The following is a 91333-nucleotide window of genomic DNA, read 5'->3' as shown; positions in this document are numbered from 1 at the left end:
GGCGAACGCTTCGGTTCAAGACCATGAGCAGGTCGTCGCGCATTCTCGGGTTTGGTCATCATGCGCCTGGTCGCAAAGTGGCGAATGCCGAGATCGAGAACAATCTTGGGCTCGAACCTGGTTGGATCGAACGGCGTACCGGAATTCGTTCGCGCTTCTGGGCAACGGACGAAGACACGCTGTCGGGCCTCGCCACGCAAGCCGGCGACATGGCGTTGACGGGCGCCTGCATCGACCGAAGCGACATCGGTCTTTTGTTGCTTGCCACCTCGACGCCCGACCATCTTCTGCCGCCAAGCGCACCGCTGGTCGCACATCGGCTCGGGCTCGGTCGGGCCGGCGCCGTCGATCTGACCGGCGCCTGTGCCGGCTTCATCTATGCGCTGATATTCGCGGACGGATTCACCCGCCTGCATGGCAAATCGACCGTTGTCATTGCCGCCAATATCCTCAGCCGTCGCATCAATCCGGCCGAGCGTGCCAGTGCCGTGCTGTTTGCCGATGCCGCCGGCGCCCTGGTGATCGGTCCGTGCGAGGATCCCTATCAGGGCATTCTCGGCGCTTCGGTGGATTCCGACGGCTCACGCTACGGACTGATCCAGATTCCCGCCGGCGGAAGCAACGTACCGTTCCAAAGTGGCCTGGATCTCGGGCAAACCCGCATGACGATGACAGATGGCCGCGAAGTATTCAGCAAGGCCGTGGAGATGATGACTGTCTGCTCGCAGGAAGCACTAGCCGCAGCCCGAATGCAGCCGCAGGATATCGATCGGTTCGTGCCGCATCAGGCCAATGCGCGCATTTTCGACGCGGTCGGGCGAAGCCTCGGCATTGCCGATCGCGCAATCGTCAAGACGATTGCCGACTATGGCAACTCTTCCGCCGCGACGACCCCACTCTCGCTGTCGCTGACCCATCAGACGGAGCCGTTTCGGCCGGGCGAGAAAATCCTCCTGGCAGCCGCAGGGGCGGGTCTCAGCGGCGGTGCACTCGTCGTCGGAATTTAGCCGAATAACTGGCTGCTCCGAGGGCGGCAGGACCAGTCATTCATGATGAATAGGACAACAGACCAATGCGAAAAATAGTCGCCGGCAAGCTGCACGGCATCTACGTCACCGAAGCGAACCTCAACTACCACGGTTCGATAACGCTCGACCCTGACCACTGCGAAGAAGCAGGGATCCTCCCCATGGAATTCGTGGAGATATGGAACAAGAATTCCGGTGCGCGGATTTCGACCTATGTCATTCTGGGCGAGCGCGGCTCACGATGCTGTATTCTAAACGGAGCGGCTGCCCGCACTTGCCAGCCCGACGACCAGATCATTGTCTGCAGCTCCATCTACCTGGACGAAGCGCATATTACCTCTCTGAAGCCGCGGATCGTCACGTTCGACCAGGATAACCACATACTCGACCGCCTGAGCTACTCGGTTGGACTTGACGCGCACGGGCGCTACAGTTTCTCCATCCTTGACGAGGCGAATGAGGCGTTGGCCATTCCTGCCCTGGTCTCCGGGGCGTGACCCCGCCGCACATCTGAGAGAGTCTCTCCTCCCCGTTGCAACTCACCCAGCGCTGAAGAAAGGACCTAAGCCTCACGAATCTGTGTCACCCCAGCTTTGAGGAGAGGCTCGCCGCGCCTTTCGCAACAGAGGGCTTTGCCACGCGGCTCCAATATAATTTTGCGTGTTTGACTCCTGTCGGAAGTCAGTTGCGGTGGCGGCTTGCAAATTCATGCTGCGTTTCGAGCGCCGCGGGCCGGGTCCTTGACGACCCCGCTTTTATGACCTTTGCGGCCGTGTCGAGCGGGCCACATAGTCGTCTTCCGCAGCAGCAGCGGTGCCAACCATGACCGCAAATATGACATGCCGAACGGCCGCAAATGGCGTTGAAATGGCCCTTCGAAGATGTGTTTCTCGCGCCGGCGAGAAAGGGGCAAGGCACCAGCAGTCCAAGGATTCGCTAAATCCGGTGTAGATATTAGCGCTCGTCAATCGGTGGCTTGCTGGCAAGGCCGAGCCGGGCTCGTTGGCCATCGGCGAAATTCTCGGCGGGAGATTGTGTCTTGAACCGATGAACTGTCAGTTTGCCGTCCTCGACAATATGAACGACCCATCCCCCACCGGCGCGTTTGACGCGCACGTCGTTTGGTTCGCCAGCCACCATTGCTGCCCCTCATTTTCGTCGCCCTGGACCGAGACTGGAAGTCGTTCCCCGCACAGCGAAAAACACAGGACCTTACGTAACGTCAAGCACAGATTTTCTGATAGCTGACGCTTTATGGATTGGACGGGGACAGCGATTTCGGCCCGGAACCTCCGAGCCCGCCGCATCTTGCATTCGGATCGATTTAGATGCCCCAAATTTCGCATGTTAATGCGGCCTTAATTATCCGCAGCTAATGTGAGTGGGAACGCGTATTCAGTTCGAGTAGCTCTGCAAAAAGCCCGCCGCTCTTGCCCTCAAGCGTGGCGGGTTTTTCGGCTGTGAACCGCTGGCGCGGAGAAGCTGCAGAAATGCAGCTGGACGACAGTGGCGGTGCTTCAGTCAATCTAATCGCTGCGCCGCAAACAGGTCGCGACCGGTGGGCAGCACGACATCGTCAGCAAGCCGTGGTTCTTGCAGCAGCGCGTCACGATCGCCCCACTCGTTTTGTCAAGCCGTCATACAGAGCAATGGTTCAAGCCGGACTGAATCCGGCGAGCATCGTTCGATGTCCAGCCATCCTTCTGCAATGTCTCGAGAATGGCGATATCAATCCTGTCGAGCGGCATTTTTCGTGAATCCTGCGAATATCACACTATTTCGCGCAACGATTATCGAAACTGAGCTGTTCGCGCAGGCCCACGCAAACACTTGCGCAATGATTCGTGGTTCACTCCACCAATACAGGGAACGAGCCCAAAAGGGCCGGATCAGGAGAAGACAATGCGCGTCGGCTGCCCCAAGGAAATCAAGAACCACGAATATCGCGTCGGCCTCACACCCGGCTCGGTCCGCGAATATGTCGCCCATGGCCATGAAGTGCCGGTCGAGACTGGCGCCGGGGCCGGCATCGGCGCCGATGACAATGCCTACCGCGCCGCCGGCGCCACGATCGCCAAGACGGCTGCCGACGTGTTCGCCAAGTCGGACATGATCGTCAAGGTCAAGGAGCCGCAGCCCAACGAATGGGCGCAGCTTCGCGACGGCCAGATTCTCTATACCTATCTCCACCTGGCTCCAGATCCGGAGCAGACCAAGGGCCTGCTCGCCTCCGGTGTGACGGCGATCGCCTACGAGACCGTGACCGACGATCGTGGCGGCCTGCCGCTGCTGGCGCCGATGTCGGAAGTCGCCGGACGGCTGTCGATCCAGGCCGGCGCCACGGCGCTGCAGAAGGCCAATGGCGGTCGCGGCGTGCTGCTCGGCGGCGTGCCTGGCGTGCTGCCAGGCAAGGTCACCGTGCTCGGTGGCGGCGTTGTCGGCCTGCATGCCGCCAGGATGGCGGTTGGGCTTGGCGCCGACGTCACCATCATCGACCGCTCGATCCCGCGCCTGCGCCAGCTCGATGACCTCTTTGCCGGCCGCGTCCACACCCGTTACTCGACCGTCGAGGCGCTGGAGGAAGAGTGTTTTTCGGCGGACATCGTCGTCGGCGCGGTGCTGATTCCGGGTGCCGCGGCACCCAAGCTGGTTTCGCGCGAAATGCTGTCAGGCATGAAAGAAGGGTGCGGTGCTTGTCGACGTCGCCATCGACCAGGGTGGCTGCTTCGAAACCTCGCATGCCACCACCCATGCCGATCCGACCTACGAAGTCGACGGTGTCATTCACTACTGTGTCGCCAACATGCCGGGCGCAGTGCCGGTCACCTCGGCGCATGCGCTCAACAACGCGACGTTGCATTACGGCCTGCAGCTCGCCGACAACGGTCTGAAGGCGCTGGTTGACGATCACCATCTGCGCAACGGTCTCAACGTCCACAGGGGCAAGATCACCAATCGCGCGATCGCCGAAGCACTCGGCTACGAGCTGGTCGAGCCCAAGGCGGTCCTGGCCGCCTGACTCGCCCGCGAAAAACGTTTCCTCCCGTCTCGCCCGCCGGTTCGTTCCGGCGGGCTTTTTCTTCCCGAAGATTGGCCAGAGGCATCTTCCCCGCCCTTTCAGTCAATGTCGCGGGCAGCTCGTCGGGGCGAACGCCGTTCGAGGCGACTATGCTACAAGGGCGGCGCACGTCATTGCGGTCGCTGCGGGACATGCGTCGAACGGCGCGAAGCATTCGATCTGGCCGGCATTGCAGACCCGACAGATTATGAGGACGCAGACTTCTGGCTCCACGCTATCCAGACAAGGAGCGCGTGATGTTCCGCATTACCAAAGAGTTCCACTTCTCGGCCTCGCATCAGCTCACTTCCTTGCCAGCCGATCATCAGTGCGCGCGTCTACACGGCCACAACTACGTCGTCGTAGTGGAGCTTTCAGGTGGCGAATTGGACGATCATGGCTTTGTGCGCGACTACAAAGACCTAGCTTCGCTCAAGCACTACATCGATGGGACGTTCGACCATCGGCATCTTAACGACGTCCTGGGGCATGACCGTGTCACAGCGGAATGTCTGGCCAGGCACTTCTACGACTGGTGCAAGGTGCGGCTACCACAAACCTCCGCCGTGCGGGTGAGCGAGACGCCGAAAACCTGGGCTGAATACCGGCCATGACGTGCGCGTTTGCATCCCGGAATCCGCGTCAGCGAGATTTTTGGGCCGACCATTCAGGGCGAAGGCATGCTGATCGGCTTGCCGACGGTGTTCGTAAGAACGGGCGGGTGCGATTATCGCTGTTCCTGGTGCGACAGCCTGCATGCGGTGGACAGTCGCTTCCGCCATGATTGGGAGATGATGTCTCCCGACGCGGTCTGGCAAAAGGTCATTGCGCTTTCCGGCGGTCAGCCCGTGATGGTGTCGCTGTCGGGCGGCAATCCGGCCATCCAGCCCCTTGGACCGCTGATCGACCGCGGGCATGGTGAGGGCTACCGCTTTGCATTGGAAACCCAAGGCTCGGTGCCTAGGCAATGGTTCGCGGATCTCGACGTGCTGATGCTCAGCCCCAAGCCGCCCTCAAGCGAAATGACGACAGATTGGGCCGCGTTCGACGCCTGCGTCGAGGCGGCACAGGATAAGCCGCAGATGGTGCTCAAACTCGTCGTCTTCGACGATGATGACTATGCCTATGCCAAAGACGCCGCAGCGCGCTACCCGCAATTACCCGTCTATCTGCAGCCCGGCAATCACACGCCGCCGCGTCCCGGTAACAAAGACGCATTCATCGACATGGCCGGTGTGATGAAACGCATGGATGGCTGGTCGAAAAGGTGACTCGTGACAGGTGGTTCGAGGCGCGTGTACTGCCGCAGCTTCATGTTCTGCTCTGGGGGAACAAACGTGGCGTCTAGCCTACGCGAAAGGATTGCCGATGACGAGCAAGACAGACATCTAAAGCATTCTCACCCAGTTGGGCGGTAGCTATGTCGGTTCGGCAAGCCCGAAATGCCGTGCTGGAAAGGGTTTCGAATCCGCATGATGGCTCGCCTATCGTGGGCGCTTCGCCGCTCCTCTGGGCGTGACTTGCTCTCGATACGTGCGCGCGCTTCCGCTGGGTTTGATTGGTCGCCGATCACCGCCGCGGGCCGAACCCGCTTGACAAGATAGCGCAGGCCCGTTCAACCTAGTCTAGGGCATTCACCAGGGGAGTCCCGGCAAGGGGCTGAGATACTGCTGGCTTTCGCGGCGCAGTGACCCGTTGAACCTGATCCAGTTCATACTGGCGTAGGGGACGGTGCAAGTGCTTTGCGGGAGTTTACGCCCGAGGTCCTGTTTCGGCAGGGTGACCAAAGCGTCTTTTCATCCTTCCGGCACAGAACTGGGTCTCCAATGCATGAGCAAAGGAGCCTCAAGATGAATGCCCTCACCCCCGCCGTCTCGACGGGACCGCTGCCCGCCTCTCGGAAAATCCACAAGTCCGGCGTCCTCCACCCGCACATCAAGGTGCCAATGCGCGAAATCGCCGTCCATCCGACGGCTGGCGAATCGCCCGTCACCGTCTACGATCCGTCGGGGCCCTATACCGACCCGACTGTCGAAACCAGCATCGATAAGGGCCTTGCCCGGCGTCGCCACGAATGGATCATGGCGCGCGGCGATGTCGAGGCCCATGATGGCCGTCACGTACGGCCGGAGGACAACGGATTTGCGACTGGCGAGCGCCTAACGCCGGAATTCCCCGTTCGCAACCGCCCGCTCAGAGCCAAGGCCGGCAAGGCGGTGACCCAGTTTGCCTATGCGCGCGCCGGCATCATCACGCCCGAAATGGAGTTCGTCGCCATCCGCGAGAACCTTGGACGGGCGATTCTGCGTGGCAAACTTGAGCGCGATGGCGAGCCTTTCGGCGCGACGCTGCCCGATTTCATCACACCCGAATTCGTGCGCGAAGAGGTGGCGCGTGGACGGGCCATAATTCCGGCCAACATCAATCATCCCGAGAGCGAGCCGATGATCATCGGCCGCAATTTCCTGGTGAAGATCAACGCCAATATCGGCAATTCGGCAGTCACCTCTTCGATGGCCGAGGAAGTGGAAAAGATGGTGTGGGCGATCCGCTGGGGCGCCGACACGGTGATGGATCTGTCGACCGGACGCAACATCCACAACATCCGCGAATGGATCGTGCGCAATGCGCCAGTGCCGATCGGCACGGTGCCGCTTTACCAGGCGCTCGAGAAGGTCGGCGGCATCGCCGAGGACCTGACCTGGGAGGTCTACCGCGACACGCTGATCGAACAGGCCGAACAGGGCGTCGACTATTTCACCATCCATGCCGGCGTGCGGCATGGCGCGTGCGTTCGGCAAGGCTGTCGAGGCCGGTCGTGAAGCTTACAGCTCGGGAATGCTCGAACCGCGCGACATCGCCGTGCCATCGACGCCGACAATTGGCAGGGCAGTTTTTTCATGAAGCTCGATGCCTTCTACCTGATCGTCGACAGCGCTGCCTGGATCGAACGGTTGGTGCCGCTTGGCGTCAAGCTGGTTCAGCTTCGCATAAAGACCATGGATGAGGCCGGGTTGCGCGCGGAGATCCGCAAGGCAAAGGCCTTGTGCGCCCAGCACCACTGCCAGCTCATCGTCAACGACCATTGGCGCCTGGCAATCGAGGAAGGCTGTGACTTCGTCCACCTTGGCCAGGAGGATTTGCAGACCGCCGACCGTTCGCGGATTCGGGTAGCCGGCGTGAGGCTCGGACTGAGCACACATGATGATATCGAGCTGGAAACGGCGATGGCTGCCGCGCCCGACTACATCGCGCTCGGCCCCATCTACCCCACCATCCTGAAAAAGATGAAATGGGCGCCGCAAGGGCTGGAGCGGATCAGCGAGTGGAAGCGTCGGCTCGCACCCGTTCCATTGGTCGCCATTGGTGGCCTCAACCCCGACCGGCTCGACGGTGTCTTTGCGGCTGGCGCGGACTGCGCGGCAGTGGTCACCGACATCACGCTGAACGACGACCCCGAAGCACTCACGCGAGAATGGATCGAAAAGACAGACCGATGGCGCTGAGGCGAGAACCGCATGTGCTTGTCATTGGCGGATCGGATTCCAGCGGCGGCGCCGGAATCGAGACGATCTCTTCCATCGGCATACGTACCTGCCTGGCTGTCACCGCGCTAACGGTGCAGACGCACGAGGCCGTCATGGAAATCCATCCTTCGCAGCCCGATCTAGTGGCCGATCAGATGCGCGCTGCGCTGCATGCCAACAAGGTGGCGGCCATCAAGATCGGCATGCTGGCAACGGCTGACATCGTCGTTGCCGTTGCCGGCGTCCTGCGCGAAAATCCGCAGATGCCGGCACTACTCGACCCGGTGCTGGCCTCGACCTCAGGCCGGCCGCTGCTGGAAGCAGGCGCCATCGCCGCCATGAAACGTGATCTGATGCCCCTTTGCCGTCTCGTCACACCCAATCTCATCGAGCTGGCGCTCCTTGTTGGCTCAGAGCCGGCAACGGACGAGAACGGCGCACTGTTGCAAGGCCAGGAATTGCTGAGCGCCGGAGCGCAGGCCCTGCTGGTCAAGGGCGGCCATGCATCGGGACCCCGATTCGAACCAGTCCGCTTCGACACACCGCGTCTGGCTACGTCGATGCGCGGGACGGGATGCATGCTGGCCAGCGCGACTGCGGCGCATTTGGCGAAAGGAAGATCACTTGAAAACAGCGTGCGCAAAGGCAAGCTGTTTGTGTTCGAGAAGCTCCTGAAGGAAGAGCTGAACTACCGACGACGCTTCTCCAACGAAAGCGAGTTCAAGCGCTTTGCAAGAACTGGAAGGGCTGCCGTTTTCTTTTTTCGCGATCCGCTGAAAAGTCTTCAGCCTAAGCATGACTATTCTGGTTCGCCTGTCGTATTTCCGAACGCCATTGCACGGTAGAGTGACCGAACCTCATCGCTTGCGTGGCACGGAAGGCCAGGAGGCCATCGTACAAGCTGAGGCACCACAAGACGGCGCAGACCGTCACGCTCTTCAAAGAAGAATATTCTCCAGGGGGATCGTCATCATTGATCCGGCTGTCGGGAGGCCCGGGCAGCTGAAAGAGGGCGATGGCTATGATTTGGTCAGGGACGGGATGGCATGGTTTGCGTCAGGCACCTGCACGGATCACCTCTCAAAAATGGCAGGCCGGTCCTGGTATGGAGACGCCGTCGCGAGATTTTCGCGGCCGTGGTGGCTTCGGTGTCTGTTGTCTGCAGGGCGAAGTGCGTAGCAGATGAGTGAGCACCTGCCCGTGCTAAAAAGGCATAGCCGCCTCCGCAAAGCGGTGGCGGCTAGAAAAGCGCAATCGAAGCGAATTTCGTGACGACCACCGTCCTGTCCTTCAGCACGATTTTGCGAACTGTCCGCTGTCTTCCGCGTGTCCCGCGCCTCGGACTGCTCGTCGGTAAGTCCAGAGCTGTGCGGGCGGGATATTGCGGACGACGAAATCATAGTGAGACACGACATAGCGGTCGGGCATTTTGATCACCGGCGACAAGGGTCCGTAGGTGATCTGAATCACAGGTCTCCCGGGAGGAATACGGGCAAGCAAATCCTCAAGCAGGCCAACACGCTGTTCCATTGGAAAGCTCAACAGCGGCACCGCACTTATCACACAGCCGAATTGCTCCCCGCTCCGCTCGGCAAGCACTTTCCCCAGCGCGAACGCATCGCCCAATCGAAAATCCACGCCCGGAAAGACTCGCGTCAGGCGATGATAGAAATCCTTGGAATATTCGACCGAAATCAACTGATGCGGCTTGATGCCTTTTTCCCGGATAGCCTTGGTGATGACGCCAGTTCCTGCGCCAAGTTCAAGAACCGGCAGCCCGGATGCCGGATTAATGACGCTTGCCATACGACGCGCGGCATGAACGGACGTTGGCATGAGCGCGCCCACTAGTTTCCTGTCCTTCTGCCAGCCCTTGAAGAATTGCACTTCTTCTTCGAACTTCCTGCCGAGGCGCTCCTTCAATCGAAAGACCATATCCACTGCTACGGCTATTTGTCTGGATCATTTTGACGACGCACCTTTGTACAAGCCTTGCGGCATGTTCAATCATGCGGCATTGGCTGCCGCGAGCAGTTCGCCTTTGCTCTGCTTGGGCAGAACTCCGACGTTATCGATAAGCCGCGTCCCGCCGAGCCAGGCTGCGGCGATCAGGCGTGCAGGTCGGTCTGCGGCGGAAAGCGGCGACAGGTCATGGTCTGCTCGTAGCTCAAGATACTCTACTTCGTCGTAACCGGCAGCGAGGATCGCTTGCCTGGCCTCGGCAAGCACAAGCTCTGCCGGCACTCCCGCCGAGAGCCGCTCGGCCGCGGTGGAGAGGACTTCGGGGAGCTTTGGCGCTGCCAAGCGCTGTTCGGCCGAGAGCCTGACATTGCGCGACGACATCGCTAGGCCGTCGGCTTCACGTATCGTTGGACATGCTACAATCTCGATCGGAATGTCGAGATCGCGGACGAGCCGGCGAACGACGCAGTTGCTGGAAATCCTTCTCGCCGAAGAAGGCGAGATCAGCACGCGTCTGGAGAAAAAGCTTGGCGACGACGGTTGCCACGCCGTCGAAATGGCCGGTCGGGACGGAACGCGCCGCACAGGCCATCGCTCACCCCACTCACCGACACCGTGGTGGCGAAACCTTCCGGATACATGTCCGCCGCATTTGGTGCGTAGGCGGCATCATCATGCTCAGTGCGCGGGTAGGCCGCGAGATCGGCCGCGCTGTTGAACTGTTTCGGGTTGACGAAGAGCGTCACGATAACCCTGTCGGCCTTGGCGAGCGCGGCACGCACCAAGCTCAGATGGTCTTCATGCGACGCACCCATAGTCGGCACGACAGCGACCTTCAGGCCATTCTGCCGCCAAGCGGCGACCGCCGTTCGCAACTCGGCGACGGTTCGAGCGATCGGAATGCTCATGCTCCTTCTCCACGATTGACCGTCCTTGGCGCATCGCCGAATAGATGCTCGGCCGCTGGAAAGCGGCGGTCGCGCACTTCCTGCGCATAGGCAGCGATTGCCGCTTCGGCGATCTCACCGAGTTCGGCATATCGCTGGACGAATTTGGGCCGGAAATCGCCGAAGATGCCCAACATGTCGTCGACGACGAGAATCTGCCCGTCACAGGCCGCCGTGGCACCGATACCGATGGTCGGGATCGCTACCTCTGCTGTGATCCGGCGGGCGAGCGCCTCGGGGACCTTCTCCAGCACCACCGCGAAGGCCCCCGCTTCGCTCACCGCAAGCGCGTCGGCCCCTACGCGCTCCGCATCACCGCCTCTGCCCTGCACGCGATAACCGCCGAAGGTATTGACCGCCTGCGGCGTCAAGCCGACATGGCCCATGACCGGCACGCCGCGTGCGGCCAGGAAGCGGATCGTCTCCGCCATTGATTCGCCACCTTCGAGCTTGACCGCCGAGCAACCGGTTTCCGCCATGACGCGAGCCGCATTGCGGAAGGCCTGCTCAGGGCCTTCTTCGTAGGAGCCGAACGGCATGTCGACGACCATCAGCGCCAGCTCCAGGCCACGGCGCACGGCCTGACCGTGCATGACCATCATCTCAAGCGTCACGCCCAGCGTCGACGGCAAGCCGTGGAGCACCATGCCGACGCTGTCGCCGACGAGAACAATGTCACAATGCCGATCAACGAGCTTTGCGATCGGCGTGGTATAGCCCGTCAGGCAGACGAGCGGCGTTCCACCCTTCCGGGAACGAATATCCGGCGGTGTGATCGCCTTGGTGTTGGCAACCGCACTCAACGAGGGCTCCTTCCCTAACGTTACCAACCATGGGTGTCGCGTTTGGCACATTTTTGTGCAGGTGCGAAGAGTTAAAATCCGCGATGGCGTGGTGTTGACGCGCCCACAGTCATCGTCAGAATCAATCAAATCGGTTCAGCTGCTTCAGCAGCGCACTCCAGTCCAGGGATGATGGTCCTCGGCAAGCCAACCAGGAAGGCAGATCGGGAGCCAAGGCCAACGACGTCAAAGCGGTCCTGATCGCCGTGATGGTCGCTCTGACGAATGGTGAGCCGGGCGTGCTCACCGGCGAATCTTTGCCCTACAAGCGCGCTCGAGCCTGAGGTACTCATCGCTGAGTCGTTACTTTTGGGCATGCCCGTTCACCCTCGAAATCGCCTCTGCGCTGCCTGCTAAAGCGCAGCAGACAAGCGCGTCGACGCAGCCCTTGCCGTGCTTGGTGAGACTGCGGCCAGCGGCAAGGGCAATATACTCCAAGCAGCCGTCGAGGCGGTGCGCGCTCGCGCCCAGTGGGGGAGATCTCCGACAACCTGCGCCGCGCCTTCGGCGATCACGCGGCTGTCCCGGAGGTGATTTCGAAGGTTTACGGCGCCGCCTTCCAGAATGGGCCGGAATACCAAACCCTAAATGAGCCCCGTGAACGGTCTACGAATTAACCCACCGATGAAGAACTCGATAAGCGAGGTAAAGTCGAAGACTGGAATGCCGCCGGTTGCCTGCTGGACCGCCGCGGCGTAAGGCGGCAAGTTGCCGCACTCAAGCAGCAGCATCCCGATGTCCGGCCGGTCGTTGAGTAGAGCCATGGCGGTATCAACTAAGTCTTTCTCGCAGGCGCTAACGTCTAGGTCACCCTTGCCGCTGAGAAAAGTGGCCGCGAACACGGGAGTGTCCTCAAGTCCGGCGACGACCACCCTACGCCCGATGTTGGCTCCCAGCCCGGTCGCTTTCAATAGGCCCTGCTGAGTCATTACAGTCTTGCTTGCGACAATGATACCAAGCGCCTTGTCTCGGGGAAGCATCATCTCGAGGAAAGGAGCGAGGAGAAGGCTCGATAGGAACACGGGTACGTCTACCGCGTCGCGAACCGCTTCCTGGTATCGGATCAAGTACCCGCAGCCACTGGTGATCAGTTGGGCACCCTCGCTTACGAGCTCGGCCGCTGCCTGAACCACAGCCGATGTCAGTGCCTCGCCATCGGGTCCAAAAATCCGGGTGACGTTCAGGGTGGACACCGTTTTGTAGCGCACTGGGACGCTCCACGTGGTGGCATTACCGGTGTCCCCGGGGATGTAAGGGCGGATGCCGGGTCCAGGCATGCGATCAAGCATCAAGATACCAACGGGTGCACCGTGGACCGCCAATCGTTGCTTCACCCAGCCGGGCCAGCGTTTACCTTGGGCAAGAGGAGTATTGATCATGTGTAATCACCTCACAGTAGCCCATACCTCTGATGGGCGGCTATCCGAGACTCAGGCGAACGGGACCACCGCATTCGTGCCAAGCAGAGGCGGTGGTTGACGTCGCAGCACTCAAGACCTTTAACTTGAGCCTACTGCACTTCGCCCGGGCCCGCATTAATAGACGATGTCTGTCCAATCGAGCTTTCATCCGGAAACCCCCACTTCTTCAGCAGCTGGACATAGGTGCCATCGGCTATCAGCTCGTCTAGCGCCTTTTTAAGCGCTTCTCCGAGGACCTTATTTTCGTTCAGGAAAGCCATTCCAAGCATGACCTTGGTCACGGGCTTTCCGATAGTTGTGTATACGTTTCCCTCGGCCTTGTTCGAGTATGACAGTGAACCGCCGCCTTCAAAGCCGGCATCCGCACGCCCCTGTTTCAACATCAATTGTTGTTCTGGTGAGTTGTCGGTACCAACCTGAACTACAGCAGGCTTACCCGCTTTGATACAATTCTCCTCGCTCCATTTGTTAACCGCTGTGATCATAAGTGTGCTACTACGAGAATTAGCGACCCGTTTTCCGCACAAAGCGTCCGGTTTCTTGAATTGATCCGCGTTCGGGCTGAGCGTGAAAAAGAAGTAAGGGTCATAAACATAGTCGATGAAGCTTACACCGTTTGCGCGCCTTTCCGGTATGTCCCCCACCACCCCCGCCCCGTAGAAGTCCACGCGTCCGGTCTTAAGCGGAGCAAAGCTAGCTAGGTCCGCCCAGCTGAATTCAATAAAGTTGGCCTCCGCCCCCACTTTTTTGGCCATAGCTTTGAATAGGTCGTTGTCGAAACCCATCAGCTCGCCAGTATTTGGATCCTTGAATTCGAACGGCGGATAATAAGTAACAGTGCCTGCATTAATAGTTTTCTTTTCATCCTGCGCGTACGCGGTGCCGGTGATCAGGATTGCTGCGAGTGCAAGTCCACTCATCACGATACGAATTGAGATTTTCGACAACATGTTAGTCCCCTTTCTGTTATTTGAATAATATACTAAACGCTCATTCAACTCAGCACTGCTGAGATGAACTCTCGAGTGCGAGCGTGGGTCGGGCTATTGAGAATCTGCTCTGGAGATCCACCTTCGACTATAAGCCCATGGTCCATAAACAACACTCGGCTTGCAACTTCACGCGCGAAGCCAAGTTCGTGTGTGACGACGACCATTGTCATTCCCGAGCGAGCGAGATCGCGCATCACGGCGAGCACCTCGCCAACCAATTCGGGGTCAAGTGCAGATGTGGGCTCATCAAAGAGCATGAGAGTCGGGTTCATCGCGAGCGCGCGAGCGATCGCTACACGCTGTTGTTGCCCGCCAGATAGCTCGATCGGGTATGCGTTGCATTTGTGCGCGAGGCCGACACGGTCGAGCAGTTCACGACCTGTTGCCTCGGCTTGCCTACGTCCAAGTTTGAGTACCTGGGTTGGACCCTCGATAACGTTTTGCAGGGCCGTCTTGTTCGGAAACAGATTGAACCGCTGAAATACCATGCCCGTCGCAAGTCGCTGCCGTGCTATCTCGCGCTCCGAGAGTTCGTATAACTTATGGCCTACGCGACGGTAGCCGACCAACTGCCCGTTGATCCACAAAGCCCCGCCATCGATGATCTCCAGCTGGTTGATGCAGCGCAAGAACGTGCTCTTCCCCGATCCGGACGGCCCTATCAGGCACAGAACCTCGCTGCGGTTAATCTCCAGATCGATGCCCTTAAGTGCCTCGAACGTTCCATATGACTTGCGCACGTCGATGGCTTTCAGGATGGGATTCATATCTTTGCCTCCGTTAGCGCGACTGCGCAGCACGACCTGCCCCACGGGCGAAATACCGCTCCACTCGACTCTGCAAAAGAGAGAGCACCGTGATAACAGCTAGGTACCAAAAGGCCGCGACAAAGAGCAGTTCGATGACCCTGCTGTTTGCGTAGTAAATGGTCTCTGACGCATGCATAACCTCGGAAAATTGGATTACGCTGGCCAGCGACGTCCACTTGACCATGCCAATAAATTCGTTGCCGATCGGTGGCAGGATCACACGCATAGCTTGAGGCAAGATTATTCGGCGCAACCCTTGGAGACGGTGCATCCCGATCGCGCTGGCGGCTTCATATTGCCCATCATCGACGGATATCAGCCCAGCCCGTATCACTTCCGACGTATAGGCACCCTGGTTGATCCCCAACCCCAGCAATGCCGCGACAAACGGCGTCATCACGTCCACGGTGCGCCATTCGAACAATCCTGGGATGCCAATCGTTGGAAACACCAGCGCAAGATTGTACCACAGGAGCAGCTGCAGCAATGAAGGGATGCCGCGAAAGAGGCCCACATAAGCAAGCGCCGCCCATTTGATTATCGGATTGGCCGAAAACCGCATGATCGCAACGGTGACGCCTATCGCAATGCCGAACAACATTGCCAACACTGCCAGCAAGACCGTGTTGCCGACTCCGATTAGGATGGCGCGCGCCGTGAGGTATCGCCCTGTAACAGACCACTCGACCTGCCCATGAGCGAACGCCAGAATGATCCACAAAGCTATCGCCAGAATCGCGGCAGCGCCGATATAGCGTCCTATGTGCCTCCGACGCACATGCTCAAGATGAGACAAATCTTCTGTGTGAGCGGCGTGATCGACTTTCGCTAACTGCCTATCTACTTCGAGCAACATACTATGTCCCTGGTTAGAGGCCTGATTGACCATTCAGTCAACGACAAACAGCTTCACTTCGCCGTTCGCACTCACGTGACGCGGTTATCGGCGGTATCACAGGACAAGGCCTCTTCAGCCCCCGGGATCCAGAGGCGATATCTTTGGCGCGCGGCCCCGATCACTTCAGCCAAACGCCACGCCCACATCATCTCCGCGCGGTTATCACCTCGCTTAATCAGATCCCGAGGGCACTGCAAAAGCAGTTTCGACTTGCGGGCCGTCGGCTTCATCGTCTCGATCGCAATGACGCCAGACTCCTGGCATCACGTATTCTTTCCCTATCGATCTCTTTCTTGGGCTCAATGCGTTATCAGCTGTCGCGGCGCGTGAGTAAGGCGCTCGCATGCGCCCTCTCTCACGAGAACGGTTTCTCCGAGTGACATCGTGAGACCGGCGCTTTGATCGTACATGATCATGTGCATAAACAGCACCATACCGGGTTCAATGGTAAGCGGGTTCCCCGTGTACATGAAAGGCTCTTCGGCCCAAGACGGCGGATAAGTAGCGCCAAGGCTATAACCGCAGACATTAAGAAACTTTCCGCCGAACCCGGCCGCGGTCATCGTGCTGGCCTTAGCGTCGAATATGTCTCCAAGCGTACGCCCCCCGGCTGCGTCACCTCTTCACAGGCCTCCAGCGCGTCTCGACATGCCTCAAACATTGCCTGGTGACGGGGATCAACTTCGCCAATCACCACGCAATGCATGAGGCAAGCGTGATAGCGTCGATAGGCGGCGCCGAACTCGTGCGTGACGAGATCATTCTCAGCAAGACGGCGGCGCCCACTATGATAACGCATGAGATGCGCCCTTTCGCCACTTCCCAGCACCCAAGTGCCAGAACCGGGTGGATCGCCGCCCTGACGCATTACCGCGCCGTACATCGCGGCGTAAATGTCGCCTTCGAAAGCTCCCGGCACCGACAACCGATTAGCTTCGACGGCCGCCGCCTCAGCGAGCGTAGCGGCTTTGCGTACATACGCGATCTCGGCTTCGGATTTTACCCTGCGCAAGTTATCGACAAGAGCGGACGCGTCGAGAAGACTACAGAATCCCTCAAGCGCGGCATCAAGCATCTTGCCACGTTGCGCTGACAATCCGACTGCGTGGTATTCGATACCAATCCGCTTTCCGCGCATTTTCCGCGCGTCAAGAAAACGCTTAATCTCTTGTGCCGGATTGACGCCGTCCCTATCGACCCAAATGTCAATGTCGGAAATAATCGAATTATACCGGCCCAATGCTGCATCCGGCGCCCTGGTCAACAGCGCCAACGTTCCGTCAGTTCCAACGAACAAAGCCTGGAAAGAGAGATAGCCGAGACGGTCGAAGCCGGTGAGGTAATACATGCTCTCTTGTTTAAAGAGAAGGGTCCCATCGAGGCTTTGCTCTTGGAGCATACGGCGACACCGCTCTAATCGGCTGTCGAATTCGTCACGGGTGAAATGAAGCCCCATCGGTCGCCACTTTCATTCACAACAGACAATGATTAAGATACACGGCGTATTATATGAGTCAAGGCGCGGGCGTGTGTTATTTGAGGCCAAGGTCCGAAACGGAGGTTGGCTATGCCAGTCAGGAACTCCGAAGTGAAACGTACCAATGTCCGCGTGGTCAACCGATCGTCCCTGGCGGCAAACACCAACCCGCGCGGCAAGCCCAAGGGGTCGGGGAGCCGGACAATTTTCGAAGCGCTGCGTGGCCAGATTCTAAGCGCTGAGCTCCCGCCCGGTGCCGATATCGAGGAACAAGGGTTGGTTGCGCGCTATGGCATCTCGCGAACGCCAGTACGAGAGGCGCTCATCAAGCTCGCCTCGGAAGGGCTGGTCCAGATCGTGCCGAACCGCGGTGCGCGTGTTGCGCCCCTCGAGGTTTCGGAGGTTCCGTCGTTGCTCGAGGCACGTGAGCTATGCGAGCGGGCGATCAATCGCTGGGCCGCCGTGCGATGCACTGCGAGCGACCTTGTGGCGATCGACGCCGCTTGCCTCCTATTCGAGGAGGCTTCGCATGCCGGCGACTACAACGCGATGGCAAGCGCCAACAGCGATTTCCACGCGGCCATCGCCTGCGCCTGCGGCAATCGGTTTGTCGAGGAGCACTACCGGATCATCGCTACACAGACTATTCGCCTGGCGCGCATGGCCTTAACCACCGACCGCGGCGACCCGCCGGACGGACGCTATCACGAGACCGTGCGGCAACACCATCGCCGCATGGTAGACGCGATCCGCCGACGCGACGCCGAGCAAGCCGACTGCCTGGCCAAGGAACATGCGGTCCTCTTTCGCGATCGCATGCTGAAATTCTTCGAGACCAACCGGGCTGCCGAGCTCGATCTTACGTCGCTGTGACCAGACGAACGAGCGCTCGCCTTCAAGGGGTCAGAACAAGGTGCGCCGGTACAAACCGGCAAGGAGTAGATGGTGAAAGTCCATCACGATGAAGGAGTAGCGATCCACATTGGCCCCGAGTCATGCGCGGTCGGTCGGGAGGCCGCCCGTGAAGCGTTGACAGGGGAGCGCGTAGGCCAGCCATTGAACCACGAAATTGACGCTTCTCGGGTGCCGACGTTCGTCTTGTGTGCGGAAGGCAATATGAGCCGGCGCGACAGCGCGAGTGCCGGCTCAACCCGACGTGGTCTGAGACCTGGCATGCACGGACGCTCCTTGCGCGGGAACCGGGGGGCCTCGGGATTGGCCAGAGTGGGATACCATGGCTGGTCCGCATCGGGAAGGCGAGGAGCCGAAGCCGGTGATGAACGATCTCGAGGAGCCAGATCCTGCCATAGTAGCTACGAACCTTGCGAACAAAGTCGGGAATACCGATGGCGGAGGAAGGGGAGCCAAGGGCAGGAACCAAGGGAAATGCGGATCAGCAAAGCACGCGCCGGACACAGGACCGGGAAAGTGTGTCCCATGCGCTGGACCGCATACGGCAAGCCGCTAGGCAAAGGAAGAAGGAGAAGTGCACCGCGCTCTTCCACCACATCAATCCAGAGATACTGAGGACGGCGTTCTACGCACTCGAGCGTAACGCGGCCCCCGGCGTGGACGGACAAACGTGGCGAACCTACGAGGTAGACCTCGATCAAAGGATCGCGGACCTGCACGATCGGGTTCAACGGGGAGCGTATCGTGCCCTACCGTCACGGCGCACGTATATACCGAAGCCAGACGGTCGGCAGCGGCCGCTCGCGATTGCCGCCCTTGAAGACAAGATCGTCTAGAGGGCGACGGCGGCGGTGCTGAACCAAATCTATCTATGGGTTCCGACCGGAGCGCGGCTAGCACGATGCGCTGGACGCCCTGTTTGTCGGGATCGAAACGCGGAAGGTGAGCTACATTCCAGACGCCGACCGCCTGATCCGCAAATGGCTCAGGGCGGGTGTTCTGGAAGAGGGGATCGTCACAGTTAGTGAAAGGGGAACCGGGCAGGGTTCGGTGATTTCGCCGCTGCTTGCCAATATCTACCTGCACTACGTCTTCGATCTTTGGGCCGATCGTTGGCGACTACGCGAGGCCTCCGGCGACATGATCATCGTGCGTTACGCGGACGATATCGTGGTTGGATTTGACGTCGGTCATGCAGTTGCAGCCATTGGTTCGACTGCTGGCCTTGAAGGGTTCCGCCAGGATCATGCCCCCAATCGATTAGAATAGACGGACTTTAACGTCCGCTACGCTAAACGGGTTCGGCTGATCCCTCGGGTTCGAGTTGCTGCCTTCACTTACCTCTTTCGCCTCATACTTTGAACGGGCTCAGCTGCTGATTTGCTGGGCCGTTCTCAGTTCGTTGATTTCCTCATACTCACCGCCACGCCTCATGATCGACCATGCGATACGAGCCATCTTGTTGGCAAGAGCGACGGCGACAACCTTTGGCGGCCGGCGCCGCAACAAGCCGCCGATCCAGCTCGACCCGCCGTCTCCGTCACGGCGAACATATCGCAGCACCGATGTTGCACCAAGAATGAGCAGTTGCCGGATGTGTCGATTTCCTTGCTTGCTGATACGACCGAGGCGCGTCTTGCCTCCAGAAGAATTTTGTCGCGGCACCAAGCCAAGCCAGGCGGCGAAATGTCTCCCTGATCTGAAAACCTCTGGGTCAGGAACGATAGAAGCGAGCGCTGATGCCGTGACAAAGCCCACTCCAGAAATGGTCTCCAGTCGGTTCGACAGATCGTTTCGGTAATGCCAGGAGACCAGTTTCTTTTCGATCGCCTGAAGTCTCTGCGCGAGATCGCACACCAACCTGGCCAACGCTTCAAGCACGAACCGGGCAAGCTCAGGGAGGTCGGTGCGCTCGCCTTGTGCGAGTTCCCGGATGACACGGGTCATCTGGCTGATCCCGGCCCCAGTGGCAATGCCGAGCTCGGAGAGATGTGCGCGGATCGAATGCAGGAGCATCGTCCGCTGCTTGACGAGCAGAGCTCGTGAGCGATGCAGCATAGCCGCTGATTGCTGTTCGACCGATTTTATCGGCACGAAGCGCATCGTCGGGCGCATCACTGCCTCACAGATCGTCTCTGCGTCCGCGGCATCGTTCTTCTGTCGCTTGACATAGGGTTTTACATAGGCCGGCGGCATAAGCCGCACGTCGTGCCCAAATGCCGAAAGTTCGCGCGCCCAATAGTGGGCAGTCCCGCATGCTTCCATCCCAATCCGGCAAGGTGCCAGTTGCTCAAAGAACTTCAACATCTGCTGGCGTCGCAACTGGCGCCGGATAACGACCTTGCCTGCGCCATCAATCGCGTGAATCTGAAACACCCACTTCGCAAGGTCGATGCCAACGGTAGAAATCTCTTCCATTCGAACGCTCCCGGTTTGTCCATCCTAGCCGATGCCAACCTAGCTCCGGCGGAGCGGGAGCCTTCCATCCCATCGATTTCGCACTGCTCTTGTTCCGACCCCACCCCCAGCCGTCTGCGGGTGGATTTGCAATCTCGTTGGGTCGTTTGGCTGCCCGAGCGCCGCCCGGTAAGCATAAAAACCCGAAAGCCATCCAGTTGCTTGCCTGGGCCGGAGGATTCGTGAATATGGCTTCCGGGGTTGTCATCTGACGACGCCAAAGGTGAGGCATTGAAGCACACCGTCGGTTCGAACCCGATGGTTTCAGACCTGTATTCGACACTGCCAATTATGCGACTTTCGAAGCGCAAAAGACGAACATCGAACCCGAAAACGACTTTGCTTTCCGACGGCGCAGAAGTCAGCTTCGCGCCAACGGACGGCGATCTGCATCGCGGCATTGAAGGTTCGATTTTGGGCCGTTACTGGCCCGTCAGCTTCCGGCTCGATGACCTGATTGGCCAGTCATTCCGCTTCGAAGCCTACCCCCCAGACATGAGCTGTAGCAGCATCGTAAAAGACGACATCAAGTGCCGATTTTTCATTGCGCTGCGCCGCTAGCTCGTTCGCTCGGTTCATGATCCGCTGGTTATCCGCGGATGTTGGCTCACCATAGATGCCAACATAGAGCTTGCGAAACTTGCCACGTGCTATGCGGTTAAGGATGTGGTCGTCATTCGCGGCGAGCGATTGGCCGAAAATGAAGAAGCAAGGGCTGGCGGTCTTCACATTCGCGGTGAACTGCTTGAAGCTTGGCGCCAATAGGCTCGCCAGCAACTCGTTGACCGAGGCCGTCGTGTGCGCACGCTGGGTCGCTGAAAGCGTGGCGGGAACCCCCGCCCTCGATCTGGCGATGCTCGCTTTCCGCCTGATCGATCCTGACGTCGAAATCTCGGTGGAGCGGGCAGACGGCAATAATGTCACGCATGGAGAGGTCATTGCATCCGTGGTTGGCCCGGCCCGGGCCATTCTTACAGCCGAACGGACGGCACTCAATTTTCTTTGTTATCTGAGCGGCATCGCTACGGCAACGCATCGATCGCCGCTGCGGTTCGCGGACATGGCGCCAAGATCGTCTGCACCCGCAAGACGACGCCCGGTTTGCGGGCAGTCGAAAAGTACGCGGTGCGCGCCGGTGGCGGATCCAATCACCGCTTCGGCCTCGACGACGCCATTCTGATCAAGGACAACCACATCGCCATCGCCGGCGGCGTTCGCCTCGCGCTCGAGCGGGCAAGAAGCGGGGCCGGTATCTGGTCAAGATCGAAGTCGAAGTCGATACGCTGGCCCAGTTGGAGGAGGTACTTGGCTTTTCTCCCGATGCGGTCCTACTCGACAACATGTCCCTCGACGATCTCCGCTGCGCCGTCGCAATCGTTGGCGGTCGAGCAATCACCGAGGCTTCGGGCAGGATCACATCCGATACGGCGCGAGCGATTGCCGCGACCGGCGTTGATCTGATTTCCATCGGTCGACTGACCCACAGCGCGCCGATACTGGATATCGGCCTCGACTATCGAGGCTCATGACCGCCTGAGGACGAACGAGAGCGGGTCAAATGTCCTTTCCGTTTGTCGTCAATCAGACAGCAATGACCCCGCAAAGCCAGAACCGGAGGAACAGCATGGACATGCACGCAACGAGGTCGACGCAGACAACGCCACAGGCTTAATCCCCTGACGCCGGGAGGTGGACCCTGGAGAAGGCTCGGGCGATTCCCGCGAGGTTGATTTCCGGGAGGTGGTCAACGCGGTGCGCTACCTGGTCCGCTCCGGTTGCGGTTGGCGGATGCTGCCGATCCATTTCGGACCCTGGCAGACGGTCTACGGCTGGTTCCGCGAATTGGCGCGGCGCTTTCTGTTTCAGGCTATCCACGACGTGGCGCTGATGCTGGATCGCGAGCGAGCTGGGCGCGAGGCCAGTCCCAGGGCTGGCGTGATCGACAGCCAGTCGGTCAAGGCTCCGCAAGCTGAAACAAGGGGTTACGACGCCGGCAAGAAGATCGTCGGCCGCAAGCGACACATTGCCTTCGATACGGATGGACGGCTGTTGATGGTCAATCTCACCACCGCCGATATCTCCGACAGTGCCGGCGCTCAGGCGATCCTGGATGGTATCCGCAAGCGCTGGCCTTGGGTCAAGCATCTGTTCGCCGACGGCGCCTATGACCGGCTGAAGCTCATGGACAAAGCCACCTATCTCGACTTCGTGGTCGACATCATCCGTCGATCCGACGACCAGAAGGGCTTCGAAGTCTTGCCCCGCCGCTGGGTCGTCGAGCGGACCTTTGCCTCGTGCGCGACTACGAGAAGCGCATCGACGTCTCCCAGCCATGATCCTTGTCGCTATGGGCGGCAATCTCATCCGCCGAAACGCTCATCCGTGATCTTCAAAACGGACTGGGATCGCGCACCGGATGCGGATGCGGCAGTATTAAAACCAAAAAGTGGCAACGGATGAGCAGCTGTCGCAGGTGACCGTTTGTGCGTTTGTTGTCTCCCCTAACGCCGGATTGATGCTCATGTGCTGCTTCATCCTCCACGGCGTCGCGGCGCTCTGGGCGACCGAGCTGTTGGCGACGTTGCTGCCGCGGGTCTGATCGATGGCGCAACAACTGCGAGTTGGCCAAAGCAAGCCCAGAACGGCATCATCGATCTTGTCGGTGTCCATCTCCATGCAAGCAGTCTAACACGGAAAACGGCGCCTGCCGCGGCCCACGCCGTATGGTTACGCCATAGGTTCCGACAAGGACGCTGCGGGCGCCCGGGCCTCCTTTGCTATCCTTATGCGTCTTCCGCCGTCTCAGACCGCGAGGCTCACGTTGTAATCGGTCAGGAAATCCTGGAGGATCAGGATATGCTCCACCCCCATGAGGTCGTCGGTCGCATTGAGCAACGCTCGAGAGCCGTCGACGGACAGCAGCGGTGCCACTGCCGCATTGCGGTCATTCAGCAGCGCGGTGAACCGGTTGCGCAGCATTGTGTCGTAGGTCGAATCCTGAATAGCCGGATACCCGCTCTTGACTCGCTGCACCACCGACTGCGGCAGCAGGTCCGCGGTGGCGGCCCGCAGCAGGCTCTTCTCGCGCCTGTCGAAAGTCTTGTGGGCCCATGGGGTGCCGAACACGTACTCAACGAGGCGGTGGTCGCAGTAGGGGACCCGCACCTCGAGACCCAAAGCCATGCTCAGCCGATCCTTGCGGTCGAGCAGAGTCGGCAGGTAACGCGTGAGAACGAGGTAGCAGACCTCACGCATGCGACGCTCGTGCGGATCGGCCGAAGCCGGCCCGGTCAGGGCGGGTACTTCAGCAAGTGCCGTGCGGTACTGCTCGTCGAGATAACCAGGGAGGTCGAGTTTCTCGACGAGGCCGGGGTCTAGGGACTGTAGTGCGATACATTCGCTGACTTCGTACCAGGGAAACGTGTCGCGCTGAACGTGCGCGGGATCGTGGAAAACCGAGTAGTAGCCGCCGAAAAGCTCGTCGGCCGCCTCGCCGGACAGGGCCACCGTCGAGTGTTGCCCGATCGCCCGGAACAGCAGATAGAGCGAGCTATCAAGGTTGCCCAAGGTCAACGGTAGGTCGCGGGCGTGGAGGGTGGCGGCCCGCACGCTCGGGTCCATGAGTTCGTCCGCCGACAACGTAATGTCCGTGTGGTCCGTACCAACGAACTTCGCGACCTCCTGCACGTACGGCCCGTCGGGTGTGGGCCGCCCCGGGCCGGGGGTAAAGTTGTCGGTGTAGTCAACGAAGTCGAGGGCGAAGGACCGGATCCGTTCGTCGCTGAAGCGAGCGGCCAGTGCAGTCATGGCCGATGAATCAAGCCCACCCGACAAGAGCGTGCACAGCGGCACGTCGGCGATGAGCTGCCGCTGGATCGTGTCATCGAGCAACTCGCGGACGCGCCGAACGGTGGTAGGCACATCGTCGGTGTGGCCGCTGTCGGTGAGCTGCCAGTAGCTCATCTGCTGGATGCCGTCGCGGGTCACGCGGACGATGTGGCCGGGCCGTACCTCACGCATGCCGCGGAACACGGTGTTGTACGGGTCGGCGATGGGGCATAGGGCGCGACGAAGCCCCTTGGCGTCCATGGCCCGTTCCGCGAGACTATTGGCGAGGATCGCCTTTGGCTCAGAGCCGAATAACACTCCGTGCTCGGTGGGGTAGTAGTAAAGCGGCTTGATGCCGAGCCGGTCGCGTATGAGAAGCAGTTCGCGCTTGGCGGCGTCCCAGAGTGCGTAGGCGAACATCCCGTTGAGTTCGCTCACGGCGGTGCGGGGGTCGCGGTGGCCCCACTCGCGGTGGGCGTGCAGCACCACCTCGGTGTCACTGCTCGTGTCGAACCGGTGGCCCAGGGCGGCGAGCCGTTGACGCAGCTCGCGGTAGTTGTAAGTCTCGCCCGTGTAGACGAGCGCCAACGCGGGTCGGCCGCCGTCCTGGAGCGTCATCGGCTGGCGACCGCCCTGGATGTCGATGATCGCCAGGCGGCGGTGTCCCAGCGCCGCGGTCCCGTCGATCCAAGTCCCCTCGTCGTCCGGACCGCGGTAGGCCATGGTGGCCGTCATGTCGGCAAGCTCCCTTCGCGCGTCGGGACCTCCTAGGTCGCGATCGAAATCAATCCATCCACAGATGCCGCACATATTTTCGCTCCTTGCCTTGGGTAACTATCGCGCAACTGGCATCCAGGACACCGCACCCCGCGAACACGTGATAATTTTTCATGCCGCCTCATCGGCTCAACTCGAGTAAGCTCGATCGATCGTGACGGTTCATTCCCGCATGCTGACCCCTAGCACACCACCATGCCGCGCGCACCGACCCGTTCTAGTAGTCTTACTGCTGCGTCTATGTGCTCGACGAGATCGTCCAACTGCGCCGCAATGCCAAGGCTGCCAAGCGCCTGCTGACCCGGTTGCTGAAGAAGCAGGGCTGCGCGCCCAAGCGCACGATCACCGATAAATTGCGCTGGCGCGGCAAAGACGCAGGTGATGCCGCAAGTCGAGCATCGCTCACACAAGGGCCTGAACAATGGAGCAGAGAATTCCCGCTGCGAAAACGGCTACGGGAGCTTCGAATCCACAGGCGGTTTGCAACGGTTCGTGTCGATCTTCTCGGCCTTGCGAAATCATTCGGCCTGCGAAATCGTTTTGTCCCGTCCCGCCGCGAACGTTCCACCTTCCAGATCCACTGACCTGCCACGGGTAATTTGCTCCATCTGAGATTAGAGTCCGGCCCTCGAACGAAGGACGGATAGATGAAGCGGAAGCGGTTCACGAAAGAGCAGATCATCGCGGTTCTGCGCGAGCATGAGGTGGGTGCAAAGGCGGGCGATCAGGCCCGCAAGCACGGGGTATCGGAGGAGACGCTGTATAACTGGAAGGCGAAGTATGGCGGGATGGACGACTCCGATGCCAAACGGCTGAAAGCCTTGGAAGACGAAAACGCGAAGCTGAAGAAGCTGCTCGCCGACCAGATGCTCGAGGCGTCGGCACTGCGCGAGCTTCTGTCAAAAAAATGGTAGGGCCCGCCGCCAAGCGCGAAGCCGTCGCGCATCTGCAGGCCGTCATGGGCCTGTCGGAGCGGCGGGCCTGTTCCTTTGTGGGCGCTGATCGCAAGATGATCCGGTATCGTTCTTGTCGACCGCCGGAGACAGAGCTGCGTGGCAGGCTGCACGATCTGGCCAACGAGCGCCGGCGCTTCGGCTACCGACGGCTGTTCATCCTGCTCCGGCGCGAGGGCGAGCCGTCAGGGATCAACCAATGGGAAATGAGGTCGTTGGGATTAGCGCCGCTGACTTCGGCCCCCCACCGCATTTCGTCTTCCGTCGGGGCATCTTCCCGGGCCCGCTGACTGATGACGAGCATAGGCGTGTCGCCGATGTTTCGCTGAGGTGTTTACAAGCCCTCGGCCTTGGCTGGGGGCCAACGAACTTTGAGCTCCGGTGGACGAAGCGTGGTCCAGTCGTCATTGAAGTCAATCCGCGTCTTGTTGGCGGTACTCGACTGCTTCAAGCGGGTTGCGGTATCGATCTCGTCACCGAGCATCGGCGACGAACGTAATTTGCATAGAAGACATTCGCGCATTGCCTGCTTCCTGATCGCGATGGCATCCTCGATTGGATCGGCGGCGACAGTTGTGCGGCTGCTGTACCAGTTGTCGTCAAGGTGAAATTTTTTATCAAACCCAAGACGCCGATCGTCAGGAAAGGCGATTATCGAGACTCCATCGGATATGTCATCGCCGCTTCACCCAGCGTTGCTCAGACAGAGGCGATACTTGAGCGTGCTGTCGACTTGATCGATTGGTCGATCACACCATTTCCGACCCTTGGCGAATAGGAACAATCTCCGGCCCTCACCTCCCCGCACCTGCGCAGTGTTTGGACCGGGAACATCGCGAACAGGTGTGTGCGAGGACATCGCGAACAGTTTTGCATGCTATCGCGCCAGGGCATTGAGGTCGATGGTTTCTATTTTCTGATGTCTGAACCAAGCGTCGAAGACGCCGTCTGTTGCCGCCGGACGGAAGACGACGGACTTTCCTGCGAAGGCTCTGCACAAGCGCATGGAGCGGCCAAGGATGGAGACGAAGCCATGCTGCTGAACGCGGCGGATGAGATCGTCCTTGGCGTCTTCGAACGGCTCGACAGTTTCGCGATACTGGCGCTGCGAGGCGCGGTAACGGTCGAGCGGCACGGCGCCGTCCAGCGCGTCGTGGGGGCGCTGTGCATTGTACAACACGACGACAGAACGCCCACGGGATCGCGGAGCACGAGCTTCTTTACCCGTGGCATCCTTGGCAGGTTGGCGCCGCTCCCCATGTCGATATTGCTGCGCTACGCGCCTTGGCGACGCTGCTGCAGGATGTAACACCCGCTTCGGGCACCCCATCGCAATGCGAGATTCGAGCGCAGCATTGGGCTCTCACGACGCGAATCGGGGAGATGTCCATGCCGCGCCAGCTCACCACGTATCAGTTCGATCTGTTCTCCAATGCGCACGATGTCGAGACGCGGCGGACGCCGCAATGGCAGACGCTGCCCGCCGAGACGCGCCGGACGCTGACGAAGCTGATGGTCCGCCTGATCCTCGACCACGCCGACGGCGACCTCGCTCGGGAACGACAGGAGGCGCGTCATGATGTCTGAGAAGATCAGGCCGCACCATCTGGAGCGCAAGGCGATCCTGTATGTTCGGCAATCCTCGGCCCATCAGGTCCTCCACAATCGTGAGAGCAGCGCCCTGCAATATCCGATGCGCGATCGCCTGACGGCGCTTGGCTGGTCTCGCATCGAGACGGTCGACGAAGACCTCGGTCGCTCGGCGGCCGGCGGCGTCACACGTGCCGGATTCGACCGGATGGTAGCCGAAGTCTGCCTCGGCAAGGTCGGTGCGGTCGCGGCGCGGGAAGTATCGCGCTTCGCCCGCAACAGCCGTGACTGGCAGCAGCTCATCGAGATGTGCCGCGTCGTCGATACCGTGCTGGTCGATCAGGAGACGGTCTATGCGCCGCGTCAGGGTAATGACCAGCTGCTGCTGGGATTGAAGGGCAGTCTCAACGAGTACGAACTCGATCTTCTGCGTCAGCGTTCCCTGTCGGCACGCTACGAGAAGGCCCGGCGCGGCGAGCTCATTGTCACGGCCCCGGTCGGCTTCGTGAAGGTCGGCGACAGGTTTGAGAAGGATCCCGATCGCCGTGTCCAGGACCATCGTCTTCGACAAGGTGGCCGAACTCGGCAGCGCCCGGCAGGCCCTGCTCTGGTTCCTCGAGCATGGGCTGGATTTGCCAGCCAAGCGCAACAACGGTGACGTGGTCTGGCGTCGGCCAAATTATGCGACCATCCACCGGATGATCGAGAACCCGATCTACGGCGGCGCCTACGCCTATGGTAAGAGTCGTGTCGCGACAGGATATGATGCAGCGGGAGTGATCCGACCCAGGAGCCGCCGCAAGGCGCGAGCCGAGTGGCTGGCTCTGATCCCGGATGTCCATGAGGGTTATGTCAGTTGGGAACGGGCGGAGGCGATCCGCAAGATGGTGAGCGACAACGTGCCCACGGGCCGGCATCACGGAGCGCCCAAGCATGGCGACGCTCTGCTCGCCGGCCTTGTCCGCTGCCGGCGCTGTGGACGCAAGCTGACGGTCCGTTACACAGGGACCAAACATAACATTCCGCGCTATTCGTGTTGGCGGGGCTTGCTCGACAATGGCGAGCCGCGCTGCATCGCATTCGGAGGATTGCGCGTCGACGACGCCATCGAGGAAGCTCTTCTGCGGGTTGTCGAGCCGGGAGCGATTACCGCGGCCGTCGAGGCCGAAGCACAAGGGGCCAGTCGCCGCGATCAGGTTCGTGATGCGCTGGTGCGCGATCTCGAGGCGGCAAGCTACAGTGCTGATCGGGCATTCCGGCAGTACGACGCCATCGATCCGCAGAACCGGCTGGTCGCGGCGGAACTGGAGTTGCGATGGAACCGGGCGCTCACGCGTGTCGGCGAGATAGAGAGCAGGATTGCCGCGCATGATGGCTTGACATCGGAGCCATCACTTCTGTCGCCAATACACGTCACCGCGCTCGCCGCCGATCTCAAGGCTGTCTGGTCGGCGCCGACGACGGATGCAAGGCTCAAGAAGCGCATCGTTCGTACCGTCATCCGGGAGGTGGTCGCCGATATCGATGAAGAAGCGTCAGAGATCGTTCTCCTGATCCATTGGATTGGCGGCGTCCCATACCGAACTGCGCCTGCCGAGGAGGCGGCGCGGACAGCGCAACAGCACTTCGGCCGACATCCTGGCCGCCGTCCGGCAACTGGTTCTCATCGCCAATGATGACCTGATTGCCGGCATCCTCAACCGGAACGGCCTGGTGACCGGCCACGGCAATCGCTGGACATGGGAGCGGGTCACTGCGCTCAGGTCGCATCACAAGATTCCGGTATTCCGGCCGGCGCCAGACGGGAATGAGCCATGGCTTAATCTGAACAAGGCGGCGCGTTTGCTCGGCATTGCACCGAAGACGCTCAGGCTCGCCGCACAAGCAGGCGAGATCGAAGGTGTTCATCCCCTGCCGGATGGCCCGTGGATCCTCAGCCGATCAAGGCTCGGCGAACCGGTGGCTCAGAGCATTGTTTGGCGTGCGAGGCAGAACCCAAAATACCCCACAGGATCGCACCCTGATCAGCAAAACCTATTCGCTTCAACAACATAGACAGATGGGTGTTATGAAACAGGATTGTAGACATGGCGCCACTGGTCGAATGCGTCCTGGGCCTTGGCAAGATCGGCGAAGGGCGGTCCCTGCAGCGCCTCGGCTTTGAGCGAACGATGGAAGCGCTCGTCCTTGCCCGGCCTGGAGTGGCTGACGGCAATGCCGGTTTCGATCAGCCAGACGGAGCGTGAAGTCGTTGCGGCAGCCGTCGCCCCAGGGCGGGCCATTGTCGGTGGCAATGCGCCACGGCAGGCCGTAGCGGCGGAAGGCGGCGATCAGCCGGGCCTTTACGGTTTCGGTGGTTTGGTCGGCGCAGGCCGACAGCGCGACCGAGAAGCGCAAATGGTCATCGAGCACGGGATGGCAGTCGGCCGGCATGCAAGGCGACGTGACCCTTGAAGTCCATCTGCCACAGATCATTGGGAGCGGCATGCTCGAAGCGGATGAAAGGCCGAGCCCCACCGCCCGATGCCCCCCTACTCGATGCCTTTGCGGCGCAGGATACCGGTCATCGTCTCAGTGCCCGTCGGTGCCTCCGGCACCGTGGCTGAGGAGATTGCACCGGCGCTTAAGAAGGGCGCTATCCTCACCGATGTAGGCTCCGCCAAGGCCTCCGTGATCGCTCAGATGCAGCGCTTCGTGCCTGAGGGCGTACACTTCATCCCCGGCCATCCGCTGGCCGGCACGGAGAAGTCTGGCCCTGATGCGGGTTTTGCCGAACTGTTCGAGAACCGCTGGTGCATCTTCACGCCGCTGGAAGGCACCGATCCCGTTGCGCTGGAGAATTCTGGCGCCGCTGCGGCTCCAACATCGAAACGATGGACCCGGAGCACCACGACACGACTCTGGCGATCGTCTCGCACCTGCCGCACATTATCGCCTACAGCTTCGTCGGCACAGCGGACGACCTGGAGACGATCACAAGGAGCAAGGTCATCAAATATTCGGCCTCCGGCTTCCGCGATTTTACTCGCCTCGCCGCTTCCGACCCCACAATGTGGCGCGACGTGTGCCTGCACAACCGCGATGCGATCCTCGAAATGCTGGCGCGTTTTTCGGAGGATCTCGCCTCCCCTCCAGCGGGCGATCCGCTGGGGCGACGGCGACAAGCTGTTCGACCTCTTCACCCGGACGCGCGCCATCCCCGCTCGATTATCGAGGCGGGGCAGGATCTCGACGTGCCCGATTTCGGCCGCCAGGCAAGTCGGGCTTCCGCAGGGTCGTGCAACAGCAGTACAAGGCTACAGGCGGCTGCCTCGCGGTCGCCAGCCCCGCATCGGCGCCATATCGGTCTTGATCCAGGGGGGGTGAGTAGGCCGGAGGAATCTCACCTTGCTGGCTGGTGTGGAGGCCAGCATCGGATGACCCGACCTCTTTCCAATGATCTTCGCGAGCGGGTGGTGGGGGCGGTTTTAAGTGGTGAGAGCCGCCGGTCGGCCGCTAAGCGGTTCGGCATTCCGGTCTCGACGCTAGTGAAGTGGTTGCAGCGCTATCGGGCGACGGGCTCGGTTGGGCCGGGCAAGCTGGGTGGACATCGCAAGAGGGTGCTGGAGCCTACCGTGCTCTCATCGAGGCGCGTATGCGGAAGACGCCGCATCTGCCGCTTCATGGCTGAAGGATGAGTTGGCTGGCCGCGGGCTAAAGGTCTCCCACAACGCTTGTGTGGCTGTTCCTATGACGCGAGGGGTTCAAAAAAACGCTGCTCGCCCACGAGCAATCTAGCGCATTGCACGCAGGCGCAAGCGGTGGCGATCCTGGCAGGCCGGACTCGATCCGCAGTGCCTGGTCTTCATCGACGAGACGGATTTAGGACCAGTATGGCTCCGCTGCGAGGCTCCAAAGGGCAAGCGGCTGCGCGGCCTGGCTCCGCACGGCCAACTGGCGCACGCCGACCTTCCTCGGCGCGCTGCGCTGGGGTCGACTCGCTAAACCTTGCGTCTTCGATGGTCCAATCAACGCCCAATGCTTCCGCGCCTTGTGCTTCCCTTTCCGGCGGGAACGAGCGGGCCAAACGTTTTCATGACGCCACGGATCTGGTTCGAAAGCTCGGTGGTGATACGGACCAGCCGGCTACGCACCCGCCGCAAGCGTGCGGGTCAGCATGCTGTCGAACCCCTTCACACGCACCTCACGATAGAACCCCACCTTAGCAAGATGCGCCAAACCGTCAGCATCGTTCGCGTCGGTTTTGTTCGGCGCCATATCGAGCGCCGCTTTGGCATGGCGCGCATCGATGCAGATCGCCGGCGCCCCCTCGGCGCATAGCGCATGATAAAAGTGAACGAGGTGCGGTGATAGCGCCGAGGCCGGAGATCGACATGAGGATGCGGCAGGCCTGGCTCTGGCGCGCATTCGCGGCCAACTGACGCCCAAGGCTCGGCTCCACGGATGCGAATGTTGCGCCAATCTACGGCTATCGAGGATCTGGACAACTTCAGGAAGTCCCGGTCTGTTGGCGTATGGGTCGGCCTGACGACGCGCCGCTACCAATCAGGAGAAGTCGATTATGACGGCCATATATCCCGACGTGGCGACCGCCATTTGCGCCGGCTGCTATATGAAGCTGCGGTGGTCATTCTGACGCGCAGCTCGACCGACAGCAGCCTGCGCACATGGGGCCTCAAGCTCCGGGAGAGGATCGGATTCAAACGATCCGCCGTGGCCGTGGCCCGCAAACTGGCGGTGATCATGCCATGCTTAAGACAGGCGAGTTCTTTGATCCGAATTCGGGAGCTGCCACGTGAAATCTCGCGGATAGCGTTTAGATTCTGAACGCCTGAGGCGTCCCTGTTGGAGTGGACGGCTCCCGAACGGCACCGAATGTGCCAATTTGAGGTCGTCGTGGATTTCAAATGAAGGAGGCCGTCCGTGGACCAGATTATCCGCATAGGTATGGATACATCAAAGCATGTCTTTCAGCTGCATGGTGTGAACGCAGCTGAGCAACCGGTGCTGCGCAAGAAATTGCGCCGCAAAGAGATGTTGGAGTTTTTCAGGAAATTGCCCGCGACAGTAATTGCAATCGAAGCCTGTGGCGGCCCCATCATTGGGCACTTTTACTGAGCACGTTCGGGCACAAAGTGAAGCTGATTGCAGCCCAATTGGTAAAGCCATATGTAAAGCGCGGCAAGAACGACGCAGCCGATGCTGAGGCCCTATGCGAGGCTATGAGCCGTCCGACGATGCGCTTTGTACCGCAAAGAGCGCAGAGCAACGGGCATCGCTAATGCTGATCGGCATGCGCGATCGATTGGTCAGCAATAAGACACAGCTTGCCAATTCAATCCGCGGTTATGCGGCTGAGTTTGGGCTGACTGCCGCCAAAGGCATGTGCAAGATGGAGCTTCTGCTCGATCGCATCGCGGCTGATGAGACTTACCGACCCTCGCTCGCGATCTTTTCGCGGCCCACGCCAGGGAATATCAGCAGTTGCAAGAAGAATTGGATGGCATCGAGGCGAAATTGATGGCTTGGCATCGCGCTGACGAGTGCAGCCGCCGTCTGGCGCGTCACTACTGATGATGAAAACGCCTGGCCCCGAGCTGTTCAAATCCGGACGACACTTCTCGGCCTGGATCGGTCTGACACCCAAGGATCATTCCACGGCCGGAAGGAACCGGCTTGGCATCATCACACGCGCTGGCGATGAAGTGTTACGAAGCACGCTGGTGCTGGGCGCCACCTCACTTCTTAGACGGGTGCGGGAGGGGCGCGGCAGGAATACTTCACCTTGGCTCCTTGAGCTGCTCAAGCGCAAGTCGCCGAAACTGGCCGCAGTGGCACTGGCCAACAAAATCGCCCGCACCGCCTGGAAAATGATGGTGACCGGCGAAGCCTATCGAAAAAATACTGTGTCGGCGGCGTTGGCTTGTGCAGCATAAGGAATCAGTCAGTCACGGTGAGCTGTTCATGAAGCTACCGCGCTGATCTGATACGTGAACTTGCAAGAAAAGAGCAGATGGCGTGATCGATCGATCCAGGACGCGCGATACTCCGTTCCCGGCAGTGGCCTTCGTAGGTCGCGTCCCTGTTTGGAACACGCGTCGCGGAGCCCATCTTGGCCAGCGTTCATATGGGAGCGCGACAACAGGCCGGACATATGCACGCAAGCGATACGATCAAAATAACGCTCGACATCTTGCAAGGAGGGAGCCGTCCACATATGCCGGGACGTGGGCCGAGCCATTCCGTTGATGGGGTTGCACCGCTGATACAGCAAAGTGCGTCATCCACATTGAAGGCTCTTCCCGCGAAGCTCCATCATGCGGCGGCTCCTGTCGACCGCGAAGACAACCATGAACCCGGTAGCGTTGTCTCAGCGCAATAGATGCTTGACGACCCATAAGCGATTCGACAACACCATCAGTCTCGAAAGTCATAAGTCGGCCGCCGTCAGGAAGAGGATCAAGGCTGTCGGCGCAAGGCTCTGGTATCTGCTGCCCTAACCTCCCCACCTCAATTCGATCCAGAATGCAAGAACTACTTCGCAAACGCCGGGTATGCTTCCGTCAAAACGTGAAAGGCTCTAAAGGGCCGATTCAAGTCCGATTGACATTTCAGAAGCCGGTCAGCAATCGCCGGGCCGCCTTGGTGGACGGCGCGCTACAACAAGCATTGCCGGCCTTGTTGTAGACCGCGACCTCATCGAGGTGCCAGCCATCGTCCTTTGATGGCTGCTTCCGGCGAAGGCGGCGGACATAATCGAGGCCACGCTTTCGGCCATACCGACGGATCGTCTGGTAGGAAACGACGATCCCGCGCACAAGCAGCATTCCTCGACGTCGCGCAAGCCCACGCCGAACGACAATAGAGCCAGCGCGGGGCGATCATCTCGATCGGATAGGCGGTCGTTCTTATGACTCAATGCGAGTCGCGGTCACGGTTGCGTTGCTGCGTCGATTACCTTTCCGCAAAATCAATGTGACAGCACCGGCAAATCATCCGGCGGGGAGCCGCATGCCGGTTCTCGCCGCCGCGTGGGCCCGAACCGCATCTCCGAACGCGCGGAAGATACGCTCGGACGCTTCGTCGGACTCCACCCAATATTCGGGATGCCACTGGACGCCGACTGCGAGGGTGCGAGAATTCCGCACCGACACTGCTTCCACGGTTCCATCTTCGGCCACCACTTCGACCTGAAGCCGCGAGCCCAGCCGGTCAATCGCCTGGCGGTGGAGGGAATTCACCTTGATTTCGCCTGCGCCGACCACGCCCGCGAGGCAGCTACCGGGCTTGATCGTCACAGTCTGGCGGATGGCAAACTGCTCGTCCCGGCTATCGCTCTGCGGCGCCCGATGGTCAAGCAAGCCGGGGCGATCCTGGATTTCGGTCACCAGCGTGCCGCCGAGCGCGACGTTCAATTCCTGAATACCGCGGCAGATGGCAAGCAGCGGAACCCCATGATCGATTGCCTTGCGGATCAAAGGTAGCGTGGTTGAATCGCGCGCAGGGTCATAAGGGCCGTTGGCTTCACTCGCGTCGCCGCCATAGAGTGAGGGATGGACGTTCGACCCGGAGCCCGTGATCATCACGCCGTCGACAGCGGCGAGGAGTTGATCGAAGTCAAGCCGATCGCCGAAGGAAGGGACCAGCAGCGGAAATACGCCGGCCGCGGCGACCGCCGCCTCGAGATACTGTTGGGGTGCCGCGTGCCAGAGATAGTTGTAGAGTTGGCGGACGTCCGTCGAGACGGCAATGAGCGGCTGATTGTCTTGAATGTTCCAAGATGCCATTTTCTTTACGGTCCGCCACTATTCAGCTTAGGCACCAAGAGTGTATGGGGCCCCCACGAATCTGCCCATTTCCGCTTGCGCGATCGCTTGGCGGAATGCGAAGGCAAGCCTGAGACAGTGGCGGTCGAGATCAAATACCTGCCGCCGATCGGCAAGTGGAAGCGCTATCCAGCGCTCGGCCTCACGGGGCTGTATGCCCAGGAGCGTGAGGAACCAAAGCACCGGCCAAGGATCGACTGGAAGCTGATTAACATCTGCCCGTGCATTCCCAAGCAGAATTCGGCCTTTGGTGGGGCCTGCGATACTGTACTTCACACCCGTCGCCCGCTGCCGACCAAGGCGTTGCGCACTATGCGCGCTTCGAACTCACCGTGAGAGGTACGTGTCACGACCAGCCCGAAATATTCATCAAGAAGCGCGAGCACGCGCTGCGTGTGGGCCCGGAGCTTCTCTAGCCCGTACATCTTCACGACGTAATTGGCTAGTAATTGGAGAACGCTCTCCTCGTCTCCTCCGTGGAATACGAACGGGTCTGTTATTCGCTGCACAGTTACGTCATCGAACTGCGCAACAGCGAATAGATCGAGCACCTCGCCCGCGGTAAAATGAGGATAGTCGTGCGGCGTCACGGAATGAGTTGACACCACGTCAGCGAACCAGCGGGCAGTGGGTGAGTCCTCTTCGAAGTCATGAAGAACAAAGATGCCACCGGGCCGGAGAATTCGCGCAGCAGCCTGGACAGCGGTGGCGCGTTGAGCGCGCGGGATGTGGTGCGTGCCGTAAGCCATCAGCACACCATCCACCGATCCGTCTCTAATCCAGAACGGATCGGTCGCGCTTTGCCAGATGGCAAACAGGCCGTCCCGGATGCAATGCTCCACCATGAACTGAGAGATGTCAGAGTTGATGAAGGTCGGGCAGCGCGCCGCACCCAAGAGCCGGTGCGCTACCTTATTGACGTAACCGTCACCGGCGAGAAGATCGCAGATGATCAGCGATGAACAAAGTCCGTCGCGACCATTGGGGTGCATCTTGCCCAGAAGATCCATCACTCCCTCCGATCGTGCCAGCAGCGACAGTTGGATGCTATCGAGGTAATTCGCCCCACGCCCTTCTGAGGTGAACTCATTGCGCGAGAGATTGGTCAGATTCGTAAAGCGAGCGGATGATTCTCTAACTATTCGAGGCTCGATGGCCTTGAAGGCCACCGGGTTTATCTTATTCAACTGGGCGAAGTACGAATCTAAACTATTGGGAAACATCGCAGTTCTCCTGGTGATCAGCTGTCGGCGAGCAGAGCGATAGAGTTGCTCTCCCGCCAGACCTCAAGGACGAGAGGGTGAATGATTGAGTTTACGGACACCGGCTTTGGAGGGCCCTGTTGTGGCCGTGGATCATCCTGTGACTATGGGCTATTCAGTGTGGAGTTACTCATTCTGGTCGGATTGTGTATCCGTCGTACACCAAGAGGACTATCGCAGAGATCTCTAAACCCATCGGCTATCTCCCCGGGTGGCCAACTACGGCAATGGCGGTTAAGGTGCCGGGCACGGTTGCATTGAAGGGCCATTCCCGTTTCCTGGATGACGCCTGGTCCAATGCCGCAGCACTGTTCCACCATAACAGCGGCGTATGGGCCTGGCCTAACACCTTCCAGGCGAGGCCGCATCGAACTCGCACACCTTGTCGAAGTGAGATCACATGGAATGCTCCTGAACGCTATCCATTCGACGAGAATATACACTAATCGGCGCGATACATATAAAGGATTTAGCGTAAATCAAAGTATTAATTTATAAAAATATATCACGAAGCGATTTTGATGAATGTAAATAGGACCCGGCATCTGTTCGTGCAGATGCCGTACGGTCCTTGGCCGCTCAAGCGCGATACGCCACATCATCGCAAGGCATGCGAGGGCCGCAGGATTTCGGTTACGTTACCCGGTAGCCAAGTGCTCGATCTCAGCGCGAAAATGACGTGAGATGCCATGGGCGAGCGGCGAGGATGTGGGATCGTTCGGCGCTGTTAGAGCCAACTCTTCAGAACGAGGCGCCCAGTTCGCGATCTTTTGACGCGAGCCTTACCGCCATTGAACAGGACAAGACATCGAAATGAGCCAGGCGAAGTGGCTGGTCGCCGCGCTTGCTCCGGGCCTCAAACGCCAGCCCTAACGAAGATCGACGCCGAAGCGCCATCACTGTTGAAGCTGTTGCAGCGCTGGCGCGACGAAGCCGGCCAGGCCAGGCTTACTATCAAGCGGATCGCCGGCACCTATGAGGCCGCCCGCGACTGAATCACTGCGAAGTGGCAAAAACACTTGGCGGATGCTTTGCATTTCGTCAAAAGTGGGTGAAGACTAACCCAATCGCCTCGCGCACCCGCAGGTCGGGATCCGTTTCGATTTTATCACGGCCCACTTTCACATTGCCGACGGCGACCGCGAAGAACAGCTCGCCCCGTCGTGCCTTCTGCTTCAACGCTTCCGTCGAACGGCCCCGCAGCGACAGTTCGAGTTCGCTCATCGTCGCTTTTATGGCGCAGCAATATCCGATCGTTTGGAGGGCGGGGTTCATAGATTCCATCCTCATCGACGATGACCGTGCCAAACCAGGCCGCAAAATTCGATCAGCGTGTGCCAGGATCGCCGGGTAACCCGCCGAACGCAGCCCACTATGGAGCCAGGAGGGGGTAGGCTCCGCTTCAATCCGCTTGAACGGCCTACCGAAGCTTTCAAGGACGGCGACGATCGCATTCGATTCGGCATCGACCTTGATGCTGGCCGTTTCCAGCGATGCGTCGAGGCCGGCAGAGTATTCCATCCTGCTCAAGTGGTTCAGCAGGTGAGACGCGGCACATAATCGGCGCCGAGCCGGCGCCCGCCTACCCCATCCTTGAGCGCGTCAACGTCGCCCGGGTGGGCAAGATCGGGTGCCGACATGGCCCAAATCAGAGCATATTCGCGGGCGATTTTCTCGCCTTTTCAGCACGCTGATTCATCAGGCGCAGGGTTTCACCCAACCGATTGCGGCCGCCTGACGGTCTCTGTCCGCACCCGTTTCCAGTCCATTCCGTCGACCAAAGCCATCAGTTGAGCGTGGTTGATCTGGACCCGGTGATGACCGATCCGCGGCCAGCAGAACTTCGCCTTTTCAAGTCGCTTCAAATAGAGGCACACGCCGGAGCCATCCCACCAAACGAGCTTGATTCTGTCGGCTCTTTTCGCGCGGAAGACGTCAAGCGCACCGTTGAACGGCTCCGAGCCGGCATCCGGCACCGGCGCAAGGAGGCCATCGATGCCTTGTCCACCGGGTGGCTGGCAAGATAAGCCTTCACCCCTGCCGGGATCATGCTGAACGCACCGCCCGCAAAACACGCCGCAGATGGTCCTCGCACACAGTCGCACCGACCCGGACCGTCATGCCATTGACGTCAATCTCGATGGTTCGGGAATGGTGAGCCTGAAGCCTCCAAGGCTGGCCGCCTCATCCTTGCCGGCGCGTTCCACCTCATCCGTCTTGGGCGCCGCAGCCTGGCCTGCTGCCGGTTCCATGGACACCGAGTTAAGGTGTTGAAGATGGAACCGGAGTTTTCCCAGGGAGAGAAGAAAGTTCAGCCGCGAGTTCAAGCTTCAGGCTGTGAGGCTGGTGAAGGAACGGGGGTTGCGGTCGCGCAGTCGGCTCGGGATCTGGAGCTGCACGAGAATGTGCCGTGCAAATGGATACGTGCTCTGTCGGCCGATCCGCAGCATGCGTTTCCGGCCACGGCCAAATGAAGCCGGAGCAGCTCGAGATCGACAAGCTGCGACGCGAAGTGGCGAAGCTCAAGGCGGAGCGCGACATCCTAAAAAAGGCCGCAGCCTACTTCGCGAGAGAAGTGACATGAGGTTCGCTTTCATCGCGAAACACCGGAGCATCTGGCCGGTGGCAGGGCTGTGCAGTGCACTGGATGTGTCCCGTTCCGGCTTCCATGCCTGGCTCAACCGAAGCCCCAGCGCCCGGTCCCGGTATGACGAGGCTCTTCTTGTCGAGATAGACCGAAGCTTCAAGAGCAGCGACCGCACCTAAGCACACGCCGGGTCCGGCACGACATCCTGGCGGAGGGCTCTCCTGCGGCCTGCCTCGCACGAATGGCTGATGCGGGAGAACGGCCTGCGAGCCCGGCCACGTCGGCGTGGCCTGCCGAAGGATGCTGGAGAGCGACTGGTGGCGTTAGTATCGCACAACATCCTCGACCGTGCCTTCGAGGCATCGGCGCCGAACCAGAAGTGGGTGGCCGACTTCACCTACATCTGGACCGCGGAAGGCTGGCTCTACGTCGCCGCGGTCGTCGACCTGTTCTCGCACCGCGTCGTCGGCTGGTCGATGAAGGCCGAGATGACAGCCCAACTCGTCACCGACGCCCTCATCATGGCGATCTGGAGGAGAGGCAAGCCCGACAGTCTGCTGCACCATTCCGATCAGGGCAGCCAAGGCGGATTCAAACGGTCGTCGCAACACCGATTTTGTTGACCTACCGCAGCCACTCGTCAAGCGCCTCTGCGGGCGTTTTCCAACCCAGCGTCTTTCTTGGTCTCGCATTGAGAGCTGCCGCCACCGCGGCGATCTCCTCGGGGCTGTGCACGCTCAGATCGGTGCGTTTCGGGAAGTACTGGCGTAGCAGTCCATTGGTGTTCTCATTGGTGCCGCGCTGCCATGGGCTTTGGGGATCGCAGAAGTAGACTTGGACGCCCACATCGATCTTCAATCGCGCATGCTGGGCCATCTCGGCTCCCTGATCCCAGGTCAGCGATCGGCACAGATCTGCGGGCAAGGTGATGATTGTGCGCGTGATCGCGTCACGCACAGCCTCGGCACCATGGCCCGCGAGCGCAGGCCCGTTCTTGACGCGCGGCGCGTCACCGTGACCCACAAGGCGCGGAAGATGCAACAGCATCGTGAAGCGCGTCGTGCGCTCGACGAGCGTGCCAATCGCCGAGCTGCCAAGGCCCAGGATGAGGTCTCCTTCCCAGTGCCCTGGCACCGCCCGATCGACTGCTTCGGCAGGACGCTGGCTGATCATGATCTCCGGCGAGACAAAACCCTTGCCGCGCCTGCGCACTCGCGCCCTCGGCACCCACACCCGCCCTGTTCGCAGCAGGCCGTCAGTTCGCGGCGCAGCGCCCCACGGCCCTGGACGAACAGTGCCTGATAGATGGCTTCGTGGCGGATGCGCATTGTCTCGTCGTCCGGAAAGTCGATTAGCAAACGCCGGGCTATCTGTTCCGGGCCCATCGCCGATCCTGTCGCTGGCCATGCCGGCGGCCCTTCCAGGACACGGCGGGACCGGGAACGGGAATGCCGCTCGGAGCGACGACAATGCCGGCCAATCTCTCCTCCACATAAGTGCGCAAGGTCGCATTGAGCGCAAGCTTGGTCGGTTTGGGGCGTCGAGCCGATCGCTCGGCGTGCCACTGGGCGGTCGTCGCGCGATACTGCGGGTGGCTGCATTGCGCCGCAGCTCAACGGAGATCGTCGAGGCGGATCGACCAAGGCGGCGCCCGATCTCCTGCATGAAATGGCCCTGTATCCGCGCTCAACCAACGACAGATACCGCCCTGAGAGCGGCTTTGCCGAGGATCTGAACATCGCTGGTGGCATGCCCCTTGCCTTTCGGAACCATCTGGTTCCTGCAGGCTGTGACACACCGACCTCGAGTGCAGCATCCTCGCTGCTCATTCCTGTGGCGATCGCTAGCCAAAATCGGCGCTGTTCATCGCGCCCCGCTACGGGAGGCCGACCCATGACGCTCGTCCAGACCGATCCGATCGCCGCCTTCGAATGCTCATCGCAACCTCCAACTCCAGGGTGTTGCGACGACCGTTGAATCCGCCCAATATACGAGCGAGCAGTTCCAACGTTGATGGCCCACCATGGCATCACCTGTTCAATGAGCAGGTCCGGCAATGTCTGGGACAATGCGGCGATGGAGAGCTTCTTCTCGTCGCTCAAAACCGAGAGGACGGCCCGCAAGGTCTACAGGACGAGAGATGCCGCTAGGGCGGATGTGTTCGACTACATCGAGCGCTTCTGCAATCCCAAGCGGCGCCACTCGACGCTGGGCTATCTCAGCCCAGTAGAATTCGAGGAAATAGCGATGTTAGCTTAAGTGCCTGTCCACTGAACCGGCAGCAGGCCAAACCGCCAGCCGAACAATTGCGATGGGCTGATCCCAATCTCCCGAGCCAGGGCCGAAACATTGGCGCCAGGTTCAGAGCTCCTTGCCACCATCTCGGTCTTGAACGCATCCGACCATCGCCGCCTCCGCGCCACCGGTGCACCCTCGAAGCGATCCGCAACCGCCTCAATCAATTCTATCCGCTGGCATAGCTGCAGACATAGAAATTGACACTGAAAGCTCCTCGGCTACTTCAGTGTCATCATCGCCGCAGCATACTTGCTGTCCCACTCGAAGTCTGGTTCCAGGACGAGACCCGTCTCGGCCAGAAAGGGGCGCTGCACCGGATCTGAGCTCGCTGTGGCAGCCGCCCGCGCGACAGACGCTACCAATGGGCGTACATCTTCGGCGCCGTCTGCCCGGGCAGTTATCGCTAAAGCTTCAGCTACTTCAGCTTCCTCGGTCAGGACCGAATTAACAACCTATTGAAACCTCACCTCTAGCCTCAATCACCTCTCGTAGTTGGGCACAGGTCAATGCTCCCGGGCCGTTGGTATTATTTGTACGCGACAACCACAAGGCGCGGGCTATCGGACGTAAACGCTCCGCCTTCCTGCCCATAAGATTCAACAGTCTCGAATCCTGCGCTTCGCAACATGCGAACATATTCAGAAAACCCATACTGTCTGAAAGAAAGGTGCGTTCGTCTAACGCATCCATTGCGGACGATGATCCTTTCGCAGTTCCGACGATCAGTTAGCACATCGTTGTTCATTATATCGATTCTTAGATCGTCGTCACGCTGCACCACGTAACAAATAGGCGACTTGTGGCGAAGCACGGCGAAGCGATTGATGTGATCGATTAGTAGACGCCCGCCCTTTCGAAGTGAAGAAGCGGCTTCACGAAGAACTCTCTCATTGTCAGCGTCATCGAAATAGCCAAACGTCGTGTACCACAGAAAAACCGCGTCAAATCGATCTCGCCAGGGAAGTGAGCGCATGTCGCCAAGAATATACTCAACATCTACCCCGCGTTCAGCCGCGTCAGCTTCGGCTTTTTTTAGCAAGATCGGCGAGATATCAAGTCCGGCTACCCGCGCTCCCTTTTCCGCCAACCGGTTAGTAATCCGCCCATAACCGCATCCGAGTTCAAGGACTGAACTGCCTTGTCCAAGAGAAAGAAGCTCCCAAATTGCTCCCGCTTGTCGGTCACTTATCTCCGGTGGATTGACCACGTCGCCAAAGTGAAAGTAATCTTCGCTGAAGTATGATTCAATCTCAGGTAAGGAAATTGGATTACTCATCTTTTTATTCATGTGATTTTCTCTCTCGATTTTTCGACTGCTCCATTTCGATGTTTGCATAGAGCAGAGAATACCGAAAGAAAAAATTTGTTAAGTTTTTCGTACCGCTGTTAAGTACGTTGATAACAGTCATTGACCTGACTCCCGTTCGAGATTGTATCGCGGGCCGGCATAGGGCCTCTCGAGGCGCTGCTGTCGAAGCTCGTCAGGATCAATCTCGCGGATTTCGGTCCGGACTGCGCAACACGGGAAACGGTCGACCTCGGATGCACTCCGCTTTGTCCGGCAGCATTGGAGCGAAGAAGACACCATCCCCTTGGCGGAGGCCATCCAGTGCTGGTGTGGGCGCCTTCCCGGCCGCAACAGGCTGTCATGCTCGCAAGCGAGTTCGGTGTCCTTCGCCAGCTCTACCTTTTCCGCCGGCGTCGCGATCCCGCCAGCTATGTGTCCGAGCACAGCCATCGGAACGTCCTTGGCACCGAGGTTTATACCTGAAGGCAACGCCACAACTGCTGGAGTTGGCAAGCACCCAATTTGAACAGCATGCGGGACGGGCACGGCAGCCCCAATGAGCCAAACCCGATCACCGACGCTTTTCGCCCTCGTCGACTCCTTCTTCACCAACTACTGCCGCGCAGCGCGGTGCGAGCTCGCATACGATCCGCCTATCGCGATACGCACTGCTGCTGTTGTTCGCAGCCCAGCCTCAGAACCGCGAGGTCGCCGCGCTCAGGGTGGACGATCTCGACGCCAACATGATCGCCGCATTTCCTGATCACCTCGAGAACGAAAGAGCCAACTCTCCCGCCATACGCAACTGCCGCCGCGCCGCGCTGCGCAGCTTCTTCAAGCACCTGCTGCGCAACGACCTCGACAATGCGCTCCGCTATACACCGATGCTGGCACTGCCATCGAAGTGGGCGCGGCTGCAACCGGCCCGCTATCTCGAAGCCGCCGAGATCCGGGCCATAATCGATGCCCGACAAACCCGCCAGCGCTGGCGCGACTCTACACGCTGCTGCTTTTTCTCTATAATTGCGGCGCGCGGGTCAGCGAGGTGACCGGCCTGCTGTGGGGTGATCCGCAACTCATATCGCCATGTTTCCAGAAGTTTGCAGCGCATCGCGCTTCATCATCAGATTGTTGGCGATGTAGCGGCTCTTGGTTGCGCTGGCGTGGCCCAGATAGTCGCGGATTACGGCCACGTCGGCGCCCGACGTCAGCAGCGCGACGGCACAGCTGTGACGAAAACATGCGGCGTGATGCGATCGCGCGCCAGGGTCGGCGATCCTGGGCTGCTGCTGCTGAGGCGTGCTTGGCCAGGATGCAGGCCACGCCCTCGCGGGTCAGGGGCTGGCTATGAGGGTAGACGAAAACAGCCGCTGATCCTCAGCCGTCATGCCTGCAGGCGGTGCAATGCATCGGCCGTGGATGCCATTTCGGCACGAACCGTTCCTTGCGGCCCTTGCTCCACAGACGGACTGCCACCATTGACCCCGTCCAGAGGAAGGTGCGGCGCGAGTTTTATGAGCTGCACACTGCCGACTCGTCCGTCCAGCGGAAAGGCCGACGGTGCTTGTCACATAAAACAGAGGGATCGGAGGAAGGAAAGCAGGTCAGGTTCGGGCTTCCACGTTGGCTCCCCATAAGTCACATTATCCAGAGCGCAGTTTTATTTGGAGTTGTGCGGCGGAGGAGTCGGGTACCAAACGGTGGCGCAGATGATCCCGCTGTGGGCTATCGAGGAGGAAGTGCGTGACTAGGGGCCGGCTGCCCGAATGGCGGCACGTCAGGGCCGCCACTGTAGCCGCGCTCTTTGCGCTTTGGGAAAAGGAACTGCCGAAGCTGTCGGATAAGTCGAAACCCGCCGAGGCGATCCGCTATACCTTCGGCCGACGGGCCACGGTCGAGCGCTTCCTCGGCGACGGGCGTATCGGGCCCGACTCCAACAACGTCGAGGGCGTCATCAGGCCGCAAACAATTACGAGAAAGAACAGCCTCTTCGCAGGCAGGGTCGACGGCGGACGGACTTGGGCCACCGTCGCCACCTGCTGGCCACCCGCCAAAATGAACCAGGTCGATCCGCATGCCTGGCTCACCCAGACCCTCGAGCGCATCGCCAATGGCTGGCCAAAAGCGATATCGATGCCTTCATGCCTTGGAATTACCAGAGCTGAACGGCCTCAGCTTCGCACTTACCCAACGTTCGGGGACGATCACCTCTTATTAGCGCACCTGCGGTGGTGCGAGGAGGTCAGGAGCCGCCGATCGTTCCTATTCGCCAAGGGTCGGAAATGGTGTGATCGACCAATCGATCAAGTCGACAGCACGCTGAAGTATCGCCTCGGTCTGAGCAAGGCTGGGCGAAGCGGCGATGACATGTCCGATCTTGTCTCGGTAATCGCCTTCCCTGACGATCGGCGTCTTGGGTTCAATAAAAAATTTGACCTCGGCGACACCGGATACGATAGCCGCCCGACTGTCGCCATAGATCCAATCGAGGATGCCATCGCGGTCAGGAACTAGGATCCGCGCGGCCGCAGTCTGCGAATGCCTTCTGCGCAAATTCCATTTCTCCCCGATAACAAGCTTGATGTGCTCGGTGATGATATCGACGCCGTAAGCCAGCTGGACCAGTTGAGGGATGGGCGTGCCTGCAAGACGCGGATTGACTTCGATGACGACTGGACCAAGCTTCGTCCACCGTAGATCGATGTTCGTTGGCCCCCAGCCAAGGCCGAGGGCTTGCAAACAGCTCCGCGAAACATTGGCGATACGCGTATGCTCGTCATCAGTCAGCAGGGCCGGATAGATGTACTCGCGACAGACGAAATGCGGTGGGCGGCCGAAGTCAGCGGCGGCAATCCCAAAGACCTCATGTCCCATTATGTCAATGCTATAATGCGGGCCTTGTGCGAATTCTTCGACCAGTATCCTTGGTGACGACCGCCATATGTGCTTCTCACCCAACAAATAGGTCGTATGTTCGGCCAACTCATCGAGACTGCGGCACAATCGAACCCCCATGCTGCCGATGCCGGCGGCTGGCTTTACAATGACCGGCAGGCCGATCTCCGCAGCAGAGCTTTCTACCTCCGCCGCATCCGTTGCTAGGCGATAAGCAGGTATTGGGACGCCGGCCTGCGCGAGGAGCTGACGTTGAACGAATTTGTCGCAACATCGCTCAATCGATGCTGCGTTCGGTCCCGGTAGATCGAAATGCCGGCAGAGCTTGCCAACCGCCGCATAGGTCAACTCCATGGCGGACGTAATGCCAGCAATGTCATAGGTCGGACGCAACCGGGAACATTCGCGAATCAGCGCATCGAGATTGCCTGTATCGACACGGATTGCCTCAATCCCTTCCGCCGCAAGATAGTCGTACCGAGCTGGATCAGCCGACAAGGTGATGGGAGTAAGGCCAAGGCGCCGGGCCGCTTGGACGAATAGCAGCATATTACTTGCGCCTTCAATCAGGATGAGCGCTCTTCTTGCCATTGGCTGTTAACTCCGATGTTGCGTGCTGTGCGGTCGTCCGAGCGTTAGCCGGCACCCGCTCTTTTAGCCGTGCCTCATCTGTACCACGGTCGGCGACTTGCGGTCGCAAAGATGCTGTGAATTTATTTGAAAGCTTTGTTGCAACGGCTGACTCCTACTAGGATCCTCGGTGGTGAAGCGGCATTGCAGGCATGGCCGCTTAGGCTGATTGTGGTCGAGTAGCTCAGCCATTCGGCTTTCGCCGTCACAGATCCGAGCGGGCGGATTTCCCGCACCCGGCTCTTCGCGAGGGTAACCCGCGTCATATCCGTGCTTGCGCCCAAGTTCGAGTGATGCGCGGAGTTGGCTGGGGGAAGCGCGCCGCCAGGGTCTCGAACTCCGACCAGCCCATGCGCCGGCTTTTCTGGCAGCGTCGTCTCAGACACAGTAGCCATATTCGGCGCATTTGCCGATGGAATCCATGCCGTAATAGCCGTAGGGTCCACGCCGAACGGCAGCGAACCACCTGTGCTGCGCAGCCATTGGCGCGTGCATGAGCCGCCAGGCATCCTGTCGCAGCACCGTCAGCTTGCGCGTCAGGCGTTTCCCTTCCGTCTCGCCTCGTTTCCTTCGATAGCTTCACGGGTACTATGAACCAGTCCGACTCCCGACCTCAGCTCGGACAGCAGCTCTGGCAGTACCTTGCTGCTCTCCGCCATCGTGCGCCTCGCCGCCGCAATCCTGCTCAAGCAAAACGGCGAATGTCCCATTCGCGGCATGGCCACCAACTCACCTTCCTCGGTGCGCTGGCGCGCGACTGAAAACCTGCAAAGCCACCGAATACATAACAGTCAATTCCATACGCCATTTTCTTGATCGAGCGGCGAGCCGTGACCACTCCGGGCTTGACGTACTCTTGAACGACGTATGGGTTGCGGGGGCCCCGGTCAATGTGTTCCTCCCACACTTCTGAGGATGCAAAACGCCCAACCAAGACAGGCTCGCCACGGGTCGCGTTGGAGGGCTTCAAAACAAGATTGGCCTTACTTGCTGTACTGAGCGATGATCGATTCAGCTCGAACTTCAACGCCGAGCGGATCGAGTTTATTGAGCGCCATATATGTCAATGGGTTGGGTATGCTGCTCCAGACTCTTGCCGCGAGGCCGTTCTGAATAACGCCGCCAGTCCCTTCGGTATTCGTCTCGATTATTTTATCATAGCCATCATAGCCGATAAGGCCATCTAGGCTATGAACCGCCGAACGGTGTGAAGCCGAGGTATCGTGGCAGCGGCGACGCCGGCCACCTGACGTAGTCTGGAGAACGCGCCCAGATGTCGGCATGACATGTCAAGTTAAAATATAAATTTCAGAGTTCAAAAATATTGTTTACGACTATCACCGTCTGCAAAGCTTTCGTAATCTACGCTTACGTAAAATGACTGTATCCCCATGCGGATGTGATAGACCTTTAGCAGGCTGTTGAAAAAGTGGCTCGCAGCGAGGACGTGAGCGTGATGAGGCATGCGCGGCGGAGACGAACGGTCTGGCGAACTGTTCAGTTATGTTGATCTCGAGGCTCGGGTGCGGCGCGATCATCCGTTGCGCCGCATTCGGGCGATTGTGAACGAGGCGCTGGCAGCGTTGGAGCGGGACTTGGCGGCGCTGTATTCGCCGATGGGGCGGCCTTCGATCCCGCCGGAAAAGCTGCTGCGAGCGATGCTGCTACAGGCGTTCTACTCGATCCGCTCGGAGCGGCTTTTGATGGAACGGCTGGAATACGACCTTCTGTTCCGCTGGTTCGTCGGCATCGGCGTCGATGACGCGGCCTGGGACCATTCGGTGTTCTCCAAGAACCGCGACCGGCTGCTGGAGGGCGACATCGCGACGAAGTTCCTTGCTGCGTGCTGGCGCAGCCCAAGGTGAAGAAGCTTCTGTCTACGGACCACTTCTGGGTCGACGGCACACTGATCGAGGCGTGGGCATCGATGAAGAGCGTCAAACCGCAGGACGGTTCGGGCGAGCCGCCGGCTGAAGGGGGCGGGCGAAACGCGGAAGCGGACTTCCATGGCCACAAGCGCTCGAACGACACCCATGCCTTGACCACCGATCCGGATGCCCGGCTCTATCGCAAAGGCAAAGGCAAGGAGGCCAGGCTGTGCTTTATGGGACATGGCTTGATGGAGAACCGCCACGGCCTGCTGGTCGACGCCTGCCTGACACTGGCCGACGGACATGCTGAGCGGGTGGCCGCACTGCACATGATCGAACCTCGCGCGGAGCGGCCACAGGCGATCACGCTCGGCGCCGACAAGGCCTACGACGCGGAAGACTTCGTCAATGAGCTGCGCTCGATGAGGGTGACGCCGCATGTAGCGCAGAACACGAGCGGTCGCAGTTCCGCGATCGATGGGCGCACGACGCGGCATGGCGGCTATGCCGTCAGCCAGCGCATCAGGAAGCGCATCGAAGAGGCATTCGGTTGGATCAAGGTCGTGGCCGGCCAGCGCAAGACCAGGTTCCGTGGCCGCGACCGTGTCGGATGGGCCTTCACCTTCGCAGCCGCTGCCTACAATCTGGTGCGACTGCCAAAGCTCATGGCGGAGACCGGCTGATGGCCAAGGTTCCCAGCTTCGCCAAGCCTTTGCCGGCCGCTGGCGCATCGTCGAGATGGATGTTTGGGATAACGACTTCCTTGATCTCGTCGAGGAAGCGCATCTGACATTCAAAGGCTCGGCGGATGGCGAGATCGCCTTCGGCGCACTCAAGGGCTTCCTCGATGTCCGATATGGCACCCGCGATGGCTCAGCCTGCGCGGAATTCTCGTGGGAGGGGCATGATGAAAACGACCCAGCCTGTGGCCGCGGCTGGGTTGTCTTTGGCACTGCAGGGCGCCTCGTCGGCCACTTCTACATCCACAACGCCGACGATTCAGGCTTCGTTTGCGAAAGAGCCTGACTTCTTCAACAGATGGGGTGATTGGGGTCTCGCCCGAGCCAGATTGAGGGCGGGCTGCTCCTGTCGAGATGTGAGAACGTGGTCGATGTAGATCGCCACAAACATCAGGAGGAGCAGCCATGAAGTATTTTGCCGGACTTGACGTGTCTTTGGAAGAGACCGCGATCTGTGTCGTCGACGAGAGCGGCCGGATCGTGAAGGAAGGGCGGGCGGCGAGTGAGCCGAGGGCGCTTTATGAGGCCCTGCGGAAAATTAATCTGCCGCTGGAGCGCATTGGGCTCGAAGCCTGCTCGCTGACGGCCTGGTTTTATGACGGCATTCGCGCCGAAGGATTGCCGGCGATCTGCATCGAGACCAGGCGGGCCAACGCGGCGATGAAAACGATGCCGAACAAAACCGATCGCAACGACGCCCGCGCCTTGGCGCAGATCATGCGCACCGGCTGGTATCGGCAGGTGCATGTGAAGAGCCGGCAGTGTCGGTTCTGGCGGTCCCTCCTCGTCGCGCGACGCACGGTCCTCAATGAAATGCGGACGATCGAAAATGTCGTGAGGGCGATTTTGCGGGAGGTCGGCATCAAGCTTGGCACTCCAAGCCGCGCGGCCTTCGCTGATCGCGTGCGCGAACTGATTGGCGCAGATACGGTCATTATGGCGCTTGTCGAGCCGCTTCTGGTGATCCTCGCCACCATGCTGCGCGAGTTCGGGCGACTGACAAAGCAGGTCCGCATTATCGCCCGCCAGGAGCAAGTCTGCCGGCGACTCATGAGCGTTCCAGGTGTGGGACCCATCACCGCGCTCGCCTTTCGTGCCACGATCGATCGGCCGGACCGCTAACGTCGCTCGAGGGATGTCGGCGCGCATCTGGGTCTGACCCCGGCACGTTACCAATCTGGCGAGACAGATGAGGTGGATGGCTCCCGCTCCCGGCATCTGAGTGCCACAGTGGGTTTGCTGTCAGGCAACCCGAGCAAAGGAGCCATCCGCCATGCAGATTACCACCGTGGGCCTTGATCTGGCCAAGCGCATTTTTCAGGTTCATGCCGTCGACGCGTCTGGGGCGTTGTCGTGCGCAAGGCCCTGCGGCGGTCGCAGGTCCTGCCGTTCTTCGCCAAGCTACCGCGCTGCCTGATCGGGATCGAGGCCTGCGGGACGTCACATCACTGGGCTCGAGAACTGACGGAGCTCGGCCATGAGATCCGCTTGATGCCGCCGAGCTACGTGAAGCCTTATGTGAAGCGCGGCAAGAATGATGCGGTGGACGCGGAAGCGATCTGCGAAGCGGTGACACGCCCGACCATGCGCTTCGTGGCGATGAAGTCGGCCGAGCAACAGGCGGCCCTGTCGCTTCACCGCACACGCAATCTTCTGGTCAAGCAGCGCACGCAACTCGTGAACATGATCCGCGGCTTGTTGGCTGAGTTCGGCATCGACATTCCCCAAGGTTTGGAGCGGGCGCTCAGGCTGGCGCACCAGATCGCCGCGAAGGAAGCGACGCCGGAAGTGCCGGCAATGGCAACGCAGGTTCTCGGTCTCCTGTGCGGGCAGGTGCTCGACACCCATGTTCGTCTCCAGGCGATCGACCGTTCGATCAGTGCCCTCCAACGAACCGGCGACGTCGCACGACGCTTGTCGACGATCCCCGGTATCGGTCCGGTAGGGGCTACAGCATTGGCTGCATCCGTTGCCGATCCGGGACAGTTCCGCTCGGGTCGAGAGTTCGCCGCCTGGCTTGGGCTGACACCTTCCCAGAACTCGAGCGGCGGCAAGGATCGGCTCGGCCGCATCACCAAGATGGGCGACCGGTATCTGAGAAAGCTCCTGGTGGTCGGCGCTACATCGTTGATCCGTCGGGCGAGATACAAACCGGAGACAGCGGATCCTCGGCTTGTCGCATTGCTCGCCAGGAAACCCGTGCGCTTGGCGAGTGTGGCCGTGGCGAACAAGATGGCCCGTGTGGTCTGGGCGATCATGTTACGCGGCGAGACCTATCAAGCTCGTCATGCCGCGAACCTTGCGGCGTAAGGTTCGAAGAAGATGAAATTTTAAGGACAGAGAACAGTTCGAGCCGATCGATTGGCTCCATGAGGTTGTGAGAGCGACGCGATGTGATGGCGAGACCGGTCAGGCCGGGAACAGGGACAACCCGTCGAATGTCCGAGGCATCATAGCCTGATAAGCAGATTGGGACCCAGTTCGCCGACCCCATCAGGGCCAGCAGTCTCGAATGGCTGCATCAACAGGCCGGACAGAAGACTGCACCCGACCAACGCGCCATAATGTCGAATTACCTCTTGCATCGCGGGAGCCATCCACAGAGGACATTCAGGGCAAGGTGAGCCGATGCGGTGACGAACTCGCCCGCACGGCCCTCTATGAGGCGGCTCATTCGCTGTGCTCAGCAAGAAATGGTCGAGCCTCAGAGCGTGGGGCATGAACGTCGCCAAACGGCGCGGTATGGCTCGAGCCCGAGTTGCTGTTGCCCGCAAGCTCGCTGTCATCCTGCATCGCATGTGGAGTGATGCAACAGAATTCCGCACCCGGCCGCGTATCGGTATGAAATACGGGATAACGGACCAACGAAGGAGGAGTTGATTCCGCCCGAAAGGGCGTGATCCGGATCGTTCCCGTGGGGACGATGGGCAAGGTGATCTCGTTAGCAGGCACGATCCTGGGCCGAACTCTCCCAAGGTCGTTCAACAGATTGAGACGCCTCGCTCTACTGACCCCATCATGCGGCGGCCTAACGTCGACCGCGAAGAGAAGCGAGTGACCCGCGGGGCGACATGGTCCGGAAAAATATCAGCAGGAGCTTGACCTCAACGACCCCAATCAGAGGAGCCTGCTAGCGATGCCGGCCGAGGACGGCGCGCAGAGCTGCAGCCTTACAGCCGCCAGCTTTGTGCACCAATGACAACATCCAATGCAAATGGCTGCGGAGCAGAGACTATGGAACGTCCGCCGATGACTGCGGTCCCCTCAACTTAGAGGGCTGGCAGCCAGGGTTCTCCGACCAATTTCTTTGGTCTCGTCGATACAATGGCTGCTCTCGCGAAATGACGCCGGTAATTAAACGGTGCAACATTCCTGCAAGTACATTTCACAGAATCTTTGCAACCGCAAATCGCTGATAATGGTACGTTCATCCCAAGGTCTGAGGGCAGGCACGAATAAAAGCGACCCCTGTAACGCTCAGACCGCCGCACAGCACGCAACGGAGGGTCAACGCCAATGAAAAGAAGAGCGCTCATCATGGTTGAAGGCCATGCGCGTACTGGTCTGCTATTCATCCAAGCGGCCCAGCGTCTTGGTCTTCACCCAATTACCCTGTCGACTGATCCAGCTCGGTACGACTATCTTGCGGCGGAAAGCATCGAGACAATCCGGGTCGACACAGACAATCTCGATGCGCTGATCCACGAATGTTCCCGCCTGCGTGCGACCTATGACATTGCTGGAATTACGGCCGCCGAGGAGGAGGTCTATGCGACAGTTGGCAAGCTTTGCCGATACTTCAATCTACCGGGACCGAACCCAGCATCGGTTGAACAATGCTGCGACAAATACGTTCAGCGTCAGCTCCTTGCGGGCGCCGGCGTTCCAGTACCTGCTTATCGCTTGGCAGCGAATGCGACGGACGTAGAAAGCTCTGCCGCGGAGATCGGCCTGCCGGTGATTCTTAAGCCGGCCGTAGGCACTGGCAGCAGCGGTGTCCGATTGTGCCGTAATGTCGACGAGGTAGCCGAACATACGACTTTTCTGTTGGGTGGGAAGCATATATGGCGGTCTTCGCCGAGGATACTGGTTGAAGAATTCGCAGACGGCCCATCCTATGGCGCTGACATAATGGGAACTGAGGTCATTGCGATTGCCGCCGCTGACTTCGGCCCCCTACCGCATTTCGTCTTTCGTGAGTGCATCCATCCGGCCCCGCTGACTGAGGACGAGCATAAGCGTATCGCCGATATTTCGCTGAGTTGTTTGCGAGCTCTCGGCCTTGGATGGGGGCCAACGATTATTCAATTCCGGTGGACGAAGCTTGGCCCAGTTGTCATTGAAGTCAATCCGCGTCTTCCGGGTGGGACCGATCCTCAACTGGTTCAGCTGGCTTACGGTGTCGATCTCATAACCGAACACATCAAGGTTGTCATCGGCGGCGAATGGGATTTGCGCAAAAGGCATTCGCACGCCGCGGCCGTGCGGTACCTAATTCCTGATCGCGATGGCACCCTCGATTGGATCGATGGCGACGGTCGAGTGGCTGCCATACCAGGTGTCGCCGAGGTGAAGTTTTATGTTGACCCCAAGACGCCGATCGTGAGGAAGGGCGATCACCGAGACCGCATTGGACATGTCATTGCCGCTTCACCCAACAGTGCCCAGACCGAGGCGATACTTCAGCGAGCCGTCGACTTAATCGGTTGGTCGATCTCACCATTTCCGACCCTCAGTAAACAAGGACAATCAGCATCCCCTCACCTCCCCGCACCAGCGGAGGTGGCGCGAATGACGCCGGCAGGAAAGCCGGCCGATCGCGGAGGCACTTGAGGAATGGATGCAGGCCGAGCGGGCCAAATTGTCCCGAAGCTTTCCGGTTGCTGAGCCAATCGACTACATGCTGAAGCGCTGGGGCGGGTTCACGATCGTCCTTGCGATAGCCGCTGCCGGGTGGGGGCAGCGATCCGTCCGAGCTCGGCACGAGCGGCGCGCGTGCTCGGGCTCGCCACTTGGCAGATCTTCGGCGCGGCGCGCCGTGCCTTTAAAATGGAGGTCAAAGTGACGACAGGATCCTCGAAAATTGCGCTCGTGACCGGCGGAAGCACGGGCATCGGCGCCGCCACCTGCCGGCTTCTCGGCGAACAGGGGTGGGCTCTCGGCGTCAACTATCGATACGATCGGACATCGGCAGACGGTGTCGTAGCGGATATCGAGCGGGCAGGCGGCAAGGCCGTTACTGTTCAGGGCGATGTCGCGAACGAGGCCGAGGTTGCGCGAATGTTCGGTACCCTGGACCGTGAGTTCGGGACGCTGACCGCTCTCGTAAATTGTGCCGGCATCGTCGGCAAGCGGGGGCGTTTCATCGATTTAGACCCTGCCGGTCTTCGTCAAGTGATTGAAGTTAATCTCCTCGGGACGATGTACTGCTCGCTCGAGGCGATCCGACGCATGTCGACGCGGCGCGGCGGCCAGGGCGGTGCGATCGTCAACATCTCGTCCGGGCTGTCGAAGACCGGTGGTGCCCTGTCACCTGACCCGGTCTTCCAGCCTGATCCGGAGGGTAAAGCCTCCGGAGGACGGGTGCCTTATTCGACTTCGAAGGGCGCAATCAACTCCTTTACCGTGGCACTCGCCCAGGAGGTCGCGCGCGAAGGCATAAGAGTAAATACGGTAAGCCCAGGGCCAACACGAACCGAGCTTCCCGATCCCATTCAGATTGCCGAGGCCGAAGTCACGATCCCGATCGGCCGGGCCGCCGACGCGCGGGAGATAGCCGAGGCGATCGTTTGGCTTCTGTCCGATAACGCGAGCTATGTTGCCGGCGCCTATCTGCGCGTTGGAGGTGGACGAATTGGATAGCAGAGCAGGCTGTCGAAGAACGCGCTCGCCCCGTCACCCCGACGCGACAGGGCATCGCTGCGCCGACGGGGGTGGCAGCGCCATCCATATAGAATCCAAGCGCTTCGTTTTCCCGGACGAGACTGGGGGCCACGACCGCCATGACCCGCAGCTATGGTTGGGGTGTTCGTGGCCAGGCCTGGTCGATGTAGTTTCTGCAAAATGGTGTGGTACGCTCGGCGCCCAGACCGCCGAGTCTTCTTCGCTGGGCCAGCGTCAGGTGCTGAGTCCGCCCACAAGGACGTATTTGATCTCGACGAAATTCGTCGATGCCGTGGAGGGACCCCTCGCGGCCGAGGCCGGATTCTTTGACGCCGCCAAAGGGGGCGACCTCGGTGCCGAGAATGGCGGAGTTGATGCCAACCATCCCGCATTCCAGCTCCTCGGCGACACGAAAGGCGCGGCCGAGATCCTTGGTGTAGAAATAGGCGGCCAGCCCGAAGGGCTTGTCGTTGGCGAAGCGACGACCTCCTCCTCGGACCGGAAGGAGTAGACTGGGGCGACTGGGCCAAAGGTCTCCTCGTGCGTAACCAGCATCATCGTGGTGACGCCCGACAGAACAGTCGGCTCGTAGAAGCTGCGGGCGAGGGCATGGCGCTTGCCGCCGATGATTATCCTGGCGCCGTTGGCGACGGCGCCGGCAACGTGACGCTCGACCTTTTCGACCGCACGCTGATTGATGAGCGGCCCCTGCACGACGCCGACCTCGACGCCGTTGCCGACCTTGAGTTCGGCAACCCTGCCGGCGAACCTCTCGACGAAGGCGTCGTGGATTCCTTCCTGCACGAAAAGCCGATTGGTGCAGACACATGTCTGGCCCATATTGCGGAATTTGGCCGTGATCGCGCCGGCTACCGCCGCCTCGAGATCAGCATCGTCGAAGACGATGAAAGGGCATTTCCGCCGAGTTCGAGCCCAACCTTCTTCACCGTCGAGGCCGCCTGTTGCATCAGGAGCTTGCCGATCGGCGTCGAGCCGGTGAAGCTGATGAACCGCACCGCCGGATGCGAAGTCATTACCATGCCAATCGCGACCGCATCGCCTGTCACGACGTTGAGCGCGCCTCTGGGAAAGCCCGCCCGCTCGGCGAGCGCGACCAGCGCCAGTGCGGTCAGCGGCGTGTCAGGCGCGGGCTTGATCACAAAGTGCAGCCCGCCGCCAGGCCCGGCGAGCATTTGCGCGTGATCATCGCAGCCGGGAAATTCCAGGGCGTGATCGCGGCGAGACGCCGACCGGCTGCTTCTGCACGATGATGCGCGAGCCCGGGAAGGGCGACGGAATGGTCTCGCCATAGATGCGCTTGGCCTCCTCGGCATAGAACTCGACGAAGGAGGCGGCATAGGCGACCTCTCCGCGCGCCTCGTCCAGCGGCTTGCCCTGCTCGGCGGTCATGATCTGCGCAGGTCTTCCTGGTTCGCCATGATCAGCTCGAACCATGTGCGCAGGATCTGCGAACTGGCTTGAACGCCCGGCTCGCGGCCTTGACCGCAGCCATCGTCTCGGCCTCGCCGAAGCGCGGCACCTTGGCCATAACTTCCCCCGTCGCCGGGTTGTCGACCGCGTCGATACCGTCCCCGACCCAGGCGCCGTCCACATAGAACTGGGCCTTCAGGAGCGAGCAATCGGACAGATTTATGGTCTTCTCGATGACGCTCATTGTAATTTTCTCCTATCGGTCGAGGCTGGTAGACGGACGAAGTCATGGGGCGGATCATTGTCCTGGCTGCACATCACGCGGTCGCGAGTTCCTTCCCAACCAAATTCCGGGGACTGCTAGGGCCGGACTCGCCCAAACAGGCGTGCCGCGAAGTTCGGCTCAGGAACCTCGTCCTCCGGGAAGATCGGCCTGCGCTTCTGGAACGGCAGCAGGCCGGGCTGGAAATTCGAAATGCCGGGCGTGTCGACGACGATGCAGGGGCCGACCGAGGCGAAAGAAATCTTGAAATGATAGCCGGATTTGGTGACTACAATGTCATAGGCGGCCGGATCGACGCCTTGACTGCGGAAAGCGGCCGGATCTTGCGTGAAGCCCGGCAGGCTCGTCACGAGGACCGTCACATTGTCCCGGTGCAGCACGGCTGTCGCGCCGAGCACGCCGGGCTCGTTCGCGAGAAAAGGGCCGTCGTGAACAAAATCTCCGTCGCCCAGATGCTCGACGCGCCATTCGCCGTCTACGGGAGAGATACCCTTCGACAGCCTGCCACCGATCGGTCCTCGATAGACAGAACCGACACCGAGCCTGCCCGCCGCTGCGACCACTTCTGGATCTGTTAGCGGAATGAGAGCCCGGATAGTGTGCCAGCGCGAGAGCAGTTCACTGATGATGACGGTTCCATCTCCCGCGGTACCTGCGAGCACGCGATCGCCCTGATCGCCCACGATGACCGGGCCCTGCAGACGTCCCGCCGCCACGTCCGCGAGCACGTCCTCGAGAGGCACGAAATCCGGCTTGAAGGCGAACCGTCTCAGCCAAAGCTCGTGTGCCAACCGGGCCGCGATCTCCGCGGCCACATCCGCCGCTCCATCGGTCGTCACCGTGATGCACTGGCCGCCGTCGGCAACGTCGACGAGCGTCGTCGTATTGTAAATCGAGATGTCCAGGACGGCCGGCTCCTGCGCCGAAATCTGGCGACGCAACCGGTGTACCTCACAGAGCGGCCCGCGCGCGGTTTCCATCTGGACGCCTACGATCATAGGTAGGCGCACGGCGGCCGTAACCGGTACAATCCTGCCTTCGAGCATCGCGAGCATGAGTTCCACGGCCTGTTCGCCCGCGAGAGGGTAGTCTGTGTGCGGGTTCTCCTTGCAGGCAACGATGATGTCGGCGTTCGCAAGCATTGCGTCGGTGGCGTGGGCGTGCAGGTCGAGGCTGACGGCGATGACGACCCGCGGCCCGACGGCTTTCCGGATCGCGGCGATGAGATCGCCCTCAGGATCGTCCAGCGTTTCGGTCACCATGGCCCCGTGAAGGTCGAGATAGACACCGTCTGGCTCCGCCTCTCGAACTGCTGCGACAATGCCGTCACGCAGGCGCTCATAGACGGCATCGACGATCGGCCCGCCGGGCGGAGCCACCGCCGAGAGGCCGGGAAGGATGTCCGCTCCAGCTCGCTCGAGACGTCTGCAGGCACCGCCAAGCGAGGCGTTTGAGACCTGTGCCTTGGCCGTGAGCGCAGCTCCGCGAACAACGCAGAAGCTGGAAAGGGTCGTTTGGATCGCGCTGAAGCTATTGCCCTCGTGGAAAAGGCTCGACACGAACACCCGGACCATTTCTTCTCCCCTTGATGCACCAAATTGGCTCCATTATCGAACATTGAGGACTTACGTCAATAGATGTTACATCAAATTGCAAATCTGCCGTGCGTCAACATGAGGGGAGTCATAAGCAACAGGCCACGATCCGAACGCCGATGGTCCATTCGAGCACGCGTAGTCGGTGCGATTCTGCCGTTTGTTCTCCTCGCTCCGGCCATGGCACAGGGCAAAGGCAGCTCGTCCTGGCGGGACCGGTGGCCAGTGCAGCAGATCCTGCCCACACCCGCCGCATCTGCGGCCGACCATTCGTGGAACGGCCTTCAACTACAACATCTGCCTCTGCGAAACGGAACCGGGAGCGCGCAACGTTTCGACGCAGACGGGGGACGGCGAGGCCGACATCGTCTACTACAACGGCTATTCCGGCGAGGTTGTACGTCGTCGCTGGTTACGAGTTCGCCGTAGTCGCCCGGCGACTACAACCTCCTTCTCACCGGCATAGGCGGCCGCCTTTATTTAGGCGTACGGCCGCATCAGCCTGAGCATTCCGTAAGACCGAGGGAAGCATCGGAAGGACGCGCCTGCCCCCGGCGAAATGGCGACGTAGTCATGATGGCTTCCCTCTCTTTCTTGGTAGCCGCCGCCTGTGGTCGCGACGACGACTTCCTGCGCGGCCGCGCTTCCCGCGATGAGCGGGAGAGCTAAGAGCGCGACCCTCGCCCAGAGCTTCCATGAGCCGGTTGGTCTGACGACGTCTTCATGGATGATCCCATCGCTATGATTGTTTTCGTCGACTGCTCTGCGCCGCCCATGGCTCAGGCCTCCGCGGGAAAGAGGCGCACCGCCTCGCGCTCGGCGAGGAGGTCGACGCCTTCCCCCGCCCGGAAGGCGAGGCCTGCACCGGTTGCCGGCAGTTGCACATACAGCAGCTCCTCGGCACCTGGGATGCGGACAACCACGACGTGGAAGGAGCCGACGAAAATGGCGGCCTCCACCGTCGCCGGAATGGCGAAGGGGCCACCCTCCCCGCACGGCGCGAGCCTCAGGCGCTGCGGCCGTACGGCAATCTTGACCGGCTTGCCGGGGTCGAAGAGACCGGCCGAGCCATTGACGCTCTTGGCTGCGATGCGGACCTCGCCAGGGAGGCGCACCATGGCTCCTGCCGAATCCGAGCCGAGATACCCGCCGCGCAAAAAATACATCTTGCCGTTGAAGTCGGCGACGAAGGGCGTCTTCGGATCCTCATACAGGTCAAAAGGGCTTCCGATTTGGGCCAGGCCGCCAACGCTCATCACAGCCACGCGTGAGCGCCTCCTCCTGTCGTGCGTCACGTAGATGACGGTGACCCTGAGGCGCCTGCTACAGGCTCTTGATCTCGATCCGCATCTCGCCGCGCGGCTTCTTGTCGAGCGCGCCGTAGCCTTCGAGGCGAACGAGGGCGAGGCCGAGCGGCTCGTCCATAAGCAGCACCGGCGGCTCGAAAACAAGCGCTCGCTACTGCGACGCGTTGCTGCTGGCCGTCCGACAGTTCGCTCGGCAGGGCGGGCGTCGGCTCCACGCGCCGCTCGATCTCGCTGCGCTCCACCTTTCGCAGCTTGAGCGGAAAGGCGATGTTCTGGGCGACCGTCATGTGTGGGAGAGCGCGTATTTCTGGAAGACCATGCCGATATCGCGCTTGTTGGGCGGCACGTGCGTGACGTCCCTCGCGCCCACCCGGATGAGTCCTGCCCTTGGAAGTTCGAAACCCGCGATCATCATGAGGAGCGTTGTCTTGCCGGAGCCGGAAGGCCCCAGGCGCGATACGAACTCGCCCTCGCGCGGCGAGCGACACCCCGTCCACCGCGAGCAACTGCCCGTGCGCCTTCGACACGCCCTCGATCGATACGGGACTGCCGGTAATGTTGCTTGCCTTTGCGTCCACTCTCGCCCCTCGGTTTGTTGGGCCGGCGGTCTGCCGGGCCACTGATCCGGCGTCGAGCGTTCCACTCGCGATCCACCACTTTTTTGACATTTGATGTAACATTTCGGATTGACCCAGAGCCCTTGTCAATCGGGCTTGCGAGGTTCATGGTCCAAGCCCTCGATTAGCACTTTGGTCTTTCATGCATCAGAACATCGTCCAAGCACCACTCGCGCCCCTCGACCGCCAGAGCAGCCTCGGCGAGCTCGCCTATGAGAGTCTGAAGGACACCATCATCCGCGGGCAGTGCGAACCGGGCACTAAGCTCACGGTGCGCTCAGTCGCGCAAGCGCTCCACGTCTCGACGACGCCGGCGCGCGATGCCATCAACCGGCTGATCGGCGAAGGTGCGCTCGTCAATCTCGGGCCGAAGACGGTCGTGGTGCCCGTGCTAACAATGGCCGTGCTTGACGAGGTCACCAAGATCCGCCTGGCCCTTGAAAGCCTCGCCGCTCAAGAGGCGACGCCACACGTGAGCGAGGACGACATCGCTTTTCTCGAGGACACGCAGGAGAAGCTCAACACGGCTCTCGACGAAAGGCGTTACATGGAGGTGCTGCGGCTCAACAAGGACTTCCACTTCCGCATCTACGACCGCTCGCAGATGCCGCGCCTCGTCGCCATGATCGAATCGCAGTGGCTCAGGATCGGCCCGTCTTTCAACGGTCTCTATCCCGAATTCGCCATCAAGCGACAAGGCGTGGCGAATCATCAGTGGGCCCTGCGCGGCCTCAAGGATCGTGATCCCGCGACGGTTCGCGCGGCCATCGAAAATGACCTACGCGACGGATACCGTCGGCTGAGCAATCTCGTGCACGCTCGCGGCGACTGAGCCGGCAACATTCCTCACTCAACATTTTTGTTGCATCAAATTACATTTTCTTCTATGGTGCCGGCCTCCATAGCTAGAGGAGAGCCTTGTGTTCGAGCAAGCAGCATTGTCCCCCCATCCGCCCGTCGGGCCGCGTTCGGCCGAGGCCTTCGGCCGGGCGCGTGGTGTTTTCCCGGACGGCACGGCGCGGGTCACGATCGAGCGCGATCCCATTCCCCGCTACATGCATCACGGAGAGGGTGCATTTCTCGTCGACGTCGACGGGCGCCGCTTCCTCGACCTTAACGGCAACTTCACGACCCTCATCCACGGCCACGCCTTCCCGCCCGTGATCGAAGCTGTGACGCAACAGCTCAGGAGCGGAAGCTGCTTCGCAAACCCGACCGAGATCGAAATTGCACTCGCCGAGCTTCTCTGCGCCCGCATTCCACACCTTGACCGCATCCGCTTCGTCAATTCCGGTACCGAGGCGGTCATGTTCGCGATCAAGGCGGCGCGGGCGTTCACCGGGCGTCCCGCGATTGCCAAGATCGAGGGGGCCTATCACGGCGCCTATGACTGGGTAGAAGTCAGCCAGGCCGCGACGCCTCAGACGTGGGGCGATCCCGAACATCCCGCGTCCACTCTTTATTACCGCGGCATGCCGCAAGCCGTGCTCGATGACGTCGTGATCTTGCGCTTCAACGACGCTGAGGGTGCGCGCCGGCAGATCGCGGAACATGCAGGGCGCCTCGCAGCCGTCCTCGTCGATCCCATGCCGAGCCGCGGTGGACTCGTTTCGCCCTCGCCGGATTTCGTATCCACCATCCAAGAGTCGGCCCGTCGTCACGGTATCCTTGTTATTAGCGACGAGGTCCTCAATCTCCGACAGGGCTACGAAGGTGCCTCTGCGCGCTACGGACTCGCACCCGATCTCTTCGCACTCGGCAAGATCATCGGCGGCGGGCTCCCTATCGGGGCGATCGGCGGCCGCAGCGAGGTGATGGCAGTCTTCGATGCCGGATCAGGCCGTCCTGTTCTGCCGCAGGGCGGTACCTTCTCGGCCAATCCGCTCTCGATGGCGGCCGGGCTCGCCGCGATGGAAGCCCTCGACAGCGCCGCTTTCGACCACCTCGAGCGGCTGGGCGATAGGCTGCGGGACGGGCTCAAACGCATCATCGCGCGGCACGGCGCCCCCCTGAGCGTCACAGGCGCCGCCTCCCTCTTCCGTATCCACCCGCGGCGCAGGCCGCCCCACGAGTTCCGCGAAGCCTTCCTCGGCCCGCGAGAGGACGCCGTGATGAAGGAGCTCAGCCGCTTCTTCTCCGCGAACGGCATTGTCCTGCCCAACGCGGCCGCCGCCTGTCTCTCGACACCCATGGGCGATGACGACATCGCGCTCGTCGCAAACGTGTTCGATCGTTTCCTCGACGAGCGCACCGCGCTCCTCGATACGCTAAAGGGTGAGTGATCATGGGAGAGACTGTCGCAGAGGCGATTGCGCGTGCGTTGAAGCGCCACGGCATCGAGGTGATCTTTGGACAAAGCCTGCCTTCCGCCGTCATCCTCGCCTGCGAGGCGATCGGCATCCGCCAGCTCGCCTACCGGCAGGAGAACATGGGCGGCGCCATGGCGGACGGGTTTGCCCGCGTCTCCGGCAGGATAGCCGTGGTCGCCGCCCAAAACGGGCCTGCCGCTACGCTCCTTGTGCCGCCGCTCGCCGAGGCCCTCAAGGCGAGTGTGCCCATCGTTGCTCTCGTGCAGGAGGTCGAGCGGCCGCAGGTCGACCGCAACGCCTTCCAGGAGCTCGACCATTTCGCCCTCTTCTCGTCTTGCGCCAAATGGGTGCGCCGCATCATTACCGCCGACCGGGCAGATGATTATGTTGACCAGGCCTTCATCGCGGCCGGCAGCGGCCGGCCGGGGCCTGCGGTGCTTCTGCTTCCGGCCGACCTCCTGCGTGAGCCGGCCGTCGCGCCAAGACATATCCGACGCGCGAGGTTCGGCCATTGGCCGATCGACCGCACACGGCCGGGGGACGACGTTCTGTGCGAGGTGGCCGCGCTCATCGCCGGAGCCCGAGCGCCGGTCGTGGTCGCCGGCGGCGGCGCAACCTCGCCCATGGCCTCGGTGGCGCTAGCCCGCCTCCAGGAGACGGCACATCTGGCCGTCTTCACGACCAATATGGGCAAGGGTGCAGTCGACGAACTCCATCCCCTCTCGTGCGGTGTGCTCGGTTCGCTCACAGGTCCGCGCTCGCTCGGCCGGCGAACGAGGGCGATCCTCGACGAGGCCGACGTCGTCCTCCTCGTCGGCACGCGCACCAACCAAAACGGAACGGACAGTTGGCGCCAGATTATGGCGGGCGCACGCGTCATCCATATCGACGTCGACCCGACCGAGATCGGCCGCAACTACGAGGCGCTGCGCCTCGTTGGCGATGCGGCGGCGACGCTCGACGCGCTGTGCGAGGCCATCGAGCGCCTCGACCAGTCGCACCGCCGCACCGCGCGAGCGCACGCCGAAATGCGCATCGCGGCCGCCTGGGCCGCCTTTGAGGAGGACCGTGCGCCGCTCGCGGGTAGCAACAGGAGTCCCATCCGGCCCGAGCGCGTGATGCGGGAGCTGCAGGTGCGCCTCGCTCCCGAGACGATCGTCGTGGCGGACGCGAGCTATTCGTCCATGTGGATCGTCGGTCAGTTGCGCTCGCAGCGCGCCGGCCAGCGCTTTCTCACGCCGCGTGGCCTCGCCGGCCTCGGCTGGGGCCTACCCCTTGCGATCGGGGCGAAGATCGCGCGGCCGGAGGCGCCGGTTGTGGCGGTCACGGGCGATGGCGGCTTCGCTCACAGCTGGGCGGAACTAGAGACGATGGTGCGCAGCCGCGTGCCCGTCGTCGTGATCGTCCTCAACAACGGCGTGCTCGGCTTCCAGAAGGATGCCGAGACCGTGAAGTTCGGGGCCTATACGAGCGCCTGCCATTTCGCTCCGGTTGACCACGCGGCGATCGCGCGGGCGTGCGGCTGCGGTGCGACAGTAGTCAAGGCGCCGGGCGACATCGGGCCTGCTCTCGACGAGGCGCTCGCCTCAGGGCGACCTTGGCTTGTCGAGGTCATGGCCGATCCGGACGCCCACCCAGCGCTCTCTCTCTTCGACGGCACGCTTGACCGCGACGCCGCTCGCGACATGGAGTCCGTGGTGTGACGGAAGACAGCGAATCTGCGGGTATTGCGGTCGTCACCGGCGGAGCGACCGGGATCGGCTTTGCGACCGTCGCGCAGCTTATCGAGGCGGGCTGGCGCGTCGCCTTATTCAGCCAGACGAGAGGGCGGGTGGAGGCTGCCGCGGTCAAGCTCCGCGCCCGTTTCCCAGTTTGCAAGATCCATGCTGACACGGTCGATCTACGCGACCAAGATGGCCTCGGCCGCTTCTTCGCCAATGTCCGCGAGCGCTGGGGAGCAGTGTCCGCGCTCGTCTGCAATGCGGGCTACTCGCCGAAAGGTCCCGACGGTCAGCGACTTGCACTCAGCAACATTCCGCTTGCGCAATGGGATCACGTTATCCGGGTGAACCTCACGGGCGCCTTCCTCAGTTGCCGCGAGGTGCTGCCCGGCATGGCGGAAGCCCGGCAGGGCCGTATCGTCCTGATCGGCTCGCTCGCGGCGCGTACGCAGCCGAAGATCGCTGGTGCGAGCTACGTCGCCTCGAAGAGCGCGCTCGCCGGGCTCGCCCGCTCGATCGTGAGCGAATACGCAGGGCTCGGCATCACCGCGAACACGATCTGCCCTGGTCGCATCCCAACCGAGATGACGGGACCGCCCGAGACGGCCGGCAACCGCGCTGCACTCGCGCGGATCCCGATCGAACGGCTCGGTAGGCCCGAAGACATCGCCCGCGTCGTCGAGTTCCTCGTCCGTCCGGACTCCGACTTCATCAATGGCGCCATCATCGACGTCAACGGCGGCGAATTCGTCCCCACCTGACAGGTCGGCCGGCGAGCACAGCTGTCTATGAGGAGAACGCGCATCGCAGCCCGTTCAAAGCAGCCGACGAGCGACCGACGTTCAGTCCGTATGTGCTCTGGTTCCGCCGCTCTGGCGGGCGATGCCGTACTGGGTTGCGCGCACCTCATAGAAGCCCTTCACGTGGTCGCCGTATTCTCTGTCTTCCACGTGCTTGAATCCGATCTTTCCCAGCGCGCGAATAGAGCGTTTGTTCTCTGGCCGAACTACCGCGACGACTCGCTCCAGATTGAGCTCTTTGAACGAAAAGCGCAGGATCACTCGGCCGACTTCCGGGCCGATCCCACGGCCGGCAACATGCCCGAACAGACAAAGGCCGTACTCGACGTGCGTCGTATCCTCGAAATACCGTAGCCCCGCGCGGCCCGCGAACTCGCCCGGTTCCTTCGAATCCTTCAGGAAAACGCCGAAAAAGCCAAAGCCGTTCTGCCGCCAGTCCCGCACATACTGCTTCATCTTTTCTTGTGTGTTCTCGCACGATGGAGGCTCGCCGGAGAACAGCGATTGCACGACAAGATGATCGGTGTGAAGCCGATGAACGTCTTCGAAGTCCGAGATGGCTAAGGGACGAATGAAAAGACGCGATGTCTCAAGAACAAGCACGATCGTTCTCTAAAAGAAGAGTCATAATTAGTTGATCATTAATACTTCTATCTATGACAACGTTTCGACGTTTTTGGCATCATCGGTATGACCTGATTGAAGAGTATTGTTTTGCGCAGAAAATGCTGTGATGGTCATAATACTTGGCCTCTTGGCAAGTAATGATGCAAGTGACCTAGGCTGGCCCACCCAAGCTTACTAACCGGCAGCAGACGACGTAGACCACTGCTGTGGACATGACACCAAGGAACAGGAGAGCGCTAAGAGCCTGAACAGTCGGGATGATCGTCCAAGGCTTCTCGAAGGCGAGGCTCACCGGCAGCGGCATGGGAGTGGCGCAGATCATGACCGCCGTTCCGTTCACGAGGCATTTCCTTCCCGCAGCCGGGCCATCGCATGACTGGACAGAGCATAGCTTCGCAGACGCTCCCAGAGGGGTTAGGAGCGATGTCACGTTTCCGCTCGGCTGAAACGTGGATACTGCGGAATGGCCAAGAAGGCGGCCAGGCCAAAGAAGCCTACCAACAGACCGAAGATAGTCGCCTTTGATGACCACTCGCACCGGGAAATATGAGCGAAGAGCACCGCGAAGGGAGGGGTTGTGGCGACCAGAACCGCGATTTCGCTTACCGGCACGGTCATGGATGCCCAAGCCATCAGAAAGAGAGAGAACCTGGTCAAATAGCGCGATCTGAGTATCGCGGGTCCAAAAGCTGAGATTCAACCGGAAACTCGGAACTTCATGTGAAATCAGCAGAATTCCGTGGCGGGCTGCAAACTCCCACAAACTTAGGTACGAGGAATCGACAGGTACGAGCCCCGCGCGGGACGCAAAGGGATCGATGACGACGCACGCCAGCGTCTGCTTGTGCTGCGCCAGCACCCGCTCCATCGCAACGATGTCGTTGAACGGAATGACAACCACCTCGGCCAGGACTGACCCCGGGGTTCCAGTATTGTAGGCCTTCGTCTCCGTTTGCCGGTCGGCGGGAAGGAGATCGAAGCTAGCTTCCACATAGTCATAATTGCTATGATGGGGGCCTTCGCACTTCGCCATCTTCTGGCGTCTGGTGATGGCGCACGCGGCTGTGATGGCCATCATCACTACCTCCGACCTGTATTGGTGACGCGTACCTGCTCGAAGAGGGGCACCCTTTCGCAAACGATCTCGGCGAGCGCGATCTCGCTCTCGGTGGGATTGGCGAAACTGAGCTTCCAGCCGATTTGCTCTATGAGCGCGGCATTCACATCGGGGTGGCCATAAGCTCGGATCAGGGCGATGAAATTGTTCTGGAAATCCAGATAGGAGTTCTCGTCGACGTCTGTTACTTACGCTCTCTTCCCCGGATGTCAGAAAGAAGTGCGCCTCATGGACACTGCTGCGCGGGTTGCCCCCGGGCGTGACCTTTTTTTGCGCGCTCGTGCGCAAGGCGGGAGATGCTAAGTTGATCATAGCTGATCATGATCCGAAACTCTGAAAATCCTTGGTGCCCGGGTGAGACTTCTTCGGCGGAACGCTCCGCCCGATAAGTCGTCCCGGGGGAGCCGACCCGGGCGTAGCGTCAGCATCGGCGTCATTCTGGGCTTAGGCTGTGGTAAACACGGGTTGGTAGCTCAGAATCTTGCTGCAGAGCCGCTCCAGATCCGACAGGTTGTGACTTGCGGTCAGGCAGATGCGTATGCCTGCGTGGCCGCGAGCGACCGTCGGAAAGAACGTGACGGATGTATAAAAGCCGTCATCTAGCAGGCGCTCTGCGAAATCGATGGCTGCGAATTCGTCGCCCACCTTGATCATACGAATTGGCAGAGAGGCGCCTCCCTGATCTGTCTCGATGAGCTCGTCGAAAAAGGCGATGCGCTCGACCAATTGACCTTGGCGAACCTTGAGCTCGCTCGTCCGGTGAATTTCCGCCGAGGCTATAGCGGCACCGACAGCTGCGACGTTGGGCGCAGCCGAGAAGGCATGCGGAATGGAGTAGCAACGAAATAGCTCTTCCTGATACGCCGTTCCAAGCATCAGCATGCCACCCGACGCGCCGAAGCCCTTGGCGAGGGACGCCGCGACGATTGTGCGCTCACCGAGCTCACGGGGCAATTGCGAGCGCGCAAAGCCTTCACCATTTTCGCCAAAGAGGGAAATTCCGTGCGCGTCGTCGATGTAAAGAAAAAGACCATACTTCTCCTGCAACTGGAGAAGCCCTTCGATCGGCGCGAAGCCGCCCATCGAGTAGACGCCATCGCACACATACGCGACGATTGGATGCTTGCGGCAAATCTGCTCCAAAGCATCGAGGTCATTGTGAGGAATTGTCTTAACTTGGGTCTCCTCGGCCACGACTGGCTTATGAAAGGCGAGGGAGGCATGGGCCTGATGGTCGAACACCATAACAGGTCTTTGGCCTTCCGTTAGATGTCCGGAGGCGATGATTGGCAATGCGCCCATATTGGCAATCATGACTGTTGAATAGGCAATAACGCGCGCCCCAAAGAGTTGAGAAAGTATGTCCTCAAGGTTACCAATGAGCCCGAAATTCAGCCGCGTGCGTGCACATGACCAGTGGAGTGATCCGTATTCCTCTATTGCGGCAACCGCGCCGGCAACGATAGCCGGATGATTGTCCAGGCCGAGGTAGCAACAACGTACATAGTCGGCAACGGTATCGCCTCGCCGCTCGCCTCTCGTGAGCCTGACCGTCCTCCCCTCCATCGACCGTCCGTAAACGGCCATGAGACCACGTTGGTGAGCCCTTTCGAAATGCATTCGCGTCCGATCAATGACCGAAGCGGTGTTGCGGAAACGACTGGCGCTCACAGCGCTTGCTGCGGATTCTACTGCAGACATCAGGACGTCCTTTCACAAGTAAAGCTTTGATGAGACTTGGATTCCAGGTCTCGCGATGTCATCAAAAGTGGTGATACCATAGGCTTTCCACGTAATACCACCATACATAGTAATTATATGTGAATAATTATTAAGAATTCTCGATTGTTAATTTAATAATAATGGCTGCATGATCATAATTCCTCTTAAAAAAAGTGGCGGGCGGGCACCCCCGTGTGGACGTGACGAAAGCTGTTCGTGGAAAAGACGAAATGGATCAGAGTACGGCGGAGTTCGCAGCGGTGGCCAGCGCTGCAGGTTTCATGACGCAACCGCGAAATCTAACAACGTCATCGCGCCGAAGCTTTCGACGAACGACGACTGCTCCGGCAGCATCAATGCCATCAACCTGAAAAACCTCTTTGGCGATATCCGAACCGATTGTGGCAATCTCTTCCATGGACGGCTCTCCCTCATGTGACTTTTGACACACACGATGGCACTTCGATGCCGGGAGCGGAGGCCGTCCACCTCTACGGCGGCACGCCGGCCAACTGACGTAGTCTGGAGAACGCGTGCAGACATTAACATGATATGCGAGATCAATTTGTGAAAGAAGTTATTTATGAGGTTATAACTTCAGAGAGGCTTTCGTAACTCACATTTAACTCAATGATAATCTAACGCGCCGCGCGGACGTGTTACAGCTTTGGCGATGCCGGCCGAGAACGGCGCGCAGAGCTGCAGCCTTACAGCCGGCAGCTTTGTCCACCAGTGACAACATCCGGCGCAAGATGCCTGCGGAGCCGAGACTATGGAACGTCCGCCGATGACTGCGGTCCCTCAGCCTCGAGGGCTGGCAACCAGAGTGTCAGACCAGTTTTATTTGGTCCCGTCGATGCATTTCCCGGCGGCAGCCGGGGAGGCGTTTGCGGTCGAATTCGCCCGATTTCTCGACCAGACTGATGGCGTTGCTCAATCCGAGCAGTTGTTCGACCTGTTATCTGCATTTGCCCTGAATTTTGATTGCCCGTGGATCTCTTATGGCTCCCTTACACCTGACCAAAGAATTTCAAAGCCGGTCCCACGCGATCCAGAGGTCATGCTGAATTATCCTGATGAATGGCAGGAGCGCTATTTCGAAATGAGCTATGATAGAATTGACCCCATCATTAAGACGGGTCGAAAACGCGCAGGCGCCTTTCGATGGAGTGAGGTGTACAACGATGCAAGCACGACTGAAGACGAACGGCGCGTTTTCGATGAGGCTGCGACGTTCGGCTTAAGGTCAGGCATCAGCGTTCCATTGCACGGCCCCGATGGCAACTTTGCGATCATGAGCTTTGCTCAACCCCGGGACCGCGAATTCCAGAATAGAACAGTCACATACTTGGAGCTTGCCGCGTTTCATTTCCATATGAGAGTTGCGAAGTTCGCGAATTCGAGTGGCAGCGAGGAAGCTCCTGACCTTTCTTTAAGAGAAAGGGAGTGTATTCTGTGGACAGCGAGAGGGAAATCGTCGTGGGAAATAGGAAAAATTTTGGGAATTTCCGTAAACACCGTCAATTTCCATATAAAAAACGTAATGCGAAAAATGGATACTGCGAGCAGAACGGTCGCTGCTATAAAAGCCGTAAACTTCGGAATTATCGAATTGTAAGAAGCGGCTGACATACCACTGAACCTTCCTCCGGCGGCGATTAGAGTCTCGGCCCTTTCTGTTACGCCGTAGGGCGCGCGTTGAGCAACCGGCGAAGGCGCGGAGCCTTCGATCAGCGCAGTGTCGGAGCCGGTTACGGCGATGACTTCGGCAAAGGCCGCCGGGTTCTGATAGCCGAGCGAATTGCGACCTCGCAGTGTTGAAGTCCTCCATCCATTTAGCGATAGCACTTCGGCGTGATCCAGGCCGACGAACGGGCTCTCGTTCAGGAGCTCATCGCGCCGTTCATTGAATGTCTCGACATAGCGGTTATCCGCATGTTGTTCTCGGTGCCATCGTTTGTTCGGTCGTCAGGTTTCGTTAAGCTTGGCGCATCCGGGCCACGGGGCACCGGGAGCACGCAAGTGCGGGCAGGCCGTCGTATGCAGATGAACTGCGAGTTCGAGCACGTTATCTGGCCGCCCCTACGACTCGCCCGGATGCGCTGCGAGCGCGGATCCGTATTTGTCGTGTTGCCCGCTGGCTCCCTGTTCGTGACCAACGATGGAGGGAACCGTGCGTATTATCGGCATGGACATACACCAGCCGCGGAGGTCTTGTCGCACCAGGCGGACACAGCTGGTTCGCCAACGTTCGCGGCTGAAGAACCTGATCCAGTCAATCCTCCACGCCCACCTGATCCCGCCGTGTCCGCATGGGAACCTGGTCGGGATCAGCGGGCGCAAATGGCTGACGAGGCAAATATTGCCTGCGGATGAGCGCGCCGCCATCGAGCGCCACCTCGGCTTGATTAACCAGATCAACGAGGCGTTGACGGTGGTCGAGGCGGATATCGCGGTGCATGCCCTCCAGGATCCGACAATCCGCCGCCTGATGACGTTGCCCGGCATCGACGTCACGGTGGCTGCAAGCGTTGCCGCGGCAATCGGCGACATACGGCGCTTCAGCGATCCACAGAGGCTCGTCGCCTATCTTGGCCTCAATCCGAGCGTGCGGCAGTCCGGTGAGGGGCCAGCCTATCACGGCCGCATCACGAAGCAGGGCCGCGGCCATGCGCGGGGGATGCTGGTCGAGGCGGCATGGGCGGCCGTGCGATCGCCAGGACCTCTACGCGCCTTCTACAAGCGGATCGCCTCGCGCCGCGGGAAGCACATCGCGGCCGTCGCCACCGCGCGCAAGCTTGCAATGATCATCTGGCACATGCTGAGCAAGGATACCGACTTCATCTGGGCCCGGCCGGCCTTGCTCGCCCGCAAGTTCAGATCGGTCGAGCTGCGTGCCGGCCTCCCGACCAGCCATGCCAGGCGCGGCACCGCCTTCGACTACAACATCCCGGCCAAGCGCGCCGAAGAACGATCCCGAGTCGAGAAGGCGGAAGCTGCCTATGCAGCAGCGACTTCCCGATGACCCGATGGCGAACGAGGCCGGAAAGGCCGAAGGCTGTGGAAAAAGCTGCCGAATGAGAAGAAGGGGCTATTCTACAACATCCGTCTGCATCGGCTTGCCCGGCGCGATGTAATGCCTTCCCACGCGATGATCCTTCGACCAGACGAGGATAGCATTCGAGGTGAACTCGCTGCCATGGTCGGAGACGATCATGCCCGGCTTGCCGCGGCCGTCGATCAACTCCGTCAGTTCACGCGCGACGCGGAGGCGTCTGTGAATGAAGTGTCGGGCATCGCGGACAGGCAATTGCGTGTCACATCGTTGACGGTGTTGAGCACGCGGCAGCGCCGGACGCAGGCGAACTGGTCGTGCACGAAATCCAGCGAACAACGCGCGTTCGGCCGCGTCTTGACCAGGATCGCTGCCCGTGGGCCGACTACCCGTCGCCGTGGCCGCTTGCGCACCGCCAGCTTGATCCCCGACGGTTCGCCCTCGCGGATGAGCAGGATGAACAGCCGACGATAGCTGAAGCGCCGGCGCTCGCTGGGCAGGTCGCGCAGCCGGCCACGCAGCTCCGTCTCAGGAGGCCGACGGGACCCGGAAGCGGATCATCTTGCCGTCAGCGGTGATGATCGAACAGGCCCGCCGTTCCGACCCACGGCGACCCCGCAGATTCGTGACGGCTTCGCGCTTGGCGCGTGCTCGCGCAAAACCGCGATGATCTGCTATTCCGTAAACCGCTTTCTCTTCATCAGCCCCAGGCCGGACTCTAATCCCAACTGGAGGAAATTACAGGTGGCAGGTCACCCGTTACGAAAGTTGTTGCCGCCTTAACTGCGCGCGGAAGCCGGTCAGTCGTTGCGACATCCAACTTCAGGTCCACCAGAGAACAAGGTCCGGCCGCGCAAACCCGAAAAAGCTGTTCAGCAGCACGCGACGCTTTCCGGTGCCTGATTGGCCGGTGACCCCGTGAACGAAACCTCCGTCGATCAAGGCGATATCCCCGGCCCTGAGCTGGAAGTCGCGACAAGGAACGGCCTCGAGATAGGCTGCCGAATAGGGATAGCCCGTGGTCTCCACACCCTGCGATTTTCGGTCGGTGACTGTCGGCTTGTGGCTCCAGAGTCGCAGATTGCCACCTTCCTCGGCCATGCTGGGATAGAAGTTGAGCGCCGCGACGGTGTTGTTGGCCACTGCAGAAATCTCGTAATCGTTCCCAGCACATAGGACTTGAGCGACATCGTCGTGGGGGTCCAAGGAAAACGTGCCACTGCCAGACCAACTGAGAGCGCGACAAACATTAGCCTGACCGTGCTCCGAACGGGCCAGCCGCAATTCAATGCCCTGGTTGTGAAGCTCGCGCTTCAACGCATCGAACAATCCGCGGACCGGATCAACCAGATTGCCAAAAAGGGCGTCGACGTACGGTCGCGCAGTTTCCGCCTCTACGAAATAGGTCGCTGCATCCTTCCTGTAATGGGAAGCGCCGACATATTGTCCGGGCACCCCATCCTTGCGCTCCTTGAGACCGGGACTGCCACTGAAGTTCGCGGTGATCTCCTCGGCTATTTCGGTGCTGAAGGCCTGCTTGATGTGCAGAGCAGTGATCTCACCTTTCAGGACTGAGATGATCTCCGCAGCGCTGATCGAGCCGGTTCGCTCTCTGACCGCAACAGGCGAGATAGCTGGCACTTGAGATACCGGGTTAGGCATTGGCTTGCTCCTGTAGTGCGTGATCAAGGATAGCGATGCCATGATCGAGTTCGACATCGGTGATGGTTATCGGCGGCAGGACTTTGATGACGTCGCGACTTGGCCCTGAAGATTCAATCAGCAGGCCATTTTCGAACGCGACATCGTGCACACGCCCGACGTCGGCCTGTGAACGGCACTTGAGGCCGGCCATCAGGCCACGGCCGCGCTTTTGTGCGATGCACTTGGGAAACTTCGCGACGAGGCGGTCAAGGTGTCCTTGCAGCTTGATGGCTGTCCGCTCGACGCCTGCAGTAAATTGCCTGTCGGACCACATTTTGCACATGGCCCCCGCAGTCACGAAGGCGAAATTGTTGCCTCTGAAGGTCCCGCTATGTTCTCCGGGATTCCATATGTCCATGTCGGGGCGAATAAGAACAATGGAGAATGGACTACCTGAACCGCTTAGGGATTTGGAAAGGCACACGATGTCGGGTTCGATTTTTGCGAACTCGAAGGAGAAGAAATCGCCCGTTCGTCCCGCACCTGCCTGAATGTCGTCGACGATCAAAACAACGCCGTGCTTACGGCAAATGCGCTGAATCTCTGTGAGCCAAGCTGCGGATGCGGCGTTCATGCCGCCTTCTGCCTGGATGGTCTCCAGAATGATTGCGGCGGGCTTTTCAATGCCGCTCCCAGGGTCGCCCAAAACCCAGTCGATGTAACTGGCGGAATCGAAAGCTTGGCTCGGATAGCCGTAATAGGGGACACGGACCACATCGTGGCGAGCAACGCCGCCTAGCTCCCTGGTTGACGCTGAACCCGACACCGCCAGAGAGCCGAGTGACATGCCGTGGAACGCATTCGTGAAGGCCATGACGCTCGAGCGGCCGGTATATTTTCGCGCCAGCGCCAGCGCCGCTTCGTTGGCGTTTGTGCCGGTCGGCCCAGGAAACTGTATCTTGTAGGAAAGGCCCCTGGGCCTCAGGATAGAACGGACGAACGCTTCAATGAAGTCACGCTTCGCCACTGTATACATGTCAAGCGACAGAAGGATGTTCTCGCCGGCGAGATATTCAATTGCTGGCGCAATAATATTCGGGTTGTTGTGTCCGTAGTTGAGCGCACCGGACCCTACAAGGAAATCGATAAAGGGCTTACCGCCCTCGTCCCAGATTGTCGCCCCAAGGGCCCTTGTAAAGACCGTGGGAAACGACCGCCCGTAGCGACGAACGTTAGACTCATGAGCCGTAAAAACGCCGGTGTTCATTTTTGAGTTCCCCTGCATGTAGACGTCGCGTTAAACGAGAGGTGATTAAAGCGTTTGGCTGGTTTCGGTTGTTCTTCAGTTTCAGCTAGAAGATCAGAACAGTCGGGACGGACGTTTGGACGGTCGGCGACTTTCCGAAAGATCTGCTGCCATTCCAACATGCTCCTCAAAAGCTTCGCCATACGATGGAGACCGGGCATGGGCGGCATCTCAACTGCTGCACAGACGCACTTCGAAGCCTCCACCGTCACCACGTCGCTCTGCATACCGATATCTCTCGGTCAATTCGTCGGAACAAACTCAGTTCTAGAGTTTTCGGGCAGGCGTCGATACTACGGCATCTGGTAGTTGACGCATCTGCTCGGCGCCCATGAAAGGCGCCTGCTAATCAATAATATCAAAAGCTGAGTCCCAACGGCGGCTCATGTGTGACAGGCGCTTCCACCGTACAGCACAGCATGTTGGGTGTTGCAGGTCCCTTCGGCAGCAAGACGAATGGAATGGGTTTCATGCCATGGAGCTGCTGCCCATCCCTATCGCCTTTTGGCCTTTTGACCAGGTCGTCAACCGAGCGTGTCGAGATGCCTTGCGCGTAGGCTTCTTTGATGACGGCTTTCAGCGCTTTCTCGGCCGTGCGGCGCTGTTCCAGCAAACTCGGGAAGTATCAGCCCTTCCTGAGCTTGGGGATGCGCAGATCGACGATGCCGGCCCGCGTCTCCCAGTCTCTGTCGCGGTTAGCCGTTGCGTTGAGCGGTGCTGCAAGACCCTGAGTGGAGGCGGAGCCGCATAGGTCGAACGCAATCCAGTGGGAGACATTCGGTCAATGCAGCGGTTGTCGGGCTGAAGTAAGCAATGCCATCTCAGCGCCGCGCGGATCTCCTGAGTTATTTGGAGTCTGCGTTCGAAGGCCCCGAAACATGTATCCATCCCGTAGATGCATTGCATCGAAACAATCGATTTTACGAAGAGTAAAGGACATGAAAAGACGCCGCTTCGGAAGGCGACGCCTACAAGAAGGTCTCTCCCCGTCATGCGGAAGGTGGAGGCGGATCTGATGCCGACGGCACACGACGCTTCATGTAATCCGCACGCCTTCTTAACATCACTCGAGGCAAAGATTTCAGCTAAGATGGTCATACAGCGCGGATTGCACCGCGATTGCGCAGTAAGTCGTTCGCGCGCGCCGTTGAATATTCCTGTCCAGATGCTTCATCCACGGAAATATCACAAATGAGTTCACCCCGGCGTACGGCATTCATTACAGGTATCACCGGCCAGGACGGCGCTTTGCTTGCCGAACTGCTGCTTTCGAAGGGCTACATGGTGCATGGCCTGAAGCGGCGGGCCTCGCTGATCGGGAATACCCAGCGTATCGACCATCTCTATCAAGACCCGCATGAGGACCATCCCGACATGGTCCTGCATTACGGGGACATGACGGATGCGACAAACCTGATCCGTCTTCTGCAGGAGACGCAGCCCGACGAAATCTACAATCTCGCTGCGCAAAGCCACGTGCAAGTCTCGTTCGAGACCCCCGAATATACGGCCAATGCCGATGCGCTCGGCACGCTGCGGCTGTTGGAAGCGATCCGCATTCTTCGCCTCGAGGACAAGACGCGGTTTTACCAGGCCTCCACATCCGAACTCTTCGGTTCGGTCCAGCGCGTCCCGCAGGAGGAGACTACCCCGTTTTATCCGCGATCGCCGTATGCGGTGGCGAAGCTCTACGCCTACTGGATCACGGTGAACTACCGTGAGGCATACGGGCTCTATGCCAGCAACGGGATTCTGTTCAATCACGAAGGACCGACGCGCGGCGAGACATTCATCACGCGCAAGGTGACGCGTGCAGTAGCTGCGATAATGGCCGGCAAGCAGGACTGCCTTTATCTCGGAAATCTGGAGGCAAAGCGTGACTGGGGCTCGGCGCGCGACTATGTCGAGGGCATGTGGCGCATCCTGCAGCACCACGAGCCTGACGATTTTGTGCTCGCGACCGGCGAGACGCATTCGGTCCGCAGCTTTGTCGAGGCTGCCTTCAGGCGGGCTGGGAAGGAGATCGTCTGGGAGGGCAAAGGCGTCGACGAGGTGGGCCGGGACCGCAAGAGCAACCAGGCGCTGATCCGGATAGACAAGCGTTATTTCCGCCCGACCGAGGTTGACCTGCTGATCGGTGATGCCTCCAAGGCGGCCACCAAGCTTGATTGGAAGCCGAAGACCACTTTCGATGAGCTCGTCTCGGAAATGGTCGAGGCCGACTGCCGCGCCTACGGGATTACGCTCGCTTGACGTGAAAAGACAATGATTTCGCCGGACGGCAAAGGCATTTGCAGTCCAAAGCAATCCGCATTCGCCGGCCGCCTTTTCAGGCGGTCCGCCAGCATCCAGTCAGCATCGGTGCTTTGGATCGGCATATTCGCACATCCTACAGAGCAGAAAGCCATCCGCTCCATTCATGCGATCAACGATTTCGCAAAAAGCTGGGCTTTCAAAGAGATCGGCGTATTCGTCGCATAGAAGGTTGCCCAATACGTGACGCCGTTCAAAATCCATCGAGCAGAGCGTAACGTCGCCGTTTGGAAGAAGAACATTCCGATACTGTCGTTCGTCCACGCATAGCAGCGCTCCGACGACTGGCTGCCGTGGTTCAACGATCTTAGGGTCGACGCTTCCACCCCTGCTACTTACCGGTCGTGCGCGAACTAGTGCTTCGGCAGGGATAATGTCGACGATATCGGGATGGGCCTCGCCCAAAACCACGAATCGAATCGAGGGGATGTCCGCGTCAACGAGTTGACGAACCAAATCGCGATACTTGTCTCCGACAAGGCGGCTATTCATGTAGGCGCCATCATCAAAAACATGGACCACGAATACCCCCAAGCGCAGCGCTTGCAAGCGTTGTAGATCCCGCCCCTTCATTCCCACAAGCGTCGTGAAAATCCTGATGCCGTGGCCTCTGGCGGAAGCGTGCTCGACCATTTCGGTGCAGTCCGGATTGAGCCAAGGCTCGGAGCACCCCGCAAAACTAATGTCGACGGAAGTTGGTACGCGCGCCAGACAGCGCTTGTAATCTTCAAGACTAAGATGCTTGGAATGATATACTTTTCTTTGCCGATCCGCGAACTTGTCCTGCGGACAATATGAACATCCGACGATGCATCCTGTGGTCGTCGTTATCTCCAAAACTCTGCCTGCTGGGATAGCAGAGCGCAGTTCCGGTAAAATCACCTGTTATGACTCCCACTTCTCTGGTCCTGCATAACGTCCAGAATGGTGTCCTTTGGCTTTCTTGACACCGCCGGTTAAGACGTTCCGAATAAACTCGGCCATCTTCGCCTTGACAGCAGTCAACAGCCGGCTTCCTCAATTTGCCAAGCGGACCATCAAACGAACTTGGAGCGCATCGCTTGCATGGCAGGGCGGCGCAATCGCAATCTGTCGAGCGTCAGCCATTGCGAAAGGTGTAGCCGTAACCGTTGATCGCCGGCGCGCCGCCGAGATGCGCGTAGAGGACCCTCGCCCCCTCCGGAAAGAAGCCTTTCTGGACGAGGTCGATCATCCCTTGCATCGATTTGCCCTCGTAGACGGGATCGGTAATCATACCCTCGAGCCGCGCACACAGGCGGATGGCCTCCTTGGTTCCCTCGGACGGAATGCCATAAAGCGGGTGCGCGTAGTCCTCGAGCAACACCACCTCATCCTCGACGAGTTCGGTTCCGAGATCTACGAGCGTCGCTGTATCTTGGGCAATGCTAAGCACCTGTGCCTTGGTTCTCGCGGGGGTCGCGGAGGCATCGATACCGATCACATTGCGCTGTCGACCGTCCTTGGCAAATCCGACGAGCATGCCGGCATGCGTTGAACCTGTGACTGTGCAAACGACGATGTAGTCGAAGGTAAACCCAAGCTGTTTCTCCTGAGCCCGCACTTCCTCCGCGAATCCCACATAGCCGAGGCCTCCATTCGGGTGAACAGACGCTCCGGCTGGTATCGCATAGGGCCTGCCGCCCCTTGATTTGACCTCATCGAGCGCTTGTTCCCAACTGCGGCGGATGCCGATGTCAAAGCCCTCGTCGACCAGGCGCACCTCTGCGCCCATGATGCGGCTCAAAAGAATGTTGCCGACCCGGTCGTAGACGGCATCCTCATGGGGTACCCAGCTCTCCTGAACCAGGAGACATTTCATGCCGATCTTGGCGGCGACCGCGGCGACCATCCGCGTGTGGTTGGACTGCACGCCGCCAATGGAGACAAGCGTATCGGCATTTGACGCGATCGCGTCGGGGATGATGTATTCGAGCTTGCGCAGCTTGTTTCCGCCGAACGCGAGACCGGAGTTGCAGTCCTCGCGTTTGGCGTAGATTTCCACCTTTCCCCCTAGATGCTTGCCGAGGCGGTCGAGCTTCTCGATGGGCGTGGGTCCAAAGGTGAGCGGATAGCGTTCGAATTTTTCCAGCATGTTCTCTCCGGCAAGACCTGATTGAGCTGAAGTTAGCTATGCACGAGTCATTCTAAGAGGCGCGTTTGATTTGAGGTTAGCTTCGTTCTCCGACGTTCCAAAAGAGCCCATCATTATGTTGCGGCGCCTCGTTCGTCATCGAAACCAACCAACCCGCATGCCGGCGTGCAGCGATGGGTTGCCCGCCCATGGAACCGGAAATTGTATCTGCCGGATTGGAACGACCGGAATGCGGTCGTCCACCGACCATATCAAGCACAGTATTCCTTCTAAGTTCCGCTCAATGTTCATGGGTTGGTCCAAAGTGGCGTTAACCCGAGCACTGACCTTGTCATGGCGCCTCAAGGCAGCAGCAGCGATATGGCCAGCATTTGATCGCGCTGGAGCACATCTGCGGATTCATTCGTCACCTCACCATGGTCTGGCGCGTGGGATCCAACTTCCTTGCAACTGCCGAAATGCTCAGCCATTTCGCCAGCTCTGTTAGCGAAGCCAGACCGCCAGATCAGAAAGAGCACGCTTGCGAAATACGCCAACTGGAGGAGCAGCGAACAGGCCAGCGTCGTGACGACTGCTAGGCGGATGGAATGAGAAGCGAAGTAGACGGTCAGAGCGTTGCTGCACAGGACCACCCCCAGGACGCGACAGAAGATTTTAAAGGGCAACGCCGTTCTCCTGGTTTGTCCGCCAGATCATGCAGCGACCTTGTCGGCCGCAACATGCGTCTGGCAGTTCTTCGGGCAGACGCGGGCGCAGGCTCCGCAGCCAATGCAGCGGCCGGCATGGTCGACGACCATGATCATGCGATTGAGCTCGCCGTCGAAGTCATCGTCTTCGCCGTCGCAGATACCGAGGATTTCACCCGCGTCATCGGCGCCGTAAAGATGCATGACCTCGCGCGAGCAGACCTTGAAACAGCGGCCGCAGCCGATGCATGTCGTGCCGTCGATAGCGGTGAGATACTCCGGCATCCATGTGGAGCCGTCGCGGGTGATGAAAGCGCTCATCGTGAATTCTCCGACGCAGCGAGCTCTCTCTTGGCAGCGTCCCACTCGGCAAACACGTCGAACATTTTCTCGGCAACCGCTTTGATCTCAGTCCAGTTGACCGGGAGATCCTCGGCAAGGTCGTGCAATTCCATCTTTGCGGTTCCCGCACGCGACTGCAGCTTGCGGACCTTCTTCTGCAACTCCTCAAGGCCTGACATGATCCCCTTCCTCGAAACTGGTTTCATCACGCCGGCGCCACGTCGGGATAGGCCGCAAGCCTGCAGTCGCATCGTCGACCAGTTTCGTACCGGCCTCCGCGAGTTTCCGGAACGTCTCGAAGCCGAACCGGTGGACGTCCCGACAGAACGACCAACCGCCGGACCGCGAAAAGCCTGCGCCCGAAGCCCTCATTGGTTTCACTGCGATGTCATCAGGCCGGAGCGCTCCCCGATCGCACGCCCCACGGCGGTGTAAAACATATCGAGCCTCCACAGCACGTCCGGATCGGGATCGCCGTTGATGGGGACCGCACGGCGCTGTTCCTTGGTGATGATGAAGTCGGCCAGCAGCTCGGCGTCAGCTTTGCCTTCCCATGATCCGTAGGAATCCTGAGCACGGATCAGCCGCACGAGGCATTTGACGAACGGGGTGGCAAGGGCCGCCTCGTCCTCGGCGACAGCAGGGCCAGCCGGGGCGTCAGACACTTTCCTTCTCCTCATCAGTCCTCTTCCTCGATGGACGATTTCTGTTTTCGGGGACGCCTACTTCGGGCACATTTGCGCAGCCGGCGTCCAGCTCGGGGCGGCCGATTCCACGCTGTCCCTGTGGCCGACCTTGAAGAGGTCCTCGACTGCGACGTCTTCCACTGCAGTGCGAATTCGCGTCGACCATCACTTCTGCCGCGATGGGTCTGGAGGTCATCGCAAGATTCGAGTCTCGAACCCGCTGCAAAAGATCCACCCTGTGCTGCGTTGACCCTGCTTGCAGCGGCCACGCCAGAGAAATGGACGAATTGGCCAGTAAACATTCCGACCATCACTCCTTTTTGTGTTTTCTCCTCGGCTTTATGTTCTTCCTCGTCCGGCCGCGCTTTGGCACTTTCGGGAAATTGTTTTGCGGAGCCGCACAGAGAGCGCCGCAACAAACCTTCTCACTCTTGTAGTTGGCCAGCGCCTGCAGCAATTCCGGCAGAAGGTGCTGTTTCAGTTCGTCCGCCACAGGCTCCGGACCGTCCAGCGACTTCAGTGCCAGCTCGACCAACTCGATCGCGCGATCTTTGTTGCCACTCTCATGATAGTACCGAGCGACCGCCGGGTAAGACCAGAACTTAGGGCTCTCGCCTTGCGGAGGATTCAGTGCCAGCATGTGGTCGGACAGCTCTTTGCCGATCGCGAAGCGCTCAGCAGACGGAAAGCGCGAATGGTCAAGGTTCGGATGGAAGAGTTGGTCTAGCGCCGCAATCATCCAATGCTCGGAGTTTCTGTCGATCGCGTCGTGCGCGAATTGGCGCATGGTAGGCAAGCCGGTCCACATGTCGTGCATTCTGTGAAGCACCAGATGCGCATGAGCCTGGCGGAAATTAAGGTGGTCCGGCATCAAGGCGATGCCCTCTTCGATCGCCGAGAGCGCCGTCTTCCAATCCTCTTTCTCCACCGCCGCCCTAAATCTGTCATTGATCGGCTTCTTCAACGCTTGTTCGCGCGCTATGGATTCGCTTTCGGCGATCCGCCGCGTATCGGCGGTTTTCCCTTCATCGCTAGTGCGCCAGCTGCCGTTAAGCACTTTCGGCAAAACGTCATCGAGCTCAGTCGGATGACCGATAAAGGCGATGTGGCCGTCTCGGTCGACCACGAATGAGGTGGGAATCCCGACAGAAAAGCTGGGTTCCATCCAAAGCTTGTTCATTTCGCCTGTGTGGTCGAACGCGATCCGGTAGTTCAGATTCGAGCACTTTTCGCTCAACCATGCATCCAACTTGGTTCGGGCCTCATCGGCCGTCGGAGCCTGTTCATCGGCCGCGACGCCGATGACCTCAAGTCCGCTGTCCTTGTATTGCTCCTGCAACTGCACCAGATGGGGCATCGCCGCCAAACATGGTCCGCACCAGGTTGCCCAAAATTCGACGATGTACACTTTGCCGGGCTGGAAGTTCGTGAGGGGCTCGCCAAGCAGCCAGTCCTGCACTTTGATCGAAGGAGCCGGTGACTCCATCCGCAATACCATGTTGCTCTCCAAAGCTATTGCCAAAGGTTGCGCGACCTTATGCGCGAGCTTGTTTGCCCCTTAAGACGGGGCCACACGGGTTCAAGGAAAGGAGAGCAACGCTCGTCTCGCTCGTCTGCATTCAGTCAGCCCTCTGTCCGTGTTGCCGCATCTCAATTCGCAAAGGCTGTGCCAGCGCGCTCTACGCGCGGTAAGCGCATGATTGGGCTTTGAAAACCTCCACCTGCCCAAGATGGCCGGTTGTATTGAACCCGACATGTTTTCTCTCTCTGTCAGGTTCTGGACATGCATCACGCGCCTCCCATCGCCAAAAAAGAGCCTGGCCACGGACGACTGAACATGTATTCGGGCTGAGGGACGAGCAGATAGACATTATGACTGCAATACCGCCTGGCTGGTCATCATCGTTCGCTTCTCGCCACCTGGCTTGAGCTTCTTGCCGTTCTGGTCGGTCAGGCGGTAGAGGATCTCACCATTTGCGATTGCGAGGGGCCGCTCCATCCGAGCCTGTGCCCCGCCCTCTTCCGCCCTGCGATTGAATTTTGCTGGCGACATAGGAGTTCTTCGACGAACCCGGGTCAGCTGCGGCTCGCGAATGCCGCCATCGTCAGATTGACGATGATGACGAAAAGGCCAGGAAGAGTGCCGGCATCTGCCTCCCGGTGAACTCTCCGCGGTTCCTGCTTAGTGTCGTTATCTTTCTGTGTCCCCTGGACTCAGGCGCTACGGGACCGCCTGGTGCGAATGTGAGCGTTGTCGGATTGACCAGCCAAAGACCGCCCGCCCGGTCGCCACGCGGCTCGGGCCGGACCGACTGAACACGCTGAGGATGCGGCCGTCCTTCGCCGCTAACCGCCTACAGACCCAGGCAATGGCAACCTGATTGACGCCATCGATTCACGCCCACTACGGCCAAGAGCACGACCGTCCCGACTCGACGTTGCGGGCCCCGGCCACGGCACGGGTCATCGCGTTGTTCACCACCCAGCTGCAGTGAGCAAGAGATCTGGTCGCGCGCATGCGAATGCCGCTACGGGTCCGAACTCGACCTGCCGCGCTGAAACGACTCTCCTTCTCGACCTGACGCCGACCTGCGAAGCCGTGGCATTGAGTGCATTGAGGTGCGCTGTACCTCTGCGCGGCCGGCCTCCGCGTTGCGGATCATCTCGGGCCGAGCGGAACCCCCGACAGCGCGCTAGAGAGGTCCGGGATGATCTCGGCGAGGGCGCGCGCCGATTGGCTGCGAGGAGCTTCGCGAAATTTCGCGCGTTTGCCGCGACCTTTCTCCCAATTGGTATCAGGATAGGTGACCCAGGAGAGTAGAGCTTCGAACAGCTCGGTGCTCCCCTGGAACCAGTCAGCGAGCCAAAAACAGCGGCAATGGCGGTTTCCCAACTATCCATCTCGTGACACCGCCGAAGAGCCGCTCACGCAGCCGGCGGCTGCCATACGCGCCCATGACGATCATGTCTGCGGACGTGTCGATTGCGTGCTGCGCGAGCACCGTTGCCACCGGTTTACCGGCGCTCGGCAACCGATCAACCGACACCTGAGCACCGTGCCGAGTAAGATAGGCAGCGATGTCAGCTCCCGGCTCGGCGCCGTTTCCGTTGCAGGTCGCCTTCGGATCGACCAGTGTGACACGAACTTCCTCAGCATCGCATAGCAGATCCAGCGCTTCCCGAACCGCGCGGGTCGCCTCGACTCGCGAATCCCAGCCGACCAGCACGCGCCGCGGCGACAGTGTCGCCTCAGCGCCCTTTGGCACGACAAGCACAGGCTTTCCCGTGTCGAACAAGCTGCCGTTGATAACGAGAGGTCCGAGATTATTGTCGTCGAGAAGAGCGGGGCCGACGATTGTCAGGTCGTTGCAGTGCGCCCGCTGTCGGACCGCGTCGCCGACGTCTGCCTCATCGCAGTAGTCTGTATCGACGTCAGAGCAAAGCCACATGCCTCTCAGCAGTGTCTGAATTTCCCTGGATGTTTTTTCCAGATGGGCCATGTCCTCCGAAAATCTCTCGATCTGCCTAAACCGTTTGTCCAGCCTGGCAATAGCCTGCGCGCGTTGTCCAGGCCACTCGGGGATGCCATCGCCTAGCGACGGAGACGGCATAACGAGCGGCGGAGGCGACATAATCAACACGGAAAGATACGCGCCGACCTCGGCACACAAGCCGGCAACTGTTTTGACGTCCTTATCGGAGTGGTCAGAACCCGTGACACAGAGTATGCTTTTAAAACCCATCTGACTGCTTCTTTCTAAGTATGTCGCACCTGTAGGCGCGTTTCGAAGCTGCAAGAGTTGTGCCACTCCTCATCTCCGTCGTGCTCAGGGCCACCGGTTCGCTATTCAGCCGTCCGGCTTATCGAGCGAGTAGCCGGCCGACCTGACGGTGCGAATGACGCTGCCGGGCGAGGCCGTCTTCAGTGCCTTTCTGATCCGGCTGATATGGACGTCGACGGTGCGTGGTCCGATATGGATATTGTTCGGCCAGGCCGCGGCGATCAGGTCGTCTCGGCTGAAGACCTTGCCGGGAGCCTCAAGAAGATGCCGCAGCATGTTGAACTCGATCGGTCCCAGATGGATGTCGTGGCCATTGCCGCGAACCCGGTGGGCATCGAGCCTCATTTCAAGGCTGCCGCAGCGGAGCCAGCCGCCGTCTGAGATCCCGTTGGAACCCGGCTTCGGCAGCGCCAGCTTCGTCCGTAGGCACTCAAGCAGCTTGGCCGGCGCGATCGGCCGCACAAAGCTCTCGTCGATGCCTGCCTTCAAAAGATCGAGGTGCTGGTTCTCGGCGCCGGGCGCGATCAGGGCGATAATGGGCAGGCCACCGGTCCGGGGCTCCCGCTTGAGCCGGGCGCAGATTGCGGACCCGGTTATCCTTGCTGGCCCACAGTCCAGCACCACGGCCTGGAATTCCCGTTCGTCAGTCAATGAAAGCGCTTCCTTCGCGCCGCCTGCCGGCTCACTGGCGAAGCCGTCCACCTCCAGTATGTGGCTGAGGAACAGATAGAACTCGACGTCTTGCGAACAGATGAGGACGAGTGGCTTCATCAGCGCTACCCCAAGAACCGCATCTGCCTGGACCGGGTGGGCTGCGTGGGCTGGCCCTTGCAGCTCCTCAAGGCCTGACATGATCCCCTTGCTCGAAAATCGGTTTCATTACGCCCGTGCCATGTCGGGGTAGGCTTCGATGGCCGCGAGCGCATCGGCGACCAGTTTCGTACCGGCCTCCGCAAGTTTCCGGAACGTCTCGAAGCCGAACCGGTGGACGTCGCGCAGGGTCTTCGACAGAACGACCAACCGCCCGGACGTGAACAGCACGCGCCCGAAGCCCTCATGGCTCATCTCCATCATCGGCGATGCCATTAGGCCGGAGCGCTCCTCGATCGCAAGCCCGACGGCGGTGTAAAACATGTCGAGCCTCCACAGCACGTCCGGATCGGGGTCGCCGATGATCGGGATCGCACGGCGCTGTTCCTTGGTGATAATGAAGTCGGCCAGCAGCTCGGCGTCAGCTTTGCCTTCCCATGATCCGTAGGAATCCTGAGCACGGATCAGCCGCACGAGGCATTTGACGAACGGGGTGGCAAGGGCCGCCTCGTCCTCGGCGACAGCAGCGCTAGCCGCGGCATCTGACATTTCGCCTTCTCCTCAATTTCAGTCCTCGTCGTCGAAGGACGGTTTCTTTTCGGCGACGCCTGCCTCTGCCAGCACTTTGCGCAGCCAGGGCGGAGGACACGTCCTGAGCATCATCTGCGTACGCAACAGCACCTCCTGAATGGTTTGGGGCTGCGGCACCTTGATCGGGTGGATTTTTGCCGAAACAACCTTGGCCGCCGAAGGTCCGCCGATCGCCAGACAAAACAGGAGATGGCAGCCCTTTAGCGCCTCGACCTTCGGCGTGATGCGGTCATCGCCCTCGATCCGATGCTTCCCGTTCTCATCGGAAACGTCATCGAAGGCCAAGGCTTCCACGAGATGCCACTCCTCGCGCGTCACGTCGTAGACAGCAAAGCGTCTGGCCGAGCCGAAATGGGCATTGAGGTCTTTCATGTCCTGAGTGGCGATAGCTACGCGTAATACGCCTGCTCGTCTTTCCGGCATCGGTGCGTGAACCTCGTCAGTGACGAGTGAGAGGCGACGAACGGGGCCCATCTGGCGTTTCTCGCTTGCGGAGGGGATCAAGTTCTTCAGGTGTCGGCGCCTGCCGGTAAGCCTGAAAAATGTTGGCAACCTCGAAAACCAGGTCGCGGGTGCCCTGATAGAGGATTGTGAGCTTGTGCTGGCTGCCAAGCCGGTCGAAGATCGGGAAGCCGACGCGCATGAGCGGAATGCCAAGGCGCTCAGCCGCCTGGCGGCCGTGGGAATGAGTGACGAGAAGATCGGCGCTCGCCGCAAGAGCTTCCAGATCGCCGAGATCACCGATCTGAACCGACTCCGCCGGTACTTTTTCCAGAATTTTCGACATATCGGTCGTGGCGACGGCCGCCGCGATTTCGGAGCCCATGCCGGTGAAGAACGTCGCGAGCTGGTAGAGTTGGTCTGGTTCAGCAGCAATCGCAATTTTCTTGCCTCCGAAATGAAAATGTCCGTCGAGCAACGCATCCTGCAATTGCGCCCGGCGACGGCGCACCCCGGCCGGCACCGCCGCGCCCGAAATCGTGGACAGCAGCGAGACGAACCGGTCGGCGCCCTTCAATCCGGTCAGCGACTGGAACAGCACGTAGGGCACGCCGGTCAACCTCCACAGCACCTCGGCCGGGCGGCGCATATGCTCGCCAATGGCGATGCATTGCGCGGCCTTGCCAAGCTCGCGGATGTCCTCGACGCTGGCGCCGCCATAGGTGGTCGTGACCCAGCGGTCGGGCACGGTGCCGTCGAGCGAGCCTGAAACGTCCGGCAAAATTACCGGCTTCAGCCCAAAGCTTTCAACCATCTCACGCAAATGCTCGATGTCAGCCACAGTGAGGTTCCAGCCGGGCAGGATCGCGATCTTCTTCGGCTGCCGCGCCTGTTCGCCGGGCCGTGTAATGCCTTCGATCATCGCCGTGACAGCTTTGGCCCAACCGTCTTCGATCGCGCCGTCGAAATCCGGCGTGTTGGCCAACACGACCTCCGTACCCGCGATTTCTTCCGCGCGCTTCAGCTTGATGTCGGCGATGTCTCCTGCGCAATCTTCGCCACGGGTTTCCACCAGTGCGGTCGTGCAGACCCCAATCAGCTTTGGCTTTGTGCGGGTCTTGAGGTTGAGGATCGCCTCTTCCAGATTGTCCGCCCCGCCGAGGATCGTCGTCACTTCGTCCATCGCGGTGGTCTGCAGGGGGATCGCTTCCTTGAAATGCCGCACGAAGAGCACGAGCGCGAAGCTGGTGCAGCCCTGGCTGCCGTGGAACAGCGGCATCGCACCCTCGACCCCAAGAAAGGCCAAGGCCGCACCCAGCGGCTGCGAGGATTTCAGCGGATTGACCGCCGCTGATTTGGTCTGGGAAAGGATGCGGGCCATCGGCTTTCCTCACCGCTTGTCGAAATCGTCGGCCGCCGTGCCGGCAAATTCCTGGACAGCGTGCAAGGTCGCGGTCTCGCTCTTCGTGTTTCCCAGTTCGTCCTTCACGGCAGGCTGGCAATCCCACGGTGCCGGTTCCCGCACCTGGCGCCAGATCGGGTTGTGAATGGCAAGGTCGATTTGGCGTACGAGTTCCACCATGCCGTCATAGCCGGCATAGGGGTGCTGGCGCTCCTGGTTGATGTCGAGCCAGGGTGTCTTGGCCTTCAGCGCGATGAATTGCGTGCGCCCGCCCGACAGCATGATGTCGGCCTTGTGATCTGAGAGCATGACGTAAAGGTCGCGGGCTGCCATCTGCTCGAACATGTGGTTGTCGTCCTTGAGGAGCTGCTTGATGCGCTCCTTGTCTTCGACTGTGGATTTCTTGACCGAGGTGCCGACGATCTCCATGCCGATCTCCATCAGCGCGTGGACGACCGACCAAGACTTCACACCGCCTGTATTGAGAAGCACGCGCTTGCCTTCAAGCCGCCGCCGGTAAGCCTCGAGCTTCTTCCACGCAATCGCCTCCTCCTGTGCGATCAGCGTCTCCGTGCGGGGGAGGATCTCCGGATCGGCGCCCTTCCTCACGAGCAGTTCAGCAATGTTGCGCAGTGCTTCCGAGGTGTCGGTGATGCCGTAAAAGGAGCCTTCGAAGAACGGGATGTCCCAGCGCTCCTCCATCTTGCGGGCCAGATTGATGAGCGCGGTCGAGCACACCATCATAGCCGCCCTGGCGCGGTGCGCTGAAGCAACGTCGAGGTAGCGCGCGTCGCCCGGAATGCAGGCGCGCACCCGGATCCCGAGCCGGTCAAGGAGCGGCTTCACCAGCCAGAACTCGCCGGAGAGGTTGAATTCGCCAAGGATGTTGATGTCGTACGGCCCGGCGTCGTCGGGTTCCACCGTGCCGATGACATGATCGAGCAACGCCTCGCCGGCGAGCTTGTTGCCGAGGTTCTTGGAGCCGGCCAAGCCCGGAGCATTGACCGGCACCACGGCCAAGCCGAATTTTTCCCCCGCGCGCTTGCAGACGGCTTCGATGTCGTCGCCGATCAGCGCCGTCACGCAGGTCGAATAGACGAAGATCGCTGGCGGCGCATATGTTTCCTTGATCTCGCGGATCGCCTTGAAAAGCTTCCGCTCGCCCTGCCCCATCACCACGTCGAGTTCGGTGAGATCGGTCGTGAAGCTTGTGCGCCACAGCGTTGCCCTGGACGAAGCCGCGCCACGGTTGTCCCAGGAATTGCCCTCGCAGGCGAGCGGCGCATGGACCAGGTGCGCGACGTCGGTGATCGGCTGCAGCACGATCTTGGCGCCATCAAAGGCACAGCCGCCGGCCGTCGCCCCCGGCGTCAGCGGCTTCGAACAGCCCTCTTTGCGCGCCTTGGCATCCTTGCCGCGGTTCTTATCGCAGGCGGGCTCGTTGAAGACATCCTGGATTTTGGCACTGAGCGAGGACATTACGTCGGTCTCCAAAGACCATTGGGGGACGGATGGCGTCGGCGAAAAGCCGGCCGCCGCTGTTAGCGGGTGAGGTCATAAGAATAGTCCGTCACGCCCGTCTCGCTTGTCTCGCGATCGAGCTTGTCGAAGATCTTGTCGAGGATCGTCGTCAGCACGCGCAGCCCGCCTTGGTAGCCCATGAGCGCAAAGCGATGGTGATGGTGCCGGTCGAAGATCGGAAACATCAGCCGGATCAGTGGCGTGCCGGTGTCGCGCTCCAGATACTTGCCATAGGAATTGCCGATCAGCAGGTCCACCGGCTCGGTGAAGAGCAGCGAGCGCATCGCCCAGAGGTCCTTGCCCGGCCAGACTTGAGCGTCCTTGCCGAAGGGCGAGGATGCAAGCAGTTCCTTCATCTCGGCTTCCCACGCCGAGGTGCCGTTGGTGGCGAGGCAATGTGTCGGCTCGCCGCCGGTCTCCATGACGAAGCGGGCCATGGCGTGGACGAAATCCGGATCGCCGTAGATCGCGTATTTCTTGCCATGCAGCCAGGACTGGCTGTCGGCCATGGCGTCAATCAGTCGGCCGCGCTCCAGGCGGATTGTCTCAGGGATTTCCTTGCCGGAGATCGCCGAGAGCTCCATCAGGAATTCGTCGGTCGCCTGGACGCCGAGCGGGTAGTGGAACGAGGCCGTCGCCTGTCCGACTTGCTCGCAATATTCCAGCGTTTTTCGGGTGTTGTAATGCTGGAGCGAAAGTGTCGCCTCGGCGTTGAGTGCTTTCTTCACGTCTTCGATCTTCGTGCCGCCGTCATACATGCGGTATTCGCCGTCCGACGGGGTGTCGAACTGGTCTGAGGCGTCCTGGATGAAGGTGTAGGACACGCCCATCAGGTCAAGCAGGCGTTTGAGTTCCCGGTTGTTGCCGACGCAGAAGCCGTCGAAACCCGGAATGATGTTGACGGTTCCCGCGGCTTCCGTGCGCTCCTGGCCTTTCCAGAAGTGCTCCAGAATGCCTTTTACCATACCGTCATAGCCGTCGACATGGCTGCCGACGAAGGCCGGCGTGTGGGCGAAGGGCACGTCGAAGTCGCGCGGGACCGAGTTTTCGTCCTTGGCGTTCTCGATGAAGCTGTGCAGGTCGTCGCCAATGACCTCTGCCATACAAGTCGTCGAGACGGCGATCATCTTCGGATCGTAGAGCTGGTAAGTGTTGGCGAGCCCATCGACCATGTTCTTCAGGCCGCCGAAAACTGCCGCATCCTCGGTCATCGAGGAGGAAACCGCAGAAGCAGGCTCCTTGAAATGGCGCGACAGGTGCGAGCGGTAATAGGCCACGCAGCCCTGACTGCCGTGCACGAAAGACATGGTTCGCTCGAAGCCTGCGGCCGCGAACACCGCGCCGAGCGGCTGGCAGGCCTTGGCGGGGTTTACCACAAGCGCTTCGCGGGCGAGGTTCATTTCGCGGTATTCCCACGTCTTGGTGAATTCGCGTTGATCGGTAACGATCTGATCCGGGTGCGGACATTCGAAATTCAGCTTCTTCTCGGCGAGCATCTGCCTGTATTCCGGCTCGCGGAACAGGGGAGCGTGGTCGAGAATTTTTTCAGCCGACTGCGGCATTGGTCATTACCTCTTTTTCATCTGGCCGCGCCATACGGCAGCTCAGGGACGTCGAGACGTTTTCAGGTTCCCGCGGATCACGCGGCCGCGGGCGTTCATCGTCTGCTTGGGGAGGCCAAGCTGAGGCCAGTTGTTTATTCGGCGGCCATCGCCCGCCCACGGCGCGGGCTTTCTTTCCAAGGCGCGTCGTACAGGCCCCAGACCGGGTTGTTGATGGCAAGATCCACGTCGCGGGCGAAAATGGCAAAGCCGTCATAGCCGTGATACGGTCCCGAATAGTCCCAGGAGTGCATCTGGCGGAACGGTATGCCCATTTTCTGAACCGGGTATTTTTCCTTAATGCCCGAGCCGACGAGGTTAGGGCGAACCCCCTCGATGAACTTCTCCAACTCATAACCGGTCACGTCATCATAGATCAGTGTGCCGTTCCTTACGTAATGGCCGGTGCGCTGATAGTCATCGTTGTGGGCGAACTCGTAGCCGGTGCCGACGATTACCATGCCGAGGTCCTCGTAGGCGGTGATGACGTGACGGGGGCGCAGGCCGCCGACGTAGAGCATGACGGTATTGCCTTCGAGGCGCGGCCGGTACTTGGCAATGACCGCATCAACAAGCGGCCTGTACTTGGTGATAACCTTCTCCGTCTTCTCCTCGATTTCAGGGCCAAAATGCTTCGCTATCTTGCGCAGAGAGTCCTCGATCTGGGAGGGGCCGAAGAAATTGTACTCCATCCAGGCGATGCCATACTTTTCCTCCATGTGCCGGCAGATGTAGTTCATCGACCTGTAGCAA

Annotated in this window: 65 protein-coding genes, 37 pseudogenes and 1 riboswitch (1 of these 103 running past the window's edge); of the genes and pseudogenes, 48 read left to right on the top strand and 54 right to left on the bottom strand. The window is 60.2% G+C overall.

Annotated elements, in window-relative coordinates; translation table 11 throughout:
- Positions 1-23 precede the first annotated feature (23 nt).
- Together DH08_RS07240 and panD are read left to right on the top strand one after the other, a co-directional pair.
- On the top strand, positions 24-1007 hold the full coding sequence (locus DH08_RS07240) for a beta-ketoacyl-ACP synthase III (protein ID WP_192178662.1): 984 nt from the start codon (positions 24-26) through the stop codon (positions 1005-1007).
- A 65-nt stretch (positions 1008-1072) separates the two neighbouring features.
- Positions 1073-1525 carry an aspartate 1-decarboxylase gene (gene panD, locus DH08_RS07235; protein WP_192178661.1) on the top strand — a complete coding sequence of 151 codons (453 nt, stop codon included), beginning with the start codon at positions 1073-1075 and terminating at the stop codon, positions 1523-1525.
- A gap of 457 nt (positions 1526-1982) precedes the next feature.
- Here the strand turns inward: panD and DH08_RS07230 are convergent, their stop codons facing one another.
- Positions 1983-2168: a hypothetical protein gene (locus DH08_RS07230; protein ID WP_192178660.1), complete on the bottom strand. Its 186-nt coding sequence runs from the start codon at positions 2166-2168 to the stop codon at positions 1983-1985.
- 350 nt (positions 2169-2518) lie between these two features.
- Between DH08_RS07230 and DH08_RS07225 the strand changes: the two genes are divergently transcribed.
- The 9 genes and pseudogenes from DH08_RS07225 to DH08_RS07185 all read left to right on the top strand — a co-directional run.
- The gene (locus tag DH08_RS07225) at positions 2519-2785 is read left to right on the top strand and encodes a hypothetical protein (RefSeq protein ID WP_192178659.1); all 267 of its coding nucleotides are present in this window, start codon (positions 2519-2521) and stop codon (positions 2783-2785) included.
- Between the two features lie 145 nt (positions 2786-2930).
- Positions 2931-4047: pseudogene (gene ald, locus DH08_RS07220) on the top strand (alanine dehydrogenase).
- A 150-nt stretch (positions 4048-4197) separates the two neighbouring features.
- A pseudogene (locus DH08_RS07215) lies at positions 4198-4344 on the top strand (7-cyano-7-deazaguanine synthase QueC); the annotation flags it as partial.
- Positions 4344-4700, top strand: a complete 357-nt coding sequence (queD, locus tag DH08_RS07210) for a 6-carboxytetrahydropterin synthase QueD (RefSeq protein ID WP_192178658.1) — start codon at positions 4344-4346, stop codon at positions 4698-4700. The pseudogene DH08_RS07215 and the gene queD, both read left to right, overlap by 1 nt.
- Positions 4697-5434, top strand: a pseudogene (queE, locus tag DH08_RS07205) (7-carboxy-7-deazaguanine synthase QueE). The gene queD and the pseudogene queE overlap by 4 nt, the downstream one beginning before the upstream one ends.
- Before the next feature lie 281 nt (positions 5435-5715).
- Positions 5716-5833: riboswitch (TPP riboswitch) on the top strand.
- A gap of 103 nt (positions 5834-5936) precedes the next feature.
- A pseudogene (locus tag DH08_RS07200) lies at positions 5937-6866 on the top strand (phosphomethylpyrimidine synthase ThiC); the annotation flags it as partial.
- 1 nt (position 6867) lies between these two features.
- Positions 6868-6990, top strand: a pseudogene (locus DH08_RS07195) (thiazole synthase); the annotation flags it as partial.
- On the top strand, positions 6987-7592 hold the full coding sequence (locus DH08_RS07190; RefSeq protein WP_192178657.1) for a thiamine phosphate synthase: 606 nt from the start codon (positions 6987-6989) through the stop codon (positions 7590-7592). The pseudogene DH08_RS07195 and the gene DH08_RS07190, both read left to right, overlap by 4 nt.
- Positions 7583-8284 (top strand): annotated as a pseudogene (locus DH08_RS07185) (hydroxymethylpyrimidine/phosphomethylpyrimidine kinase); the annotation flags it as partial. The gene DH08_RS07190 and the pseudogene DH08_RS07185, both read left to right, overlap by 10 nt.
- Positions 8285-8903: 619 nt before the next feature.
- Here DH08_RS07185 and pmtA read toward each other — a convergent pair.
- The 3 genes and pseudogenes from pmtA to panB all read right to left on the bottom strand — a co-directional run bounded on the left by pmtA (position 8904) and on the right by panB (position 11325).
- Positions 8904-9548 carry a phospholipid N-methyltransferase PmtA gene (gene pmtA, locus DH08_RS07180; protein ID WP_210328559.1) on the bottom strand — a complete coding sequence of 215 codons (645 nt, stop codon included), beginning with the start codon at positions 9546-9548 and terminating at the stop codon, positions 8904-8906.
- A 72-nt stretch (positions 9549-9620) separates the two neighbouring features.
- Positions 9621-10483 (bottom strand): annotated as a pseudogene (panC, locus tag DH08_RS07175) (pantoate--beta-alanine ligase).
- Positions 10480-11325 (bottom strand): 3-methyl-2-oxobutanoate hydroxymethyltransferase, encoded by an 846-nt coding sequence (gene panB, locus DH08_RS07170; RefSeq protein WP_192178670.1) that lies wholly within the window; start codon positions 11323-11325, stop codon positions 10480-10482. Before panB ends, panC begins: the two are co-directional and overlap by 4 nt.
- A 408-nt stretch (positions 11326-11733) precedes the next feature.
- Here panB and DH08_RS36130 point away from each other — a divergent pair.
- Positions 11734-11951, top strand: a pseudogene (locus DH08_RS36130) (methylmalonyl-CoA mutase family protein); the annotation flags it as partial.
- On the opposite strand, the gene DH08_RS07165 reads toward DH08_RS36130, so the two are convergent.
- The 5 genes and pseudogenes from DH08_RS07165 to DH08_RS07145 all read right to left on the bottom strand — a co-directional run bounded on the left by DH08_RS07165 (position 11949) and on the right by DH08_RS07145 (position 16940).
- On the bottom strand, positions 11949-12743 hold the full coding sequence (locus DH08_RS07165) for an aspartate/glutamate racemase family protein (protein WP_192178654.1): 795 nt from the start codon (positions 12741-12743) through the stop codon (positions 11949-11951). The pseudogene DH08_RS36130 and the gene DH08_RS07165 overlap by 3 nt on opposite strands.
- Positions 12744-12874: 131 nt before the next feature.
- Positions 12875-13735 carry a transporter substrate-binding domain-containing protein gene (locus DH08_RS07160; protein WP_192178653.1) on the bottom strand — a complete coding sequence of 287 codons (861 nt, stop codon included), beginning with the start codon at positions 13733-13735 and terminating at the stop codon, positions 12875-12877.
- A gap of 44 nt (positions 13736-13779) precedes the next feature.
- On the bottom strand, positions 13780-14544 hold the full coding sequence (locus tag DH08_RS07155) for an amino acid ABC transporter ATP-binding protein (protein ID WP_192178652.1): 765 nt from the start codon (positions 14542-14544) through the stop codon (positions 13780-13782).
- Between the two features lie 13 nt (positions 14545-14557).
- Positions 14558-15442, bottom strand: a complete 885-nt coding sequence (locus DH08_RS07150; RefSeq protein ID WP_192178651.1) for an amino acid ABC transporter permease — start codon at positions 15440-15442, stop codon at positions 14558-14560.
- A 341-nt stretch (positions 15443-15783) separates the two neighbouring features.
- Positions 15784-16940 (bottom strand): annotated as a pseudogene (locus DH08_RS07145) (M24 family metallopeptidase).
- Positions 16941-17072: 132 nt separating this feature from the next.
- Between DH08_RS07145 and DH08_RS07140 the strand changes: the two are divergent.
- Both DH08_RS07140 and DH08_RS37105 read left to right on the top strand, forming a co-directional pair.
- Entirely contained in the window at positions 17073-17834 is a 762-nt protein-coding gene (locus DH08_RS07140) for an FCD domain-containing protein (protein ID WP_192178649.1), read from the top strand.
- Between the two features lie 981 nt (positions 17835-18815).
- Complete coding sequence (locus DH08_RS37105; RefSeq protein WP_345892361.1) at positions 18816-19142, top strand: reverse transcriptase domain-containing protein; 327 nt, start codon at positions 18816-18818, stop codon at positions 19140-19142.
- A 99-nt stretch (positions 19143-19241) separates the two neighbouring features.
- Here DH08_RS37105 and DH08_RS07130 read toward each other — a convergent pair whose 3' ends face one another.
- Entirely contained in the window at positions 19242-20291 is a 1050-nt protein-coding gene (locus DH08_RS07130; RefSeq protein ID WP_192178647.1) for an IS110 family RNA-guided transposase, read from the bottom strand.
- Positions 20292-20561: 270 nt separating this feature from the next.
- Between DH08_RS07130 and DH08_RS07125 the strand changes: the two genes are divergently transcribed.
- Positions 20562-20891 carry a hypothetical protein gene (locus DH08_RS07125; RefSeq protein ID WP_192178671.1) on the top strand — a complete coding sequence of 110 codons (330 nt, stop codon included), beginning with the start codon at positions 20562-20564 and terminating at the stop codon, positions 20889-20891.
- Here the strand turns inward: DH08_RS07125 and DH08_RS37335 are convergent.
- Positions 20796-21059 carry a DUF4917 family protein gene (locus tag DH08_RS37335; RefSeq protein WP_428338289.1) on the bottom strand — a complete coding sequence of 88 codons (264 nt, stop codon included), beginning with the start codon at positions 21057-21059 and terminating at the stop codon, positions 20796-20798. The genes DH08_RS07125 and DH08_RS37335 overlap by 96 nt on opposite strands.
- Between DH08_RS37335 and nadC the strand changes: the two are divergent.
- Both nadC and DH08_RS07110 read left to right on the top strand, forming a co-directional pair.
- Positions 21031-21859 (top strand): annotated as a pseudogene (gene nadC / locus DH08_RS07115) (carboxylating nicotinate-nucleotide diphosphorylase). The gene DH08_RS37335 and the pseudogene nadC overlap by 29 nt on opposite strands.
- 135 nt (positions 21860-21994) lie before the next feature.
- A pseudogene (locus DH08_RS07110) lies at positions 21995-22716 on the top strand (IS5 family transposase); the annotation flags it as partial.
- Positions 22717-22763: 47 nt separating this feature from the next.
- Here DH08_RS07110 and DH08_RS07105 read toward each other — a convergent pair.
- Positions 22764-23006 (bottom strand): hypothetical protein, encoded by a 243-nt coding sequence (locus DH08_RS07105; protein WP_192178643.1) that lies wholly within the window; start codon positions 23004-23006, stop codon positions 22764-22766.
- Between the two features lie 126 nt (positions 23007-23132).
- Positions 23133-24968 carry an asparagine synthase (glutamine-hydrolyzing) gene (asnB, locus tag DH08_RS07100; RefSeq protein ID WP_192178641.1) on the bottom strand — a complete coding sequence of 612 codons (1836 nt, stop codon included), beginning with the start codon at positions 24966-24968 and terminating at the stop codon, positions 23133-23135.
- 206 nt (positions 24969-25174) lie between these two features.
- Between asnB and DH08_RS07095 the strand changes: the two are divergent.
- The 3 pseudogenes from DH08_RS07095 to DH08_RS07085 all read left to right on the top strand — a co-directional run.
- Positions 25175-25547: pseudogene (locus DH08_RS07095) on the top strand (DDE-type integrase/transposase/recombinase); the annotation flags it as partial.
- Between the two features lie 35 nt (positions 25548-25582).
- Positions 25583-26088, top strand: a pseudogene (locus tag DH08_RS07090) (transposase); the annotation flags it as partial.
- Positions 26088-26666: pseudogene (locus tag DH08_RS07085) on the top strand (ATP-grasp domain-containing protein); the annotation flags it as partial. The pseudogenes DH08_RS07090 and DH08_RS07085, both read left to right, overlap by 1 nt.
- A gap of 99 nt (positions 26667-26765) precedes the next feature.
- Here DH08_RS07085 and DH08_RS07080 read toward each other — a convergent pair.
- A complete protein-coding gene (locus DH08_RS07080; RefSeq protein WP_192178639.1) occupies positions 26766-27068 on the bottom strand; it encodes a hypothetical protein in 303 nt (100 codons plus the stop codon).
- 209 nt (positions 27069-27277) lie between these two features.
- Here DH08_RS07080 and DH08_RS07075 point away from each other — a divergent pair, with 209 nt between their 5' ends.
- The 4 genes from DH08_RS07075 to DH08_RS36115 are packed head-to-tail and all read left to right on the top strand — an operon-like array spanning position 27278 to position 29533.
- The gene (locus DH08_RS07075; protein WP_192178637.1) at positions 27278-27475 is read left to right on the top strand and encodes a hypothetical protein; all 198 of its coding nucleotides are present in this window, start codon (positions 27278-27280) and stop codon (positions 27473-27475) included.
- Positions 27465-28136, top strand: coding sequence for a recombinase family protein (locus DH08_RS36125; RefSeq protein ID WP_246800713.1), 672 nt, complete (start codon positions 27465-27467; stop codon positions 28134-28136). Before DH08_RS07075 ends, DH08_RS36125 begins: the two co-directional genes overlap by 11 nt.
- On the top strand, positions 28051-29154 hold the full coding sequence (locus DH08_RS36120; protein ID WP_345892360.1) for a recombinase family protein: 1104 nt from the start codon (positions 28051-28053) through the stop codon (positions 29152-29154). The genes DH08_RS36125 and DH08_RS36120 overlap by 86 nt, the downstream gene beginning before the upstream one ends.
- A complete protein-coding gene (locus tag DH08_RS36115; RefSeq protein WP_246800723.1) occupies positions 29042-29533 on the top strand; it encodes a hypothetical protein in 492 nt (163 codons plus the stop codon). Before DH08_RS36120 ends, DH08_RS36115 begins: the two co-directional genes overlap by 113 nt.
- Before the next feature lie 23 nt (positions 29534-29556).
- Here DH08_RS36115 and DH08_RS36110 read toward each other — a convergent pair.
- Positions 29557-29990 (bottom strand): annotated as a pseudogene (locus tag DH08_RS36110) (DDE-type integrase/transposase/recombinase); the annotation flags it as partial.
- Between the two features lie 50 nt (positions 29991-30040).
- On the opposite strand from DH08_RS36110, the pseudogene DH08_RS07060 reads away from it, so the two are divergent.
- Both DH08_RS07060 and DH08_RS07055 read left to right on the top strand, forming a co-directional pair.
- A pseudogene (locus DH08_RS07060) lies at positions 30041-30738 on the top strand (prephenate/arogenate dehydrogenase family protein); the annotation flags it as partial.
- Positions 30739-30894: 156 nt separating this feature from the next.
- Positions 30895-31508: pseudogene (locus DH08_RS07055) on the top strand (helix-turn-helix domain-containing protein); the annotation flags it as partial.
- Here the strand turns inward: DH08_RS07055 and DH08_RS07050 are convergent.
- A pseudogene (locus tag DH08_RS07050) lies at positions 31489-31825 on the bottom strand (IS110 family transposase); the annotation flags it as partial. The pseudogenes DH08_RS07055 and DH08_RS07050 overlap by 20 nt on opposite strands.
- 117 nt (positions 31826-31942) lie before the next feature.
- Between DH08_RS07050 and DH08_RS07045 the strand changes: the two are divergent.
- Both DH08_RS07045 and DH08_RS07040 read left to right on the top strand, forming a co-directional pair.
- Positions 31943-32305: pseudogene (locus DH08_RS07045) on the top strand (transposase); the annotation flags it as partial.
- A 96-nt stretch (positions 32306-32401) separates the two neighbouring features.
- Positions 32402-33414 (top strand): annotated as a pseudogene (locus DH08_RS07040) (IS110 family RNA-guided transposase).
- A 750-nt stretch (positions 33415-34164) separates the two neighbouring features.
- Here DH08_RS07040 and DH08_RS07035 read toward each other — a convergent pair.
- The 5 genes and pseudogenes from DH08_RS07035 to tnpB all read right to left on the bottom strand — a co-directional run.
- Positions 34165-34363, bottom strand: a pseudogene (locus tag DH08_RS07035) (IS6 family transposase); the annotation flags it as partial.
- Positions 34364-34470: 107 nt separating this feature from the next.
- Positions 34471-35265 (bottom strand): gamma-glutamyl-gamma-aminobutyrate hydrolase family protein, encoded by a 795-nt coding sequence (locus DH08_RS07030; protein ID WP_192178631.1) that lies wholly within the window; start codon positions 35263-35265, stop codon positions 34471-34473.
- Between the two features lie 311 nt (positions 35266-35576).
- Complete coding sequence (locus tag DH08_RS07025; protein ID WP_192178629.1) at positions 35577-36527, bottom strand: class I SAM-dependent methyltransferase; 951 nt, start codon at positions 36525-36527, stop codon at positions 35577-35579.
- A 1080-nt stretch (positions 36528-37607) separates the two neighbouring features.
- Positions 37608-38087: a hypothetical protein gene (locus DH08_RS07020; RefSeq protein ID WP_246800712.1), complete on the bottom strand. Its 480-nt coding sequence runs from the start codon at positions 38085-38087 to the stop codon at positions 37608-37610.
- Positions 38088-38278: 191 nt separating this feature from the next.
- Complete coding sequence (gene tnpB / locus DH08_RS37330; RefSeq protein WP_192178627.1) at positions 38279-38542, bottom strand: IS66 family insertion sequence element accessory protein TnpB; 264 nt, start codon at positions 38540-38542, stop codon at positions 38279-38281.
- 361 nt (positions 38543-38903) lie between these two features.
- Here tnpB and DH08_RS07010 point away from each other — a divergent pair.
- Positions 38904-39737: pseudogene (locus DH08_RS07010) on the top strand (IS3 family transposase); the annotation flags it as partial.
- Positions 39738-39777: 40 nt separating this feature from the next.
- Here DH08_RS07010 and DH08_RS07005 read toward each other — a convergent pair.
- Positions 39778-41092 (bottom strand): annotated as a pseudogene (locus DH08_RS07005) (IS30 family transposase).
- A gap of 36 nt (positions 41093-41128) precedes the next feature.
- Between DH08_RS07005 and DH08_RS07000 the strand changes: the two are divergent.
- Positions 41129-41412: pseudogene (locus DH08_RS07000) on the top strand (IS3 family transposase); the annotation flags it as partial.
- Here the strand turns inward: DH08_RS07000 and DH08_RS36820 are convergent.
- A complete protein-coding gene (locus DH08_RS36820) occupies positions 41409-41576 on the bottom strand; it encodes a transposase (protein WP_345892364.1) in 168 nt (55 codons plus the stop codon). The pseudogene DH08_RS07000 and the gene DH08_RS36820 sit on opposite strands and share 4 nt — an antisense overlap.
- Positions 41577-41711: 135 nt before the next feature.
- Here DH08_RS36820 and DH08_RS36090 point away from each other — a divergent pair.
- Positions 41712-41843, top strand: a pseudogene (locus DH08_RS36090) (IS630-like element ISAli3 family transposase); the annotation flags it as partial.
- A 134-nt stretch (positions 41844-41977) separates the two neighbouring features.
- Here DH08_RS36090 and DH08_RS06990 read toward each other — a convergent pair.
- A complete protein-coding gene (locus DH08_RS06990) occupies positions 41978-42739 on the bottom strand; it encodes a class I SAM-dependent methyltransferase (protein WP_192178625.1) in 762 nt (253 codons plus the stop codon).
- A gap of 722 nt (positions 42740-43461) precedes the next feature.
- Here DH08_RS06990 and DH08_RS06985 point away from each other — a divergent pair.
- Positions 43462-43788: a hypothetical protein gene (locus DH08_RS06985; RefSeq protein WP_246800710.1), complete on the top strand. Its 327-nt coding sequence runs from the start codon at positions 43462-43464 to the stop codon at positions 43786-43788.
- Positions 43789-44385: 597 nt separating this feature from the next.
- A pseudogene (locus DH08_RS06975) lies at positions 44386-44904 on the top strand (IS66 family transposase); the annotation flags it as partial.
- Positions 44905-45001: 97 nt separating this feature from the next.
- Here DH08_RS06975 and DH08_RS06970 read toward each other — a convergent pair.
- Positions 45002-46225 carry an ATP-grasp domain-containing protein gene (locus DH08_RS06970; RefSeq protein ID WP_192178623.1) on the bottom strand — a complete coding sequence of 408 codons (1224 nt, stop codon included), beginning with the start codon at positions 46223-46225 and terminating at the stop codon, positions 45002-45004.
- 681 nt (positions 46226-46906) lie between these two features.
- Between DH08_RS06970 and DH08_RS06965 the strand changes: the two genes are divergently transcribed.
- The 8 genes and pseudogenes from DH08_RS06965 (at position 46907) to DH08_RS06930 (ending at position 54737) form a co-directional block, all read left to right on the top strand.
- Entirely contained in the window at positions 46907-47080 is a 174-nt protein-coding gene (locus DH08_RS06965; protein ID WP_192178621.1) for a hypothetical protein, read from the top strand.
- 647 nt (positions 47081-47727) lie between these two features.
- Positions 47728-48818 (top strand): annotated as a pseudogene (locus tag DH08_RS06960) (IS5 family transposase).
- A pseudogene (locus DH08_RS06955) lies at positions 48818-49161 on the top strand (hypothetical protein). The pseudogenes DH08_RS06960 and DH08_RS06955 overlap by 1 nt, the downstream one beginning before the upstream one ends.
- A gap of 119 nt (positions 49162-49280) precedes the next feature.
- Positions 49281-50090 (top strand): annotated as a pseudogene (locus DH08_RS06950) (IS110 family RNA-guided transposase); the annotation flags it as partial.
- 58 nt (positions 50091-50148) lie between these two features.
- Positions 50149-51185: pseudogene (locus DH08_RS06945) on the top strand (IS110 family RNA-guided transposase).
- A 295-nt stretch (positions 51186-51480) separates the two neighbouring features.
- Positions 51481-51755 (top strand): annotated as a pseudogene (locus tag DH08_RS06940) (hypothetical protein); the annotation flags it as partial.
- Positions 51756-52391: 636 nt separating this feature from the next.
- Entirely contained in the window at positions 52392-53708 is a 1317-nt protein-coding gene (locus DH08_RS06935; protein ID WP_192178617.1) for an ATP-grasp domain-containing protein, read from the top strand.
- A 162-nt stretch (positions 53709-53870) separates the two neighbouring features.
- Positions 53871-54737: an SDR family oxidoreductase gene (locus tag DH08_RS06930; protein ID WP_345892358.1), complete on the top strand. Its 867-nt coding sequence runs from the start codon at positions 53871-53873 to the stop codon at positions 54735-54737.
- Positions 54738-55035: 298 nt separating this feature from the next.
- Here DH08_RS06930 and DH08_RS06925 read toward each other — a convergent pair.
- The 4 genes and pseudogenes from DH08_RS06925 to DH08_RS37095 all read right to left on the bottom strand — a co-directional run.
- Positions 55036-56433: pseudogene (locus DH08_RS06925) on the bottom strand (NAD-dependent succinate-semialdehyde dehydrogenase); the annotation flags it as partial.
- Positions 56434-56549: 116 nt separating this feature from the next.
- Positions 56550-58046 (bottom strand): M81 family metallopeptidase, encoded by a 1497-nt coding sequence (locus DH08_RS06920; protein ID WP_192178615.1) that lies wholly within the window; start codon positions 58044-58046, stop codon positions 56550-56552.
- Positions 58047-58846: 800 nt separating this feature from the next.
- The gene (locus DH08_RS37100; protein WP_345892362.1) at positions 58847-59323 is read right to left on the bottom strand and encodes a TOBE domain-containing protein; all 477 of its coding nucleotides are present in this window, start codon (positions 59321-59323) and stop codon (positions 58847-58849) included.
- A 334-nt stretch (positions 59324-59657) separates the two neighbouring features.
- Complete coding sequence (locus tag DH08_RS37095; RefSeq protein ID WP_345892357.1) at positions 59658-59789, bottom strand: hypothetical protein; 132 nt, start codon at positions 59787-59789, stop codon at positions 59658-59660.
- Positions 59790-60133: 344 nt separating this feature from the next.
- On the opposite strand from DH08_RS37095, the gene DH08_RS06910 reads away from it, so the two are divergent.
- The 4 genes from DH08_RS06910 to DH08_RS06895 all read left to right on the top strand — a co-directional run bounded on the left by DH08_RS06910 (position 60134) and on the right by DH08_RS06895 (position 64782).
- The gene (locus DH08_RS06910) at positions 60134-60823 is read left to right on the top strand and encodes a GntR family transcriptional regulator (RefSeq protein ID WP_192178613.1); all 690 of its coding nucleotides are present in this window, start codon (positions 60134-60136) and stop codon (positions 60821-60823) included.
- An 88-nt stretch (positions 60824-60911) separates the two neighbouring features.
- Complete coding sequence (locus tag DH08_RS06905; RefSeq protein ID WP_345892356.1) at positions 60912-62273, top strand: aspartate aminotransferase family protein; 1362 nt, start codon at positions 60912-60914, stop codon at positions 62271-62273.
- A gap of 2 nt (positions 62274-62275) precedes the next feature.
- Positions 62276-64003: an acetolactate synthase catalytic subunit gene (locus DH08_RS06900; RefSeq protein ID WP_192178611.1), complete on the top strand. Its 1728-nt coding sequence runs from the start codon at positions 62276-62278 to the stop codon at positions 64001-64003.
- Complete coding sequence (locus tag DH08_RS06895; RefSeq protein ID WP_192178609.1) at positions 64000-64782, top strand: 3-oxoacyl-ACP reductase FabG; 783 nt, start codon at positions 64000-64002, stop codon at positions 64780-64782. The genes DH08_RS06900 and DH08_RS06895 overlap by 4 nt, the downstream gene beginning before the upstream one ends.
- 81 nt (positions 64783-64863) lie before the next feature.
- Here DH08_RS06895 and DH08_RS06890 read toward each other — a convergent pair whose 3' ends face one another.
- From DH08_RS06890 to DH08_RS06875, 4 genes are all read right to left on the bottom strand, one after another.
- Positions 64864-65424 (bottom strand): GNAT family N-acetyltransferase, encoded by a 561-nt coding sequence (locus tag DH08_RS06890; RefSeq protein ID WP_192178607.1) that lies wholly within the window; start codon positions 65422-65424, stop codon positions 64864-64866.
- Between the two features lie 175 nt (positions 65425-65599).
- Positions 65600-66526 carry a hypothetical protein gene (locus DH08_RS06885; RefSeq protein WP_192178605.1) on the bottom strand — a complete coding sequence of 309 codons (927 nt, stop codon included), beginning with the start codon at positions 66524-66526 and terminating at the stop codon, positions 65600-65602.
- 483 nt (positions 66527-67009) lie between these two features.
- Positions 67010-68266: an aminotransferase class I/II-fold pyridoxal phosphate-dependent enzyme gene (locus DH08_RS06880; protein WP_192178603.1), complete on the bottom strand. Its 1257-nt coding sequence runs from the start codon at positions 68264-68266 to the stop codon at positions 67010-67012.
- Between the two features lie 256 nt (positions 68267-68522).
- A complete protein-coding gene (locus DH08_RS06875) occupies positions 68523-68705 on the bottom strand; it encodes a hypothetical protein (protein ID WP_192178601.1) in 183 nt (60 codons plus the stop codon).
- Positions 68706-69059: 354 nt separating this feature from the next.
- On the opposite strand from DH08_RS06875, the gene DH08_RS06870 reads away from it, so the two are divergent.
- Positions 69060-69905, top strand: a complete 846-nt coding sequence (locus DH08_RS06870; RefSeq protein ID WP_192178599.1) for a LuxR family transcriptional regulator — start codon at positions 69060-69062, stop codon at positions 69903-69905.
- Between the two features lie 29 nt (positions 69906-69934).
- Here the strand turns inward: DH08_RS06870 and DH08_RS36085 are convergent.
- Positions 69935-70216 (bottom strand): annotated as a pseudogene (locus DH08_RS36085) (integrase core domain-containing protein); the annotation flags it as partial.
- A gap of 277 nt (positions 70217-70493) precedes the next feature.
- Here DH08_RS36085 and DH08_RS06865 point away from each other — a divergent pair.
- Positions 70494-71312: pseudogene (locus DH08_RS06865) on the top strand (IS110 family RNA-guided transposase); the annotation flags it as partial.
- Positions 71313-71381: 69 nt separating this feature from the next.
- Here DH08_RS06865 and DH08_RS06860 read toward each other — a convergent pair.
- From DH08_RS06860 to DH08_RS06845, 4 genes and pseudogenes are all read right to left on the bottom strand, one after another.
- A pseudogene (locus DH08_RS06860) lies at positions 71382-71987 on the bottom strand (DDE-type integrase/transposase/recombinase); the annotation flags it as partial.
- 177 nt (positions 71988-72164) lie between these two features.
- Positions 72165-73004, bottom strand: coding sequence for a 2OG-Fe(II)-dependent halogenase WelO5 family protein (locus tag DH08_RS06855; RefSeq protein WP_192178597.1), 840 nt, complete (start codon positions 73002-73004; stop codon positions 72165-72167).
- Positions 72997-74253, bottom strand: coding sequence for a diaminobutyrate--2-oxoglutarate transaminase (gene ectB / locus DH08_RS06850; RefSeq protein WP_192178595.1), 1257 nt, complete (start codon positions 74251-74253; stop codon positions 72997-72999). The genes DH08_RS06855 and ectB overlap by 8 nt, the downstream gene beginning before the upstream one ends.
- A gap of 550 nt (positions 74254-74803) precedes the next feature.
- Positions 74804-74986: pseudogene (locus DH08_RS06845) on the bottom strand (transposase); the annotation flags it as partial.
- A gap of 497 nt (positions 74987-75483) precedes the next feature.
- On the opposite strand from DH08_RS06845, the gene gmd reads away from it, so the two are divergent.
- Positions 75484-76545 carry a GDP-mannose 4,6-dehydratase gene (gene gmd, locus DH08_RS06840; RefSeq protein WP_192178593.1) on the top strand — a complete coding sequence of 354 codons (1062 nt, stop codon included), beginning with the start codon at positions 75484-75486 and terminating at the stop codon, positions 76543-76545.
- 99 nt (positions 76546-76644) lie between these two features.
- Here gmd and DH08_RS06835 read toward each other — a convergent pair whose 3' ends face one another.
- The 16 genes and pseudogenes from DH08_RS06835 to nifD form a co-directional block, all read right to left on the bottom strand.
- On the bottom strand, positions 76645-77487 hold the full coding sequence (locus tag DH08_RS06835) for an SPASM domain-containing protein (protein ID WP_192178591.1): 843 nt from the start codon (positions 77485-77487) through the stop codon (positions 76645-76647).
- Positions 77488-77704: 217 nt separating this feature from the next.
- Positions 77705-78718, bottom strand: a complete 1014-nt coding sequence (locus DH08_RS06830) for a 1-aminocyclopropane-1-carboxylate deaminase (RefSeq protein WP_192178589.1) — start codon at positions 78716-78718, stop codon at positions 77705-77707.
- 341 nt (positions 78719-79059) lie between these two features.
- Complete coding sequence (locus DH08_RS06825; protein ID WP_192178587.1) at positions 79060-79383, bottom strand: exopolysaccharide production repressor protein; 324 nt, start codon at positions 79381-79383, stop codon at positions 79060-79062.
- 27 nt (positions 79384-79410) lie between these two features.
- Entirely contained in the window at positions 79411-79725 is a 315-nt protein-coding gene (gene fdxB / locus DH08_RS06820; protein ID WP_192178585.1) for a ferredoxin III, nif-specific, read from the bottom strand.
- Complete coding sequence (locus DH08_RS06815) at positions 79722-79925, bottom strand: CCE_0567 family metalloprotein (RefSeq protein WP_192178583.1); 204 nt, start codon at positions 79923-79925, stop codon at positions 79722-79724. Before DH08_RS06815 ends, fdxB begins: the two co-directional genes overlap by 4 nt.
- Positions 79926-79951: 26 nt before the next feature.
- Positions 79952-80426 (bottom strand): annotated as a pseudogene (locus DH08_RS06810) (NifX-associated nitrogen fixation protein).
- A 316-nt stretch (positions 80427-80742) separates the two neighbouring features.
- A complete protein-coding gene (locus DH08_RS06805) occupies positions 80743-81930 on the bottom strand; it encodes a TlpA disulfide reductase family protein (RefSeq protein WP_192178581.1) in 1188 nt (395 codons plus the stop codon).
- Positions 81931-82302: 372 nt separating this feature from the next.
- On the bottom strand, positions 82303-82485 hold the full coding sequence (locus DH08_RS06800) for a hypothetical protein (RefSeq protein ID WP_192178579.1): 183 nt from the start codon (positions 82483-82485) through the stop codon (positions 82303-82305).
- Positions 82486-83287: 802 nt separating this feature from the next.
- Complete coding sequence (locus DH08_RS06795) at positions 83288-84175, bottom strand: universal stress protein (RefSeq protein ID WP_192178577.1); 888 nt, start codon at positions 84173-84175, stop codon at positions 83288-83290.
- Positions 84176-84280: 105 nt separating this feature from the next.
- Entirely contained in the window at positions 84281-84985 is a 705-nt protein-coding gene (locus DH08_RS06790; RefSeq protein ID WP_428338288.1) for a response regulator transcription factor, read from the bottom strand.
- A gap of 108 nt (positions 84986-85093) precedes the next feature.
- Positions 85094-85573, bottom strand: coding sequence for a NifX-associated nitrogen fixation protein (locus DH08_RS06785; protein WP_192178573.1), 480 nt, complete (start codon positions 85571-85573; stop codon positions 85094-85096).
- 18 nt (positions 85574-85591) lie between these two features.
- Entirely contained in the window at positions 85592-86089 is a 498-nt protein-coding gene (nifX, locus tag DH08_RS06780; protein ID WP_192178666.1) for a nitrogen fixation protein NifX, read from the bottom strand.
- The gene (gene nifN / locus DH08_RS06775) at positions 86055-87437 is read right to left on the bottom strand and encodes a nitrogenase iron-molybdenum cofactor biosynthesis protein NifN (protein ID WP_192178571.1); all 1383 of its coding nucleotides are present in this window, start codon (positions 87435-87437) and stop codon (positions 86055-86057) included. The genes nifX and nifN overlap by 35 nt, the downstream gene beginning before the upstream one ends.
- A gap of 9 nt (positions 87438-87446) precedes the next feature.
- Positions 87447-88937 (bottom strand): nitrogenase iron-molybdenum cofactor biosynthesis protein NifE, encoded by a 1491-nt coding sequence (gene nifE / locus DH08_RS06770; protein WP_192178570.1) that lies wholly within the window; start codon positions 88935-88937, stop codon positions 87447-87449.
- 62 nt (positions 88938-88999) lie between these two features.
- Positions 89000-90541, bottom strand: coding sequence for a nitrogenase molybdenum-iron protein subunit beta (gene nifK, locus DH08_RS06765; RefSeq protein WP_192178568.1), 1542 nt, complete (start codon positions 90539-90541; stop codon positions 89000-89002).
- A gap of 134 nt (positions 90542-90675) precedes the next feature.
- Positions 90676-91333, bottom strand: partial view of a nitrogenase molybdenum-iron protein alpha chain gene (gene nifD, locus DH08_RS06760; RefSeq protein ID WP_192178566.1) — the 3' end only. It continues 845 nt past the right edge of the window; 658 of the gene's 1503 nt are visible here — the last part of the coding sequence; the start codon falls outside the window, past its right edge; the stop codon is at positions 90676-90678.

The sequence above is a fragment of the Mesorhizobium amorphae genome, from assembly GCF_014843845.1.
Classification (GTDB): Bacteria; Pseudomonadota; Alphaproteobacteria; order Rhizobiales; family Rhizobiaceae; genus Mesorhizobium; species Mesorhizobium amorphae_A.
Note: the sequence above shows the minus strand (reverse complement) of the source record. Positions and strands in the feature narration are given on the sequence as shown.

Bases quoted from the DNA above. Each gene is read 5' to 3' on its own strand.
- DH08_RS07240 (WP_192178662.1), top strand. From the start codon at position 24: ATGAGCAGGTCGTCGCGCATTCTCGGGTTTGGTCATCATGCGCCTGGT.
- DH08_RS07075 (WP_192178637.1), top strand. From the start codon at position 27,278: ATGCCGCGCCAGCTCACCACGTATCAGTTCGATCTGTTCTCCAATGCG.
- DH08_RS36125 (WP_246800713.1), top strand. From the start codon at position 27,465: ATGATGTCTGAGAAGATCAGGCCGCACCATCTGGAGCGCAAGGCGATC.
- DH08_RS06855 (WP_192178597.1), bottom strand. From the start codon at position 73,004: ATGCCTAACCCGGTATCTCAAGTGCCAGCTATCTCGCCTGTTGCGGTC.
- DH08_RS07025 (WP_192178629.1), bottom strand. From the start codon at position 36,527: ATGTTTCCCAATAGTTTAGATTCGTACTTCGCCCAGTTGAATAAGATA.
- DH08_RS06970 (WP_192178623.1), bottom strand. From the start codon at position 46,225: ATGGCAAGAAGAGCGCTCATCCTGATTGAAGGCGCAAGTAATATGCTG.
- DH08_RS06870 (WP_192178599.1), top strand. From the start codon at position 69,060: ATGGAACGTCCGCCGATGACTGCGGTCCCTCAGCCTCGAGGGCTGGCA.
- DH08_RS06805 (WP_192178581.1), bottom strand. From the start codon at position 81,930: ATGGTATTGCGGATGGAGTCACCGGCTCCTTCGATCAAAGTGCAGGAC.
- DH08_RS07225 (WP_192178659.1), top strand. From the start codon at position 2,519: ATGCAGCTGGACGACAGTGGCGGTGCTTCAGTCAATCTAATCGCTGCG.
- DH08_RS06910 (WP_192178613.1), top strand. From the start codon at position 60,134: ATGCATCAGAACATCGTCCAAGCACCACTCGCGCCCCTCGACCGCCAG.
- gmd (WP_192178593.1), top strand. From the start codon at position 75,484: ATGAGTTCACCCCGGCGTACGGCATTCATTACAGGTATCACCGGCCAG.
- DH08_RS06795 (WP_192178577.1), bottom strand. From the start codon at position 84,175: ATGGGTTTTAAAAGCATACTCTGTGTCACGGGTTCTGACCACTCCGAT.
- DH08_RS06990 (WP_192178625.1), bottom strand. From the start codon at position 42,739: ATGAATAAAAAGATGAGTAATCCAATTTCCTTACCTGAGATTGAATCA.
- nifK (WP_192178568.1), bottom strand. From the start codon at position 90,541: ATGCCGCAGTCGGCTGAAAAAATTCTCGACCACGCTCCCCTGTTCCGC.
- DH08_RS06830 (WP_192178589.1), bottom strand. From the start codon at position 78,718: ATGCTGGAAAAATTCGAACGCTATCCGCTCACCTTTGGACCCACGCCC.
- DH08_RS07130 (WP_192178647.1), bottom strand. From the start codon at position 20,291: ATGGAAGAGATTTCTACCGTTGGCATCGACCTTGCGAAGTGGGTGTTT.
- DH08_RS07030 (WP_192178631.1), bottom strand. From the start codon at position 35,265: ATGGCATCTTGGAACATTCAAGACAATCAGCCGCTCATTGCCGTCTCG.
- DH08_RS07155 (WP_192178652.1), bottom strand. From the start codon at position 14,544: ATGAATCCCATCCTGAAAGCCATCGACGTGCGCAAGTCATATGGAACG.
- DH08_RS06935 (WP_192178617.1), top strand. From the start codon at position 52,392: ATGAAAAGAAGAGCGCTCATCATGGTTGAAGGCCATGCGCGTACTGGT.
- DH08_RS06785 (WP_192178573.1), bottom strand. From the start codon at position 85,573: ATGTCAGATGCCGCGGCTAGCGCTGCTGTCGCCGAGGACGAGGCGGCC.
- ectB (WP_192178595.1), bottom strand. From the start codon at position 74,253: ATGAACACCGGCGTTTTTACGGCTCATGAGTCTAACGTTCGTCGCTAC.
- DH08_RS06920 (WP_192178615.1), bottom strand. From the start codon at position 58,046: ATGGTCCGGGTGTTCGTGTCGAGCCTTTTCCACGAGGGCAATAGCTTC.
- DH08_RS07230 (WP_192178660.1), bottom strand. From the start codon at position 2,168: ATGGTGGCTGGCGAACCAAACGACGTGCGCGTCAAACGCGCCGGTGGG.
- DH08_RS06800 (WP_192178579.1), bottom strand. From the start codon at position 82,485: ATGTCGCCAGCAAAATTCAATCGCAGGGCGGAAGAGGGCGGGGCACAG.
- DH08_RS07165 (WP_192178654.1), bottom strand. From the start codon at position 12,743: ATGATCAATACTCCTCTTGCCCAAGGTAAACGCTGGCCCGGCTGGGTG.
- DH08_RS07190 (WP_192178657.1), top strand. From the start codon at position 6,987: ATGAAGCTCGATGCCTTCTACCTGATCGTCGACAGCGCTGCCTGGATC.
- DH08_RS07160 (WP_192178653.1), bottom strand. From the start codon at position 13,735: ATGTTGTCGAAAATCTCAATTCGTATCGTGATGAGTGGACTTGCACTC.
- panD (WP_192178661.1), top strand. From the start codon at position 1,073: ATGCGAAAAATAGTCGCCGGCAAGCTGCACGGCATCTACGTCACCGAA.
- DH08_RS06900 (WP_192178611.1), top strand. From the start codon at position 62,276: ATGGGAGAGACTGTCGCAGAGGCGATTGCGCGTGCGTTGAAGCGCCAC.
- DH08_RS06815 (WP_192178583.1), bottom strand. From the start codon at position 79,925: ATGTCAGGCCTTGAGGAGTTGCAGAAGAAGGTCCGCAAGCTGCAGTCG.
- DH08_RS37100 (WP_345892362.1), bottom strand. From the start codon at position 59,323: ATGAGCGTTGGCGGCCTGGCCCAAATCGGAAGCCCTTTTGACCTGTAT.
- nifX (WP_192178666.1), bottom strand. From the start codon at position 86,089: ATGGGCCCCGTTCGTCGCCTCTCACTCGTCACTGACGAGGTTCACGCA.
- pmtA (WP_210328559.1), bottom strand. From the start codon at position 9,548: ATGGTCTTTCGATTGAAGGAGCGCCTCGGCAGGAAGTTCGAAGAAGAA.
- DH08_RS06885 (WP_192178605.1), bottom strand. From the start codon at position 66,526: ATGATGGCCATCACAGCCGCGTGCGCCATCACCAGACGCCAGAAGATG.
- queD (WP_192178658.1), top strand. From the start codon at position 4,344: ATGTTCCGCATTACCAAAGAGTTCCACTTCTCGGCCTCGCATCAGCTC.
- DH08_RS06880 (WP_192178603.1), bottom strand. From the start codon at position 68,266: ATGTCTGCAGTAGAATCCGCAGCAAGCGCTGTGAGCGCCAGTCGTTTC.
- DH08_RS07150 (WP_192178651.1), bottom strand. From the start codon at position 15,442: ATGTTGCTCGAAGTAGATAGGCAGTTAGCGAAAGTCGATCACGCCGCT.
- DH08_RS06875 (WP_192178601.1), bottom strand. From the start codon at position 68,705: ATGGAAGAGATTGCCACAATCGGTTCGGATATCGCCAAAGAGGTTTTT.
- DH08_RS37095 (WP_345892357.1), bottom strand. From the start codon at position 59,789: ATGATGATCGCGGGTTTCGAACTTCCAAGGGCAGGACTCATCCGGGTG.
- asnB (WP_192178641.1), bottom strand. From the start codon at position 24,968: ATGTGCGGCATCTGTGGATGGATTGATTTCGATCGCGACCTAGGAGGT.
- nifE (WP_192178570.1), bottom strand. From the start codon at position 88,937: ATGTCCTCGCTCAGTGCCAAAATCCAGGATGTCTTCAACGAGCCCGCC.
- DH08_RS06790 (WP_428338288.1), bottom strand. From the start codon at position 84,985: ATGAAGCCACTCGTCCTCATCTGTTCGCAAGACGTCGAGTTCTATCTG.
- fdxB (WP_192178585.1), bottom strand. From the start codon at position 79,725: ATGAGCGCTTTCATCACCCGCGACGGCTCCACATGGATGCCGGAGTAT.
- nifN (WP_192178571.1), bottom strand. From the start codon at position 87,437: ATGGCCCGCATCCTTTCCCAGACCAAATCAGCGGCGGTCAATCCGCTG.
- DH08_RS07105 (WP_192178643.1), bottom strand. From the start codon at position 23,006: ATGGAGATGGACACCGACAAGATCGATGATGCCGTTCTGGGCTTGCTT.
- DH08_RS07020 (WP_246800712.1), bottom strand. From the start codon at position 38,087: ATGGAATACTCTGCCGGCCTCGACGCATCGCTGGAAACGGCCAGCATC.